101 protein-coding genes (1 of these 101 cut by a window edge) are annotated in these 113,221 nt (G+C 64.5%); 69 read left to right on the forward strand and 32 right to left on the reverse strand.

Annotated features, from left to right (window positions below; all coding sequences use genetic code 11):
* The 4 genes from leuA to ABNP31_RS05170 all read right to left on the reverse strand — a co-directional run.
* Window positions 1–340, reverse strand: partial view of a 2-isopropylmalate synthase gene (gene leuA, locus ABNP31_RS05155; protein WP_085587545.1) — the 5' end (the start) only. The gene continues 1,334 nt to the left of window position 1, outside the view; 340 of the gene's 1,674 nt are visible here — the first part of the coding sequence; its start codon is at window positions 338–340; its stop codon lies off the left edge, out of view.
* A gap of 423 nt (window positions 341–763) precedes the next feature.
* Window positions 764–1,591 (reverse strand): M23 family metallopeptidase, encoded by an 828-nt coding sequence (locus ABNP31_RS05160; protein ID WP_085616742.1) that lies wholly within the window; start codon window positions 1,589–1,591, stop codon window positions 764–766.
* Between the two features lie 3 nt (window positions 1,592–1,594).
* Window positions 1,595–2,974 (reverse strand): exodeoxyribonuclease VII large subunit, encoded by a 1,380-nt coding sequence (xseA, locus tag ABNP31_RS05165; protein ID WP_350013059.1) that lies wholly within the window; start codon window positions 2,972–2,974, stop codon window positions 1,595–1,597.
* Window positions 2,975–3,284: 310 nt separating this feature from the next.
* Window positions 3,285–4,163, reverse strand: a complete 879-nt coding sequence (locus tag ABNP31_RS05170; protein WP_350013060.1) for a LysR substrate-binding domain-containing protein — start codon at window positions 4,161–4,163, stop codon at window positions 3,285–3,287.
* 97 nt (window positions 4,164–4,260) lie between these two features.
* On the opposite strand from ABNP31_RS05170, the gene ABNP31_RS05175 reads away from it, so the two are divergent.
* The 4 genes from ABNP31_RS05175 to guaA all read left to right on the forward strand — a co-directional run bounded on the left by ABNP31_RS05175 (window position 4,261) and on the right by guaA (window position 8,838).
* Window positions 4,261–5,016, forward strand: coding sequence for a sulfite exporter TauE/SafE family protein (locus ABNP31_RS05175; RefSeq protein WP_025337879.1), 756 nt, complete (start codon window positions 4,261–4,263; stop codon window positions 5,014–5,016).
* Between the two features lie 52 nt (window positions 5,017–5,068).
* Window positions 5,069–5,626, forward strand: coding sequence for a sugar ABC transporter ATPase (locus tag ABNP31_RS05180; RefSeq protein WP_075043909.1), 558 nt, complete (start codon window positions 5,069–5,071; stop codon window positions 5,624–5,626).
* Between the two features lie 86 nt (window positions 5,627–5,712).
* Entirely contained in the window at window positions 5,713–7,182 is a 1,470-nt protein-coding gene (guaB, locus tag ABNP31_RS05185; RefSeq protein ID WP_046617114.1) for an IMP dehydrogenase, read from the forward strand.
* Between the two features lie 78 nt (window positions 7,183–7,260).
* The gene (gene guaA, locus ABNP31_RS05190) at window positions 7,261–8,838 is read left to right on the forward strand and encodes a glutamine-hydrolyzing GMP synthase (protein ID WP_013971139.1); all 1,578 of its coding nucleotides are present in this window, start codon (window positions 7,261–7,263) and stop codon (window positions 8,836–8,838) included.
* 59 nt (window positions 8,839–8,897) lie between these two features.
* On the opposite strand, the gene ABNP31_RS05195 is transcribed toward guaA, so the two are convergent.
* Window positions 8,898–9,842, reverse strand: coding sequence for a helix-turn-helix transcriptional regulator (locus ABNP31_RS05195; RefSeq protein WP_085587553.1), 945 nt, complete (start codon window positions 9,840–9,842; stop codon window positions 8,898–8,900).
* A 177-nt stretch (window positions 9,843–10,019) separates the two neighbouring features.
* Between ABNP31_RS05195 and ABNP31_RS05200 the strand changes: the two genes are divergently transcribed.
* From ABNP31_RS05200 to tadA, 6 genes are all read left to right on the forward strand, one after another.
* Window positions 10,020–10,466 (forward strand): hypothetical protein, encoded by a 447-nt coding sequence (locus ABNP31_RS05200; protein ID WP_085664539.1) that lies wholly within the window; start codon window positions 10,020–10,022, stop codon window positions 10,464–10,466.
* Complete coding sequence (locus ABNP31_RS05205; RefSeq protein ID WP_330872945.1) at window positions 10,463–11,128, forward strand: hypothetical protein; 666 nt, start codon at window positions 10,463–10,465, stop codon at window positions 11,126–11,128. The genes ABNP31_RS05200 and ABNP31_RS05205 overlap by 4 nt, the downstream gene beginning before the upstream one ends.
* Window positions 11,088–11,786, forward strand: coding sequence for a hypothetical protein (locus ABNP31_RS05210; protein WP_350013061.1), 699 nt, complete (start codon window positions 11,088–11,090; stop codon window positions 11,784–11,786). The genes ABNP31_RS05205 and ABNP31_RS05210 overlap by 41 nt, the downstream gene beginning before the upstream one ends.
* A 31-nt stretch (window positions 11,787–11,817) precedes the next feature.
* Entirely contained in the window at window positions 11,818–13,290 is a 1,473-nt protein-coding gene (locus ABNP31_RS05215; RefSeq protein WP_238067325.1) for a M48 family metallopeptidase, read from the forward strand.
* An 89-nt stretch (window positions 13,291–13,379) separates the two neighbouring features.
* Entirely contained in the window at window positions 13,380–14,762 is a 1,383-nt protein-coding gene (locus tag ABNP31_RS05220; RefSeq protein WP_350013062.1) for a multicopper oxidase family protein, read from the forward strand.
* Complete coding sequence (tadA, locus tag ABNP31_RS05225) at window positions 14,762–15,241, forward strand: tRNA adenosine(34) deaminase TadA (RefSeq protein WP_063911428.1); 480 nt, start codon at window positions 14,762–14,764, stop codon at window positions 15,239–15,241. The genes ABNP31_RS05220 and tadA overlap by 1 nt, the downstream gene beginning before the upstream one ends.
* A gap of 111 nt (window positions 15,242–15,352) precedes the next feature.
* On the opposite strand, the gene mltF is transcribed toward tadA, so the two are convergent.
* Window positions 15,353–16,810: a membrane-bound lytic murein transglycosylase MltF gene (gene mltF / locus ABNP31_RS05230; RefSeq protein WP_013971158.1), complete on the reverse strand. Its 1,458-nt coding sequence runs from the start codon at window positions 16,808–16,810 to the stop codon at window positions 15,353–15,355.
* 357 nt (window positions 16,811–17,167) lie between these two features.
* Here mltF and purL point away from each other — a divergent pair, with 357 nt between their 5' ends.
* Window positions 17,168–21,067 carry a phosphoribosylformylglycinamidine synthase gene (purL, locus tag ABNP31_RS05235; protein WP_075043917.1) on the forward strand — a complete coding sequence of 1,300 codons (3,900 nt, stop codon included), beginning with the start codon at window positions 17,168–17,170 and terminating at the stop codon, window positions 21,065–21,067.
* A gap of 3 nt (window positions 21,068–21,070) precedes the next feature.
* On the forward strand, window positions 21,071–21,382 hold the full coding sequence (locus ABNP31_RS05240) for a hypothetical protein (protein WP_015269114.1): 312 nt from the start codon (window positions 21,071–21,073) through the stop codon (window positions 21,380–21,382).
* Between the two features lie 102 nt (window positions 21,383–21,484).
* Here the strand turns inward: ABNP31_RS05240 and tatC are convergent, their stop codons facing one another.
* From tatC to tatA, 3 genes are read right to left on the reverse strand one after another with little or no spacing between them, the layout of a single operon-like run.
* Window positions 21,485–22,246: a twin-arginine translocase subunit TatC gene (gene tatC / locus ABNP31_RS05245; protein WP_350013063.1), complete on the reverse strand. Its 762-nt coding sequence runs from the start codon at window positions 22,244–22,246 to the stop codon at window positions 21,485–21,487.
* Window positions 22,243–22,548, reverse strand: a complete 306-nt coding sequence (gene tatB / locus ABNP31_RS05250) for a Sec-independent protein translocase protein TatB (protein WP_085720740.1) — start codon at window positions 22,546–22,548, stop codon at window positions 22,243–22,245. The genes tatC and tatB overlap by 4 nt, the downstream gene beginning before the upstream one ends.
* Window positions 22,548–22,781: a twin-arginine translocase TatA/TatE family subunit gene (tatA, locus tag ABNP31_RS05255; protein WP_015269117.1), complete on the reverse strand. Its 234-nt coding sequence runs from the start codon at window positions 22,779–22,781 to the stop codon at window positions 22,548–22,550. The genes tatB and tatA overlap by 1 nt, the downstream gene beginning before the upstream one ends.
* Window positions 22,782–22,926: 145 nt before the next feature.
* On the opposite strand from tatA, the gene gspK reads away from it, so the two are divergent.
* On the forward strand, window positions 22,927–23,892 hold the full coding sequence (gspK, locus tag ABNP31_RS05260; RefSeq protein ID WP_350013064.1) for a type II secretion system minor pseudopilin GspK: 966 nt from the start codon (window positions 22,927–22,929) through the stop codon (window positions 23,890–23,892).
* Window positions 23,893–24,150: 258 nt separating this feature from the next.
* Here the strand turns inward: gspK and ABNP31_RS05265 are convergent, their stop codons facing one another.
* Together ABNP31_RS05265 and ABNP31_RS05270 are read right to left on the reverse strand one after the other, a co-directional pair.
* On the reverse strand, window positions 24,151–25,050 hold the full coding sequence (locus ABNP31_RS05265) for an RHS repeat-associated core domain-containing protein (protein ID WP_350013065.1): 900 nt from the start codon (window positions 25,048–25,050) through the stop codon (window positions 24,151–24,153).
* 258 nt (window positions 25,051–25,308) lie between these two features.
* Entirely contained in the window at window positions 25,309–27,369 is a 2,061-nt protein-coding gene (locus ABNP31_RS05270) for a PhoX family protein (RefSeq protein ID WP_350013066.1), read from the reverse strand.
* Between the two features lie 223 nt (window positions 27,370–27,592).
* On the opposite strand from ABNP31_RS05270, the gene ABNP31_RS05275 reads away from it, so the two are divergent.
* The 12 genes from ABNP31_RS05275 (at window position 27,593) to ABNP31_RS05330 (ending at window position 38,684) form a co-directional block, all read left to right on the forward strand.
* Window positions 27,593–29,233, forward strand: coding sequence for a lipoprotein UxpA (locus ABNP31_RS05275; protein ID WP_350013067.1), 1,641 nt, complete (start codon window positions 27,593–27,595; stop codon window positions 29,231–29,233).
* Window positions 29,230–29,655 (forward strand): pilus assembly protein PilZ, encoded by a 426-nt coding sequence (locus tag ABNP31_RS05280; RefSeq protein ID WP_176240886.1) that lies wholly within the window; start codon window positions 29,230–29,232, stop codon window positions 29,653–29,655. Before ABNP31_RS05275 ends, ABNP31_RS05280 begins: the two co-directional genes overlap by 4 nt.
* A gap of 3 nt (window positions 29,656–29,658) precedes the next feature.
* A complete protein-coding gene (gspD, locus tag ABNP31_RS05285; protein WP_178080713.1) occupies window positions 29,659–31,422 on the forward strand; it encodes a type II secretion system secretin GspD in 1,764 nt (587 codons plus the stop codon).
* Complete coding sequence (locus tag ABNP31_RS05290) at window positions 31,422–32,870, forward strand: GspE/PulE family protein (RefSeq protein ID WP_350013402.1); 1,449 nt, start codon at window positions 31,422–31,424, stop codon at window positions 32,868–32,870. The genes gspD and ABNP31_RS05290 overlap by 1 nt, the downstream gene beginning before the upstream one ends.
* Before the next feature lie 3 nt (window positions 32,871–32,873).
* Window positions 32,874–34,076, forward strand: coding sequence for a type II secretion system inner membrane protein GspF (gene gspF, locus ABNP31_RS05295; RefSeq protein ID WP_075043926.1), 1,203 nt, complete (start codon window positions 32,874–32,876; stop codon window positions 34,074–34,076).
* Window positions 34,077–34,093: 17 nt separating this feature from the next.
* Complete coding sequence (gspG, locus tag ABNP31_RS05300; RefSeq protein ID WP_013971171.1) at window positions 34,094–34,528, forward strand: type II secretion system major pseudopilin GspG; 435 nt, start codon at window positions 34,094–34,096, stop codon at window positions 34,526–34,528.
* A 3-nt stretch (window positions 34,529–34,531) separates the two neighbouring features.
* Window positions 34,532–34,969, forward strand: a complete 438-nt coding sequence (gene gspH, locus ABNP31_RS05305; protein ID WP_350013068.1) for a type II secretion system minor pseudopilin GspH — start codon at window positions 34,532–34,534, stop codon at window positions 34,967–34,969.
* The gene (locus ABNP31_RS05310) at window positions 34,966–35,334 is read left to right on the forward strand and encodes a type II secretion system protein GspI (protein WP_238067330.1); all 369 of its coding nucleotides are present in this window, start codon (window positions 34,966–34,968) and stop codon (window positions 35,332–35,334) included. Before gspH ends, ABNP31_RS05310 begins: the two co-directional genes overlap by 4 nt.
* 686 nt (window positions 35,335–36,020) lie before the next feature.
* The gene (locus ABNP31_RS05315; RefSeq protein WP_237140989.1) at window positions 36,021–36,572 is read left to right on the forward strand and encodes a type II secretion pathway protein XcpW; all 552 of its coding nucleotides are present in this window, start codon (window positions 36,021–36,023) and stop codon (window positions 36,570–36,572) included.
* On the forward strand, window positions 36,569–37,645 hold the full coding sequence (gene gspL / locus ABNP31_RS05320) for a type II secretion system protein GspL (RefSeq protein WP_085664556.1): 1,077 nt from the start codon (window positions 36,569–36,571) through the stop codon (window positions 37,643–37,645). The genes ABNP31_RS05315 and gspL overlap by 4 nt, the downstream gene beginning before the upstream one ends.
* Window positions 37,642–38,028 carry a type II secretion system protein GspM gene (gene gspM / locus ABNP31_RS05325; protein ID WP_085664557.1) on the forward strand — a complete coding sequence of 129 codons (387 nt, stop codon included), beginning with the start codon at window positions 37,642–37,644 and terminating at the stop codon, window positions 38,026–38,028. The genes gspL and gspM overlap by 4 nt, the downstream gene beginning before the upstream one ends.
* Window positions 38,025–38,684, forward strand: coding sequence for a general secretion pathway protein GspN (locus tag ABNP31_RS05330; RefSeq protein WP_085664558.1), 660 nt, complete (start codon window positions 38,025–38,027; stop codon window positions 38,682–38,684). The genes gspM and ABNP31_RS05330 overlap by 4 nt, the downstream gene beginning before the upstream one ends.
* 221 nt (window positions 38,685–38,905) lie before the next feature.
* Here ABNP31_RS05330 and ABNP31_RS05335 read toward each other — a convergent pair whose 3' ends face one another.
* The 4 genes from ABNP31_RS05335 to ABNP31_RS05350 all read right to left on the reverse strand — a co-directional run bounded on the left by ABNP31_RS05335 (window position 38,906) and on the right by ABNP31_RS05350 (window position 46,428).
* Window positions 38,906–43,429 carry a hemagglutinin repeat-containing protein gene (locus ABNP31_RS05335; protein ID WP_350013069.1) on the reverse strand — a complete coding sequence of 1,508 codons (4,524 nt, stop codon included), beginning with the start codon at window positions 43,427–43,429 and terminating at the stop codon, window positions 38,906–38,908.
* 27 nt (window positions 43,430–43,456) lie between these two features.
* Complete coding sequence (locus tag ABNP31_RS05340; protein ID WP_350013070.1) at window positions 43,457–45,139, reverse strand: ShlB/FhaC/HecB family hemolysin secretion/activation protein; 1,683 nt, start codon at window positions 45,137–45,139, stop codon at window positions 43,457–43,459.
* A gap of 160 nt (window positions 45,140–45,299) precedes the next feature.
* Window positions 45,300–45,854: a L,D-transpeptidase family protein gene (locus tag ABNP31_RS05345; RefSeq protein WP_025337906.1), complete on the reverse strand. Its 555-nt coding sequence runs from the start codon at window positions 45,852–45,854 to the stop codon at window positions 45,300–45,302.
* 22 nt (window positions 45,855–45,876) lie between these two features.
* On the reverse strand, window positions 45,877–46,428 hold the full coding sequence (locus ABNP31_RS05350; RefSeq protein WP_238067333.1) for an NUDIX hydrolase: 552 nt from the start codon (window positions 46,426–46,428) through the stop codon (window positions 45,877–45,879).
* 124 nt (window positions 46,429–46,552) lie between these two features.
* On the opposite strand from ABNP31_RS05350, the gene ABNP31_RS05355 reads away from it, so the two are divergent.
* From ABNP31_RS05355 to purT, 5 genes are all read left to right on the forward strand, one after another.
* Window positions 46,553–47,152, forward strand: coding sequence for a CoA pyrophosphatase (locus ABNP31_RS05355; protein ID WP_003252125.1), 600 nt, complete (start codon window positions 46,553–46,555; stop codon window positions 47,150–47,152).
* Between the two features lie 45 nt (window positions 47,153–47,197).
* A complete protein-coding gene (locus ABNP31_RS05360; protein ID WP_015269134.1) occupies window positions 47,198–47,722 on the forward strand; it encodes a gamma carbonic anhydrase family protein in 525 nt (174 codons plus the stop codon).
* Window positions 47,715–47,909, forward strand: coding sequence for a DUF1289 domain-containing protein (locus ABNP31_RS05365; protein ID WP_024086383.1), 195 nt, complete (start codon window positions 47,715–47,717; stop codon window positions 47,907–47,909). The genes ABNP31_RS05360 and ABNP31_RS05365 overlap by 8 nt, the downstream gene beginning before the upstream one ends.
* A gap of 204 nt (window positions 47,910–48,113) precedes the next feature.
* Complete coding sequence (locus tag ABNP31_RS05370; protein ID WP_003252131.1) at window positions 48,114–48,581, forward strand: VUT family protein; 468 nt, start codon at window positions 48,114–48,116, stop codon at window positions 48,579–48,581.
* Between the two features lie 76 nt (window positions 48,582–48,657).
* Window positions 48,658–49,839 carry a formate-dependent phosphoribosylglycinamide formyltransferase gene (gene purT, locus ABNP31_RS05375; RefSeq protein ID WP_025337909.1) on the forward strand — a complete coding sequence of 394 codons (1,182 nt, stop codon included), beginning with the start codon at window positions 48,658–48,660 and terminating at the stop codon, window positions 49,837–49,839.
* A 32-nt stretch (window positions 49,840–49,871) separates the two neighbouring features.
* On the opposite strand, the gene ABNP31_RS05380 is transcribed toward purT, so the two are convergent.
* The 3 genes from ABNP31_RS05380 to ABNP31_RS05390 all read right to left on the reverse strand — a co-directional run bounded on the left by ABNP31_RS05380 (window position 49,872) and on the right by ABNP31_RS05390 (window position 53,479).
* On the reverse strand, window positions 49,872–51,173 hold the full coding sequence (locus ABNP31_RS05380) for an MFS transporter (RefSeq protein WP_054573205.1): 1,302 nt from the start codon (window positions 51,171–51,173) through the stop codon (window positions 49,872–49,874).
* A gap of 281 nt (window positions 51,174–51,454) precedes the next feature.
* Window positions 51,455–52,660 carry a transporter associated domain-containing protein gene (locus ABNP31_RS05385; protein WP_350013071.1) on the reverse strand — a complete coding sequence of 402 codons (1,206 nt, stop codon included), beginning with the start codon at window positions 52,658–52,660 and terminating at the stop codon, window positions 51,455–51,457.
* Window positions 52,661–52,669: 9 nt separating this feature from the next.
* The gene (locus tag ABNP31_RS05390) at window positions 52,670–53,479 is read right to left on the reverse strand and encodes a cytochrome C assembly family protein (protein ID WP_025337912.1); all 810 of its coding nucleotides are present in this window, start codon (window positions 53,477–53,479) and stop codon (window positions 52,670–52,672) included.
* Between the two features lie 324 nt (window positions 53,480–53,803).
* On the opposite strand from ABNP31_RS05390, the gene ffh reads away from it, so the two are divergent.
* The 12 genes from ffh to ABNP31_RS05450 all read left to right on the forward strand — a co-directional run bounded on the left by ffh (window position 53,804) and on the right by ABNP31_RS05450 (window position 63,701).
* Window positions 53,804–55,180 (forward strand): signal recognition particle protein, encoded by a 1,377-nt coding sequence (ffh, locus tag ABNP31_RS05395; protein ID WP_013971189.1) that lies wholly within the window; start codon window positions 53,804–53,806, stop codon window positions 55,178–55,180.
* A gap of 259 nt (window positions 55,181–55,439) precedes the next feature.
* The gene (gene rpsP, locus ABNP31_RS05400) at window positions 55,440–55,691 is read left to right on the forward strand and encodes a 30S ribosomal protein S16 (protein WP_003259424.1); all 252 of its coding nucleotides are present in this window, start codon (window positions 55,440–55,442) and stop codon (window positions 55,689–55,691) included.
* 5 nt (window positions 55,692–55,696) lie between these two features.
* On the forward strand, window positions 55,697–56,233 hold the full coding sequence (gene rimM / locus ABNP31_RS05405) for a ribosome maturation factor RimM (protein ID WP_025337913.1): 537 nt from the start codon (window positions 55,697–55,699) through the stop codon (window positions 56,231–56,233).
* 3 nt (window positions 56,234–56,236) lie between these two features.
* Window positions 56,237–56,989, forward strand: coding sequence for a tRNA (guanosine(37)-N1)-methyltransferase TrmD (gene trmD / locus ABNP31_RS05410; RefSeq protein ID WP_085664562.1), 753 nt, complete (start codon window positions 56,237–56,239; stop codon window positions 56,987–56,989).
* Window positions 56,990–57,031: 42 nt separating this feature from the next.
* Window positions 57,032–57,382 (forward strand): 50S ribosomal protein L19, encoded by a 351-nt coding sequence (gene rplS, locus ABNP31_RS05415; protein ID WP_003252148.1) that lies wholly within the window; start codon window positions 57,032–57,034, stop codon window positions 57,380–57,382.
* Window positions 57,383–57,476: 94 nt separating this feature from the next.
* A complete protein-coding gene (locus tag ABNP31_RS05420) occupies window positions 57,477–57,884 on the forward strand; it encodes an acyl-CoA thioesterase (RefSeq protein WP_025337914.1) in 408 nt (135 codons plus the stop codon).
* A gap of 170 nt (window positions 57,885–58,054) precedes the next feature.
* Window positions 58,055–58,951, forward strand: coding sequence for a site-specific tyrosine recombinase XerD (gene xerD, locus ABNP31_RS05425; protein WP_025337915.1), 897 nt, complete (start codon window positions 58,055–58,057; stop codon window positions 58,949–58,951).
* Between the two features lie 153 nt (window positions 58,952–59,104).
* Window positions 59,105–59,848 carry a thioredoxin fold domain-containing protein gene (locus tag ABNP31_RS05430; protein WP_025337916.1) on the forward strand — a complete coding sequence of 248 codons (744 nt, stop codon included), beginning with the start codon at window positions 59,105–59,107 and terminating at the stop codon, window positions 59,846–59,848.
* 83 nt (window positions 59,849–59,931) lie between these two features.
* Window positions 59,932–61,236, forward strand: coding sequence for a homoserine dehydrogenase (locus ABNP31_RS05435; protein WP_046616085.1), 1,305 nt, complete (start codon window positions 59,932–59,934; stop codon window positions 61,234–61,236).
* Between the two features lie 58 nt (window positions 61,237–61,294).
* Entirely contained in the window at window positions 61,295–62,704 is a 1,410-nt protein-coding gene (gene thrC, locus ABNP31_RS05440) for a threonine synthase (protein WP_010952565.1), read from the forward strand.
* A gap of 216 nt (window positions 62,705–62,920) precedes the next feature.
* Entirely contained in the window at window positions 62,921–63,340 is a 420-nt protein-coding gene (locus ABNP31_RS05445; RefSeq protein WP_350013072.1) for a histidine kinase, read from the forward strand.
* Window positions 63,341–63,419: 79 nt separating this feature from the next.
* Window positions 63,420–63,701, forward strand: a complete 282-nt coding sequence (locus tag ABNP31_RS05450) for a DUF3509 domain-containing protein (protein ID WP_350013073.1) — start codon at window positions 63,420–63,422, stop codon at window positions 63,699–63,701.
* A 285-nt stretch (window positions 63,702–63,986) separates the two neighbouring features.
* Here the strand turns inward: ABNP31_RS05450 and ABNP31_RS05455 are convergent, their stop codons facing one another.
* Both ABNP31_RS05455 and ABNP31_RS05460 read right to left on the reverse strand, forming a co-directional pair.
* Window positions 63,987–64,862: a TIGR02285 family protein gene (locus ABNP31_RS05455; protein ID WP_350013074.1), complete on the reverse strand. Its 876-nt coding sequence runs from the start codon at window positions 64,860–64,862 to the stop codon at window positions 63,987–63,989.
* Window positions 64,863–64,882: 20 nt separating this feature from the next.
* The gene (locus ABNP31_RS05460) at window positions 64,883–66,082 is read right to left on the reverse strand and encodes a CaiB/BaiF CoA transferase family protein (protein ID WP_085618237.1); all 1,200 of its coding nucleotides are present in this window, start codon (window positions 66,080–66,082) and stop codon (window positions 64,883–64,885) included.
* 133 nt (window positions 66,083–66,215) lie between these two features.
* On the opposite strand from ABNP31_RS05460, the gene ABNP31_RS05465 reads away from it, so the two are divergent.
* On the forward strand, window positions 66,216–66,758 hold the full coding sequence (locus ABNP31_RS05465; protein WP_013971198.1) for a YaeQ family protein: 543 nt from the start codon (window positions 66,216–66,218) through the stop codon (window positions 66,756–66,758).
* Between the two features lie 8 nt (window positions 66,759–66,766).
* Window positions 66,767–68,476: a single-stranded-DNA-specific exonuclease RecJ gene (recJ, locus tag ABNP31_RS05470; RefSeq protein WP_085601932.1), complete on the forward strand. Its 1,710-nt coding sequence runs from the start codon at window positions 66,767–66,769 to the stop codon at window positions 68,474–68,476.
* Between the two features lie 417 nt (window positions 68,477–68,893).
* Here the strand turns inward: recJ and ABNP31_RS05475 are convergent, their stop codons facing one another.
* Window positions 68,894–69,157, reverse strand: coding sequence for a DUF3077 domain-containing protein (locus ABNP31_RS05475; RefSeq protein ID WP_338460156.1), 264 nt, complete (start codon window positions 69,155–69,157; stop codon window positions 68,894–68,896).
* 557 nt (window positions 69,158–69,714) lie between these two features.
* Between ABNP31_RS05475 and ABNP31_RS05480 the strand changes: the two genes are divergently transcribed.
* A complete protein-coding gene (locus tag ABNP31_RS05480) occupies window positions 69,715–70,821 on the forward strand; it encodes an NADH:flavin oxidoreductase/NADH oxidase (protein WP_085664570.1) in 1,107 nt (368 codons plus the stop codon).
* Between the two features lie 364 nt (window positions 70,822–71,185).
* Here the strand turns inward: ABNP31_RS05480 and ABNP31_RS05485 are convergent, their stop codons facing one another.
* From ABNP31_RS05485 to ydcS, 5 genes are all read right to left on the reverse strand, one after another.
* Window positions 71,186–72,610, reverse strand: a complete 1,425-nt coding sequence (locus ABNP31_RS05485; RefSeq protein WP_085664571.1) for a gamma-aminobutyraldehyde dehydrogenase — start codon at window positions 72,608–72,610, stop codon at window positions 71,186–71,188.
* Window positions 72,611–72,627: 17 nt separating this feature from the next.
* Complete coding sequence (locus ABNP31_RS05490) at window positions 72,628–73,434, reverse strand: ABC transporter permease (protein ID WP_025337926.1); 807 nt, start codon at window positions 73,432–73,434, stop codon at window positions 72,628–72,630.
* A complete protein-coding gene (locus tag ABNP31_RS05495; RefSeq protein ID WP_350013075.1) occupies window positions 73,424–74,335 on the reverse strand; it encodes an ABC transporter permease in 912 nt (303 codons plus the stop codon). The genes ABNP31_RS05490 and ABNP31_RS05495 overlap by 11 nt, the downstream gene beginning before the upstream one ends.
* 1 nt (window position 74,336) lies before the next feature.
* Window positions 74,337–75,368 (reverse strand): ABC transporter ATP-binding protein, encoded by a 1,032-nt coding sequence (locus ABNP31_RS05500; protein ID WP_238067338.1) that lies wholly within the window; start codon window positions 75,366–75,368, stop codon window positions 74,337–74,339.
* A 152-nt stretch (window positions 75,369–75,520) separates the two neighbouring features.
* Complete coding sequence (gene ydcS / locus ABNP31_RS05505) at window positions 75,521–76,672, reverse strand: putative ABC transporter substrate-binding protein YdcS (protein ID WP_085664575.1); 1,152 nt, start codon at window positions 76,670–76,672, stop codon at window positions 75,521–75,523.
* A gap of 216 nt (window positions 76,673–76,888) precedes the next feature.
* Here ydcS and ABNP31_RS05510 point away from each other — a divergent pair, with 216 nt between their 5' ends.
* From ABNP31_RS05510 to ABNP31_RS05580, 15 genes are all read left to right on the forward strand, one after another.
* Window positions 76,889–77,581, forward strand: coding sequence for a tellurite resistance TerB family protein (locus tag ABNP31_RS05510; RefSeq protein WP_075043955.1), 693 nt, complete (start codon window positions 76,889–76,891; stop codon window positions 77,579–77,581).
* 256 nt (window positions 77,582–77,837) lie between these two features.
* A complete protein-coding gene (locus tag ABNP31_RS05515; protein ID WP_085587625.1) occupies window positions 77,838–79,460 on the forward strand; it encodes a methyl-accepting chemotaxis protein in 1,623 nt (540 codons plus the stop codon).
* A gap of 5 nt (window positions 79,461–79,465) precedes the next feature.
* A complete protein-coding gene (locus ABNP31_RS05520) occupies window positions 79,466–79,972 on the forward strand; it encodes a chemotaxis protein CheW (protein ID WP_350013076.1) in 507 nt (168 codons plus the stop codon).
* Window positions 79,969–81,243: a CheR family methyltransferase gene (locus tag ABNP31_RS05525; RefSeq protein WP_085664576.1), complete on the forward strand. Its 1,275-nt coding sequence runs from the start codon at window positions 79,969–79,971 to the stop codon at window positions 81,241–81,243. Before ABNP31_RS05520 ends, ABNP31_RS05525 begins: the two co-directional genes overlap by 4 nt.
* The gene (locus ABNP31_RS05530) at window positions 81,240–81,902 is read left to right on the forward strand and encodes a chemotaxis protein CheW (protein ID WP_084785060.1); all 663 of its coding nucleotides are present in this window, start codon (window positions 81,240–81,242) and stop codon (window positions 81,900–81,902) included. Before ABNP31_RS05525 ends, ABNP31_RS05530 begins: the two co-directional genes overlap by 4 nt.
* On the forward strand, window positions 81,899–84,202 hold the full coding sequence (locus tag ABNP31_RS05535; protein WP_350013077.1) for a hybrid sensor histidine kinase/response regulator: 2,304 nt from the start codon (window positions 81,899–81,901) through the stop codon (window positions 84,200–84,202). The genes ABNP31_RS05530 and ABNP31_RS05535 overlap by 4 nt, the downstream gene beginning before the upstream one ends.
* Complete coding sequence (wspF, locus tag ABNP31_RS05540; RefSeq protein ID WP_025337935.1) at window positions 84,199–85,212, forward strand: Wsp signal transduction system protein-glutamate methylesterase WspF; 1,014 nt, start codon at window positions 84,199–84,201, stop codon at window positions 85,210–85,212. Before ABNP31_RS05535 ends, wspF begins: the two co-directional genes overlap by 4 nt.
* Before the next feature lie 51 nt (window positions 85,213–85,263).
* Entirely contained in the window at window positions 85,264–86,268 is a 1,005-nt protein-coding gene (gene wspR, locus ABNP31_RS05545) for a Wsp signal transduction system regulator diguanylate cyclase WspR (protein ID WP_025337936.1), read from the forward strand.
* Window positions 86,269–86,505: 237 nt separating this feature from the next.
* A protein-coding gene (prfB, locus tag ABNP31_RS05550) for a peptide chain release factor 2 (protein ID WP_108480361.1) occupies window positions 86,506–87,601 on the forward strand; the annotation gives its coding sequence in 2 pieces (ribosomal slippage) (window positions 86,506–86,577 and window positions 86,579–87,601; 1,095 coding nt in all).
* 93 nt (window positions 87,602–87,694) lie between these two features.
* Entirely contained in the window at window positions 87,695–89,197 is a 1,503-nt protein-coding gene (gene lysS, locus ABNP31_RS05555; protein ID WP_013971217.1) for a lysine--tRNA ligase, read from the forward strand.
* A gap of 205 nt (window positions 89,198–89,402) precedes the next feature.
* Window positions 89,403–90,107 carry a TetR/AcrR family transcriptional regulator gene (locus tag ABNP31_RS05560; RefSeq protein ID WP_025337938.1) on the forward strand — a complete coding sequence of 235 codons (705 nt, stop codon included), beginning with the start codon at window positions 89,403–89,405 and terminating at the stop codon, window positions 90,105–90,107.
* 29 nt (window positions 90,108–90,136) lie between these two features.
* Entirely contained in the window at window positions 90,137–90,685 is a 549-nt protein-coding gene (locus ABNP31_RS05565) for a hypothetical protein (RefSeq protein WP_003258915.1), read from the forward strand.
* A 135-nt stretch (window positions 90,686–90,820) separates the two neighbouring features.
* Complete coding sequence (locus ABNP31_RS05570) at window positions 90,821–92,098, forward strand: flavohemoglobin expression-modulating QEGLA motif protein (RefSeq protein ID WP_085618263.1); 1,278 nt, start codon at window positions 90,821–90,823, stop codon at window positions 92,096–92,098.
* Window positions 92,070–92,993, forward strand: coding sequence for an alpha/beta hydrolase (locus ABNP31_RS05575; RefSeq protein ID WP_085664577.1), 924 nt, complete (start codon window positions 92,070–92,072; stop codon window positions 92,991–92,993). The genes ABNP31_RS05570 and ABNP31_RS05575 overlap by 29 nt, the downstream gene beginning before the upstream one ends.
* Entirely contained in the window at window positions 92,990–93,316 is a 327-nt protein-coding gene (locus ABNP31_RS05580; RefSeq protein WP_003252219.1) for a hypothetical protein, read from the forward strand. The genes ABNP31_RS05575 and ABNP31_RS05580 overlap by 4 nt, the downstream gene beginning before the upstream one ends.
* Window positions 93,317–93,477: 161 nt before the next feature.
* Here the strand turns inward: ABNP31_RS05580 and ABNP31_RS05585 are convergent, their stop codons facing one another.
* The 3 genes from ABNP31_RS05585 to ABNP31_RS05595 all read right to left on the reverse strand — a co-directional run bounded on the left by ABNP31_RS05585 (window position 93,478) and on the right by ABNP31_RS05595 (window position 95,353).
* Window positions 93,478–94,269 (reverse strand): OmpA family protein, encoded by a 792-nt coding sequence (locus ABNP31_RS05585; protein ID WP_350013078.1) that lies wholly within the window; start codon window positions 94,267–94,269, stop codon window positions 93,478–93,480.
* 50 nt (window positions 94,270–94,319) lie between these two features.
* Entirely contained in the window at window positions 94,320–94,733 is a 414-nt protein-coding gene (locus ABNP31_RS05590) for a DUF4398 domain-containing protein (protein ID WP_003258911.1), read from the reverse strand.
* A gap of 275 nt (window positions 94,734–95,008) precedes the next feature.
* Window positions 95,009–95,353 (reverse strand): type 1 pili tip component, encoded by a 345-nt coding sequence (locus tag ABNP31_RS05595; RefSeq protein WP_013971223.1) that lies wholly within the window; start codon window positions 95,351–95,353, stop codon window positions 95,009–95,011.
* A gap of 283 nt (window positions 95,354–95,636) precedes the next feature.
* Here ABNP31_RS05595 and ppc point away from each other — a divergent pair, with 283 nt between their 5' ends.
* From ppc to ABNP31_RS05630, 7 genes are all read left to right on the forward strand, one after another.
* The gene (gene ppc / locus ABNP31_RS05600; RefSeq protein WP_085664578.1) at window positions 95,637–98,264 is read left to right on the forward strand and encodes a phosphoenolpyruvate carboxylase; all 2,628 of its coding nucleotides are present in this window, start codon (window positions 95,637–95,639) and stop codon (window positions 98,262–98,264) included.
* 257 nt (window positions 98,265–98,521) lie between these two features.
* Window positions 98,522–99,172, forward strand: a complete 651-nt coding sequence (adk, locus tag ABNP31_RS05605; protein ID WP_003259830.1) for an adenylate kinase — start codon at window positions 98,522–98,524, stop codon at window positions 99,170–99,172.
* Window positions 99,173–99,476: 304 nt separating this feature from the next.
* Window positions 99,477–100,151 carry a tRNA (adenosine(37)-N6)-threonylcarbamoyltransferase complex dimerization subunit type 1 TsaB gene (gene tsaB, locus ABNP31_RS05610; RefSeq protein ID WP_350013079.1) on the forward strand — a complete coding sequence of 225 codons (675 nt, stop codon included), beginning with the start codon at window positions 99,477–99,479 and terminating at the stop codon, window positions 100,149–100,151.
* Window positions 100,152–100,282: 131 nt separating this feature from the next.
* The gene (locus ABNP31_RS05615) at window positions 100,283–100,573 is read left to right on the forward strand and encodes a hypothetical protein (protein ID WP_025337946.1); all 291 of its coding nucleotides are present in this window, start codon (window positions 100,283–100,285) and stop codon (window positions 100,571–100,573) included.
* A 3-nt stretch (window positions 100,574–100,576) separates the two neighbouring features.
* Complete coding sequence (locus tag ABNP31_RS05620; RefSeq protein WP_350013080.1) at window positions 100,577–101,446, forward strand: DUF72 domain-containing protein; 870 nt, start codon at window positions 100,577–100,579, stop codon at window positions 101,444–101,446.
* A 28-nt stretch (window positions 101,447–101,474) separates the two neighbouring features.
* Window positions 101,475–102,305 (forward strand): isocitrate lyase/PEP mutase family protein, encoded by an 831-nt coding sequence (locus tag ABNP31_RS05625; RefSeq protein ID WP_085664581.1) that lies wholly within the window; start codon window positions 101,475–101,477, stop codon window positions 102,303–102,305.
* Window positions 102,305–102,994 (forward strand): extensin-like domain-containing protein, encoded by a 690-nt coding sequence (locus tag ABNP31_RS05630; RefSeq protein ID WP_350013081.1) that lies wholly within the window; start codon window positions 102,305–102,307, stop codon window positions 102,992–102,994. The genes ABNP31_RS05625 and ABNP31_RS05630 overlap by 1 nt, the downstream gene beginning before the upstream one ends.
* A gap of 12 nt (window positions 102,995–103,006) precedes the next feature.
* On the opposite strand, the gene ABNP31_RS05635 is transcribed toward ABNP31_RS05630, so the two are convergent.
* Window positions 103,007–103,627, reverse strand: a complete 621-nt coding sequence (locus ABNP31_RS05635; protein ID WP_025337950.1) for a hypothetical protein — start codon at window positions 103,625–103,627, stop codon at window positions 103,007–103,009.
* Window positions 103,628–103,730: 103 nt separating this feature from the next.
* On the opposite strand from ABNP31_RS05635, the gene ABNP31_RS05640 reads away from it, so the two are divergent.
* Window positions 103,731–104,507, forward strand: coding sequence for a class I SAM-dependent methyltransferase (locus tag ABNP31_RS05640; RefSeq protein ID WP_025337951.1), 777 nt, complete (start codon window positions 103,731–103,733; stop codon window positions 104,505–104,507).
* A gap of 129 nt (window positions 104,508–104,636) precedes the next feature.
* On the opposite strand, the gene ABNP31_RS05645 is transcribed toward ABNP31_RS05640, so the two are convergent.
* The gene (locus tag ABNP31_RS05645) at window positions 104,637–105,278 is read right to left on the reverse strand and encodes a TetR/AcrR family transcriptional regulator (RefSeq protein WP_025337952.1); all 642 of its coding nucleotides are present in this window, start codon (window positions 105,276–105,278) and stop codon (window positions 104,637–104,639) included.
* A 431-nt stretch (window positions 105,279–105,709) separates the two neighbouring features.
* Between ABNP31_RS05645 and ABNP31_RS05650 the strand changes: the two genes are divergently transcribed.
* Window positions 105,710–106,426, forward strand: coding sequence for a response regulator transcription factor (locus ABNP31_RS05650; RefSeq protein WP_350013403.1), 717 nt, complete (start codon window positions 105,710–105,712; stop codon window positions 106,424–106,426).
* Window positions 106,427–106,703: 277 nt separating this feature from the next.
* On the opposite strand, the gene ABNP31_RS05655 is transcribed toward ABNP31_RS05650, so the two are convergent.
* Window positions 106,704–113,123, reverse strand: coding sequence for a DUF5801 repeats-in-toxin domain-containing protein (locus ABNP31_RS05655; RefSeq protein WP_433916054.1), 6,420 nt, complete (start codon window positions 113,121–113,123; stop codon window positions 106,704–106,706).
* Window positions 113,124–113,221: the final 98 nt, after the last annotated feature.

Raw genomic sequence — 113,221 nt, forward strand, 5'->3', positions numbered from 1 at the left:
GGGCGATGAGGTCTTCACGGGCCTGGGTGAGCACCTGGATGGTGGTGTCGTCCGGGATGTGGCCGTCTTCGATCAGCATGCGCACGAAATCGAAATCGGTCTGCGAAGCGGATGGGAACGAGGCTTCGATTTCCTTCACGCCAACCTGCACCAGGGTCTTCCAGAAGCGCAGTTTCTTCTCCGAATCCATTGGCTCGATCAGCGACTGGTTGCCATCACGCAGGTCGGAGCTGCACCAGATTGGCGCGGCGGTGATGGTCTTCGACGGCCAGGTACGGTCAGGCAGGTCGATGGTCGGGAAAGCGCGGTATTTCTTCGAAGGGTCTTTGAGCATGGTCATGGAAGCAATCCTTTTGTGTGCGGCCGAGATCGGGCCTGCCGAGCGATAACGAGATGAAAGGCGAGGCGACGCGATTCAGCCTGGTAGTCGGGCGCTGACCAGGCAGAGGCTGCGATGTTGTCGGAGCAGGATGAGGGTGCTGAAGGTTTTCATGCCTTCAACCCTAACCAGTGGGGTGGGGGATGGCAAGCGTTCAGGAAAAATTGAGAGGAATGCTTAAAAAAAGCTTATAGGCGAGATTTTATAGCAGGAAAGCAAGGCTGGCTTCTTGATTGTTGCGCAGTATTTTTCGATGGCGCAACACAGTTGAACTGATGTCGACTGTGCTGGCCCTTTCGCGGGTGAACCCGCTCCCACAGGTGCAGCGCCATCCCTGTGGGAGCGGGTTTACCCGCGAAAAGGCCGGCACAGGCAGTACCGCTCTCAGGGCTGGAACGCGCCAATGAAAATCGCCGGATCCACCCGCGCATCGTTCAGGCTGACGTTCCAGTGCATGTGCGGCCCGGTAGCCCGCCCGGTCGAGCCCACACGCCCCACCACCTCGCCCCGGCGCAGCTGCTGCCCCACCTGCACATCGATCTTCGACATATGGCAGAACATGCTGATAAAGCCCTGCCCGTGGTCGACGAACACTGTACGGCCATTGAAGAAGTAATCGCCCACCAGGATCACCTTGCCATTGGCCGGGGTCTTGATCGGCGTGCCGGCCGGCACCGCGAAGTCCAGCCCGGCATGCGGGTTGCGTTCTTCGCCATTGAAGAAACGGCGCACGCCGAACTTGCTCGACAGCGGGCCACTGACCGGCTTGTCGAGGATCAGGTTGCTCGGCAGGGTCGGGCTGAAGCTGCGATAGGCCTTGATCTGCTCGGCCAGCTCACGATCGATGCGCTTGAGGTCGGCCGGGTTCGGGTTGACCTGGCGTGTGTTCTTCAGGGTGATGCGCTGCTCGGGGTATTTCTTGCTACCGACCGTGAAGGGCAGGGTACGGCCGTCCTGGCTCAGCACCGCGGTGCCGGGCTTCTGGGTCAGCGGGATGCCAACGATGGCCAGCCAGTTGTCCTGCTCTTTCACCACCAGCACCGGCTTGCCGTCGAAGCGGGCGCTGGGCGCGCTGGCGGCGGGGCCGAGGTCGACCACCGCCACGCCGCCGGGTACCGGCTTGTTCAGCGTGCGGGTGATGTAGCTGGCCTGGGCGCCGCCGGCCAGCAGCAGGAGGGAAAGGGCAAGCAGGGGCGCGAGCAGGCGGGGCATGTGTCAGTCCAGAAGTGAGAGGGTGACCGGGGTCAGGTGGTTGTCTTCGACCCGCACCAACAGCTCGCCTTCGTTCAGGCGGGCGGTCAGGCGCTGGCCATTGCGGGTCTGTTCGGCGTTGCGGATGGCCTGGCCCTGTTCGTCCAGCAGGATGCTGTAGCCGCGGGCGATGGTGGCCAGCGGGCTGACCACCTGCAGCGTCTGCAACTGGGCCTGGAAGCGCTGGCGGCGGTCCTTGAGCACCTCGCGCATGGCCCGTGGCAGGCGCTCGGCCAGGCTGTCCAGGCGTTGGCCCAGCAGTTTCAGGGTGCGCCCCGGGTGCTGCGCGGCGAGGCGGGTGTCCAGGCGTGCCAGGCGCTCGTGGCGCTGGTTGAGGTTGAGCATGAACGCGCGGCGCAGGCGCATGTCCAGGTCGTCCAGGCGTTGGGCCTGCTGGCGCAGGCGCTCGCCCGGGTGGCGCAGGCGCCGGGTCAGCGACTCCAGGCGCAGGCGGTCGTGGGTCAGGCGGTTCTGCATGCGCAGCAGCAGGCGCCGTTGCAGGCCATCCAGGCGTTGCTGCAGGCCACTGTTGTCGGGGGCCAGCAGCTCGGCGGCAGCAGAGGGTGTGGGCGCGCGCACGTCGGCGACAAAGTCGCTGATCGAGACATCGGTCTCATGGCCCACGGCGCTGACAATCGGCGTGACACAGGCGGCCACGGCCCGCGCCACGGCTTCTTCGTTGAAGCACCACAGGTCTTCCAGCGAGCCGCCGCCCCGGGCCAGGATCAGCGCATCGAACCCCAGGCTATCGGCCAGGCGGATGGCGCGCACGATCTGTGCAATGGCTTCGCGGCCCTGTACTGCGGTGGGGATCAGGTTCAGCTCCACCTGCGGGGCGCGGCGACCGAACACACTGATGATGTCGCGGATCACGGCTCCGGTGGGCGAGGTGATGATGCCGATGCGCTGCGGGTGGGCTGGCAGCGGCTGCTTGCGTTCGGCGCTGAACAGCCCCTCGGCACCGAGCTTTTCCTTCAGTGCTTCGAAGGCCAGGCGCAAGGCGCCATCACCGGCCGGCTCGACGGTGTCGAGAATCAGCTGGTAGTCGCCACGCCCTTCGAACAGCGAAACCTTGCCGCGTACCCGCACCGCCAGGCCGTCGCGCAGGGCCTGGCGCACCCGTGTGGCGTTCTGCCGGAACAGCGCGCAACGCACCTGTGCGCCGCTGTCCTTGAGGGTGAAGTACATGTGGCCGGACGCCGGGCGGGCGAGGTTGGAAATCTCGCCTTCCACCCACACGCTGCGGAACACGTCTTCCAGCAGCACGCGGGCGCGGCCGTTGAGTTGGCTGACGGTAAGGACCTCGCGGTCCAGGCCGAGTCGTTCGAAAGGGTCTCTGATCATGGCGGGCATCATAAAGGACATCGGCCCCGGTTGTCTGTCCCGGCCCTATCGCCGGCAAGCCGGCTCCCACAGGTTTCGCGCTGGCTTGGGCCTCATGCTGTCCCTGTGGGAGCCGGCCCAGCCCTTTGGGCTGCGCTGTCGCGTAGATAACTGAAAGTGCAAGCAGTCCGCATACCCTGTGGGAGCGGCTTTAGCCGCGAAGAATCCAACGCGGTGCATGCCACCGGCTGCGCCGGTGTTCGCGGCTAAAGCCGCTCCCACAGGGCACCTGCTAATTCCAGTTATGTGCAGTTCTATGGGGGCAGGCCCTTCAGGCCTGCATCGCCGTCACGAACTGGCGCACCATCGAGCCTGCATCCCGCCTGCAAGCCATTGCCACAGTACTCTCACACCCTCCTTCCAGCGCCACGAAGCTGACTGAGGGGGGCGCAATCTCACGCATGCATTCCGGCAGCAATGCCACCCCAAACTCCGCCTGAATCAGCTGCAACTGGGTGGTCTTGCGCGACAGCACCTGCGCCGCGCGCGGGAAAAAGCCTGCCTCCATGCACATCGAGGCCGACAGGTAGCTCAGCCCGCCACGGTCCCGGTGCGGAATGGAAATGAAGCGCTCTTCCCGCAGTTGTTCCAGTCTCACCTGTGGCGCGCTGGCCAAGGGGTGCGCGGCGGCGACCGCCAGCAGCAGGGGTTCGCTGAACAGTTCATGCAGCACCACCCCTTCATGCTGGCGCAGCACCGGCAAGCGCAGCAGGCCGATATCCAACCGCCCGGCAGCGATATCCTCCAGTTGCGCCTCCGACGACTGCTGGGCAATTTCCAGCGAAACCCCTGGGTTGTCGCGCAAGTAGCCGCCCAGGCGAGCCAGCAACGGGCCGGTCAGCGGTACGGTACTGGAGTGGTTCAGGCGCAGGCTGCCCTGCAACCCTTCGCCAATATCGCGGGTAACCCTCTCGGCCTGCGCCAGGTCGGCCAGCAAGCGCCGCGCCCGTTCCAGGAAAGCCTGGCCAGCCAGTGTCAGGCGCGGCAGGCGCGCGGTGCGTTCGAACAGCGGCGTGCCCAGTTGCTGCTCCAATTCCTTGATCTGCCGGCTCAGCGCCGACTGGGCGATGTACAGCCGCTCGGCGGCAGCGCTGAAGCTGCCGCATTCGGCGATTTCCACGAAGTAACGCAATTGGCGGATCGACGTCATGTCATGCCTTTTCGAGATGAGTGTGGCGACAAAGGCATATTAGTCGGCATGGCTCATGGCTGGCTAACCTTTGCCTGTCTTCCCAGGAACTGCTGCCATGCTCGCCCAACTGTCGTTTTCCGGCCTTGACTGGCTGCCCATCCTGCTTGGTGTTGGCGCTGCCTACATCGTCTTCGGCATCGCCGGTTTCGGCACCGCGCTGGTGGCCGGCCCAGTGCTGATCCACTTCATGCCGCTGTCGCGGATCATCCCGCTGCTGGTGCTGCTGGACTTCGTCGCCGCCTTCGGCAACCTGCTGCCCTCGCGCCGCGATGTCGTACGCGGCGAACTGCTGCGGCTGCTGCCGTTCATGGCCATTGGCTGCACGCTGGGCGTGGTATTCCTGCTACAGCTGAAGTCCGACCTGTTGCTGCTGCTGATGGGCCTGTTCGTCACGGCCTATGCCCTGTACGGGCTGGCGGTGAAGGTGCGGCCGGCCAGTTTGTCGGGTTTCTGGGCAATGCCGATGGGCACGGCAGGCGGGCTGTTCGGTGCCTTGTTCGGCAGCGGCGGCTTCCTTTATGCCCTGTACCTGAGCGCGCGGCTGGAGGTGAAGGAACAGGTGCGCGCTACCCAGAGCGCGCTGATCAGTTGCAGTACGGTGGTGCGCCTGACACTGTTCCTGATCGCAGGCGTCTATGCCGACCAGAACCTGCTGCTGCTCGCCGCCTGCCTGTTGCCGGTCATGCTCGTCGGCCTCTGGGTAGGGCGCAGGCTCACCCACCGGCTGTCCCGCGAAGCTTTCGTGCGCCTGGTCACCTGGCTGGTGCTGGCCAGCGGCCTGGCGCTGATCGGTCGCTACCTGAGCGCCTGAGCAGGCGGTAGAATTGCGCCAATACCGCAGTTTTTTCAGGCTTGTCCCGTTCATGAACACCCAGAGCATCATCGTTCCCAAGCTGTCTACCGTCCCGGTGCACGAAGCCCGGGCCCGCGCCATCCTGCGCTGGCTGGTGCGCGAGAAAGTCGTCGAGGAACAGCTGACCACCTGTGGCCGCACCGGCAACCGCATGGGCCATGCCCTGGCCGAAGGTGCCCGCAAAGTGGCCCTGCACCCGCAGAAACTGCCCTTCGGCGAGCAGGTCAACGGCCTGGAGGTGATGCTCAAGCGCTGCATCTATACCCCTACCGAAGGTTTCCTCGAAGAGGCCGGTTGCCCCGAGTGCCGGCGCGAGGTGGGTGAGCCGCTGTTCGAAAGCCTGGAAGAATGGATGCCGGCGGTGAGCGACAACTTCACCTGCCCGTTGTGCGGCTTCGAAGATGACATCAATGGCTTCATTTACCTGCAGCCATGTGCCTTTTCCAACCTGGGGTTCATCTTCAACAACTGGGGCGAGGCCGGGTTCACCCAGGCCTTTCTCGACAGCTTCGCCGACTGGCTCGACCAGCCGGTGACCGTGGTACAGGTAAAACTGCCACAAGGCTGACCGAAGGCCCTTATTTTGCATTGAGCGGCGCGCCGTGCATGAGTATAATGGCGCGCTTCCATTTTTCCCGCCCGGGAGCCCCCGCGATGCTGCGTATCAGCCAAGAAGCCCTGACCTTCGACGATATCCTCCTTGTACCTGGCTATTCCGAGGTACTGCCCAATGAAGTCAGTCTCAAGACCCGTTTGACCCGCGGCATCGAGCTGAACATTCCGCTGGTTTCCGCCGCCATGGATACCGTGACCGAAGCGCGCCTGGCCATTGCCATGGCCCAGGAAGGCGGCATCGGCATCATCCACAAGAACATGACCATCGAACAGCAGGCCAGCGAAGTCCGCAAGGTCAAGAAGTTCGAGGCTGGCGTGGTCAAGGACCCGATCACCATCGACGCCGACGCCACCGTGCGCGACCTGTTCGACCTGACCCGCCTGAACAACATCTCCGGCGTTCCGGTGCTGGCGAACGGCGACCTGGTCGGCATCGTCACCTCCCGTGACGTGCGCTTCGAAAGCCGCCTGGACGCCAAGGTCCGCGAGGTGATGACCCCGAAAGAGCGTCTGGTCACCGTCCGCGAAGGCGCCGACAAGAACGAAGTCCGCGAGCTGCTGCACAAGCACCGCCTGGAAAAAGTCCTGATCGTTGACGACAAGTTCAACCTCAAGGGCATGATGACCGTCAAGGACATCGAAAAGGCCAAGGCCTACCCGCTGGCCAGCAAGGACGACCAGGGTCGCCTGCGCGTCGGCGCCGCGGTCGGTACCGGCAAGGACACCGGCGAGCGCGTTGCCGCCCTGGTGGCTGCTGGCGTTGACGTGGTGGTGGTCGACACCGCCCACGGTCACTCCAAAGGTGTGATCGACCGCGTTCGCTGGGTCAAGGAAACCTACCCGCAAGTGCAGGTGATCGGCGGCAACATCGCCACCGGCGCTGCTGCCAAGGCTCTGGCCGAGGCTGGCGCTGACGCGGTCAAGGTCGGTATCGGCCCGGGCTCGATCTGCACCACCCGTATCGTTGCCGGCGTCGGCGTGCCGCAAATCAGCGCCATCGCCAACGTTGCCGCTGCACTGGAAGGCACTGGCGTGCCACTGATCGCCGACGGCGGCATCCGCTTCTCGGGTGACCTGTCCAAGGCCATCGTCGCCGGTGCTTCCTGCGTGATGATGGGTTCGATGTTCGCCGGTACCGAAGAGGCTCCGGGTGAAGTCGAACTGTTCCAGGGCCGTTCCTACAAGGCCTACCGCGGCATGGGCTCGCTGGGTGCCATGGCACAGGCGCAAGGCTCGTCCGACCGCTACTTCCAGGACTCCTCGGCCGGCGCCGAGAAGCTGGTACCGGAAGGCATCGAAGGCCGTGTTCCCTACAAGGGTGCCCTGGCCGCGATCATCCACCAGCTGATGGGCGGCCTGCGTTCGTCCATGGGCTACACCGGCAGCGCAACCATCGAAGAGATGCGCACCAAGCCGGAATTCGTGCGCATCACCGGTGCCGGCATGGCCGAGTCCCACGTGCATGACGTGCAGATCACCAAAGAAGCCCCTAACTACCGCGTAGGCTGAGGCTTCAAGCAATACAAGCATGCGGGGCTGTCATGACAGCCCCGCGTCGTTTCCGATTTCCACTGACGAGATTGAGTCATGGCCCTCGACATTCACGCTCACCGCATCCTGATCCTCGATTTCGGTTCCCAGTACACCCAGCTGATCGCCCGCCGCGTGCGCGAAATCGGCGTGTACTGCGAGCTGCATCCGTTCGACATGGACGATGAAGCGATCCGCGAATTCAACCCGCGCGGCATCATCCTCGCCGGCGGCCCCGAGTCGGTCCACGAAGCCAACAGCCCGCGCGCCCCGCAGGCGGTGTTCGACCTGAACGTACCCGTGCTGGGCATCTGCTACGGCATGCAGACCATGGCCGAGCAGATGGGCGGCAAGGTCGAAGGTTCCGACCTGCGTGAATTCGGTTATGCCCGCGTGGACGTGGTCGGCAAGAGCCGCCTGCTCGACGGCATCGAAGACCACATCGACGCCGACGGCGTACTGGGCCTGGACGTGTGGATGAGCCACGGCGACAAGGTCACCCAGATGCCGGGCAACTTCCACGTGCTGGCCAGCACCCCGAGCTGCCCGATCGCCGGCATGTTCGACGACGCGCGCGGCTACTACGGCGTGCAGTTCCACCCGGAAGTGACCCACACCAAGCAGGGCGGTCGCATCCTGTCCCGCTTCGTGCAGGACATCTGCGGCTGTGAAGCCCTGTGGACTCCGTCCAACATCGTCGAAGACGCCATTGCCCAGGTGCGTGAGCAGGTTGGTTCGGCCAACGTCCTGCTTGGCCTGTCCGGCGGCGTCGACAGCTCCGTTGTTGCCGCACTGCTGCACCGCGCCATTGGCGACCAGCTGACTTGCGTATTCGTCGACAACGGCCTGCTGCGCCTGCACGAAGGCGACCAGGTGATGGCCATGTTCAAGGAGAACATGGGCGTCAAGGTCATCCGCGCCGACGCTGAAAAGCAGTTCCTCGACAACCTGGCCGGCGAAGCCGACCCGGAGAAGAAGCGCAAGATCATTGGCCGCACCTTCATCGACGTGTTCGATGCCGAAGCCAGCAAGCTGGAAAACATCCAGTTCCTCGCCCAGGGCACCATCTACCCGGACGTGATCGAATCGGCTGGCGCCAAGAGCGGCAAGGCCCACGTGATCAAGTCGCACCACAACGTCGGTGGCCTGCCTGAGGAAATGAACCTCAAGCTGGTCGAGCCGCTGCGTGAACTGTTCAAGGACGAAGTGCGCAAGATCGGCCTGGAGCTGGGCCTGCCGTACGACATGGTCTACCGCCACCCGTTCCCGGGCCCGGGCCTGGGCGTGCGTATCCTCGGTGAAGTGAAGAAGGAATACGCCGACATCCTGCGTCGCGCCGACCACATCTTCATCGAAGAGCTGCGCAAGGCCGACTGGTACCACAAGACCAGCCAGGCATTCGTGGTGTTCCAGCCGGTCAAGTCGGTTGGCGTCGTTGGCGACGGCCGTCGCTACGCCTGGGTCGTGGCCCTGCGTGCCGTCGAGACCGTGGACTTCATGACCGCGCGCTGGGCACACCTGCCGTACGAGCTGCTGGAAACCGTCAGCGGCCGTATCATCAACGAAATCGACGGTATCTCGCGCGTTACCTACGACGTGTCGAGCAAGCCGCCAGCGACCATCGAGTGGGAATGATCCCGCCTCGCGGTTAATGAAACGGGCCTGCATTGCAGGCCCGTTTTTTTTGCCAAACCCTACTCGGCCCCGGGAGAATGCCCGAAATACGCCTTGTAGGCATGGCAGAAATTGGCAGGGTTGGCGTAGCCGACATGGTATGCAACCTGCGATACCTGCCATCGACGCTCCAGCAGAAGGGCGCGGGCCAGTTCCATTCTTTGTTGCCGAACGTATTGCAGGAGCGACCGGCCGTATTCGTGGCTGAACGCGCGGCGCATGGTGGTTTCGCTCACCCCCAATTGGCGAGCGAGGGCTGCAGCAGTGGGCGGGGCGTTCAGGTTTTCGTCGAGCTGGCGGCGCGTTTCAACGGCCAGATCGCGGCGCCCCCGGTCCTGAATCTTCTCGGCAGACCTGTGCCCGATCAGGTGGCTGGCCAGCTCCAGCACGATGGCCAGGCTCAGGCTCTCGCAATGCAGGCGCCTGAGCCCGCCGGTGTAGGGCGACAGATAGAGCTGCTGGAACAGGCGGCTTACCGCTGGGCACTGCGGCAACTGGTCGAAGCGCATGCCATCGGCGACCAGCGCCAGCAGAGGCTTCAGCTGCGCGTCGTCACGGGCCAGCTCGTGCAGGTAATCGCCAGCAATACGTACCCCGGCCATACGGGCGTGACTGTTGGCGGGCAATTGGTCCTGCGCCTCCAGGCTTTCACCAAGGCCCAGCATGTGCAATTGGCCAGAGGCATAACTGTTGAGCCTTCCGTCCACCGTGTGCTGCCACGCCCCGTCGAACACCTGCACGATGCACAGGCTTTGCGGCAGCACTTTGTCGATCTTCAGCGGCTCCGGAAATTGCAGGTTGCAATCGAAGTACTGCAACCCGTCGTGTACCGTCTGCGCCCGATAGTGGCCGGACGCGCTGCCCATCACCCGCGCGCTGTTCGCGTCCAGCACACCGGCCTCGGCGAGTGAGCCGGGGCTATCGAATGAAAAGTCGGTGTCGAGGTAGGGGCTGATCGATCGCATGTGCGCTAGGCATCCTTGGCTGAGGGCGGCATGGCCGGAAATGGTAACGCGTGCACATTTTCAGCGACAGCCATTGTGCGCACGGCGCTGTCTGTTGTGCGAACCGGTCAGCGGGGTTGGCTATTCGGACCAGGCTTATTTCAATGGGCGTTTGTTCCGATTCAGGATGGAAAAGACATGCTCGCTTATCGCAAATGGACTGCCCTTCTGGTGGCTGCGCTCAGCCTGTGGCTGGGCCAGGTTCACGCTGAAGAACGGCCGGAAGTGGCTGACCAGGTAATTGCCTACACGGGGACGCAAGGTGCCAAGGTGTGGACGCTGCGCATCGGTGCACGCGCCGCCAACGAAGCGCTGGTACAAATCGAGGGCGTCGATCACGACTGGAACATGCGCATCCAGAAAATGCAGGTGGAGAAAACCAGCAGGGATACCCGTTACTCCACCACCGTGGATGGCAAGAAATACGTTGTGCTGATCATCCAGGGCAACTGGGGCGGCGAACTGTATCTGCCGGGTGAGGCTCAGGCAATGCAGGTCGGCTATTCGGAAGGGCTGTCGCATCAGGGCAATGCCCAGGCATTCCTTACCGATTACCTGGCAGCACAGAACACGGAGGCGCAATGACCATGGGCGAGTTCAACGACCCGCTGTCCGAACTGTCTGGCTCGCTCGGCCAGGACTATGAGCAAAGCCGTGCCGCCCAGCGCGACCGAGTGATCGCTGAGCTCAAGCAAGTGATCGAGCGCGTGCCCGAGCAGAGCGAGTTCACCAACTCCCGGCGTTACCGGGTCTGGGGGCCAATATTGTTGCTGGGTTCCCTGATCATCACGGCCGTGACATTCAACCCTGAGCGCTTGGGGGCGGTTGCAGCCGGTGTCTTCATCACCTTGATTGCAGCAGCGGTGACCTGGCAACACCGTAATGCCGGTACCCAGGTATTCATGCGCTTGACCCGCCGGCAATTGTTTGTCGATACGCTGGATGCACCGGTAGACCTGGCGGAAGTAGAAGACGTTTCGGTCAAGGATGAAGGGCTGGTCATGGTGCAGACGCTGGAAATGAGCAGCGAAGCCGCCCTGCCGAAGCATCATGTGGTGAAACTGCAGTTCTTCGGTAACCAGGCCATGGTGTTGAAGAAACCGCGACCGCAGATCCGCATCATGTCCGCAGGCCTGGCCAGCAACGGACGCAAGCTGGGGAACGAGGAAGTGCTCGCGCTGCTGGCGGCCTACCGCGATGCGGCACATGCGCAACGGCAACTGGATCTGTTGCAGACCGATGGATAACGGCGAACGCGAAGCCCACCTCGCGTACCTGCAGGAGCAGGCTGATGGCCCCACCGACAGCTTCGTACTGCTGGAGCGCTCGCTCGGCAAGGCGCTGGCCTGTGCTGTGATTGGCCTGCTGTTCGGCGCACTGGGAATATGGCTGACCGCTCTGGCGGTGCAGTTCAGTCCCGGTGCCAGCAGCGGTGTCATCTGGCTGATGTCTGGTTTCGGCCTCGGCCTGGCCGGCGTCGGGGTGGCGGGGCTAGCCTGCGCCATCGTGCTATACCGCCGGCACGGCAAGCGGGTGCTGAGCGTAACGCCAGATTCCCTGTGCTTCGCCAACGCGCAGGCGCCGACCCCACTGCATTCCTTCGACGGCTTCAAGGTCGAGCAGGGTTACTTCACTACCCGGCTGATCTTTACCGTGTCGGCGTTCAGCCATGCACCAGCGCTGGCACCGGCCTGTTTCAGGGCGCTGGCCTCGCCTGACGCGGTGGTCGTCGCGGGTGGCTTGCGCGTCAGGTTGTGGTTGTGCACGCCCGTCGTGGCCGGGCGCCGCCTAGGTCTGCAGGAACTGGTGGATCTGCTTTATGCCTATGTGCAAGCGGCCCAGGCCAGGCGCACGTTGGCGCAGTTGTTTCCGGGCGTGGCGCGTCTGGGTGATGCGGCCAGATGAGCCTGATCGTGACCATTGGCGCTATGGGGCGATGAGGCGCTTCGGTTGGGGCCTGATCCTGTTGCTGCTGCCACTGGTGCTGTTCGGCTGGGGTAAAGTGCAGTACTGGCGGGCTGACACGGCGCAGGATCAGGCCCGGACCATACGGCAATGGCTGGCTGCCCCCAGTGAGACGTTGTTACGGCAATTGCCATGGGAAGCCCGCAAGCAGCTTGCCAGGCATGTCGATCCGCGACAGGCCCTGCAGCGCCATCTGGACCTGCTCGATGCGGATCGCCACTGGGTAAGCGTACGCAAGGTGATGGCCAGTGTGAGCTGCTGGCTGGCAGTGGCCGCTTTGCTGGCAGGCCTCTGGGCCTGGTTCAAGCTGAAGTTGGACGCCTGGCGGGCGCTGCGTTCTGCGGCCTACCTGCATGAGCGCATGATGGCCAGCTGGCAGGGCCTGGGCTGTTGCTTGAGCATTTACATGGTCATGCTTGCCGGTTCGCTTTGCCTGTCGTTGCTCTACGAGGCCAGTTCCGGAGCGAGCCGCGCAGCGCAGGGCGGCATGACGGTGCTGATCGTGGTGCTGCCGCTGGCCTCTGTTCTGGTTGTGTGTGTTCGCCAGGTCTGGCGAATGCGTCGGCAGTGGCCGCTGATGCAGTCTCCGACCGCCAGTTTTCTAGCCCGCCCGCTCGGCAGGCAGGCGACCCCAGCGGTGTGGCAGTGGATCGAGACCTTGGCAACGCAACTGCACGCGCCGGCCCCGGACCATATCGTGGTCGGGCTTGACCAAGGGTTTTTCGTCACCAGCGTTCCGATCCTGCTGCAGCCCGACGGGCAGGTCCTCAGGGGGCGCACATTGTATCTGCCTCTACCTTGCCTGGCCGCCTTGAGCCAGGCCGAGGCGGCCTCGATCATCGGTCACGAACTGGGCCATTTCAGGCGCCGTGATACGGAGCGGGGCAGCGAAACCAGTGCGCGTTTCAGCCTGATGTGCGCGCATTATTCGGCCATGGTCGGCGACGAGGATGCTCCGCGCTGGGTGGTTCGGCCCACCTTGTGGCTGGCCGGGCAGTTCTTGCACCATTTCCAGCTTGCGGTTCATCACTGGGGGCGTGCACAGGAATTGCTGGCTGATCGGGCAGGTGCCGAGGTCGCTGGCCCGAAGCTGTTCGTACAGGCGCTGTTACGGGTGATTGCCCTGGGGCAGGTGATCGACGGCTTGTTGGTCGCACACGGTGGCAGCAACCTTTTGCAGGCGCTGGCGGCGCACCTGCAAGGCACGCCGTTGCAACTGGGCGAGGAAGTGCTGGGGCTGGCCACTACCCATCCGTTCGATACGCACCCCGACCTCGCCACGCGCCTGAACAACCTGGACATCCTGCTCGACCCGCAATTGCTGCAGGCCGCCTTGCGCGTGCCGTCCGCTGATGACCAGCAGTGGTTCAATGACCTTTGTCTGGCTCCAGGCAGCACTTGCGATAGCAAGACTGCGGGCAGCATCCAAAGAGACTTCACTTAATATTTCCCATTTGCAGGTGTATCGTATTCGCCCTTCATCGCCAGCCATGCTGGCAGCTTGATTGCGCAGAACACGAGGTACCCGCACCGATGTCCTTGACCCGTCGACAAATGCTCAAGGGCCTGACCGGCCTGGTTGTGGTTGGCCTGGGCGCCGGTGGCGCGGCGCGTTACTGGCTGGGCAAGGTCGAAGACGACAATGCCGGCCATGACTACGAGCTGATCGCAGCGCCCTTGGACGTCGAACTGGTGCCTGGGCACAAGACCGAGGCCTGGGCCTTCGGCCCGTCCGCACCGGGTACCGAACTGCGCGTGCGCCAGGGTACCTGGCTGCGGGTGCGCTTCATCAACCACCTGCCGGTCGAAACCACCATCCACTGGCACGGTATCCGCCTGCCGCTGGAAATGGACGGCGTGCCCTATGTGTCGCAGCTGCCGGTCAAGCCGGGCGAGTATTTCGACTACAAGTTCCGTGTGCCGGATGCCGGCAGCTACTGGTACCACCCGCACGTCAGTAGCTCCGAAGAGCTGGGCCGTGGCCTGGTCGGCCCGCTGATCGTCGAGGAGCGCGAGCCGACCGGCTTCCAGCATGAGCGCACGCTCAGCCTGAAGAACTGGCACGTGGACGAGCAGGGCGCCTGGTTGCCGTTCAGCATCCCGCGTGAGGCGGCGCGCAACGGCACCGCCGGGCGCCTGATCACCATCAATGGCCAGGCCGATTCGGTCACCGAGCTGCCAGCCGGCCAGGTGGTGCGGGTGCGTCTGCTGAACCTGGACAACACCTGGACCTACCGCATCAACCTCAAGGGCAACTGCGAGGCAAGAATCTATGCTCTGGACGGCAACCCGGTAACCCCGCGCCCATTGGACGATGACTACTGGCTCGGCCCAGGTATGCGTATCTGCCTGGCTATCCGTATTCCCGAGGCGGGGGAGGAGATCTCCCTGCGCGACGGTTTCGTGCGCCTGGGCACCCTGCGTTCGGTGGTCAGCAACGACGCGCCGAGCGACTGGCCGCCGGCGCTACCGCCCAACCCGATCGCCGAGCCGGACCTGGAGAATGCCGAAAAGCTCAACTTCAATTTCGAATGGGCGGCGAAAGTCTCGGTCACTACGGACCAGGACAGGCCGTCGAGCATGTGGCAGATCAACGGCCAGGCCTGGGATATCACCGACAAGACTTGCGCCGAGCGGCCGATTGCCACGCTGAAGAAGGGCAAGAGCTACATCTTCGAGCTGAAGAACATGACCCAGTACCAGCACCCGATCCACCTGCACGGCATGAGCTTCAAGGTGATCGGCTCCAACCGCCACGACATCAAGGAGCCGTGGTTCACCGATACCTACCTGCTGGGCAAGAACGAGCGCGCCCAGGTGGCGCTGGTGGCGGATAACCCGGGCACCTGGATGTTCCACTGCCACGTCATCGACCACATGGAAACCGGCCTGATGGCCGCGATCGCGGTGGTCTGATGCGCCCGCAGATCATCGATCGCAGCCGCGATCAGGAATTCATGCGCCTGGCCCTGGCCCTGGCCGCCGAAGGCGCGGCCATGGGCGAGGTGCCGGTGGGCGCGGTACTGGTGCAGCATGGGCAGGTGATCGGGCAGGGCTTCAATCGGCCGATCATAGACAGTGACCCCAGTGCGCACGCCGAGATGGTGGCCATTCGCGCGGCGGCGAAATCCGCCAGCAACTACCGGCTGCCCGGCAGCACCCTGTATGTGACCCTGGAACCGTGCAGCATGTGTGCGGGGTTGATCGTGCATTCGCGGGTGATGCGGGTGGTGTACGGCGCGCTGGAGCCCAAGGCGGGGATCGTGCAGAGCCAGGGGCAGTTCTTCGGGCAGGGCTTCCTGAACCACCGGGTTATGGTGGAGGGCGGGGTGCTGGCGGAGGAGTGCGGGCAGATCCTCAGTGATTTCTTCAAGGCCCGCCGGGCCAAGTCTTGACCTGTTCCGGCCCCTTCGCGGGTAAACCCGCTCCCACAGGAATACCACTATCCTTAAAACCTGTGATGTACCTGTGGGAGCGGGTTCACCCGCGAAGAGGCCGGTGCAGGCCTACATCGGCGGCGACTGCTCCGCCGGCTTGTCCTTGTTCACCCCGGGCACATGCAGGCTGCCCTCGGCCACCTGGCCTTCGAGCTGCGGCTGGGTCACCCAGGTGAGGATGTCGTAGTAGCGACGGATGTTGGCCACGAAATGCACCGGCTCGCCGCCACGTGCATAACCGTATTTGGTCTGCCGATACCACTGCTTCTGCGAAAGCCGCGGCAGCATCTTCTTCACGTCCAGCCACTTGTTCGGGTTGAGCTTCTCGCGCTTGGCCAGGGTGCGGGCGTCTTCCAGGTGGCCGGTGCCGACGTTGTAGGCGGCCAGGGCGAACCAGGTGCGGTCCGGTTCCTGGATGCTGTCGTCGAGCTCTTCCTTGATCTTCATGAAGTACTTGGCGCCGCCCTGGATGCTCTGCTTCGGGTCCAGGCGGTTGGACACGCCCATCGCCTGGGCGGTGCGCTGGGTCAGCATCATCAGGCCGCGCACGCCGGTCTTGGAGGTGACCTCGGGCTGCCACATCGATTCCTGGTAGCCGATGGCGGCCAGCAGGCGCCAGTCCACCTGCTCGACCTTGGCGTAGCTCTTGAAGTGTTTCTCGTACTTGGGCAAGCGCTGCTGCAGGTGCTGGGCGAAGGTGTAGGCACCCACATAGCCCAGTACGTCGACATGGCCGTAGTAGCGGTCCTTCAGGCGTTGCAGGGTGCCGTTCTTCTGTGCCTTGTCGAGGAACTCGTTGACCTCGTTGAGCAGGCTGTTGTCTTCACCGGCCGCCACCGCCCAGCGCTGGTCGCGGGTGTCGCCCAGGTCGAAGGCAACCCGCACGTTGGGGAAGTACACCTGGTTCATCGCCAGCTCGTTGGAGTCGACCAGGGTCAGGTCGATCTGGCCTTCGTCGACCATGCGCAGCAGGTCGACCACCTCGACGGCGTCGGATTCTTCGTATTCCAGGCCCGGGTACTGCTTTTTCAGCTCGGCCAGCTGGTCGGCGTGGCTGCTGCCCTTGAGCACCATGATCTTCTTGCCGACCAGACCCTTGGCGTTGGTGGGGCGCGTGCGGCCGTTGCGGTAGATGACCTGTGGGGTCACTTCCAGGTAAGGGTGGGAGTACCTGACCTGGGCCTTGCGCCGTTCGCTGGTGACCAGGCCGGCCGCTGCCAGCACCGGGCCGGAGGGCTTGCCGAGGCTGTCGTACAGCTCGTCGAGGTTGTCGGCGGTCTCGATCTGCAGCTTTACGCCGAGATCCTCGGCGAAATGCTGGACCAGCTCGTACTCGAAGCCGGTTTCGCCGTTGCGGTCCTGGAAGTAGGTGGCCGGGCTGTTGCGGGTGATCACGCGCAGCACGCCATCCTCCTTCACGCGCTCGAGGGTGCTGGGTTTTTCAACGCAGGCACCGAGCAGCAGAAAGAGTCCGGTTGCGAAAAGCCATCTGGCGCAACGCTGGCGCAAAGCAGTGTGGGCGAACATAGGTTGCAGTATACGCAAAGGACTGGCCCAACCATATCTCGACAACTGTTAGCTTGTCTGGTAGCGCTTTATGTGCAATGGCGGCCTAGTCCCCTTGTAGGAGCGGCCTTGTGTCGCGATGGGGCGCGCAGCGGCCCCCAGATTTTAAGCTCTGCCGCAGATATCCCTGGGGCCGCTGCGCGCCCCATCGCGACACAAGGCCGCTCCTACAAGGCGAGCGAGGCAGGTGTATTTTTTTGACCCGCAAGTCCGGTTCCGCCGCCCGGCAGGCGTGGCTTAGAGCGGGTGCCGAAACCCTTCGAATTAGGCTAGAATGCACGGCCTCTAAGCACACCCCTTCCTGAGGCTGTCCCGACGATGTTGATCCTGCGCGGCGCTCCTGCCCTTTCTGCCTTTCGCCACGGTAAATTACTCGAGCAACTGAGCCAGAAAGTCCCCGCTGTTACTGGTTTGTATGCCGAATTTGCCCACTTCGCCGATGTCGACGGCGAGCTGACCGCCGACCAGCAGCAGGTGCTGGGGCGTCTGCTCAAGTACGGCCCGAGCGTGCCGGTACAGGAGCCGAGCGGCCGCCTGTTCCTGGTCGTGCCGCGCCTGGGCACCATTTCGCCGTGGGCCAGCAAGGCCAGTGACATCGCCCACAACTGCGGCCTGCAGTCGATCCAGCGCCTGGAGCGCGGTATCGCTTACTACGTTGCCGGCAACCTGAGCGAAGCCGACGCCGAACTGATCGCGGCCGAGCTGCACGACCGCATGACTCAGCGCGTGCTCGGCCAGCTGGAACAGGCCGCTGACCTGTTCAGCCATGCCCAGCCCAAGCCGATGACCTCGGTGGACATCCTCGCCGGTGGCCGTGACGCCCTGGCCAAGGCCAACATCGACCTGGGCCTGGCCCTGGCCGAAGACGAGATCGACTACCTGGTCAACGCCTTCCAGGGCCTCAAGCGCAACCCGAACGACATCGAACTGATGATGTTCGCCCAGGCCAACTCCGAGCACTGCCGCCACAAGATCTTCAACGCCAGTTGGGACATCGACGGCCAGGCTCAGGAAAAGAGCCTGTTCGGCATGATCAAGAACACCTACCAGATGCACAACGAAGGTGTGCTGTCTGCGTACAAGGACAACGCCTCGGTGATCGTCGGCAACGTTGCCGGCCGTTTCTTCCCGAACCCTGAAACCCGCCAGTACGGCGCGGTGCAGGAGCCGGTGCACATCCTGATGAAGGTCGAGACGCACAACCACCCGACCGCCATCGCCCCGTTCTCCGGCGCCTCCACCGGCTCCGGCGGCGAAATCCGCGACGAAGGTGCGACCGGCCGTGGCGCCAAGCCCAAGGCTGGCCTGACCGGCTTCACCGTGTCCAACCTGCGTATCCCGGGCTTCGAACAGCCGTGGGAGCAGGCCTACGGCAAGCCTGAGCGCATCGTCGACGCCCTCGACATCATGATCGAAGGCCCACTGGGTGGCGCTGCGTTCAACAACGAATTCGGTCGCCCGGCGCTGACCGGCTACTTCCGTACCTTCGAGCAGGCCATCAACACCCCGCACGGTGAAGAAGTGCGCGGCTACCACAAGCCGATCATGCTGGCCGGTGGCATGGGCAACATCCGTGAAGACCACGTGCAGAAGGGCGAGATCACCGTCGGCGCCAAGCTGATCGTGCTCGGTGGCCCGGCCATGCTGATCGGCCTGGGCGGCGGCGCCGCTTCGTCGGTGGCTACCGGTGCCAGCTCGGCTGACCTGGACTTCGCTTCGGTACAGCGCGAAAACCCGGAAATGGAGCGCCGTTGCCAAGAGGTTATCGACCGCTGCTGGCAGCTGGGCGACAACAACCCGATCGCCTTCATCCACGACGTTGGCGCCGGCGGTATCTCCAACGCCTTCCCTGAGCTGGTCAACGACGGTGGCCGTGGTGGCCGCTTCGAACTGCGCAACGTGCCCAACGACGAGCCGGGCATGGCCCCGCACGAAATCTGGAGCAACGAATCGCAGGAGCGTTACGTGCTGGCGGTCAGCGCCGTCGACTTCGAGCGCTTCAAGGCAATCTGCGAGCGTGAGCGTTGCCCGTTTGCCGTAGTGGGTGAAGCGACTGAAGAGCAACACCTGACCGTAAGCGACAGCCACTTCGGCAACACGCCGGTAGACATGCCGCTCGACGTACTGCTGGGCAAGCCGCCACGCATGCACCGTTCGGTTACCCGCGAAGCCGAGCTGGGCGATGACTTCGACCCGAGCAAGCTGGACCTGGACAACGCCGTTCAGCGCGTCCTCAGCCACCCGGCCGTGGCCAGCAAGAGCTTCCTGATCACCATCGGCGACCGCACCATCACCGGCCTGGTAGCTCGTGACCAGATGGTCGGCCCGTGGCAGGTACCGGTGGCCGACTGCGCCGTCACCGCCACCAGCTTCGACGTCTACACCGGTGAAGCCATGGCCATGGGCGAGCGTACCCCGCTGGCGCTGCTGGATGCCCCGGCGTCCGGCCGCATGGCAATTGGCGAGACACTGACCAACCTGGCTGCCTCGCGCATCGAGAAGCTGTCCGACATCAAACTGTCGGCCAACTGGATGTCTGCCGCCGGCCACCCAGGTGAAGACGCCCGCCTGTACGACACCGTCAAGGCTGTCGGCATGGAGCTGTGCCCGGAGCTGGGCATTACCATTCCGGTCGGCAAAGACTCGATGTCGATGAAGACCAAGTGGAGCGACGAGGGCGTAGAGAAGAGCGTTACCTCGCCAATGTCGCTGATCATCACCGGCTTCGCCCCGGTCACCGACATCCGCAAGACCCTGACCCCGCAACTGCGCATGGACAAGGGCGAGACCGACCTGATCCTGATCGACCTGGGCCGCGGCAAGAACCGCATGGGCGCTTCGATCCTGGCACAGACCTACGGCAAGATCGCTGCCCAGGCACCGGACGTCGACGACGCCGAAGACCTGAAGGCGTTCTTCGCCGTGATCCAGGGCCTGAACGAAGATGGTCACCTGCTGGCCTACCATGACCGTTCCGACGGCGGCCTGGTCACCACCGTGCTGGAAATGGCCTTCGCCGGCCACTGCGGCCTCGACCTGCACCTCGACCCGCTGACCGACAGCAAAGGCGACGTGCCGGCCATCCTCTTCAACGAAGAACTGGGCGCGGTCATCCAGGTTCGCCAGGATGCCACCCCGGACGTACTGGCTCAGTTCAGCGCTGCCGGCCTGGGTGAAGGCTGTGTCGCGGTGATCGGCAAGCCGGTCAACAACGGTGAAGTGTCCATCAGCCTGAACGGCGAAGTGCTGTTCGACGACGACCGCCGCATGCTGCAGCGCCAGTGGGCCGAGACCAGCTACCAGATCCAGCGCCTGCGTGATAACGCCGACTGCGCCGACCAGGAATTCGACCTGCTGCTCGAGGAAGACAACCCGGGCCTGTCGGTCAAGCTGGGCTTCGACGTCAACGACGACATCGCCGCGCCGTACATCAAGAAGGGCGTGCGCCCGCAAGTGGCCATCCTGCGCGAGCAGGGCGTCAACGGCCAGGTCGAGATGGCAGCCGCCTTCGACCGCGCCGGCTTCGCCGCCATCGACGTGCACATGAGCGACATCCTCGCCGGCCGTGTCGACTTCGAAGCCTTCAAGGGCCTGGTCGCCTGCGGTGGCTTCTCCTACGGTGACGTGCTGGGTGCCGGTGAAGGCTGGGCCAAGTCGGCGCTGTTCAACAGCCGCGCCCGTGACGCCTTCCAGGCCTTCTTCGAGCGCACCGACAGCTTCGCCCTGGGCGTGTGCAACGGTTGCCAGATGATGTCCAACCTGCACGAACTGATCCCGGGCACCGAGCACTGGCCGCACTTCGTGCGCAACCGCTCGGAGCAGTTCGAGGCACGCGTGGCCATGGTCGAGGTGCAGAAGTCCAACTCGATCTTCCTGCAGGGTATGGCCGGTTCGCGCATGCCGATCGCCATCGCCCACGGTGAAGGCCATGCGGAGTTCGCCAGCGAAGAAGCACTACTGGCAGCCGACCTGTCCGGTTGCGTGGCCCTGCGCTACGTTGACAACCATGGCAAGGTCACCGAAGCCTACCCGGCCAACCCGAACGGCTCGCCGCGTGGTATCACCGGCCTCACCAGCCGCGACGGCCGCGTGACCATCATGATGCCGCACCCGGAGCGTGTGTTCCGTGCCGTGCAGAACTCCTGGCGCCCGGATGAGTGGCAGGAAGATGCCGCGCTGATGCGTATGTTCCGTAACGCACGGGTGTGGGTGAACTAAGGCGTGTACAAGCTCGCCTTCTTCGTCCCCGCCAGCCACGTCGAAGTGGTCAAGGCCGCTGTGTTCGCCGCTGGTGGCGGGCGCATCGGTGACTATGACCACTGCGCCTGGCAGACGCTGGGCCAGGGCCAGTTCCGCCCGCTGGACGGCAGCCAGCCGTTCCTCGGGCAAACCGGCCAGGTCGAGGTGGTGGAAGAGTGGAAGGTGGAGCTGGTGGTGGCTGACGACCTGATTGCCCAGGTCGTCGCTGCACTCAAGCAGAGCCACCCGTACGAGACGCCAGCCTACGAAGTCTGGCGGCTCGCCGAGTTCTAGACCGCATCAAGGCCATCGCCGGCAAGCCAGTTCCCACAGGAATATCGCAGTCATCAGAACCTGTGATATCTCTGTGGGAGCTGGTTTGCCGGCGATAGGGCCCTACAATCCAGCCACAATCTCCTTGCCCTGCCCAGTCCGCTTCAACCACCCACAAGCCAGCAACCCCACCTCGAACAGCACCCACATCGGCACCGCCAGCATCGTCTGTGAAAACACATCCGGCGGCGTCAGGATCATCCCCACCACAAAGCAGCCGACGATCACGTAGGGCCTGCTGCGCCGCAATGCAGCTACATCGGCCAACCCCACCCAGACCACGATAAACGTCGCCACCGGGATCTCGAACGCCAGCCCGAACGCCAGAAACAGCGCAAGGATGAAGTCCAGGTACTGGCTGATATCAGTCATCATCGCCACCCCCTCCGGTGTCACGCTGGCAAAGAAGCCGAACATCATCGGGAACACCAGGAAGAAGGCGAAGGCCATGCCGGCGTAGAACAGCACGATGCTCGATACCAGCAACGGCAGGGCAATGCGCCGTTCACGGCGGTACAGCCCCGGCGCCAGAAAGCCCCAGGCCTGGTGCAGCAGTAGTGGCATGGCGATAAACACTGCGCACATCGCAGTCAGCTTGAACGGCGTCAGGAACGGCGAAGTGACGCTGGTGGCGATCATGCTCGCGCCTTCCGGCAAGAAGCGCCGCAACGGCTCGGAAATCAGCGTGTACAGCGCCTGGGCGAAGGGGAACAGGCCGGCGAACACCAGCGCCACCAGCGCCAGGCAACGCATCAGGCGTTTGCGCAGGTCGCGCAGGTGTTCGGTCAGCGGCATGCTCGCCGCCGGGTCCATGGCAATGCTCATGAAAGGTTTTCCTTGGGGGGAGCGACCGTGGCCGCATCATTGGCCGGCTCCGCTTTCAGGCTGATGCCTTGGCGGATCTCCTGTTCCAGGCGCTGCAAAGGCGCACTGTCGAGAGTGGGTAGCTCGACAGCGGGCAGTTCGATCTCCCGCTCCACCTGCCTGCGCAAGGTGTGCATGGCCCTGCGCGCCTGGCCCAGGCCGCGCCCGAGGGTGCGTGCAGCCACCGGCAGGCGCTCCGGGCCTAAAACCAATAGCGCGACGATGCCGACCAGCAGCAACTCGCTGAAGCCTACCTCGAACATCAGGGCTGACGGTCCGCTTGCGGTTGCTGCGTACCCTGACCGGTCAACGGGCACTGTTGCTGCACCTGCGTTTGCGCTGGGGGAGTGGCGTCAGTGTCACCGCCCATGGACTTGCGAAAACCCTGGATCGCCTCGCCCATATCGCTGCCCAGGCCCTTGAGGCGCTTGGTACCAAACAGCAGGAATACGATCAGCAGTACGATCACCAGTTGCCAGATTCCAATGCCACCCATTGCGACCACTCCTGTAAGGTCATGAAAAGGAAAGACAATCCTGCCTCGCGCAGATGACGTACACATGACGAACGGTCACTGCCATCTACCTGCAACACCGGGCGTGTTGACTGGCGTCTTTATTCGGCGACAGGGGCAGGCAAGGATGGGTGGCAGGCAACAGCAGGGCGCGGCCCTGCTGATGGTGATGGTTGTGCTGGCGATGCTGGCGGCGGGCATGGCCTGGCTGGTGGAAGATGGCCGACGCCAGGTCGATGATGTGCGTCTGTTGCACCAGCGGGTGCAGGCGCGCGCGATGGAGCAGGCCGGCCTGGCCTATGCCGAGCAGGCCCTGCGTGCCCCCAGCTGGCGGCTTAGCCCGCTGTTCTGGCAGGCCTTGCGCGGGCAGCCGTTGAACTACGATTTTGGCGCCGGCCAGGCGCAGTTGCGGGTGCGCGACCAGCACACCTGTTTCAACGTCAATGCGTTGCTCGGTGCTGACGGCGAGCGTGCTGCGCGCCAGTTGCGCTACCTGCTGGGCGACGACATGGCTGCCGAGCGCCTGGTCGATGCCCTGGCCGACTGGCTGGATGCCGACAGCGATGCCCGTCTGCAGGGCGCCGAGAGCGCCCAGTACCTGCGCCAGCAACCACCACGCCTGGCTGCCAACCAGCCGATGCTCGATACCAGCGAGCTGAATCTGCTACTGGAGCCGGACGCCAGCCGCCAGGGCCGTTACCCGATGCTGTGCGCCTTGCCGCAGACCACCGGCTGGCGGCTGAATGCCAATGCCCTGGGGCTGGAGCATCTGCCGTTGCTGGAGGCGCTGTATGAAGGGCGTTATCCACGCTCGTTGCTCAGCCGCATCATCAGCGGCCGGCCGGCGTCGGGGTATGTGGATGCAACTGCGCTACGCCAGGCCCTGGGGGCGGTGGATGACGAAACCTTCGAGCGCTTGAGCGAAGGGCTGCTGCTGAACAGCGGGTATTTCCTGTTGCAGCTGTCGTTCGCGGAGGAGGGGCGGGTGATACGCAGTGAGTTCCAGGTGGAGGCGCTGGGGGTGGTGCAATGGCATGCCCGGGTACCGGCGCAGCAGGTGCGGGTGCGCAGCCGCGAGCCGATGGTGTGGTAGGGCTTGAGATTGCCGGGGCTGCTTTGCGGCCCCTATGCCCAGAACGGTCAGACAGTCCCAATCTCGCCGCCATCAGTACGCTGGATCACCACAGTCACAGCCTGAAGCCTTTCCGTGGCCCATGTCGCGGAACTATTTTTCGCTGAGCAATACATCCTTGGAAGAGGCGCGTCACAAGACCACGGCGCTGCTCCAATTTGCTCGACAGCACCCTTGGATTGCAAAAGCTAATTCAATGGCGGTTGAAGCATTATGGTGCTATCGGAAATATACATTTCGAATGGCTGATGCAGTATCACTGATTAGGCGTCTATCGAGATAAGCTAGAGTTCCGAGCTCGGCGGTTACAGCGAGAGCCGTATTGGGTTCGCCAAAAATACTATTCGTTACACGGTCGGTAGTATAGGCCACTGCAAGTCCAGCGGCTGCATGGTTTAACTGTCTGACGGCCGCATTAGACAATGGTTCTAGTACTGTGGCACTATTAATGACTCTGTTTCCTATTCTCGCGGCAAACTCGATGTCACGGATATTTAGTGAAACGTGAAATGAATCCGGTGATGGTGCTTGTTCAGTGGTATGAATTCTTATATTAACGTTGGGGCTTTGTAAGGTTTGGTTTCCGGTGCGTAACTGTGGTCTATCTACAGAATATGTTGGAAGCTTACCGGCCAGCCAATTTACTCCCCGCTTCAACCATTGCCACCATTGTCCATTTGGGTCATGCCGATTGATGGGGTCGTTCTGGCAATAGCTGTATCCATTAGGTCCACCTTTACGGAACGGAGATTGATTATCACTCTGGAGAAATCGTCTTGATCTGGGACTATAGAATCGGCGTCCATTGCCAAGTGCATAACATTGCAGCATTGTATCGAGTCGCTGCCCGCTGAATGCGACAAGATGTGCTAATGGAGTTGTTTGGAGAAATCCATAGGGCGAATAGTTTTGTGGCAAACCTTCTGGAATACTGCGCAAAGCAGTGTTTGCATTGTCGGATTGCAGAATTTGGCTGGCTTTTTTCGAGGTGTCTAGTTCCGCTAGTGTAATGCCATTGGCCCACAATAGGCGACGTGGGCTGTCACTTGCTTCACAAGTCAATTGGTTATCTTGGAAAAAGAATTTTTTCTGTTTTGATTGGGGCGTTGCTGAACGCATGTGTGTGTTCCAAAGGGTTACAAGTGGTAAAAGTATTTTTCACAAGCTTGCGGATGTCTACTGGCAGATTTATCAGGTGGTTTGAATACACTGCTACTGGGCATGCGGTCCCGAGTAGAAATGTAACGGATGATTTTTCCGGGGCTGCTTTGCAGCCCATCGCGACACAAGGCCGCTCCTACAGGGGAATGCGATCCCTTGTAGGAGCGGCCTTGTGTCGCGATAGGGCCGCAAAAGCGGCCCCCGTGCGCAGATCAATCAGGCGGTGCCGATCTCCCCGCCATCGATACGCTGGATCACCACCGTCGCAGCCCGCGGCCTTACCGTGGCACCTGCCGGGGTGGCATCGGTGGCCTTGTCGGTATACGGCCAGTTCTCCGGGTGCTGGATGTTGACGAACAGCGTCTTGTTGTCCGGGGTAAAGGTAATGCCGGTCACCTCGCAGCCATTCGGCCCGACGAAGAAGCGGCGCAGGTCCACCTGGTTCTGCGCGTTCACCGGCACCTGCTTGCCACTGGCATCCACCAGATTGGTGGGGATCACTGCCAGCAGCTGGTCGTTGGTGTAGTCGGTCACGGTGCTCTCGCCGTTGTCGGTCTCGAACCACAACACGCCACGGCTATCGAAACTCATGCCGTCCGGGCTGGCGAACTGGTTCAGTTCGGTCAGGCCGGAGCGGTTGATGTCGGCCGTACCGGCAGCGTTGGCGCCGAACACGAAGATGTCCCAGGTGAAGCTCAGCTGGTCGTCGCTGTCGTGCCAGCGGATGATGTGGCCGTGACGGTTCGGGCCGCGCGGGTTGGCTGCATCGACCTTCTCCGGGGTGCGCGCGCTGTTGTTGGTCAGGGTCAGGTACACGTCGCCGTTCAGCGGGTTGACCGTGGTCCATTCCGGGCGGTCCATCGGCGTTGCGCCCACCGCATCGCCAGCACCACGGGTGTTGAGGATGATGCCCGGCAGGTCGCCATACAGCGCACCCAAGGTGCTGCCGCCAGTGGTCGCAGTGCCCACGTCCAGCAGCAGCCAAACGCCAGTGCCGTCGGCATTGAAGCGGGCCACGTACAGCTTGCCCTGGTCGAGGTACTTGGTGCCGGTGGCCAGGCGGTCGGCGGGGTTGGCGTCGGCGGCGTCCCACACAGCGGTGGACACCCACTTGTACAGGTACTCGTTGTTCGAATCGTCGCCCATGTACCACACCAGCGGTTTGCCCGTGACCGCCAGGCCCGGGCAGCAACCTTCGTGGCGGAAACGGCCCAGCGCGGTGCGCTTGGTGGCCAGTGTGGCGCTGTTGTACGGATCGATCTCGACGATGTAGCCGTAGGTGCTGGCTTCGTTGCGGTAGTCGTCGGTGGCGCTGGCGCCTTTGACGGTGACGTCGAAACGAGCGAATTCGTCGGCCACTTCGCTGCTGTCACCGGCTGCGGTTTCCCACTTGTACTGGCCGCTGGAGGTGCCCACGCCAATGCGGCGCTGGTCTTCAGGGCGGGTACCTTTGTTGACGAAGATGCCTGGCCAGTTCTCTTCACAGGTCAAGTAGGTACCCCAGGGGGTGTAGCCGTTGCCGCAGTTGTTGTTGGTGCCGCGGCAGTGGGTGCCGTCCGGCGAATACTTGGTCTTCACGTGATCAGTGCCGCGCAGGGGGCCGGTTATTTCCATGCGCGAGGCGGTAGTGAAACGGCGGTTGAGCGGGTCGTTGTCGACCACCTGCCAGCGGCCGCCGATTTTCTGCAGGCGCACCACGCCGGCACCATGGGCGTTGATTTCCTTGCGCACTTCCTCGACCGGGCGCTTGCCGTTCACATCGGTGGTCGGGCCGGCCGGGTGCAGGGCGGCGGTGTCGATGTACTCGAAGTTGATCGCCAGCAGGCCGTCTTCGGAGCTGCCGTTGATGGGGAAGAAGTGCATGCCGTCATGGTGCATGCCCATGGCGTTGGCCTGGTCGGTCGAGGTGTTGCTGCCCTCGGATTTCCACGGGTTGCCGTTGCTGTTGATCGGCGTGCCCCAGGGCGCCAGCACATAGGCGCTGTAACCGGCGGCTACCACGCAGGCGTCGGTGCGCGAGCCCGGAATGGACTGGAAGCCCAGTGCCAGTTTCGGCACTTCCGGCTCAGTCACGGGTGGCTCGGTGACCGGATCATCGTGATCGGAACCACCACCGTCGAAGCAGCCTGTCAGGCCGGTACCGGCAATCATGGCGATGGCGGCGCCCAGGCTGCCACGCATCACGCTGCGGCGGCTCAGGTAGGCGTCCATAACGCTGGCCATCGGCAGGTTGCCGCTTTGGTTCCGGTCCAGGTTGTCGCCGGTATCTCGACTCATCAGGGTGTCCTTATGTTGGCTGAGTTGGAGGAACCGCGACTTTAGTGCGCAAATATGATGATTCATTGGCAGAAATGTTAAAGGGGTTTTAAAACAACTCGCTCTTAGAAGCGTGCTCTACAGATCAATTTGGAATGGCTGTCGGATTTCTGCCATCAAACTGTAATGCCAACGCCGCAACATCCGGGGCCCTGAATGAACATGGATAAGGATGGCGGGTTCGATGGCAAGCAGTGTGCACAGGCGCGAAGTGATCAGCTGGATGGGTATCGGTGCCTTGGCACCGTTGCTCGGCGCCTGCTCCGCCTTTCCCGGCCAGCAGGGCGGTAATGCCAGCTTCGACCTGCTGTACGTGGCCGACACCCTCGATGCCCGCCAGCCTGGCCAGGCCGTGGTGCCGGCCACCCGCCTGGGGCCGGTCAGCCACCTGGGCCGCGCACCATGGATGACCGGCAGCAGTGCCAGCATCGCCTACCCGCAACTGGCGCCATTGCTCGATGCCAGCCAGGCTGCATCTGCCCAGCTGGGCGGCTATGCGGTGCTGGCGGCGTTGCTCGAGCAACTGCGCGGCGAGGCTGGGGCGGGCAACAGCCTGACCCTGGAAAACGGCCAGGGCTGGAATGGCAGTGGCCTGGCCTACCTGACCCAGGGCGAAAGCGGCCTGCAGGGCAGCCAGCTGCTGGGCAGCGAAGCGCGGGTCAGCAGCGACGAGCGCGTGCTGTGGCCACAGCGCAGCCCGGCGCTGTATCGCCAGGCTGGCACCGTTAGCCTGGGCGCCGGGCTGGCAGACACACAACGCCGGGCTTTGGGCCTGGAAGCCTTGCACGTCTTTGAACGTGGCGGTGCACGTATTGCCGTGGTCGGCGTGACCGACCCCTACGCCCAGGACCAGAAAGCCTCCCTTAAACAGTGGTACCAGTCATTGCAGCCGGTGTTCGAACAAGCCCGGCGCGAGGCCGACCTGGTGGTGGCCATGGCCGATGTCGGTACCGGGCCGGGTCTGTGGCTGGCCGAGCGGGTGTCGCAGATCGACGTGCTGCTGTGCGCCCGCGGCCAGGACCTGTGGCCGGCGCCGGTCGAGGTGAGCCAGGCCAGCGGCCGCCGCGTGCCGGTGCTGTTCGCCGGTTGCCGGGGCAGCGGCGCCTTCCGCCTGCGCTGCCAGCGCGTGGCCGGGCTGTGGCAGTTCGACGGGCGTTTCTTCCCGGCCTTTGAGCAACACCTGGCACCGGCCGCGCAACAGCGAGTCGGGGCATTGCAGGCAGAATTGCGCCAGCAGCGCGCCGGCCACGCGGCCTGGCTCGATCAACCGCTGGCCCGCGCGCCCCAGGCGCTGTGGCGCCGCGATACCCGAGGCGGCAGCTGGGACCGCCTGCTGCATCAGGCCCTGGCCGACGACAGCAGAATGCCGGTGTTGCTGCCGGGCCTGCGTTACGACTACCCGCTGCCCGCCGGGGCGGCCATTACCCGCGAACACCTGATCAGCCTCACCGGTGGCTACCCGGCACCGGTGGTCGAAGCGCCGGCCCGGCAGGTCGAGCAAGTGTTGGAAAACGCCGCGGAGCAACTGTTCGGCGACCCGCTGCTGCTGGACAACAGCCAGGACCTGCCGCGCTGGCAGGGCCAGGCCTGGCGTGTCAGCTACAGCCCGCAAGGCAAGCGCATCAGTGGCCTGGAACCGGTGCAGGGCCTGTGCCGCACCTTTGGCCTGCAATTCGAAACCCAGGCCGGCGAGCCGCTGTGGCAACGGGTCGAAGCCTGGCTCGCCCGCCAGGCGAGCGACTGGCAACTGGCGCCGCTGCAACTGCCCGAAGTGCGCTACGTGCAGGGGCACCCGGGCTGGCACCCAAGGCAACTGGCCTCGTGATGCTCGCCTCGCGCCTGCTGACTGGCGCTGGCCTGACCCTGGCCGGCTGGCTGGCCGCCCAGTGCGTGCTGCAACTGGGCCGCCAGCCGCAACCGGCCACTGCGCCCGCCGCGCCCGACAAGCCGCTGCCTGGCTTGATGGTCGGCCATTGGCAGGTACCCGTCGACGACGGTGCCATTGCCATCACCCGCCTGCCATTGCAATACCTGGGTGGCCTCAAGGCCCAGCCGCTGGCCTCCAGCGTGGTGGTGCTGCGCTATGGCGAGCAGGTGCGCACCTTGGCCCGCGGCCAGCGCCTGGCGCCAGGGATCGTGCTGCAGGACATCGACAGCGATGGCCTGATTTTCAACAACCAGGGGCGGCGTGAACGCCTGCCCTGGCCGCCACGCCCCGCCGTGACCGGCTTCAAGCGGCAAGGATGAACGATGCCTGTTAGATATTGCGTGGCGGCCGCGCTGAGCCTGGCCCTGTCCATGGCCTGTGCTGAAGAGCCGGTGTTCGACGACAACGGCACGCCCATGTACGAGGTGAACTTCGTCGACACCGAACTGGGCGAGTTCATCGACAGCGTGTCGCGCATCACCGGCACCACCTTCATCGTCGACCCCCGCGTCAAGGGCAAGGTCACCGTGCGCACCGTCGACCTGCACGACGCCGATGCCATCTACGACATCTTCCTGGCCCAGCTGCGTGCCCAGGGCTACGCCACTGTCGACCTGCCCAACGGCAGCGTGAAGATCGTTCCCGACCAGGCCGCTCGCCTGGAGCCTGTGCCGGTGGAGGCGGGAGGGCAGCAGGGGGAAGGCAGCGACAGCGTGGCCACGCGGGTATTCAATGTGCGCAACGCCGCCAGCGAGCAGGTGCTGGGCATTCTCAAACCCCTGATCGACCCACGGGTCGGTGTGATCACACCTTATCCGGCGGCGCACCAGTTGGTAGTTACCGACTGGCGCAGCAACCTGGAACGTATCGCCAGCTTGCTGCGCCAGCTTGACCGCCCCCAGGACGCACCAGGCAGCGGCAGTACCCAGGTCATCTACCTGCGCCATGCCAATGCTGGCGAAGTGGTCAAGGTGTTGCGTGGGCTCAGCCAGGAAGGCATGGCGCCCTCTGAAGGTGCGGGCGAAGCAGAGGGCAAGGACAGGCCCGTAGTGCCTGTCGCCGGAGGCTCGGGCATCCGCCTGGAATACGAAGAAGGCACCAACGCCGTGGTCATGGTCGGCCCCGACAGCGAGCTGGCCGCCTACCGCGCCATCGTCGAGCAGCTGGACATCCGCCGTGCCCAGGTAGTGGTGGAAGCGATCATCGCCGAGGTATCCGACAGCAGCGCCCAGGAACTGGGCGTGCAGTGGCTGTTCGCTGACGAGAAGTTCGGTGCCGGCATCGTCAATTTCGGCAGCAACGGGGTAAACATCGCCAGCATCGCCGGGGCCGCTGCCAGTGGCGACAACGAGGCCCTTGGCGACCTGCTGTCCAGCACCACCGGCGCCATGGCGGGTATCGGCCATTTCGGCGGCGGCTTCAACTTCGCCATGCTGGTCAACGCGCTGAAGGGCAAGAGCGGCTTCAACCTGCTGTCCACGCCCACCCTGCTGACCCTGGACAACGCCGAGGCGTCGATCCTGGTCGGCCAGGAGGTGCCCTTCGTCACTGGATCGGTGACGCAGAACAACGCCAACCCGTACCAGACCATCGAGCGCAAGGAAGTTGGGGTGAAGCTGCGCATCAAGCCGCAGATCAACGTCGACAACAGCGTGCGCCTGGACATCGTCCAGGAAGTGTCGTCGATTGCCGACACTACGGCTGCCAGCGACGTGATCACCAACAAGCGCGAGATCAAGACCAAGGTCATGGTCGAGGACAACGGCCTGGTGATCCTCGGCGGCCTGATCAGCGACGAACTGAGCACCAGCGACCAGCGTGTGCCGCTGCTTGGCGATATCCCATACCTGGGCCGGCTGTTCCGCTCCGACGCCACCAAGAACACCAAGCAGAACCTGATGGTGTTCATCCGCCCGCGCATCCTGCGTGACGGGCCGAGCCTGGCCGGGCTCAGCGAAGACAAGTACCGCACCTTGCAGCAGACCACGCCGCTGCAGTTGCCCGACCTTGCGGATGCGCAAAACGCTACGCCGTTGCTGCAGGTGTTCCCCTCCAGCCGTGCACGGCTGGAAGGCGGTGACTGGTGATGCTGCCTTATCGCCAGGCACGGCAGAGCGGGGTGGCCATGGCCCCTGCGGAGCAGGGCTGGCAGCTATGGTTGCGGCACGACGCCGACAGCGCCCAATTGCAGGAGCTGCTGCGTGTGCACGGCCAGCCCAGCCTGCTCGAATACCTGGAGCCTGCACTGTTCGACGAACGCCTCGGCCAGCTGTACCAGGCCGGCGATGCTGCCACCGAGGCGCTGATCGAAGGCATCGGCGACCAGGTCGACCTGGACAGCCTGATGAGCGAAATGCCGCGCATCGAGGACCTGCTGGAAAGCGACGACGAAGCCCCGGTGATCCGCCTGATCAACGGCCTGTTCGGCCAGGCCCTGCGCCTGCGCGCTTCGGACATTCATATAGAAACCTTCGAGCAGAGCCTGGTGGTGCGCCTGCGGGTCGATGGCCACCTGCGCGAAGTGTTGCGCCCACCGCGTGCGCTGTCGGCCATGCTGGTGTCGCGGATCAAGGTCATGGCCCGTCTGGACATCGCCGAAAAGCGCCAGCCCCAGGATGGCCGTATCACCCTGCGTGCGGCGGGGCGCGAAGTGGATGTGCGGGTCTCGACGCTGCCCGGCATCCACGGCGAACGGGTGGTGATGCGCGTGCTCGACAAGCAGGCCAGCCTGCTGGCGCTGGGCAACCTGGGCATGCCGGCAGCGGTGTTGCAGGGCCTGCGCAGTTGCCTGGCGCGGCCCAACGGCATCGTGCTGTCCACGGGGCCTACCGGTTCGGGCAAGACCACTACCCTGTATGCCAGCCTCAACAGCCTCAACGACGGCAGCCGCAACATCCTCACTGTCGAGGACCCGGTGGAATACGCTATCGCCGGCATCGGCCAGACTGCGATCAACCCGCGTGCCGGGCTGACCTTTGCCAGCGGCCTGCGCGCCATCCTGCGCCAGGACCCGGACGTGATCATGCTCGGCGAAATCCGTGACCAGGAGACCGCGCAGATCGCCGTGCAGGCCAGCCTCACCGGCCACCTGGTGTTGTCCACGCTGCACACCAACAGTGCGGTGGGCGCGGTGACCCGCCTGCGCGACATGGGCATCGAACCGTTCCTGATCGCCTCGTGCCTGCGCGGCGTACTGGCCCAGCGCCTGGTGCGGCGCTTGTGCAGTTGCGCCGTCGCGCACCCGCTGCAGCCGGCGGAACGCGACCTGTGGCCCGAGCTGGCGGCGCTGGGCAGCAGCTACCACGCGGTGGGCTGCGAGCAATGCCAGGGCAGCGGGTATGTCGGGCGCCTGGGCCTGTATGAATTCATCGAGCTGGATGCCGGGCTGATCGGCCTGTTGTACGACGGCGCCAGTGAACTGGCCATGCAGACCTACCTGGCCGAGCGCCGGCAGAGCCTGGTGGCGATGGCCAGCGACTGCCTGGCCCGTGGCGAGACCAGCCTGGCCGAAGTACTGCGCGTGGTGCAGGGCTGAGCCATGCCGACCTATCGCTACCAGGCCGTCGACCTCGCCGGCAAGACCCACAAGGCCAGCTTGCAGGCCGACAGCGAACGCCATGCCCGCCAGTTGCTGCGTGAGCAGGGCCTGTTCGCCCGCCGCTTGCAGCGTCACGAAGCCGGCACCCGACAACCACGACGTCAGCGCCTGAGCCGCGCCCAGCTGTGCGAACTGACTCGGCAGCTGGCCACCCTGACCGGTGCTGGCATCCCTCTGGTCGACGCCCTGGCTACCCTGGAACGGCAACTGCGCCAGCCCGCCCTGCACAGTGTGCTGGTGGCCTTGCGCGGCTCGTTGGCCGAAGGCCTGGGCCTGGCCCGCAGCCTGGCGCGTCAGGGGGCACCGTTTACCGGCCTGTACTGCGCGCTGGTCGAGGCCGGCGAGCGCTCCGGGCGCCTGGCCCAGGTGCTGACCCGCCTCGCCGACCACCTGGAGCAGGTTCAACGACAGCAGCACAAGGCACGTACCGCGCTGATCTACCCCACCGTGTTGATGGGGGTGTCGCTTGCCGTGGTGGTAGGCCTGATGACCTTCGTCGTACCCAAGCTCACCGAACAATTCGCCCATGCCGGGCAGAGCCTGCCGCTCATTACATCGCTGCTGATCGGCCTGAGCCAAGGGTTGGTGCAGGCCGGGCCCTGGCTTTTGGGGCTGGCCCTGTTGCTCGGCGCGCTCGGCGGCTGGTTGCTGCGCAAGCCGCACTGGTGCCTGCGCCGCGACCAGCTGCTGCTACGCCTGCCACATATCGGCAGCCTGCTGCAGGTGCTGGAAAGCGCGCGCCTGGCACGCAGCCTGGCAATCCTCAGCGGCAGCGGCGTGGCCCTGCTCGAAGCCCTGCAAGTGGCCACCGAAACCGTCGGCAACCGGCGTATCCGGCTGGCCATGGAGCAGGTGCGCCAGCAGGTGCAGGGCGGCACCAGCTTGCATCGCGCGCTGGATGCCAGCCAGCAGTTCCCGCCGCTGCTGGTGAACATGGTCGGCAGCGGCGAGGCCAGCGGCACTTTGGCCGACATGCTCGAGCGCGTGGCCGACGACCAGGAGCGCGGCTTCGCCCGCCAGGTCGATACCGCCATGGCGCTGTTCGAACCCCTGATGATCCTGGTGATGGGCGCCGTGGTGCTGTTCATCGTGCTGGCGGTGCTGTTGCCGATCATGCAACTCAACCAGGGCCTGCAACTGTGACGACAAGGAGTACTGCCATGCAGCATCGACGTAACCGCCAGCGCGGTTTCACCCTCATGGAAATCATGGTGGTGATCTTCATCATCGGCCTGCTGATCGCCGTGGTCGCGCCCAGCGTGCTGGGCAACCAGGACAAGGCCATGAAGCAGAAAGTGATGGCCGACCTGGCCACCCTGGAGCAGGCGCTGGACATGTACCGCCTGGACAACCTGCGCTTCCCCAGTAGCGAGCAGGGCCTGGCCGCGCTGGTGAAAAAGCCGGCCCAGGAACCGCTGCCACGCGCCTGGCGCAGCGACGGCTACGTGCGCCGCCTGCCGGAAGACCCGTGGGGCACCCCGTACCAGTACCGCATGCCCGGCGAACATGGCCGGGTCGACGTGTACTCGCTGGGCGCCGACGGCCTGCCGGGCGGCGAAGGCCAGGATGCCGACCTGGGTAACTGGGAGCTGTAACGGGTGCGTCGTCAGCGGGGCTTCAGCCTGATCGAATTGCTGGTGGTGCTGGCCATCGCCGGGCTGATGACCGGATTGGCGGTGGCCGGGTTCGGCAACAGCCAGGCCAGAGTCGACCAGGCGCTGCAACGGCTGGCGAGCGAGACCCGGGCGCAGGCCGCGCTGGCCCGGCATGCCGGGCAGCTGCGCGGGCTGCGCTGGAATGGCCAGCGCCCGGAGTTCGTCCGGCGCGAGGGTAATGGATGGGTGGTCGAAGCAGTTGCCCTTGGTGACTGGCCCAAGGGGCTGCGCCCGGACTGGCCGGCCAGCCCACAGCCGCGCCTGTTGTTCACCCCGCATGGCTGGGCGCAACCGGGCGCCGTGCGTTGGCGCTGGGCCGATGGCAGCCAGCAATGGGCCTGGAGCCGCGATGGCCGCTTGCAGGTGGTGGTCGCCCCATGAAGCGGCATCAGCGTGGCTTTACCCTGCTGGAGGTGACCGTGGCCCTGGCGATCGCTGCGGTGCTGGCGGTGATCACCAGCCAGGTTTTGCGCCAGCGCCTGGCGGTGCAGGACAACCTGCAGCAACACCGCCTTGGCCTGCTATGCGCGCGAGAACTGCAAAACCGCTTTGCCGTCGAGCAGTACTGGCCGGCGGCAAACCAGGCTGGCGGTGAACTGAGCCAGGGCGGCCAGCGCTGCCACTGGCAACTGCAGCTGCGCCGCACCGGCGTACGCGACCTGCGCCGCGGCGAACTGCTGCTGTTCGCCGACCGCGACCAGCGCCTGCCGCTTGGCCAGTACACCGTATTCCTGGAACGGCCATGAGTTACAGAAACCGTGAAGCTTGCGCGGCCCCTGTGGGAGCGGGCATGCCCGCGAAGCCGGCGACTCGGTGTATGGCACCGGCTTCGCCGGTGTTCGCGGGTGAACCCGCTCCCACAGAGGCCCAGCTCCACCCCGCGCAGGTGCCTGCCCCTGGATCAGCAGTGAGTTACAGAGATCGTGAAGCTTGTGCGGTCCCTGTGGGAGCGGGCATGCCCGCGAAGCAGGCGACTCGGTGTATGGCACCGGCTTCGCCGGTGTTCGCGGGCGCGCCCGCTCCCACAGAGGCCCAGTTCCACCCCGCGCCGGTGCCTGCCCCTGGATCCGCCATGAGTTACAGAGATCGTGAAGCTTGCGCGGTCCCTGTGGGAGCGGGCATGCCCGCGAAGCAGGCGACTCGGTGGATGGCACCGGCTTCGCCGGTGTTCGCGGGCGCGCCCGCTCCCACAGAGACCCAGTTCCACCCCGCGCAGGTACCTGCCCCTGGATCAGCCGTGAGTGACAGAGGTCGTGAAGCTTGCGCGGTCCCTGTGGGAGCGGGTTTACCCGCGAAGCAGGCGACTCGGTGCATGGCACCGGCTTCGCCGGTGTTCGCGGGCGCGCCCGCTCCCACAGGGAGGGCGCATACCCGTCAGCCCGGGACCCAGCCCAGCAAGCACCGCCAGGCCGGCCTTACCCTGATCGAGCTGATGGTCGCCCTGGCACTTACTGCTGTGCTCGGCATCATGCTCGCCGCCCTGGTCAACGGCTGGCTCAAGGTTCGCGAGCGCCTGCAGGTCACCACGCAGGAAACCTCGGTGCTGGACTTTTGCCTGGCCTTGGAGCGTCGCTTCGATAGCCCGGTAATGCGCCGGGTCTACGACCAGCGCCTGCCTTTGGCCAGCCGCTGGCTGGACTGGCAACCGGCAAGCAACCAGTTGCTCTGGGTCGCCATCACCGGCATGCCGGAAGCCGAGGGCGGCTCGCGCCTGCAGCGCCAGCGCCTGCGCTTCGAGGCCCGCGAGCAGCGCCTGCTGCTGGAAAGCTCGGCCGATCTCTACGCCGCCGCCGCCCCACGCTGGGTCCAGCGCGAGCGGCTCGACCGGGTCAGCGCCATGAATGTTCTTTATTACCAGGGCGGCCGCTGGCTGGCCTGGCCTTCCGACCAACCTGCGCACCCCGGCCGTGGCGTGCGTCTGGAACTGCAGCGTGACGGAGCACCCTATGTCTGCACCTTCGCCCTCCCGTGGGGGCGCTCATGAAGTTTGAATGGCGGCGGCGCAGCCCGGCCCAGTCGTGGTTGTTGCTGCGACCAGGCGTTGTCTGGCACTGGGCGCTGGCCGAGGGCGGCCTTGTGCAACGCCAAGGGCAGGGCGAGCCCCCGGCGAACCTGCAGGCCCGTGTGGCGTTGATCCTGCCTGCCGAGGCCTGCAGCTACTTCCGCGTGCCGGCACCGCCGGGGCTCAAGCGTGAAGAATGGCCGTTGTTGCTCGAAGACCGATTGCTGCAGGCCATCGACGAGGTGACATGCGCCTGCCTGGCCCGCGAACCCGGCCATCTTCGGTTACTGGTAGTGGCCCGTCAGCAACTGGAGGACTGGCGCGGGCAGTGCGCCGAATGGGGCTTGCAGGTGGCACGTTGCTGGGCAGAACTACAGCTGCTGCCGCCCCCCGAGGCGGGCCATGCCTGGCAATGGCAGCGCACACCCGGCATGTATTTGTACAAAGGGCTGGCCGAAGACAGGCAGGAGCACTGGCTGGCCTGGCCGGATGCATTGGGCGAGGTGCCACGGCAACCGTGGGCGGAGCTGCAAAAGGTTCCGCTGAGCGGTGACTGGCCCAGTACGCTGGCACCGCTCGATTCATTGCCCGGCCTGTTCGAGCGTACCCGCAAGGTGCGCTCGCTGCCGGTGGTGTCCCGGCCGCAGCAACGGCTGCTCGCTGCCTGCCTGGTACTGGCTGCCGTCTGGGGCGGGCTGTGGTTGAGCAAGCAATGGGCCCAGGCGCAATTCTGGCGCAGTCAGGTCATCGCCGTGACTGGTGAGCAGGCCAGCCCCCGGCACGCCGCGCAGGCCCTCAAGCGCCTGCGCGAAAGTGAACTGCAACAGCAGCTGCGCACGCGCCAGCTCGAAGACCTGCAGACGGCGTTGCAGGCCTGGCTGCGTGACCACCCCGGCTGGCGCCTGCAAGCGGTGCGCTTCGATGGCCAGCGCTGGCACCTGCGGCTGGAGGGCGAGGGCGGTGCGCCGCCATGGAGCGACATGGCGACAGCCGCCGGGGCCTCGGTCCAGGTGCAGGACGGCCAAGTGGTGTTCGACCTGGGAGCAGCCTCATGAACCGGGACTGGATACAGCGTCATCGCTTGAAGTTCGCCTGGGCACTGATTGCCCTGTTGCTGGCCTTCCTGGCCCTGCGCACAGGCCTTGCGCAATGGCGCGAGCTCAGCCAGTGGCGGGGGCTGGCCGAACAGGCCGCCAGCCTTCAAGGCGGCCCGGAGTTGAACCTGGAGCGGCTCCGACAGTCGGCCCAGGCGCGGCAGATCGAACTGGCCGAGGTCGATGCGCAGGGCAAGACCTGGCAACTGCGTGGGCAGTTGGCCGACGAGCGAGTGCTGCAGGGCTGGTTGCAGACCCTGCGTGCAGAAGGCGTACAGCCATTGCAGTGGGGGCTGGAACAGCATGAAAAGGGTTTGCGCTTCGACCTGGTGGTGCGGCCATGAGCCGAAGAAGTGTGGCGTGGGTGCTGCTGGTTTTCGCCGTGACATTGCTGGTGGAACTGCCGGCCAGTTGGGTGGTGCGCGGGATAGGACTGCCAGCGCGTGAGGTCAGCGGCAGCCTGTGGCAAGGCCAGGCGCAGCAACTGGGGCCGGTCGGGCCATTGCGTTGGGCGGTGCAGCCCTGGCGCTTGCAGGCGAAAGCGCAGCTGGGCTTCCAGGGCCAGGCCTGGCAGTTGCGCGCCGATGGCTGGCCATGGCGCTGGCGGCTGGAGGCGACGGCCATGGGGGCCCAGGCGACGGTGGCGACGGATTACCGCTTGGCCGGCCAGTGGCAGGGCACATTGCGGGTGCAGGGGGCAGGGCGGCAATGCCGTGCCAGCGAAGGCCGCATGACGGTAACCGACCTTGCCCTGAGCGAGCCCTGGTCACTGGGCTTGGGGCAGGGCTGGCTGGAAATGGATTGCCGCAGCGGCTGGCATCTGCGCGGGCAGCTGGCGCAGCAGGGGCAGCATCAGTTGGCCGTGGATGCCGACCTGCCCGCGCGCCGGGCGCAGGTGGTGGTCGAGTTGCAGCCGGAGGCGGCGCTGACGCCTTTGCTGCGTGGGGTGCAGTGGCTTGGGCCGCAGGCGCTGGCAGGGCAGCGAGACTTGCGCTGGTAGACTGATGTTATCGCCGGCCAGCTGGCTCGGCGTGTGTAGGAGCGGCCTTGTGTCGCGAAAGGGCTGCAAAGCAGCCCCCGGGTTTCAGCGCATATGCACAAATTGCTGGGGCTGCTTTGCAGCCCTTTCGCGACACAAGGCCGCTCCTACAACCAATCAACTGTCTGGCCCAAATGCTAAAAGAGGGCACGAAGCCCGTGCCCTCCAGAGCGGCGCCTGCTTCAGTTTTTCTTGCCCTGCACACTCGAAGCCCACTGCTCATTGCGATTGTGCCCACTGGTCCTCAACAACCCCAGGTCCAGTGCATTTTCCCCATCCGCCGCACCCTTGCCCTTGGCCAGCTCGGCCACCGCCGTGCCCAGGTCCACCGGTGAGTTGGACGCATCGATCGACACATCCCGGCGATAGTCGTTACCGCTCAGTGTTTCGCGGGTAACCGAGTTGGCGTCGAGCACCACATCGCCTTTGGCCGACTGCAAGCGTGCCCCCACCAGGTGAGCGTTGCCACCAACCTGCAGGTCGATACCGTCGCTGCCTTTGAGCGTGGTCTGCTGGCCTACGCTGTCACGCTGCGCGTGCGACACGTCGAGGCTGAAGGTGGGCGAGAGCCCCGGGTCTGCCTTGCTCAGGGCGGAGCCAGCTTTTTCATTCACCTTGCTCCCCAGCGGCCCTGCCACCGAAGTGGCCGCGTTGACGTAGCCTCGCGGGTTTTTCTCCTGGCTCAGCCGGGCATCGCCTTTCACGCTCAGGGTATTGACGTTGTCCTTGCGGCTGGCGATGCGCAGGTCGCCGTCGATCACTCCATCGATACGCCCCGTCTCCAGGGTGACGCCTTCGAGGCGGGTATCGCCACGGCTTTGCAGGTCGATGCGCTCGGCGCGCAGGTCGCTGGCGTTCCAGGTGAGGTTGTCGCGCTTGTCGAGCTCCACCTTGAGGCGGCCATGCAGGCCGCGGGTGTCGAGCGCGCCCTTGGCCATGTCGAAGCCGGCGCCGGCGGTGATGTCGAGGTTGTCACGTCGCTCCTGGCTGGAGGACGCTTCCACCAGCATGCCGCCATTCGATGCGTCGAGGGTTATCTGTTCGGCCGAGGCCTGCAGGCCTTCAAGGTGCAGGGCGATATCCTCGCGGGCGCTGCTGCCCAGGGTCACTGTGCCGTTGCTGGCGAACAGGGCATTCACCGCCTGGCGTGCCTCTTCGTCCTGCTTGCCGTGGCTGAAGTGGCCGCCGATGGCACCGCCCTTGGTGTTGCCAGCCTTGACCGCCAGCTCCACGCCGCCGCCCATCTTGGCGCCGGTAGCGTTCTGGGTATCGCTGGCTGCCTTGACCTGCAGCCGACCGCCGCTTTGCAGTTGAATGTCGCCGGTCTTGGCCTCACGGCTGCCAATGCGGGTGCCTTCGAGCAACAGGTCGCCGCCACTGCTCAGCTGTACCTGGCCCTTGGCGTCGATCTGCGCCACCTGGGCCTTGCGCTGTGTGCTCTGGTTCTGGCCGTGGTCGAGGTAGCCCCGGCCATCGACGCCGGTGCTGCCCGGGCGGTTGCCGACCTTGGCCCAGGCATTGCCGTCGAGCTGGCGTGACTGCTGTTCGGTCTGGTCGTTTGCCTGTGGCAATGTCAGCGAACCGGCACTGCTGATGACCACGCTGCCTTCACCGCCATCGATGCGCGTCCCTTCATAATGGCCAGAGCTGCCCAGTTGCACCTGGATGCCCTGTTGCCCATACAGGCTGCCGGGTACGGCGCTGCTGGTGCTGTCCTTCTTGTCCAGCGAGCCGCCTTTGCCGGCGGCGCGTGCATTCAGGTCTTCACCGGTGCTGGTGTCCAGGCGCACATCGCCGCCGTAGGCCAGGCGTTGCACGGTATTTTCCTGGGTGTTCTCGGCCGCCTGCATCTGGTGTTGTCGGGCCTCGATCTGCAGCTTGCCGGCGTTGGCGCGCCACGCGGTGCCCTGGTCGGTGATGTTGTCGGCCTTGACTTCGACCTTGGCCCCGGACAACTCGCTCACCTGGGCAAAGCCGCGGCGCTGGTTTTCCAGGCGTTTGAGGTGTTCCACGGTCATGTCGGCGCCAACGCTGGGCGGCGCCATGGCGTCTTCGGGGGAGGCTTGCTGGAAGCGGGCGGCTTCTTCGCCCAGCACCAGGCGTTCGATGGGGCGGGTAAGGTCGCGGTACTCGACACTGGCGCCGAGGCTGCCCGACCAGTCGTCACGGCTTTGTTCACGTTCCTCGGTATCCTGCACCGCGCGGTTGTCGATGCGTTTGGCCGTCACCTGCAGGGTGTTGCCGGCCTTGACGCGTGCGGCCTCTGTGACCAGTTCATCGCCGTTCAGCTTCAGGTCGCCGCTGGCCTGCAATGTGCTGCGTTGCACCTTGCTGTCGCGTTCGGTCTGCACCTGGCGGTTGTGATGGCCTTCGAACAAGCTGCCCAGCCGGTCGATGCCACCGGTCACCGTCAGGCCGCCGCCACTGTTGGTGGTGCTGGTGGTTTTGTCGCGGTCGTTGCGGGTTGCCCCCAGGGTCACCTTTTGGGCCTGCACATCGAGGTCGCCAGCGGCGGCCTTCGCCGTGGAACCGTTGACTTGCAGGTGAGCCCCGCTGCCAAGGCTCACCGAAGCGCCCTCTAGCTCACTGGCAACCTGGCTGGTGGTGCGCTGCTTGCTGCTGGTGGTGGCGACGTCATAGGCAATGCCGGCCGAATACTGGCGGGACTCGGGCTTGCCATCCTCGGCCTCCTGGGTCTGCTTGGCGCTGGCGCTGAAGCCGCGTTGCTGGTTACGGGTTTCGCGCTCGTCAACCGCTTGCGCGCTGGTAATCAGCAGGTCGCCCTTGGCCTCTACCTGCAGGTGCCCGCCCGCTGCGACCTTGGCGCCCTGGATGCGCATTTCCTCGGCGCTGGCCAGGCGCAGATTGGTGGCCGAGCTGACGTCGCTGGTAAGTACCTGTTGCGTACGCTCGGTGTTCTCGTGGTCGCTGCCAATCAGGCCGAACAGCTTGCTGTCGCTGGTCCGGTCGGTGGAGGTGGTGCGGCCATGGTCGGCTTCGATGGCCAGTGCACCTTTCGTGCTGTAGAGCACCGCGTCCTCCTTGCCGTGCACGGTACTGCCCTTGACGGCCACCTGGTCAGCTACCACGGCCAGCTTGCCATCTGCCGTGACACTGCTGCCGGCAACGGCCTGGCCTTCGCTGTCGTTACCCTTGCGGTCGCCAAAGAAGGTGCCCGATACCAGGTCGCCACGATAGTCGCGCCGGGTACCGCGCTCCTGCAGCGCGGTGGTACCGATGGTTGCGTCCTTGGCCTCGATCGCCATGTCGCCGCGGCTGTGCAGGCTGCTGCCCTTCACATCGACGGTATTCTTGGCCTTCAGCGTCATGCGCTGGGCCTGGAGCGCACTGCCTTGCGCGGTTTCCTTGTATTGGTCGGTATCGCTGTCACCGCGCCACAAGTCCTTGCGGTGGCGAACCTGCTCTTCGGTGTGCTGGCTGTCGATGCCGGCAGCGATGGCCAGGTTGGCGCCGCTGTCGAGGGTCAGCTCATTGCCAGCATCCACCTTGGCAGCCACCAGGCGCATGTCGTCAGCGGATTGCAGCAGCACGCCGTCCTTGCCTTGCAAGCTGCTGCCCTGTTGCTGCTGCTGGGTGGTGGTGGTTTCGCGGTTGTAGGTTTCGCGGGTGACGAACAGGAACTTCTTGTTCCAGCTGTCGCTGTCGCGCTCGATGTTCTCGCGGGTCGTGGCATCCAGCGTGAGCTTCTTGCCCGCCTTGGCCTCGATTCGCCGAGCTTGCCCATCGACGGTTTCGAGTGTCAGGTCATCGGCAGCAGTCAGCCGCAGATCGCCCTGTTCGCTGTGCAGTTCGATGGGGCTGTCGGCCTTGCCGCTGACCTGCAGGGCGCCGGCCGACTGGATGTCGACCCCGTCGATACCCAGCAGCTGCGATGCCCCCACACGCACACCGGCACCTTCTGCGGTGCTCACCACGCGAATGCGCCCGGCGCGCATGGCGCCGAACAGGCTGGCATCGATGCTGGACGGGGTGCCGGGCAGGTGTTCGACAATTTCGCCGCTGGTGCTGTCGATGCGGTTGCGACCGACGGTGATATCGATGGAGTTGCGCGCCATCAGCAGCCCTTTGCCGTCCACGCGCGGGGCGATCAGATCGAGGGCGCCGTTGGGGTTGCGCTGGCCGCCCTCAAGCACTTGCAGGGTACCGCTGGCGTTCAGCGTGTCGAGGTACTTCAGTTGCTGGCCGTCGAACTCGGGGCTGCCCACCACGAAGCCGGCGCGTGTGGTGTTGATGAAACTGCCGCCGTTGAGGGTGATGCCATTGGGGTTGGCCAGGATGTAGTCGGCCGGGCGGCCGAAGATTTCCTGCGGCCCTTCGATCAGCGAGGCGTTGCGGCTGACCACCTCGTTGAGGATGGTCGAGGCGGCCTGGCCCTGGAATTGCGGGTTGGCCGCCAGGGCGCCGGCCAGCTCCGACTGCCCGGCCTGGGTGGCATTGTTCAGCACTACCCCGGAGCGGTCGACGTTGTAGTCGAGGAACTGGTTGTGCGACAGCCCTTTGGCGTTTGGCGCGACAATATCGATGACCGGGACGCCGTGGCCGTCGTTGATGACCGGTGTACCGCCGGGGCCGCTGGTTGCTGTCAGGCCGCCCTGGGCCAGTGCGGCGCCGGGCCCGAGCAGGGCGAGGAAGATGGCCCAGCGCAAGGTATCTGGGCGGGAAGACGACTGCGAGAGTGTTTGCATGTTCTCGTTCTCTTTGTTGTGGGTGAATCAGATGTTCAGGGCCAGTTCCACTACCCAGAAGCCAGGTTCCAGCAGCGGACGGGGCAGGTCGCTGGCGTACAGCGCGCGTTGGTAGCCCAGGCGCAGGTGGCTGCCGGGCAGGCTCAGTTCGGCACCGGCGGTGGCCCCGGCAAGGCGTTGTGAAGGCTTGCCTTCGGCAGTGCGGGTCCAGCCCAGGTCCAGGCCGATGTAGGGGCGTACTTGCAGGGGAGCGGTCCAGCCCTCCGGCAGCGGCTGACTGACGGTGTTGCGCCAGGCGGCGCTGCTGGCACCGGAGTAGGTACGCAGGCGAAACCCGCGCACGGCCGAATCGTCGCTGACCAGCAACTGCTCGACGGCGGGTAGTGGGTCACTGCTGTATTGCAGACTCAGCTCGCTCTGCCAGCGCCATGGGCGGCTGGCCGGGCCCTGGCGCAGGTGCAGCAGGTTGGCGCGGTACTTGCGAAAATCCGGGCGCAGGCGTTCCGCCCCCAGCGGTGAGCGGTCAGCGCCGAAGGCGTCGATACCCTGGGCGACACCGAGGTAGCCATTCCACAGGCCTCCCTGGAGCCAAAGCAGGTTGATACCCGCCTCCACGGAGACCAGGGTGGGGCTCTGCTGGACGATCACCGCGCCAGCGCTGCGGTTGACCATTTGCTTGCGGTCCAGCCGGGCGCTGGCGCTGAGCATGCCTTGCTGGTTGCGCCACAGTACCCGCTCGACGCTCAAGCCCTGGTAGCTGCTGCTGCCGTCGGTTACCTGGCGGCTGTGGGGGAGCGGCGCCTCGTAACGCAGTTCGCTGGCGCTGAGCGCGAAGGTCCAGGCGCCGTAGGGGATGCTGTAGTACAGCGAGATGCCTTGGCTTTGCCCGGGCGCATCGAGCACCGTGCGGTTCAGCGACAGGCGCAGGTCATCATTTAGGCCCAGCGGGCTGTCCAGGCCGAAGCCGAGGTTCAGGCGATGACGCCCGGTCAGGTCGCTGCCGCGGTTGTCGAAGCGGCTGTCCAGGTGCCCGCGCGAGGCCACCTTGCGCGGCTGCACGACAACCCGGGTGCCGCCGTGCAGTTCGCCGGGCAGCAATTCTGCTGACAGGTCATAAGCGCGAAGGCGATTGAGCTGGTCGAGGCCTTGCTCCAGGGCTGGCAGGTACAGTGGCTGCCCGAGCAGGCCGGGAAAGGCGCCGGGGAGGGACAGGGGCAATTCAGGGCCGGCCATTTCGATGGACTCGACGAACCCCTCGACGATGACCAGGTTCAGCGGTGCGCCGTCTTGTGGCGGTTGCTGCAGGTAAGGCCGGCTGGTGGGGTATCCGGCTTGTACATAGCGCTGGGTTATGGCTTTCAGCAGCCCGTTGATTTCCGCAATGCCCATGCACGGGGTAATGAACCTGCGAAGGGTTGGCGTTAGCGCCGAGTCGGAAAGCTTGCGGTTGCCGGCCACGCGTACGCCGGTGATGGCCCAGCAGCGCTGGTCGTGCGGGAGGGGGGCGGTGGTGTCGTGGCTTTCAGCCGGGGCGGGCTGGCGCTGCCAGCGTTCCAGCCGCTGTTGCTGTTCCAGCTGTTGCAGCCCGCGCTGCTGATCGCGCAGTTGCTGGCTGGCGGGGTCGTCGGCCAGCGCCTGGGGCGCGGCCAGCAAACCGGACAGGCAGCAGGTGAGCGCCCAGCAGGTGGCGCGGTGAATGTGGAACGGCATTGAAGCACCCCGCAAATGATGTACGGATTTCGTACTCGTCTGCGTGGATGCTAAAAATTAAGGGGTTCGCCTGGATGCAGTACCCGGCCTAAGCGCTTGTAAGGCGCGTTCTTGCCTGGAGGTGGGAAGCTTCCTACAGCATCAGTTGAAAGGCCCGCTATCAGGGCCGAATTTCGATCAACGTGCCATCCCGCACCAGGTCCCACACTTCCTGCATGTCGCGGTTACGCATGGCAATACAGCCGTCCGTCCAGTCCAGGGTGTGGAAGTACCACTCTGGATACTCGTCGTTGATCGGCGTGCCATGGATCATGATCATGCTGCCGGCGCTCACCCCTTCGCGGGTGGCACGGGCGGCATCGGTGATGTTCGGGTAATTGATGTGCATGGCCAGGTTGAAGCGGTCGCTCTGCTTGCGCCAGTCCAGCCAGTACAGGCCCTCGGGGGTTTTCTTGTCGCCTTCGCGCTCCTTGGCGCCTTTTGGCTGCTTGCCCAGCGAGATACGGTAGGTTTTCAGCGGTTCGCCACGGCTGATCAGCTGCAGGCGGCGCTCGGACTTGATCACCAGTACCTTGTCGATCAGCGGTTGCATGGCCTGCTGCGAAGGCGATGGGGTTTGCGCTGCCGGCTGGGGCTTGCGGATGATGGTCTCGGTGAAGGCCGCCTGGGACACCGAGGTAACGCAAAGGCAGAAAAGGGCAAGCAACCAGCGCATGTAACGGTATCCCTGAAGGCTTCTAGGTAATGGGCGAGACGTTCATCGGCGGCAGGTATTCATGGCCTATGGGGTAGTGCTGCCCGATGCGATCGCGATAGTAGCATTCTAGTGTGCGAGTGACGGTGCGGAAAGCCAGCTCGCCCCACGGTATCTCATGTTCCTCGAACAGCCGCACCTCCAGGCTTTCTACACCGACAGCGAAATCAAGGTCCGCCAGCTCGGCGCGGAAGAACACATGCACCTGGTTGATGTGTGGCAGGTCGAACAGCTGGTACAGGCTCATGCTGCCGACCCGGGCGCAGGCCTCCTCGACGGTTTCGCGACGGGCGGCCTGATCGAGGGTTTCGCCGTTCTCCATGAAACCGGCAGGCAGGGTCCAGAAACCGCGGCGTGGCTCGATGGCGCGCCGGCACAGCAGCACCTGGCTGCCCCAGGTCGGCAACACGCCGGCGACGATGTTGGGGTTCTGGTAGTGGATGGTCTGGCAAACCTCGCAGACATACCGAAGGCGGCTGTCGCCCTCGGGGATCCGCTGAGTGACCGGCTGGCCGCACGCGCTGCAGAATTTCATGTGTCGTTCCTTTTGCTCTGGGCTATCTTGGCGCGCCGGCCGTGCTGCCGCAAGCGCACGGGGCTTGGGTGCTTCGCGCCTTTGGTGCATCATGCAAGGCAGGTCTTGGATACGAGCGTGCGCAATGCTGGACGAGCTACTTCGCCGAATGAGCAACCACCAACCCGCATCACTGGAAACCGACCGGCGGTTCCCCGAAGCGGCGGTCCTCTTGCCCATTACCCGCAGCGAAGCGCCCGAACTGGTCCTGACCCTGCGCGCCAAGGGCCTGTCCACCCACGGCGGCGAAGTGGCCTTTCCCGGTGGCCGCCGCGACCCGGAAGACCCGGACCTGGTGTTCACCGCGCTGCGTGAAGCGGAAGAAGAAATCGGCCTGCCGCCAGGCCTGGTGGAAGTGATCGGCCCACTCAGCCCGCTGATTTCGCTGCACGGCCTGAAAGTGACGCCATTCGTCGGGCTTATCCCCGATTTTGTCGAATACCGTGCCAATGATGCCGAGATCGCGGCAGTATTCACCGTGCCGCTGGAATTCTTCCGCCAGGACCCGCGCGACCATACCCACCGTATCGATTACCAGGGGCGCAGCTGGTATGTGCCCAGCTATCGCTATGGCGAATACAAGATCTGGGGGTTGTCGGCGATCATGATCGTCGAACTGGTCAACCTGCTGTTCGATGCCGGCATCAGCCTGCACCAACCCCCTGAGCGTTACATCGAAAACTGAGCGGGGCCCAACCCCGTCGTCTGCGTTGCAGCCTGAGGAGCAAGCATGAAATACCGCCTGGGCGACCTGCGGGTCGAGAGCCACCCTACCAGTTGGGCCGCACCCAACGCCACGCTGATCGGCAAGGTGCGCCTGCAGGCCGATGCCAGCGTGTGGTTTGGTGCGGTGCTGCGCGGGGACAACGAGCTGATCGACATTGGCGAGGGCAGCAACGTGCAGGATGGCACGGTGATGCACACCGACATGGGCTCGCCGCTGACCCTGGGCAAGGGCGTGACCGTTGGCCACAACGCCATGCTGCATGGTTGCACGGTGGGCGACTACAGCCTGGTCGGTATCAACGCGGTCATCCTCAATGGCGCGCGCATCGGCAAGCATTGCATCATCGGCGCCAATGCGCTGATTGCAGAAGGCAAGGAGATCCCTGACGGTTCGCTGGTGATGGGCTCGCCGGGCAAGGTGGTGCGCGAGCTGACCGAACAGCAGAAGCGCATGCTCGAAGCCAGTGCCGCGCATTACGTGCACAATGCCCAGCGTTATGCACGGGAGTTGGTGGTTGACGATGAGTGATGTGGTGGAGCGGCCGGTGGCCTCGCCGTGCGTGAGTATCTGTGCGTTGGACGAGCAGGATATCTGCACAGGTTGCCAGCGGACCGTCGCCGAGATCGGCCGCTGGGGGCGGATGGACAACGACGAGCGTAGGGCGGTGCTCAAACTTTGCCATGAAAGGGCAGTAGAGGCCGGCCTCATCCTGTAGGGCTGACTCGCCCCCCCTGTGGGAGCGGGTTCACCCGCGAACACCGGCGCAGCCGGTGCCATCCACCGTGTTGGATTCTTCGCGGGTGAACCCGCTCCCACAGGCTGCGCGTAGCCCTCGAACCTGATGCTGTACCTTTGAGAGCGGGTTTACCCGCGAACCAGCCAGCGGTAATCTGTGCGGCTTGCCCACAGACTACCCGCCATGTTCTATCTGATTGCCTACATCAGCAGCGTAGTGCTGATCAACTACGCCTTCTCCAGCGCGCCACACCTGGACATCATCTGGTCCGCCTGGGGCGGCCTGGTGTTCATCCTGCGCGACATGGTGCAGACCCGCTTCGGCCATGGCGCCCTGGTCGCCATGCTGGCAGCACTGGTGCTGTCCTATGTCACCTCGGAGCCGGCCATCGCCCTGGCCAGCGCCACCGCGTTCTTCATTTCCGAACTGATCGACTGGCTGGTGTTCAGCATCACCCGCCGGCCGCTGCGCGACCGCTTGTGGCTGAGTTCGGCGCTGAGCATCCCGGTGGACACCTTCATCTTCTTCGGCATGATCGGCGCCCTGACCCCAGCCGTGATCGGCACCGCCATGGCCTCGAAATTCGCCGGTGTCACCGCCGTGTGGCTGGCCATGGCATTTCGCGCCCGGCGGGCCGCCGTGGCGGGTTGATGGTGTAGAATAGCGGTCCTTTTTCAGCGGGCGGCGCCAAGCCTGGTGCGGCCCCGGACGCCTTCGAGGACCTGAAATGACCCGTATCGGAACCCCCTTGTCGCCCACCGCGACCCGTGTACTGCTCTGCGGCTGTGGCGAGCTGGGCAAGGAAGTGGTGATCGAGCTGCAGCGCCTGGGCGTCGAAGTGATCGCCGTCGATCGCTACGCCAATGCCCCGGCAATGCAGGTGGCGCACCGCAGCCACGTGGTCAACATGCTCGATGGCGTGGCCCTGCGCGCGGTGATCGAGGCCGAGAAGCCGCACTACATTGTCCCTGAAATCGAAGCCATCGCCACCGCCACCTTGGTCGAGCTGGAGAACGAAGGTTTCAACGTGGTGCCGACCGCCCGCGCCACCCAGCTCACCATGAACCGTGAAGGCATCCGCCGCCTGGCCGCCGAAGAGCTGGACCTGCCAACCTCGCCGTACCACTTCGCCGACACCTACGAAGACTACGCCAAGGCCGTGGCCGATGTTGGCTACCCATGCGTGGTCAAACCGGTAATGAGCTCGTCGGGCAAGGGCCAGAGCCTGCTGCGCAGCGATGCCGACCTGCAGAAGTCGTGGGACTACGCCCAGGAAGGCGGCCGCGCCGGCAAAGGCCGGGTCATCGTCGAGGGCTTCATCGACTTCGAATACGAAATTACCCTGCTGACCGTGCGCCACGTTGGCGGCACCACCTTCCTCGAGCCAGTCGGCCACCGCCAGGAGAAGGGCGACTACCAGGAATCGTGGCAGCCGCAGGCCATGAGCCCGAAGGCGCTGGCCGAGTCGCAGCGGGTGGCCAAGGCGGTCACCGATGCCCTGGGCGGTCGTGGCCTGTTTGGCGTGGAACTGTTCGTGAAGGGCGACCAGGTGTGGTTCAGCGAAGTCTCGCCACGCCCGCATGACACCGGCCTGGTGACCCTGATTTCCCAGGACCTGTCGCAGTTTGCCCTGCATGCCCGGGCCATTCTTGGCCTGCCGATTCCGGTAGTGCGCCAGTTCGGCCCTTCGGCTTCGGCGGTGATCTTGCCCGAGGGGCAGTCGCAGCAGACCAGCTTTGCCAACCTGGGTGCGGCGCTGAGCGAGCCGGATACCGCCATTCGCCTGTTCGGCAAGCCGGAAATAAACGGGACCCGTCGCATGGGCGTGTGCCTGGCGCGTGACGAGTCGGTCGAAGCGGCGCGTGCCAAGGCGACCCGTGCTTCGCAGGCGGTCAAGGTCGAGTTCTGATCCGATTGGGGCCGCAACGCGGCCCCAATTACTTACAGCTGCGTATTGCGGGTCTCTTTCAGGCACAGCACGGCAATCAAGCTGATCACCGCCGCCACCGACACATAACCTCCCACCCAGCTCAACCCACCCATGCTCACCAGCTTCTGGGCAAAGAACGGTGCCGCCGATGCGCCGACGATGCCGCCCAGGTTGTATGCCGCCGAAGCGCCGGTATAACGCACGTGGGTCGGGAACAGTTCAGGCAGCAGTGCCCCCATCGGCGCAAAGGTCACGCCCATCAGGAACAGTTCGATGGCCAGGAACAGCGCCACACCTGCGGTCGACCCCGAAGTCAGCAGCGGCTCCATGGTAAAGCCCGAGGCCACTGCCAGCAGGCCGCCGACGATCAGCACCGGTTTGCGCCCGTAGCGGTCGCTGAGCCAGGCCGACAGTGGTGTGGCCAGGGCCATGAACACTACCGCGAAGCACAGCAGGCCAAGGAACGTCTCGCGGCTGTAGCCCAGCGTGGTCACGCCATAGCTCAGCGAGAACACCGTGGAGATGTAGAACAGCGCGTAGCACACCACCATCGCCGCTGCGCCCAGCAGGGTCGGCAGCCAGTATCTGGAAAACAGGTCGACCACCGGCATTTTCACCCGCTCGTGGCGGGCGACGGCCTTGGCGAATACCGGGCTTTCTTCAAGCTTCAGGCGCACATACAGGCCCACCAGTACCAGCGCGGCGCTGAGCAGGAACGGAATGCGCCAGCCCCACTCGCGGAACTGCTCGTCGCTGAGCACCAGGGCCAGGGTCAGGAACAGGCCGTTGGCGGCCAAAAAGCCGATCGACGGGCCCAGCTGCGGGAACATGCCGAACCAGGCGCGCTTGCCTTCGGGCGCGTTCTCGGTGGCCAGCAAGGCCGCGCCACCCCATTCGCCACCCAGGCCCAGGCCTTGGCCAAAGCGCAACAGGCAGAGGATGATCGGCGCCCATACACCAATGCTGTCGTAGCCTGGCAGCACGCCGATGGCCGTGGTGGACACGCCCATCAGCAGCAGCGAGGCGACCAGGGTCGACTTGCGGCCGATACGGTCGCCAAAGTGGCCGAACAGTGCCGAGCCCAGCGGGCGCGCCAGGAAGGCGATACCGAAGGTGAGGAAGGCCGCCAGCATCTGCGCGGTGCCTGACCCGGACGGGAAGAACACCGGGCCGATCACCAGGGCGGCGGCAGTGGCGTAGACGTAGAAATCGTAGAACTCGATGGCGGTGCCGATGAAGCTGGCGGTGGCTACCCGCGCGGGCGAGTTGACCGGTGCGGCAGGCGCTTCGGCATAGGTGCTGCTGGTTGTCATTGAATAGGTCCCTGACAGTCTGGTCCGGCTCCATTGGGATAAGCCCCGCGGCGTGCAATGCAAAAGGGCAGGCACGGTGGCGCGGGCGCCGGAGCGTTTTGTTGTTGTGTGCGCCCGACTGACGATAGCCCAAGGGGGATAGGGGCGGGGGCGGGGGCGGGCACTGTTCGGGGTGTTGAAGCAGGACCGCAGGGCGTGTCAGTGGAGCGGACTGGCCGTGGAGCGCCGGGTGCGGGTAGCAGGCGGGACGGCGGGGCTGGGTAAGCGTGACCCGAGTATAGCTATCGGGTCACGGTCCACACCAGTACCTTGCTGGCACAATTGTCCTCTGTTTCGAGGATTTCCAGGCGATAGCGGCCGATCTTCAGGCAAACGGCGCTTTCCGGGATGCTTTCCAGCGCTTCGGTGACCAGCCCGTTGAGGGTCTTCGGCCCGCCGTCGCAGGGCAGGTGCCAGCCCAGGCTGCGGTTGATCTCGCGCAGCGAAGCGGTGCCGTCTATGACGAAGGTGCCATCGGGCTGCGGGTGCACGTGAGGGTTGTCCAGGCTGTGTTCATCCTCGAACTCGCCAACGATCTCCTCGAGGATGTCTTCCAGGGTGACGATGCCCAGCACTTCGCCGTACTCGTCCACCACCACGCCCATGCGGCGCTGCTGTTTGTGGAAGTTCAGCAGCTGCAGTTGCAGGGGCGTGCTCTCGGGCACGAAATAGGGCTCGTAGCAGGCGCCGAGCAGCATCTCCAAGGTCAGCTCGGCCTTGGGCAGCAGGTGGCTGATCAGCTTGGTATTGAGGATTGCTTCAACCTGGTTGATGTCGCTGTGGTACACCGGCAGGCGGGTGTGGCGGCTGACGATCAGTTGCTCGATGATGCGCTCGATCGGCTCGTCGAGGCTGATGCCGTCCACTTCGTTGCGCGGTACCAGGATGTCGTTGACGGTCATCTTGTCCAGTGACTGCAGGCCGTCGAGCAGGCCGTGACGCGGTGCTTCGTGCTCCTCATCCTCGTCGAACTCGTCGGCTTCCTGCGGGTGCAAGGCAACGGCCGTGGGTTGTACACGGAACGGACGCAGGATCAGCTTGGCAATGCCATCCAGCAGGTAGGCCAGCGGTTGCAACAGGGCGAGGGGGACTTTCAGAAGGCTGGTGCCGAGGCTGACGAACGCCTGCGGGTTGCGCCGGGCCAGGCGCCGCGGCAGATATTCGGCAAACACCAGCAGGACAAGGGTGGCGGCCAACCCGGCCAGCCAGAAGCCGTGCTCGCCGCTATGGCGCTGGCCAGCCAGGCAGGCCAGGCCCAGCACCAGTAGCTTGCCCAGGCTGGCGCACAGCACCAGGGCCTGGGCCGGCAGCACGGGCTGGCCGTCCTCGCCGGTGCGCAGCGCGCCATTGAGTTGCAGGCGGGCGGCATCCACTGCGGTAAACAGCGCCGACCACAACAGCGCCAGTGCCAAGGTGCCGAATAGCGGTGCGTACGGCAGGGTATCCATGGGCGGCCGTCAGATATGCAGGATGAATTCGCGAACCAGCTTGCTGCCGAAATAGGCCAGCATCAGCAGGCAGAAACCGGCCAGCGTCCAGCGGATGGCCTTGTGGCCACGCCAGCCCAGGCGGGTGCGGCCCCACAGCAGCACGCTGAATACCACCCAGGCGACACAGGCCAGCAGGGTCTTGTGTGCCAGGTGCTGGGCGAACAGGTTGTCGAGGAACAGCCAGCCGGAGATCAGCGACAGCGACAGCAGGCACCAGCCGGCCCAGAGGAAACCGAACAGCAGGCTTTCCATGGTTTGCAGCGGCGGGAAGTTGCGGATCAGCCCGGACGGGTGCTTGTTCTTCAGCTGGCGGTCCTGCAGCAGCAACAGCAGTGCCTGGAACACCGCGATGGTGAACAGCCCGTAGGCCAGGATCGACAGCAGGATATGCGCGAGGATGCCCGGCTCTTCGTTGACCAGCGGCACCGTGCCAGGGGGCGCGAACTGGGCCAGCAGCGCGGTCACCGCGCCCAGCGGGAACAGCAGCACCAGCAGGTTTTCCACGGGTATGCGCAAGCAGGCCAGCAGAGTCAGGGCGATGACCGCCACGGCGATCAGGCTGGCGGCACTGAAGAAGTCCAGGCTCAGGCCCAGCGGGGTGATCAGCTGGAAGAACAGCGCACCGGCCTGGGCGAGTACCGCGAAGGCACCCAGCAGGGCAAGCAGGCGCTTGTCGGCCTTGCGGTTCTGGGCAAGGTAAGAGCCCTGATAGATTGCCGCAGCTATATATAGGCCGGCGGCGATCAGGTTGGGGATGAGGCTGGGTGAGGAGAACATAAGTCCTGGTTGGCGAGCCTTAAAGAGACGGAGTTTGGCATAGATCGCGCTGGTCTAGGAAGACTGGCAGACCGCGGTGCGGCATTCGCGGGTGAGCCCGCTCCCACAGGTACGGCGCCGGTTTCGAATGTGGTGCAGACCCTGTGGGAGCGGGTTCACCTGCGAAGAGGCCGGCACAGCCACCGAATATCTACCAGGCCGCCAGCAAGGTGTGCGCCGCCGCCGCACTTCGCTATAATCGCCGCCTTGCTGTGCCCGGCGGGTATGCATTCCCCCCTGGGCGCCTGACAAACCTCGGCTTTTACTGGGCCTGAAAGGATCACCATGTTCGAAAACCTGACCGACCGCCTGTCACAGACGCTGCGCCATGTCACCGGCAAGGCCAAGCTGACCGAAGACAACATCAAGGACACGCTGCGCGAAGTGCGCATGGCCCTGCTCGAGGCCGACGTTGCCCTGCCGGTGGTCAAGGATTTCGTCAACAGCGTCAAGGACCGTGCAGTCGGCACCGAAGTGTCGCGCAGCCTGACCCCGGGCCAGGCGTTCGTGAAGATCGTCCAGGCCGAACTGGAAAGCCTGATGGGCGCGGCCAACGAAGACCTCGCGCTGAACGCCGCCCCGCCCGCCGTGGTGCTGATGGCCGGCCTGCAGGGCGCCGGTAAGACCACCACCGCCGGCAAGCTGGCGCGCTTCCTCAAGGAGCGCAAGAAAAAGAGCGTGATGGTGGTGTCCGCCGACGTCTACCGCCCGGCAGCGATCAAGCAGCTGGAAACCCTGGCCAACGACATCGGCGTCACCTTCTTCCCGTCCGACATCAGCCAGAAGCCGGTGGCCATCGCCGAAGCGGCCATCCGCGAAGCCAAGCTGAAGTTCATCGATGTGGTCATCGTCGACACCGCCGGCCGTCTGCACATCGACGCCGACATGATGGACGAGATCAAGGCGCTGCATGCCGCGGTCAAGCCGATAGAGACCCTGTTCGTGGTCGACGCCATGACCGGCCAGGACGCCGCCAACACCGCCAAGGCCTTTGGCGAGGCGCTGCCGCTGACCGGCGTGGTGCTGACCAAGGTCGACGGTGACGCCCGTGGCGGTGCCGCGCTGTCGGTGCGTGCCATCACCGGCAAGCCGATCAAGTTCATCGGTATGGGCGAGAAGACCGAAGCCCTCGAACCGTTCCACCCCGACCGCGTCGCCTCGCGCATCCTCGGCATGGGTGACGTGCTCAGCCTGATCGAGCAGGCCGAGCAGAACATCGACAAGGCCAAGGCCGACAAGCTGGCCAAGAAGCTGAAGAAGGGCAAGGGCTTCGACCTCGAAGACTTCCGCGACCAGCTGCAGCAGATGAAGAACATGGGCGGCCTCGGCGGCCTGATGGACAAGCTGCCGAGCATCGGCGGGGTCAACCTGTCGCAGATGGGCAACGCCCAGGGCGCCGCCGAGAAGCAGTTCAAGCAGATGGAAGCGATCATCAACTCCATGACCCCGGCCGAACGCCGTGATCCGGAGCTGATCAGCGGCTCGCGCAAGCGCCGTATCGCCATCGGTTCCGGCACCCAGGTGCAGGACGTCGGCCGCCTGATCAAGCAGCACAAGCAAATGCAGAAGATGATGAAGAAATTCTCCGCCAAGGGCGGCATGGCCAAGATGATGCGCGGCCTTGGCGGGATGCTGCCGGGCGGCGGCATGCCGAAGCTGTAAACCCTATTCCGGGGGCCTGCCGTTTGTCCGGCAGGCGCCCAGAACCCCCGCCGTGGCGGGGCAATGGCCGCGGATTTCGCGGCTCAACCGGCAGATCTGGACGGCAGGGCAGGGCCTTGCCGAAAAAGTCATTTGCAAATGTCCGTGTATTCCCCGAGAATATGCGGCCTTTTGGGCACCCGTGTGCCTATTTGGCATTCAGATTTGCAGTACCAGCTGCTGTATCAACTGCAGCACCGACTATAGGAACGATGTTCACATGGTAACCATTCGTCTGGCCCGTGGCGGCTCGAAAAAGCGCCCATTCTATCACCTGACCGTGACCAACTCGCGTAACGCCCGTGACGGCCGTTTCGTTGAGCGCGTAGGTTTCTTCAACCCGATCGCTGCTGGCGCCGAAGTCAAGCTGTCGGTCAACCAAGAGCGCGTCAACTACTGGCTGAGCCAGGGTGCACAGCCGTCTGAGCGCGTTGCTCAGCTGCTGAAGGACGCTGCCAAGGCTGCTGCCTGAGTAGTATGAACGCGACGCCAGAAAAGGCTGACGACCTCATCGTCGTTGGCAAGATTTTTTCGGTTCACGGCGTTCGCGGCGAGGTGAAGGTGTATTCCTTTACCGATCCGATTGAAAACCTGTTGGATTATCCGCGCTGGACGCTTCGGCACGAAGGCAAGGTAAAGCAGGTCGAGCTGGTCAACGGTCGTGGCTCCCAGAAGGGCCTGGTCGTGAAACTGAAAGGCCTCGATGATCGTGATGAAGCCCGTCTTCTGAGCGGTTACGAAATCTGCATTCCGCGGAGCCTTTTGCCCAACCTGGCTGCTGACGAGTACTACTGGTACCAGTTGGTGGGCCTGAAGGTCATCAACCAGGACGAACAACTGTTCGGCAAGGTCGATCACCTGTTGGAGACCGGTGCGAACGATGTAATGGTGGTCAAGCCCTGCGCAGGCAGCCTGGATGATCGCGAGCGTCTGTTGCCCTATACGGCGCAATGCGTGCTCGACATCGACCTGGAAGCAGGCGTGATGCGGGTTGAATGGGACGCGGACTTCTAAACGATGGGTAACCTTCGCGTAGACGTCATCACGTTGTTCCCCGAGATGTTCTCGGCCATCACGGAGTACGGCATTACCAGCCGCGCGGTGAAACAGGGGTTGCTTCAGGTGACTTGCTGGAACCCGCGGGACTACACCGCAGATCGTCACCACACGGTGGATGATCGGCCGTTTGGCGGTGGTCCGGGCATGGTGATGAAAATCAAGCCTCTGGAAGACGCCCTGGTTAGCGCCAGGCAAGCGACCGGAGCAGCGGCGAAGGTGATCTACCTTTCGCCACAAGGCCGCAAGCTGACTCAGCAGGCGGTCAAAGGCCTGGCCGAACAGGAATCGTTGATCCTGATCGCCGGTCGTTATGAAGGCATCGACGAGCGCTTTATCGAGGCTCATGTCGATGAGGAGTGGTCGATTGGCGACTATGTGCTTTCCGGTGGCGAGCTGCCGGCCATGGTACTGATCGATGCGGTTACACGGCTGCTGCCCGGAGCTTTAGGGCATGTGGATTCGGCGGAAGAAGATTCCTTCACCGACGGTCTGCTCGATTGCCCGCACTACACCCGGCCTGAGGTGTATGCGGATCAGCGTGTTCCCGACGTGTTGCTAAGTGGCAACCATGCACACATCCGGCGTTGGAGAATGAAGCAGTCCCTTGGTAGGACCTTCGAACGACGCGCCGATCTTCTGGAAAGTCGCTCGCTTTCTGGAGAAGAGAAGAAGCTGCTCGAGGAATATCTCCGCGAGCGGGACGATAGTTAAACGTATCGATGGTGGATCACGTATCCATCTTAGGAGCACAGCATGACCAACAAGATCATCCAGCAGCTCGAAGCCGAGCAGATGAGCAAGGAAATCCCGACCTTCGCACCAGGCGACACCGTTGTCGTTCAGGTTAAAGTGAAGGAAGGTGAGCGTTCCCGTCTGCAGGCGTTCGAAGGCGTCGTTATCGCCAAGCGTAACCGCGGTCTGAACAGCGCCTTCACCGTGCGCAAGATCTCCAGCGGCGTTGGCGTAGAGCGTACCTTCCAGACCTACAGCCCGCAAATCGACAGCCTGGCCGTGAAACGTCGTGGTGACGTGCGTAAAGCCAAGCTGTACTACCTGCGCGACCTGTCCGGCAAAGCCGCTCGCATCAAGGAAAAACTGTCCTGAGTGCAGTTTGCCCGGTGGCCAAGGCCGCCTAGCGAGAAAAAAGCAGCCTTCGGGCTGCTTTTTTGCGTTTTGAACCCCCGAAGATGTGATTGCCATGACTACCCGAGACCAGGAAATCCTGCGCCGCACCGAGCTGTCGGTGACCCGCGTGACCAAGGCGGTGTTCCCCAACACCACCAACCACCACAACACCCTGTTCGGCGGCACCGCCCTGGCCTGGATGGACGAAGTGTCGTTCATCGCCGCCACGCGCTTCTGCCGCCTGCCGCTGGTGACCGTGTCCACTGACCGCATCGACTTCAAGCACCCGATCCCGGCGGGCTCGATCGTCGAGTTGGTGGGGTCGGTCATCAAGGTGGGTAATACCAGCTTGCAGGTGCAGGTGGATGTGTTCGTCGAGAACATGTACCTGGATGGGCGCGAGCGAGCAATTCATGGAGTGTTCAGCTTCGTCGCCATCGACGAGGACAAGCGGCCGGTGCCGGTTTTGCCCCAGGCCTGAGTTCTCCAGTACCGGCCCTTTCGCGGCTAAAGCCGCTCCCACAGGGATCGCACATACCTCGAGGGCGGTGATATCCCTGTGGGAGCGGCTTTAGCCGCGAAGAGGCCAGTACAGACAACAATTATGCTGCTGTGAAACACTAAGCCATCTCCAACACCCAGCAGCCCCGAATGCCCGCCCTAGACCACCCCCTGATCGACCAGTTCCTCGACGCCCTGTGGCTTGAAAAGGGCCTGTCCGACAACACCCGCATGTCCTACCGCAGCGACCTGGCCCTGTTCAACGGCTGGTTGCAGGAACACAGCGTCAGCTTGCCCGACGCCGGCCGCGACCTGATTCTCGACCACCTGGCCTGGCGCCTCGACCAGGGCTACAAGCCACGCTCCACGGCACGCTTCCTGTCCGGCCTGCGCGGCTTCTTCCGCTACCTGCTGCGGGAAAAGCTGGTGGCCATCGACCCGACCCTGCAAGTGGACATGCCGCAACTGGGCAAGCCGCTGCCCAAGTCGTTGTCCGAGGCCGACGTCGAAGCCTTGCTGCAGGCCCCGGACCTGGGCGAAGCCATCGGCCAGCGTGACCGCGCCATGCTCGAAGTGCTTTACGCCTGCGGCCTGCGGGTCACCGAACTGGTCAGCCTGGCCCTCGACCAGGTCAACCTGCGCCAGGGCGTGCTGCGGGTGATGGGCAAGGGCAGCAAGGAGCGCCTGGTGCCCATGGGCGAAGAGGCGGTGGTGTGGCTGCAACGCTACCTGCGCGATGGCCGCGCCGAACTGCTCAATGGCCGCCCCAGCGATGTCTTGTTCCCCAGCCAGCGTGGCGAGCAGATGACCCGCCAGACCTTCTGGCATCGCATCAAGCACCATGCCCGGGTCGCCGGCATCGACAAACCGCTGTCGCCGCACACCCTGCGCCATGCCTTCGCTACTCATCTGCTCAACCATGGCGCCGACCTGCGCGTGGTACAGATGCTGCTGGGCCACAGTGACCTGTCGACCACGCAGATCTATACCCATGTCGCCAAGGCCCGCCTGCAGCAATTGCACGCCCAGCACCACCCGCGTGGATGAATGTTTTTCATGTTCCGCCGACCGGTCCTTGCAAGGCCCTTCACCGGCGGTGTGATGTGGTAGGCTTGGGCGGTTTGCACCAAGGGCCGCACGGTCACCGCGTATTTTCCGCAGGTGGCGCCCTCCGGCCCCTGTCCGCCTTCAGGAGTTCCCATGCGCGTGACCCAGTTTTTCGCCGCCGCCGCGTTGGCGCTGGCCAGTACCTTTGCCGTTGCTGCGGCAACCGACAGCAATGCCACCGCCGAGCAGGCCATCCGTAAGTCGTTGCAGAACCTCGAGCTGGAAGTGCCCGTCGAAAGCGTGGCCAGCAGCCCGGTCAGCGGCCTGTATGAAGTCAAGCTGCAGGGCGGCCGCGTGCTTTATGCCAGCGGCGACGGCCAGTTCGTGATGCAGGGCTACCTGTTCCAGATCCAGGACGGCAAGCCGGTCAACCTCACCGAGAAGACCGAGCGCCTGGGCATTGCCAAGCTCATCAACGGCATTCCAGCCGCCGAGATGGTGGTTTATCCTGCCAAGGGCGAGACCAAGTCGCACATCACGGTATTCACCGACACCACCTGCCCGTACTGCCACAAGCTGCACGCCGAGGTGCCCGAGCTCAACCGCCGCGGTATCGAAGTGCGCTATGTCGCCTTCCCGCGTCAGGGCCTCGGTTCGCCGGGTGACCAGCAGTTGCAGGCCGTCTGGTGTTCCAGCGACCGCCGTGCGGCGATGGACAAGATGGTCGAGGGTGAGGAAATCAAGGCTGCCAAGTGCGCCAACCCGGTCAGCAAGCAGTTCCAGCTGGGCCAGTCGATCGGCGTCAACGGCACGCCGGCGATCGTCCTTGAAAGCGGCCAGGTCATTCCGGGCTACCAGCCGGCACCGCAGGTCGCCAAGCTGGCACTGGCCAAGTAATCCAATTCAGTACGCCGTCGTCATGGGGTGACGGCATGTTTCACGGTCGGCATAGGTGTCGGCCGTTCAATGGGGAGTTCACAGTGAAACCGGTCAAAGTAGGCATCTGTGGGTTGGGGACCGTCGGTGGCGGAACCTTCAATGTACTTCAGCGCAACGCCGAGGAGATCGCCCGCCGTGCCGGGCGCGGTATTGAAGTGGCACAGATTGCCATGCGCTCGCAGAACCCGAACTGCCAGATTACCGGTACCCCCATTACCGCTGATGTGTTCGAAGTTGCGAGCAACCCGGAGATCGACATTGTCATCGAGCTGATCGGTGGCTACACCGTGGCCCGCGAGCTGGTGCTCAAGGCCATCGAAAACGGCAAGCACGTGGTCACCGCCAACAAGGCGCTGATTGCCGTGCACGGCAACGAAATCTTCGCCAAGGCCCGCGAGAAGGGCGTGATCGTCGCCTTCGAAGCGGCCGTGGCCGGTGGCATCCCGGTGATCAAGGCCATCCGCGAAGGCCTGTCGGCCAACCACATCAACTGGCTGGCCGGCATCATCAACGGCACCGGCAACTTCATCCTCACCGAAATGCGTGAGAAGGGCCGTGCCTTCCCGGACGTGCTGGCCGAAGCCCAGGCGCTGGGTTACGCCGAAGCCGACCCGACTTTCGACGTTGAAGGCATCGATGCCGCGCACAAGTTGACCATCCTGGCCTCGATCGCTTTCGGCATCCCGCTGCAATTCGACAAGGCCTACACCGAAGGCATCACCCAGCTGACCACTGCTGACGTGAATTATGCCGAGGCCCTGGGCTACCGCATCAAGCACCTGGGTGTGGCCCGCCGCACTGCCGAAGGTATCGAGCTGCGCGTACACCCGACGCTGATCCCGGCCGACCGCCTGATCGCCAACGTCAACGGCGTGATGAACGCCGTCATGGTCAACGGCGACGCCGCCGGTTCCACCCTGTACTACGGCGCCGGTGCCGGCATGGAGCCTACCGCTTCGTCGGTGGTCGGTGATCTGGTCGATGTGGTCCGTGCCATGACCTCCGACCCGGAAAACCGCGTGCCGCACCTGGCCTTCCAGCCGGATTCGCTGTCGGCCCACCCGATCCTGCCGATCGAGGCCTGTGAAAGCGCCTACTACCTGCGCATCCAGGCCAAGGATCACCCGGGCGTACTGGCCCAGGTGGCCAGCATCCTCTCGGAGCGTGGCATCAACATCGAATCGATCATGCAGAAGGAAGCCGAGGAACAGGACGGCCTGGTGCCGATGATCCTGCTGACCCATCGTGTGGTCGAGCAGCGTATCAACGACGCCATCGTCGCCCTGGAAGCCCTGCAGGACGTGGTCGGCAAGGTCGTGCGCATTCGCGTCGAGCAGCTCAACTAACAATAGTGCCGGCGGGCCGCCAGTGCGGCCCCGGCCCCAGCATCGAAGGTTTGCACCCATGCGCTATATCAGTACCCGCGGCCAGGCTCCGGCCCTCAATTTCGAAGACGTCCTGCTGGCTGGCCTGGCCAGCGACGGCGGCCTGTACGTCCCGGAAAACCTGCCACGCTTCACCCAGGAAGAAATCGCCTCGTGGGCCGGCCTGCCGTACCACGAACTTGCCTTCCGGGTGATGCGCCCGTTCGTCGAAGGCAGCATCGCCGACGCCGACTTCAAGAAGATCCTCGAAGAAACCTACGGCGAGTTCGCCCACGCCGCGGTTGCCCCGCTGCGTCAGCTGAACAGCAACGAGTGGGTGCTGGAGCTGTTCCACGGCCCGACCCTGGCGTTCAAGGACTTCGCCCTGCAACTGCTCGGCCGCCTGCTGGACCACGTGCTGGCCAAGCGCAACGAGCGCGTGGTGATCATTGGCGCCACCAGCGGTGACACCGGTTCCGCCGCCATCGAAGGTTGCCGCCGTTGCGACAACGTCGACATCTTCATCCTGCACCCGCACCAGCGCGTGTCGGAAGTGCAGCGCCGGCAGATGACCACCATCTTCGGCGACAACATCCACAACATCGCCATCGAAGGCAACTTCGACGACTGCCAGGAAATGGTCAAGGCCAGCTTCGCCGACCAGTCGTTCCTCAAGGGCACCCGCCTGGTTGCGGTCAACTCGATCAACTGGGCGCGGATCATGGCCCAGATCGTCTACTACTTCCACGCTGCCCTGCAGCTGGGTGGCCCGGCGCGTTCCGTGGCGTTCTCGGTGCCGACCGGCAACTTCGGCGACATCTTCGCCGGCTACCTGGCACGTAACATGGGCCTGCCGGTCAGCCAGCTGATCGTCGCCACCAACCGCAACGACATCCTGCACCGCTTCATGAGCGGCAACCAGTACGTCAAGGAAACCCTGCACGCGACCCTGTCGCCGTCGATGGACATCATGGTCTCGTCCAACTTCGAGCGCCTGCTGTTCGACCTGCACGGCCGCAACGGCGGCGCCATTGCCGAGCTGATGGCCAACTTCAAGCAAGGTGGCGGCTTCAGCGTCGAGCAAGACCGCTGGACCGAAGCGCGCAAGCTGTTCGACTCGCTGGCAGTGAGTGACGAGCAGACCTGCGAAACCATCGCCGAAGTGTTCGCCGCTACCGGCGAAGTGCTCGACCCGCACACCGCAATCGGCGTCAAGGCCGCCCGCGAGTGCCGCCGCAGCCTGGACACGCCGATGGTGGTGCTGGGTACCGCGCACCCGGTCAAGTTCCCGGAAGCGGTGGAGAAGGCCGGTGTTGGCAAGGCGCTGGAGCTGCCGGCGCACCTCAGCGACCTGTTCAGCCGTGAGGAGCGTTGCACGGTGCTGGCCAATGACCTGAAGGCTGTGCAGGGCTTTGTCAGCCAGCATGGCAACCGCGGCAAGCCGCTGTAACGGCGTTGCTTTCCGGGGCTGCTACGCAGCCCTTTCGCGACACAAGGCCGCTCCTACAGGAGAATCGCGTTCCCCTGTAGGAGCGGCCTTGTGTCGCGATGGGCCGCAAAGCGGCCCCAAAATCTAAGCCTTTTCCCACATCTCCATCAGAAACATCCTATTCGGCCCGCCCAGCGCAAAGCCTAAATTAGCCGGTCCTCCCATAAGGAGCGGCTCATGCACCAGCCCTACGTGTTGATCCATCAGGCTCGCCCATCCCATCAGATCCTCCTGCACCAGGCCCTCAATGCCCAAGGCATGTTCCATGTGCGCATCAGCGAAACCAGCGCAGACCTCGACGCCTGCCTGAACGCCGATCACCGCCCCGATCTGTTGATCCTTGACCACGCCATGCCTACCCGGGCCGGCCTTGCCTTGCTCGAACAGCAGCACCGAACCCTCGCTTTGCTGTTCGTCGGCCAGGCTATCCCCAAGCGCCGCAACCTTGCCCAAGAGGCCAGAAACCGGGGCCTGTGGGTGCTCGCCGAACTGCCCTGGCCGCTGTCGATGCCAAGCCTGCAGCGTGCCCTGCAAGCACTGCAGGCGCGCCCGTGGCGGCGTATTCAAACTGTCACGTCCGCCCCGCATGCTCACTGAAGCAGCCGCGGTGTAACGAACTTTCCGCTGCGTCTGTTGGTCAGTTCCTCTATACCCCACCACGCAGCGAGTGATCCGGATGGAAAGAATCTGCAGACTGCTCAACGAAGCCCTGACCCCCTATAAGACCCACCTCGGCATCGCCGATGCCCAGGGTAATCGCCAATTGACCATTCACGACCGCCTCGCCGGCATCACCCTGCGGCGCACGGTCAGCGAGCGCCAGTTGCAGGAACAAAGCCTGTTGATCGACCTGGTGGATGGCCTGCACCGCGACCTGCAAGTCGCCGAAGGGCGTTTGCAGCCCTGTGTGATCGCGGCATTGCAGCAGCGCCAGCAACCCCATGGAACCTTTGCCTGAGTGGCATATCAGACACTGTAAGGGCAGCCGGGCCAGTGCTTTGCTCCGGCGCTGGCAAGGCTGTCACGGGAAGCCCCCAAGGGCTTTCGCTTGGCCCCGGGCGTGTTTCCCCAGCGCCCGGGGTTTCTTTTTTGGGGGGACAGGCACATATCCTTGTAGGAGCGGCCTTGTGTCGCGACGGGCCGCAAAGCGGCCCCGGCAATCTTCGCGGCGAAGCTGAAAATGTGGGGCCGCTACGCGCCCCATCGCGACACAAGGCCGCTCCTACAGGGGCCGATCGGGCAGCTAGTGGTCTTCGAAGAAGCGCTTGCTCTCTTCCAGGTAGTTTTCCTGCAACGCCGGGTCCAGCCAGCGTGCATACAACCCCGGCAACACATCCCGGCGCAAGGCAGGCAGCAGTTGGTCGATGTGCGCAATCGCTTCACGCCCCAGCTCGCTGTTCGAACAACCTACATGCAGAAACTGGTAGCGATTCACCCCTTGCACAGGATGAAACCGGTAGTCAGCCAGTGCCCCGCCTTGCTGCTCCACCAGGTAGCGCACTTCGGGCCAGTAACCGAGCACCATGCGCAGGCGCCCGAGCTGTTGCATCTGTAGCAGGTTGGCGGTGGCGTCGTTGCCGTAGTGGCGGCTGAACGCGCTGTCGGGCAACTGGCGCAGGATGGCGTCGATCTGCGTGCCATAGCTGCGCTCGGCGACAACCCCCAGCTTCAGCGGGGCCTTGCTCAGCAGGCCATGCAGGTCTACCTCCTGGCCGTCGAGGTAAGGCGCCACCAGCGCCTCGCTGTCCTTGCGCAGCACCAGGCCGCCACTGAGTACGCCCAGGGATGGCACGGAAAACCGCACATATTCGGCGCGCTCCGGCGTCCACAGCAGGGTAGGGTCGCAGGTGAAGCTATTCAGGTCCTGAAGCATCTGGATGCCGCGGGCGCGGTTGACCCGCACGATGCTGTGGTCGTACTCGGGCATCTGCCTGATCAGCAGGGGCAACAGCTGGTCGATCACCCCTTGGCCTTTTTCCGGACCTTCCAGAATGGTGAGCGGCGGCAGGTCGCGCACCAGCCAGAAGAGGCGCTCCTTGGCACTGGCAGGTTGCAACAGCAATGCGGGCAGCAGCCCGCACAGCAGGACCAGGTGACGTAGGCAACGGGCAGCGCGCATGGACCAGGGCCGCGCCAGGGTCAGACCGTGCCTGCTGCGCGCAGGCTGGCGATGGCCGCCGCGTCGTAGCCCAGGTTGCCGAGCAGCGCTTCGGTGTGTTCGCCCAGCGCCGGGCCTACCCACTCGGTGGAGCCGGGGGTGTCCGACAGCTTGGGCACGATGCCCGGCATGCGGAATGGCTTGCCGTCCGGCAGCTTGGCCTGCAGGAACATTTCGCGTGCCAGGTACTGCGGGTCGTTGAACATGTCCTCCGCCGAATAGATGCGGCTGGCCGGCACTTCGGCGGTGTTCAGCACCTGTATCAGTTGCTCCAGCGGCAGGCTGTTGGCCCAGCGGTCGATTACCCCGTACAGCTCGTCACGGCGCAGGTCGCGGCCATCGTTGGTGGCCAGGGTCGGGTCGTCGGCCAGGTCGGTACGGCCAATGGCCTGCATGAAGCGCTTGAAGATCGCATCGCCGTTGGCGCCGATCTGCACATGCTTGCCGTCGGCGCTGGTGTGGATGGAGGAGGGCGTGATGCCCGGCATGATGTTGCCGGTGCGTTCGCGGATAAAACCGAACACATCGAACTCCGGGACCATGCTTTCCATCATGGCGAAGATCGCTTCGTACAGGGCCACGTCCACCACCTGGCCCTGGCCGCCGTTGACTTCACGGTGTCGCAGCGCCATCAGTGCGCCGATCACCCCCCACAGGGCAGCAATCGAGTCACCGATGGAAATGCCCGTGCGCACCGGTGGGCGGTCGTCGAAGCCGGTGATGTAGCGCAGGCCGCCCATCGACTCGCCCACGGCGCCGAAGCCCGGCTGGTCCTTCATCGGCCCGGTCTGGCCGAAGCCCGACAGGCGCACCATTACCAGGCGCGGGTTGAGCGCGTGCAGCACGTCCCAGCCCAGGCCGAGTTTTTCCAGCACACCCGGGCGGAAGTTTTCGATCAGGATGTCGGCCTCGGCCAGCAGGCGCTTGAGAATCTCGCGGCCCTCTGGGTGCTTGAGGTTGAGGGTGAGCGACTGCTTGTTGCGAGCCTGCACGAACCACCACAGCGAAGTGCCCTCGTACAGCTTGCGCCATTTGCGCAACGGGTCGCCGCCATCGGGCGATTCGACCTTGACCACCTCGGCGCCGAATTCGGCACAGATGCGCGAGGCGAACGGGCCAGCGATAAGGGTGCCGAGTTCGACAACTTTGAGACCGGCGAGGGGTTTGCTGGGCGTAGTCATGGGGCATCCGTGGCAGCTGGGCAGATGCGTGGTTTTATCATAGGTCCGAAGCGGCAGATACTGCTGCGGGGCAACGAAGGGCAGTATCGGTTAGACTGTGTCACTTTTTCTCTGCGCAAGAAGCCCGTCGACCATGGCCCAGCCGTCCACCACCTACAAATTCGAACTGAACCTGACCGACCTCGACCGCGGCGTGTACGAAAACGTCCGTCAGACCATCGCCCGCCACCCTTCGGAAACCGAAGAGCGCATGGCCGTACGCCTGCTGGCCTACGCCCTTTGGTACAACGAGAACCTGTCGTTCGGCCGTGGCCTGTCCGATGTGGACGAAGCGGCGCTGTGGGAAAAGAGCCTGGACGATCGCATCCTGCACTGGATCGAAGTGGGCCAGCCGGACGCCGACCGACTGACCTGGTGCTCGCGCCGCACCGAGCGTACCAGCCTGCTGGCCTACGGCAGCCTGCGCGTATGGCAGAACAAGGTGGTGGACGCGGTCAAGGGCTTGAAGAACCTGAGTATTGCCGCCGTGCCGCAGGAGGTGCTGGAAACCCTCGCCACCGACATGCCACGCACCATCAAGTGGGACGTGATGATCAGTGAAGGCACCTTGTTCGTCACCGACGACCGTGGCCAGCACGAAGTGCAGCTGGAGTGGCTGCTTGGTGAGCGCGGCTGAAGCACCCCATGCGTATCGAACCTCGCCCGCTGCCGCCGACCCTGCCATTCCTGGGTAACCTGCCACCCTTGCTGACCCGCCTGTACGCCGCGCGCGGCGTGCAGAGCGAGGCCGAGCTGGACAAAAGCCTCGCGCGCCTGCTGCCGTACCAGCAGCTCAAGGGCATCGAGGCCGGCGTGGACCTACTGGTCGAGGCTATCGACCAGCGCCAGCGCATCCTCATCGTCGGCGACTTCGATGCCGACGGCGCCACTGCCAGTACTGTCGGCGTGCTGGGCCTGCGCCTGCTGGGCGCGGCCCACGTCGACTACCTTGTGCCCAACCGCTTCGAATACGGTTACGGCCTGACCCCGGAAATCGTCGAGGTGGCGCTGCAACGCCAGCCGCAGCTGCTGATCACCGTGGACAACGGCATTTCCAGCGTCGACGGTGTGGCAGCCGCCAAGGCCGCCGGGCTCAAGGTGCTGGTCACCGACCACCACCTGCCGGGCGCGGAGTTGCCCGACGCCGACGCCATCATCAACCCCAACCAGCCGGGCTGCAGTTTCCCGAGCAAGGCGCTGGCCGGGGTAGGGGTGATCTTCTACGTGCTGATGGCCCTGCGTGCGCGCCTGCGCAGCCTGGGGCGCTACGAAACGCAGCCGCAGCCGAACATCGGCGAATTGCTCGACCTGGTTGCCCTGGGCAGCGTCGCCGACGTGGTGCCATTGGATGCCAACAACCGCATCCTGGTGCACCAGGGCCTCGAGCGCATTCGCGCCGGCCGCGCCCGGCCGGGGCTCAAGGCCATTCTTGAAGTGGCCCGTCGCGATCACCGGCGCATCACCTCGACCGACCTTGGCTTCATCCTGGGCCCGCGGCTGAACGCTGCAGGGCGCCTGGATGACATGAGCCTGGGCATCGAATGCCTGCTGTGTGAAGACGCGGCCCTGGCCCAGGACATGGCCCAGCAGCTGGACGACCTGAACCAGGACCGCAAGTCCATCGAACAGGGCATGCAGCGCGAGGCCCTGGCCCAGCTCAAGGACCTGCCTGTCGAGTCGATGCCATATGGCCTGTGCCTGTTCGATGCCGACTGGCACCAGGGGGTTATCGGTATTCTGGCTTCGCGCCTGAAGGAGCGTTACCACCGGCCGACCATCGCTTTCGCCGACGCTGGCGAGGGTATGCTCAAAGGGTCGGCGCGTTCGGTGCCGGGGTTCCATATTCGCGATGCGCTGGATGCCGTGGCGGCGCGCCACCCGCAGTTGATCAGCAAGTTCGGCGGCCACGCGATGGCGGCGGGGTTGTCGTTGCCCGAGGCCAATTTCCCGGCATTTGCCGAGGCGTTCGACGAAGAAGTGCGACGCCAGCTGCGCGAAGAGGACCTGACCGGTCGGCTGTTGTCCGATGGCAGCCTGGCGGTGGAGGAGTTTCACCTCGACCTGGCCAAGGCCCTGCGCCATGCCGGGCCCTGGGGGCAGCACTTCCCCGAGCCGCTGTTCCACGGCGTGTTCCAGTTGGTGGAGCAGCGCGTGGTGGGCGAGCGGCACCTGAAGGTGGTGCTCAAGAGCGAGTGCGGCTCGGTGCGGCTGGACGGCATTGCCTTTGGCATTGACCGCGAAGTGTGGCCGAACCCGACGGTGCGTTGGGTCGAGTTGGCGTACAAGCTGGATGTGAACGAGTTTCGTGGTAATGAAAGTGTGCAGTTGATGATTGCCCACATGGAGCCGCGCTGAGGGTAGATACGCCGCTGCTGACGGCCTGGCGCTGGCCCGTTGTGGGAGCGGGTTCACCCGCGAACACCGGCGAAGCCGGTGCCATCCACCGCGTCGCCTGCTTCGCGGGTAAACCCGCTCCCACAGGGCCTGCGGCGGGCTTGAGACTTGCGCTGTACCTGTGGGAGCAGGCTTGTCGGCGATCACCGGCGAAGCCGGTGCCATCCACCGAGTCGCTGCTTCGCGGGCATGCCCGCTCCCACAGGGCCTGCACCGGGCTCAAGGCTTGCGCTGTACCTGTGGGAGCGGGTTCACCCGCGAACACCGGCGAAGCCGGTGCCATGCACCAAGTCGCATTCTTCGCGGGTAAACCCGCCCACAAGGCTCTGCGGCGGGCTGGCTAATGTGCTCCATGTGCGATCGATGATCACACCAAACTCAGCGCGCCATACCTAACTCGGCATCATCCATCAGCGCCTTGGCCATTGCACTGAGATAGTGCGCAGCCCAGATCATCATGGGTTTCTCATCCATCAGCCCGACGATGGTCAACTCCCGCACATAGCCCATCAATTCCGAAGCCTGATCACGGGCGTCTCGGCACGGAATGCCCGCTTCGATGCGAAATAATGGGTGGGTCTGGTTTTCACCCTGAAAGAAAGTGGTCTTGCCGACGGTGAACTGGGTGTCTTCTGTGTTCATTGATCCCTCTCCTGATCATTCTGAGCGTTTTGTCGAAGGAGAAGAAATGAGGGGGGATCAGGGACTGTCATTTTCATATCAATCACTCGTATGGTTGCTGATTGACCGCCTCTCCGATTCCACACGAAGGGTGGCAGTTGTACGCGGTGTGGAATCCAGGCTACGAGTAAACCCGGTAGGCTTTGCGGCCTTCCGCGCACAACTGCCATGACGACAGCTACTCGGTAATTGATCGGGATTCCACCCCCGGCCGCTGAATGCCAGCGACCAGCAAAGGCTAGAGAGTCAGGATTCCAGTAACAATCAGACGCGAGTCGACAGGACTTGTAGGTTATTTCTTCAACCTAGGCTTCACCATATCTGGGCCGTAAGGGATATCCGAAACTCTGATCAGACATGGGGCTGGTAACGCAGAGCCGTTCAACCTCTACCAAATCCCATGGAACCTCCCCCCCAACCATTCTGGTCTAGTCTGAAGTTATGACCGGACCTGGGCCAGGGATGTGCAATTGAGTGTCCGGGCCGGATCACCATTGGAGTCCTTGGGAGGTGCCCTCATGAGCCTGCTGCTCGAGCCTTACACCCTGCGTCAGCTGACCCTGCCCAACCGCATCGCCGTTTCGCCGATGTGCCAGTATTCCGCCGTCGATGGCCTGGCCAACGATTGGCACCTCGTCCATTTAGGCAGCCGCGCCGTGGGTGGCGCTGGCCTGGTAATCACTGAAGCCGTGGCGGTGACCGCCGATGGCCGCATCACCGCTGAAGACCTCGGCCTGTGGGACGACGCTCAGATCGCCCCGCTGCAACGCATCACCCGTTTCATCACCGCCCAGGGGAGCGTGCCCGGCATCCAACTGGCTCACGCCGGGCGCAAGGCCAGCACCTATCGCCCATGGCTGGGCAAGCAAGGCAGCGTCAAGCTCGAAGAGGGCGGCTGGCAGCCGGTGGGCCCGTCGAAAATCGCCTTCGACCCGCAGCACACCGCGCCGCGTGAATTGAACCAAGATGAAATCCAGGAGGTGATCGCCGCCTTCGTCGCCTCGACCGAGCGCGCCCTGAAGGCCGGTTTCAAGGTGGTCGAAATCCACGCCGCCCATGGCTACCTGTTGCACCAGTTCCTGTCGCCGCTGAGCAACCAGCGTCGCGACGACTACGGCAGTTGCTTCGAAAACCGTATCCGCCTGACCCTGGAGGTGGTCGAGGCCGTGCGCAAGGTCTGGCCTGCCGAGTTACCGCTGTTCGTGCGGGTATCGGCGACCGACTGGGTCGAGGACGGCTGGAACCCGGATGAAACCGTCGAACTGGCCCGCCGCCTGCGTGGCTTGGGCGTCGACCTGATCGACGTGTCCTCCGGCGGCACCTCGGTCAACGCCGAAATCCCCACCGGCCCGGGTTACCAGACGCGCTTCGCCGAGCGTGTGCGCAAGGAATCGGAAATCGCCACCGGCACCGTGGGCATGATCACCGAACCGGCCCAGGCCGAGCACATTCTGCGCACTGGCCAGGCCGACATCATCTTCCTCGCCCGCGAACTGCTGCGCGACCCGTACTGGCCGCTGCATGCCGACGACGACCTGGGCGGCAACAAAGCTACCTGGCCAGCGCAATACCAGCGCGCCACCAGCCGGGCCAACCCGATTCACGAGTCGGACCTGCGGGATTGACCTGACCCAAGCATTACGCGGTCGTTGTAGGAGCGGCCTTGTGTCGCGAAAGGGCTGCGAAGCGGCCCCAGGTTTTTAGCTCCGCCGCTGATATTGCCGGGGCCGCTTTGCGGCCCTTTCGCGACACAAGGCCGCTCCTACACGGTATTGCACCGCCTTTGAATGCGATGCTGTATCTGTGGGAGCGGGCATGCCCGCGAAGAAGGCGACTCGGTGTATGGCACCGGCTTTGCCGGTGTTCGCGGGTGAACCCGCTCCCACAGAGGTCGCGCAAATTCAGGCGTTGATACTTACTCCTGTTCTATTGGCTACTTTGCAGGAAAGCTCCTGGACTGAGGTGCCGGTCTCAGCCCAGGCATTACCCTCAATGCTTGATCATCACATGCCGCACACAGGTGTAGTCCTCCAGCCCATACATCGACATGTCCTTGCCATACCCCGAATGCTTCTGCCCGCCATGGGGCATTTCGCTGACCAGCATGAAGTGGGTGTTCACCCACGTGCAGCCATACTGCAGGCGCGCCGCCAGGCGGTGGGCGCGGCCGGTGTCGCGGGTCCATACCGATGAGGCCAGGCCGTAGTTGGAGTCGTTGGCCCATTCCAGCGCCTGCGCTTCGTCGTTGAAGCGGGTCACCGACACTACCGGGCCGAACACTTCATTACGCACGATTTCGTCGTCCTGCAGGGCGTCGGCCAGTACGGTCGGTTCGAAGAAGAAACCGTCGCCATCAATCGCCTTGCCACCGGTAACCAGGCGAATGTGCGGCTGGGCGATGGCCCGTTGCACCAGCCCTGCGACCTTGTCGCGGTGCTGGGCACTGATCAGTGGCCCCAGTTCGGTGTCCTCGGCTTCCTGCAGGCCCGGCTTGAGGCTGGCCACTGCGGCCCCCAGGCGTTCGACGAAACGCTCGTAGATGCCATCCTGCACGTACAGCCGACAGGCGGCGGTGCAGTCCTGGCCGGCGTTGTAGAAGCCGAAGGTACGGATGCCGTCGATGGCGGCATCGATGTCGGCATCGTCGAACACCAGCACCGGGGCCTTGCCGCCGAGTTCCATGTGCATGCGTTTCACGCTGTCGGCAGTGGCGCTGATGATGTGAGCGCCGGTGGGGATCGAGCCGGTCAGCGACACCATGCGCACCTTGGGGTGGTTGACCAGCGGGTTGCCGACCGTCTGGCCACGGCCGAAGAGGATGTTCAGCACCCCCGGTGGCAGCAGGTCCCGGGCCAGTTCGCCGAGGCGCAGGGCGGTCAGCGGGGTCAGCTCGGAGGGCTTGATCACCACCGTGTTGCCGGCAGCCAGGGCCGGGGCGATCTTCCACGCCAGCATCATCAACGGGTAGTTCCACGGCGCGATCGAGGCCACCACGCCCAGCGGGTCGCGGCGGATCATCGAAGTATGGCCCGGCAGGTACTCGCCAGCTGCCGAGCCGCCCAGGCAGCGCGCCGCACCGGCGAAGTAGCGGAACACGTCGGCAATTGCCGGGATCTCGTCATTCAGCGCAGCGCTCAGCGGCTTGCCGCAGTTCTGCGATTCCAGTCGGGCCAGTTCATCGCCATGGGCTTCGATAGCGTCGGCCAGTGCCAGCAAGGCTTGCGAGCGTTCCTTGGGGCTGGTTTGCGACCAGCTGTCGAAGGCCTGGTCGGCGGCGCGCACGGCGCTGTCCACCTGGGCCTCGCTGGCTTCGTTGATCTGCGCCAGGGCACTGCCCAGCGCCGGATTGAGCACGGTCCAGGCCGGGCCTTCGCCAGCGACCAGTTGGCCATTGATTAGCATCTGCGTTTGCATCGGGGACTCCTCCAGGGTCATTTGCCGCTGCCCGCGACGCTTTCGCCGCCACGGGTCAGGTAATAGGCGCCAAGTATCGGCAGCATGGTCACCAGCATCACCAGCATGGCGACCACGTTGGTCACCGGCACGTCGCGCGGGCGGCTGAGCTGGTTGAGCAGCCAGATCGGCAGGGTGCGTTCGTGGCCGGCAGTGAAGGTGGTGACGATGATTTCGTCGAACGACAGGGCAAAGGCCAGCATGCCACCGGCCAGCAGCGCCGAGCCGAGGTTGGGCAGGATGATGTAGCGGAAGGTCTGCCAGCCATCGGCGCCCAGGTCCATCGAGGCTTCGATCAGGCTCTGCGAAGTACGCCGCAGGCGAGCGATCACGTTGTTGTAGACGATCACCACGCAGAACGTGGCATGGCCGACCACGATGGTGAACACCCCGGGCTCGATCCCCAAGGTCTTGAACGCCGAGAGCAGGGCGATACCGGTGATGATGCCGGGCAGGGCGATGGGCAGGATCAGCATCAGCGAAATGCTCTCCTTGCCGAAAAAGCTGCGCCGGTACAGCGCCGCCGAAGCCAGCGTGCCGAGCACCAGGGCGATCAGCGTGGCCAGGCAGGCCACTTGCAGTGACAGCTTGATCGCTTCCAGCACATCGGGCCGGGCGAAGGCCACGGCGAACCACTTCAGGGTAAAACCCTTGGGTGGGAAGCTGAACGCCGCGTCTTCGGTGTTGAAGGCATACAGGAAGATGATCAGGATCGGGAAGTGCAGGAACAGCAACCCGCCCCAGGCCGCCAGGCGCAGCCCGGTCGAGGCTTTTTCAGAGTGCATCGAAGGCCCCCAGTCGCTTGACGATGGACAGGTACACCGCGATCAGCACGATCGGCACCAGGGTGAACGCGGCGGCCATCGGCATGTTGCCGATCGCCCCTTGCTGGGCATAGACCATGCTGCCGATGAAATAGCCGGGCGGGCCGATCAGCTGCGGCACGATGAAGTCGCCCAGGGTCAGCGAGAAGGTGAAGATCGAGCCGCCGGCAATGCCCGGGATCGACAGCGGCAGTATCACCTGCACGAAGGTTTGCCCGGGCCGGGCGCCGAGGTCTGCCGAGGCTTGCAGCAGCGATGGCGGCAAGCGTTCCAGCGAGGCCTGGATCGGCAGGATCATGAACGGCAGCCAGATGTACACGAACACCATGAAGCGCCCCAGGTGCGAAGTCGACAGCGTGCTGCCGCCCACGCCCGGCACCGTCAGCACCATTTGCAGCAGGGCATCCAGGTGCAGTTGCTGGGCGAACCACTGGGCCACGCCGCCCTTGGCCAGCAGCAGGGTCCAGGCGTAGGTCTTGACGATGTAGCTGGCCCACATCGGCATCATCACTGCGATGTAGAAAAATGCCTTGGTCTTGCCGCTGGTATAGCGCGCCATGTAGTACGCGATGGGGAAGGCAAGCACCGCACTGGCCAGCGACACTGCCAGCGCCATGCCCAGGGTGCGCAGGATGATGTCGAAGTTCGACGGGTTGAACAGCGCGGCGAAGTTGCCCAGGGTCAGGTCCGGCGTCACCGCCATGGTGAAGTCGTCGAAGGTATAGAAGCCCTGCCACAGCAGGTTCAGCAGCGAGCCCAGGTAGATAGCACCGAACCAGGTCAGCGGTGGGATCAGCAGCAGGGCCAGGTACAGGTTGGGGCGCCGGTACAGCAGGTTGGACAGGCCGCGCAGTGTGCTCATGTCAGCGGCCCTCGGTTTCCTGCAGCACCGTCATGGCTTCGCGGGGCCAGTGCGCCTGTACCCGTTGCCCGGGTTGCCAGGCCTGTGCCTGCGTCTGCCAGCGGTCGTTGGCCTGGCTCACCGCCAGCAGCTGGCCGCTGTCCAGTTGCAGCTCGTAGCGGGTGGCACTGCCCTGGTACTGGATATCGCGCAGCTGGCCGCTGACCTGGACGTGCTGGCCGGCTGTGGCCGGGTCGCCGAGGCGGATGTGTTCGGGGCGGATGGAGAAGGGCGCCGGGCTGCCATTGAGCAACGTGGCCAGTTCGCCACGCACCACATTGGAGGTGCCGACGAATTCGGCGACGAAGGTGGTGGCCGGCTGCATGTACAGGTTGCGCGGGGTGTCGACCTGCTCGATACGGCCGCGGTTGAACACTGCGACGCGATCGGACATCGACAGCGCCTCGGTCTGGTCGTGGGTGACGAAGATGAAGGTGATGCCCAGCTGGCGCTGCAGCTTTTTCAGCTCGCCCTGCATCTGTTCGCGCAACTTCAGGTCCAGCGCGCCAAGCGGCTCGTCCAGCAGCAGTACCCGTGGCCGGTTGACCAGCGCGCGGGCCAGGGCCACGCGTTGGCGCTGGCCCCCGGACAACTGCGCCGGTTTGCGCGCGCCGTAGCCGGCCAGGGCCACCATCGCCAGGGCTTCTTCAGCGCGGCTGTGGCGTTCGGCCTTGGCCACGCCTTTTACCTTCAGGCCGTAGGCGATGTTGTCCAGTACGTTCATGTGCGGGAACAGGGCGTAGTCCTGGAATACGGTGTTGACGTCGCGCTGGTAGGGCGGTACGCCGGCAGCCTCGACGCCGTGGATGCGGATCGAACCGCTGCTGGGTTGCTCGAAGCCGGCGATCAGGCGCAGGCAGGTGGTCTTGCCCGACCCAGAGGGGCCGAGCATGGAGAAGAATTCGCCATCGATGATGTCGATGCTGACCTGGTCGACGGCCTTGACCTCGCCGAAGGTGCGCGAAACCTGGGTGAACTGGACGGCTAGGGGCATGCATAGGCTCCGGACAACTGGCTTACTCCTGTGCTGGCCTCTTCGCGGGTGAACCCGCTCCTACAGGTTCATCACCGCCTGTAAGGGTGGTGTGCTTTACCTGTGGGAGCGGGTTCACCCGCGAAGAGGCCGGCACAGGCATTCAGGCAACCTCAGCGCCCGCCCATGATCGCAATGTAATCCTGGGTCCAGCGGCTATACGGCACGAACTTGCCGCCCTGGGCCTGCGGGGTTTTCCAGAAGGCGATCTTGTCGAAGTTGTCGAAACCGTTGGTCTTGCAGCCCTCGGCCCCCAGCAGCTCGCTGCCGGTGCAGGCCGCCGGCACCGCCGGCAACGAACCGAACCAGGCGGCCACATCACCCTGTACTTTCGGCTGCAGCGACCAGTCCATCCATTTGTAGGCACAGTTGGGGTGCTTGGCCTCGCTGTGCAGCATGGTGGTGTCGGCCCAGCCGGTCGCGCCTTCCTTGGGAATGGTCGAGGCCACGGGCTGCTTCTCGGCCTTGAGGCCATTGACCATGTAGCCCCAGGAGCTGGAGGCAACCACGCCTTCGTTCTTCACGTCGCTCATCTGCACCGTGGCGTCATGCCAGTAGCGGTGGATCAGCGGTTGCTGCTGGCGCAGCAGCTCCAGCACGGCCTTGTACTGCGCTTCGCTCAGCTCGTACGGGTCCTGGATGCCCAGCTCCGGTTTGGCCGCCTTCAGGTACAACGCCGCATCGGCGATGTAGATCGGCCCATCGTAGGCCTGCACGCGGCCCTTGTTCGGCTTGCCGTCGGGAAGGTTCTGCGGCTCGAACAGCACGCCCCAGCTGGTGGGCGCCTGCTTGAATACGTCGGTGTTGTACAGCAGCACGTTCGGCCCCCATTGGTAAGGGGTGCCGTAGACCTGCTTGTCGACCACGTACCAGCCACCGTTCTGCAGCCGTGGGTCGATGTTCTTCCAGTTGGGGATCAAGGCGGTGTTGATCGGCTGTACCCGCTTGCCCGCGATCAGCCGCAGCGAGGCATCGCCCGAGGCGGTGACCAGGTCGTAGCCGCCCTTGGTCATCAGGCTGACCATCTCGTCCGAGGTGGCGGCGGTCTTGACGCTGACCTTGCAGCCGGTTTCCTTCTCGAAGCCGGTCACCCAGTCGTAGGCCTTGTCGCTTTCACCGCGCTCGATGTAGCCGGGCCAGGCGACGATGTCCAGGCGGCCCTCGCCGGGCCCTAGGGCCTTGGGCGGTTCGGCAGCCTGCAGGCTGGCGTTGGCCAGCAGGGCGCAGGCGGTTGCGCCGAGCAATGCGGTCTTGTGCACTGACATGGTGTTCCCTCTTCTTGGAGATTTTGGTCGGGGCAGTCATCAAGCAAGCCGTGAAGCGATCGTCATGAACGTGGTGCGGTTAGCGCGGTATTGGCGATATCGAGTCTAGTTGGCTTTTTGCCAGCCAATGCAACATCCGGAAGCAAATCCCCCCATGGCGATCGGGCGGGCAGGGCTTAACCTGACGGCTCCCTTGGCCAACGTGGAGACCGTTTGATGAATACCCGGGGATTGCTCGACCAGTTGCTCAAGTCCGGCCAGGACTTGCTCGCCAGCCAGGCCGGCAAGGGCAGCTCTGGCAAGCCAGGCACCAGTGCCGGCGGCCTTGGCAGCCTGCTTTCCGGTGCCGGTGGCGGCGCCCTGGCGGCGGGCGCCATGGGCTTGCTGCTGGGCAACAAGAAGGCCCGCAAATATGGCGGCAAGGCCCTCACCTATGGCGGCCTGGCCGCGCTCGGTGTGCTGGCCTACAAGGCCTACGGCAACTGGCAGGCGCGCCAGCAGGTGGCCGCCACCGAGCCACAGACCGTCGACCGCCTGCCGCCGGCCCAGGCCGAGCTGCACAGCCAGGCGGTACTGCGGGCGCTGGTGGCGGCTGCCAAGTCCGATGGCCATATTGACGAACGCGAGCGTGCGCTGATCGAGGGCGAATTCACCCGCCTGGACAACGACCGCGAGTTGCAGCACTGGCTGCATGCCGAGCTGAACAAGCCGCTGGACCCGGCCGAAGTGGCCCGTGCAGCGCAAACGCCGGAAATGGCCGCCGAGATGTACCTGGCCAGCGTGATGATGGTCGACCAGGAAAACTTCATGGAGCGCGCCTACCTGGACGAACTGGCCCGCCAGCTGCGCCTGGACCCGGCCCTGCGTCAGGAACTGGAAAGCCAGGCAAGGCTTGCCGCCGGCCAGTGATGGGGGCTGCGTTGCAGCCCATCGCCGGCAAGCCGGCTCCCACAGGGATCGCACATGGCCTGAGGTTATGCGGTCGAGGTGGGAGCCTGGCTTGCCGGCGATGGGCCGCACAGCGGCCCCAATGGCGTTGGGCACAAATGACCGGTCTGTCGGCAAGGTTACCCGGTTACTCCACATTTCAGCCGCATGAGCACTGGGCGCCTGGGCTATACTTCGGCGATTTTTCCCGCTCGTTGTGAATTCCTGAGGGCTGAATGTGAAGAACTGGACCTTGCGCCAACGGATCCTGGCAAGTTTCGCCGTGATCATCGCCATCATGCTGCTGATGATCGTGGCCGCCTACTCGCGGTTGGTGACCATCGCATCCGCCGAGCAGGCAGTGGGGACCGACAGCATTCCCGGCCTCTACTACAGCTCGATGATCCGCAGTGCCTGGGTCGACAGTTACGTCACCAGCCAGCAGCTGGTGGGGCTGTCCAATCACCGCGAATTCACTTCGGCCGACGCAGAGCTGTTCAAGAGCTTCCAGGACCGCCTGAAAGAGCACATGGACAGCTACCAGGGCACCATTCAGGACGATGACGACCAGGCGCGCTTCGACACCTTCATCCAGATGAAAGATGCCTACCTCAAGATCGTCGACCAGGTGCTGGAAGCCTATCGACAGCGCAACTACGCGGAAGCCCAGCGGTTGATCACCGATGTGCTCACCCCGGCCTGGATCGAAGGCCGCAAGCACCTGAACGAAGTGATCGAGCACAACCGCGCCTCCGCCGACACCGACACCAACGAGATCGTCGGCGCCGTAAGCACGGCCAAGGGCAGCATGATAGTTTCGCTGCTGCTGGCGATCATCGCCGCCGGTATCTGCGGCCTGTTGCTGATGCGCGCCATCACCGCGCCCATGCAGCGCATTGTCCATGCCCTCGACAAACTGCGCTCGGGCGACCTGAGCATGCGCCTGAGCCTGGACCGCAAGGACGAATTCGGCGCCATCGAAAGCGGCTTCAACGAAATGGCCGAGGCCCTGGCCAACCTGGTGGCCCAGGCCCAGCGTTCGTCGGTGCAGGTGACCACCTCGGTGACCGAAATCGCTGCAACCTCCAAGCAACAGCAGGCCACCGCCACCGAAACGGCCGCCACCACCACCGAAATCGGCGCCACCTCGCGGGAAATCGCCGCCACTTCGCGTGACCTGGTGCGCACCATGACCGAAGTCACCTCGGCCGCCGACCAGGCCTCCAGCCTGGCCGGTTCCGGCCAGCAGGGCCTGGCACGCATGGAAGAAACCATGCACCAGGTGATGGGCGCCGCCGACCTGGTCAACGCCAAGCTGGGCATCCTCAACGAAAAGGCCAGCAACATCACCCAGATGGTGGTGACCATCGTCAAGGTCGCCGACCAGACCAACCTGCTGTCGCTCAACGCTGCCATCGAAGCGGAAAAGGCCGGCGAGTACGGCCGCGGCTTTGCCGTGGTAGCCACCGAAGTGCGCCGCCTGGCCGACCAGACCGCCGTGGCCACCTACGATATCGAGCAGATGGTGCGCGAGATCCAGTCGGCGGTGTCGGCCGGGGTCATGGGCATGGACAAGTTTTCCGAAGAAGTGCGCCGCGGCATGTTCGAAGTGCAGCAGGTGGGCGAACAGCTCAGCCAGATCATTCACCAGGTGCAGGCCCTGGCCCCACGCGTGCTGATGGTCAACGAAGGCATGCAGGCACAGGCCACCGGTGCCGAGCAGATCAACCAGGCGCTGGCCCAGCTCAGCGATGCCAGCACCCAGACGGTCGAATCGCTGCGCCAGGCCAGTTTCGCCATCGATGAGCTGAGCCAGGTGGCCGCTGGCCTGCGTGGCGGCGTGTCGCGCTTCAAAGTCTGACTGCGATGAACGACTTGCAACCGCGCGCCGTGCGGGCGGTCAACGCCAAGGGGGCGTTGTACCTGCAGTTTCGCATCCGGGAGCAACGCTTTGCCCTGAGCGTGCACGAGGTGATCGAGGTGCTGCCGCGCCAGCCGCTCAAGCCGATCGCCAAGGCGCCTGCCTGGGTCGCAGGCATCCTTGCACACCGGGGCCTGCTGGTACCGGTGGTCGACCTGGCGGCATTGAGCTTCGGCCAGCCGGCGGCGCAGCGCACCAGTACCCGCCTGGTGCTGGTGCACTACCGAGGTGGCCTGCAGCTTGGCCTGATCCTGGAGCAGGCCACCGAAACCCTGCGTTGCCACCCCGACGAGTTCCAGCCGTATGGCGTGGACAGCGGTGAAGCCCCGTACCTGGGGCCGGTGCGTCAGGATGAGCAGGGCTTGTTGCAGCGCATCGAAGTCAACGACCTGCTGCCCGATGCCGTGCACGAGTTGCTGTACGCGGATGATCCGACAGGGATGCCGACATGAACGAACAGCATTTTTTCCGCTTCCTGCGCGAACGCATCGGCCTGGACGTGGAATCGGTGGGCGCGCCCATGGTCGAGCGTGCGCTGCGCCAGCGCTGTGTGGCCGTGAACGCTGCGGACCTGGATGATTACTGGCTGCACCTGCAGCAGTCGATGGATGAGCAACAGGCGCTGATCGAAGCGGTCATCGTCCCGGAAACCTGGTTCTTCCGTTACCCCGAATCCTTCACCGCCTTGGCCAGCCTGGCGCACAAGCGCCTGGCCGAGCTGGCCGGGGCGCGCCCGCTGCGTTTGCTCAGCCTGCCTTGCTCGACCGGCGAGGAACCCTATTCGCTGGCCATGGCCTTGCTCGATGCCGGTATCGCGCCGGGGGCGTTCATGATCGACGGCATGGACATCAGCCCCAGTTCCGTGGCCAAGGCCGGGCAGGCGGTGTACGGGCGCAATGCCTTCCGTGGCAGCGACCTGGGCTTTCGCGAGCGTTACTTCGATGCCCTCGACGAAGGCCACCTCCTGCATGAGCGGGTGCGCGAGCAAGTCAGCCTGCAGGTGGGCAATGTGCTCGACCCGGCGCTGGCCAGCCGCGATGGCCTGTACGACTTCGTGTTCTGCCGCAACCTGCTGATCTATTTCGACGTGCCGACCCAACAACGGGTGTTCGAAGTGCTCAAGCGCTTGTTGCACCCACAGGGTGTGCTGTTCATCGGCCCGGCCGAAGGCAGCTTGCTGGCGCGATTGGGCATGCGCCCGCTGGGGATTGCCCAGTCGTTCGCCTATGTGCGCCAGGAGGGTGGCGGCGCTGCGTTGGCTACGCCCCCGGTCCAGCCCTTGCGGCGCACATCGCCAGCACCGGCCAAGCCAGGCTATCCGTTACCGAGCGCAGCGTCGCCGCGCCCACTGCGGGTGCTGCCCGTGGCCGCCAAGCCAGCGCCGGCGCGCGAGCACAAGCGCGAGGAGGCAAGCGAGTTGCTGGCCAGCATTGCCCGGCTTGCCAATGCCGGCGCCAGCGAGCAGGCCCGTGCCGAATGCCAGCGCTACCTGGGCCAGTTCGCGCCTTCGGCGCAGGTTTACTACTGGCTGGGGCTGCTCAGCGATACCGAAGGCGATGCGCAGCAGGCACTGACCCACTATCGCAAAGCCCTGTACCTGGAACCGCAGCACCCCGAGGCGCTGGTGCACCTGGCGGCCTTGCTGGCGGCCCAGGGTGACCTGGCCGGTGCCCGGCGCCTGCAGGAGCGCGCCGCACGGGTTGGCAGGGAGTCTGAACGATGAAGGAATCCGCGATGCAATTGCTCGCCGAGGATGACGCGCACATCGACGACTGCTGGAACCGCATTGGCGTGCACGGCGACAAGCAGTGCCCGCTGCTGGAGCGTCACGTTCACTGCCGTAACTGCGAGGTATATGCCGCAGCAGCCACACGCCTGCTCGACCGCTACGCGTTGATGCAGGACCACCAGGCTGCCGTGGCGCCACCGGTCGAGGAAAACACCGGCCGCTCCATGCTGCTGTTCCGCCTGGGCGAAGAGTGGCTGGCGCTGGCCACCGCCTGCCTGGCCGAAATTGCCCCGCTGCAGGCGGTGCATTCGCTGCCGCACCAGCGCTCGCGGGTGTTGCAGGGGGTGGCCAACGTGCGCGGTGCGCTGGTGCCGTGCCTGTCACTGGCCGACCTGCTGGGTGTGCAGGCCAGCGCTGCCGAGCAACGTGGCGGCCGGGCGATGCCACGCATGCTGATCCTGGCCGCGGATGGCGGGCCGGTGGTGATGGCGGTCGAGGAAATCGACGGCATTCACCGGCTCGACCCGCTGCTGCTGGGCAGCGGCCAGGACGCCTCCCACTTCACCGCAGCGGTCCTGCAATGGCGTGGCCGCAGCGTGCGGGTGCTGGACGATCAACACTTACTGTCTGCCGTGCAGCGGAGCCTGTCATGACCCCAGAGCAAATGCGCGACGCATCGTTGCTCGAACTGTTCAGCCTGGAGGCCGAGGCGCAGACCCAGGTGCTCAGCGTCGGCCTGATGGCGCTGGAGCGTAATCCCACGCAGGCCGACCAGCTCGAGGCTTGCATGCGCGCGGCCCATTCGCTGAAGGGCGCGGCGCGGATTGTCGGGGTGGACGCTGGCGTCAGCGTCGCCCACGTCATGGAAGACTGCCTGGTGGCCGCCCAGGAGGGCCGCCTGCGGCTGAGCGCCGAGCATATCGATGCCCTGTTGCAGGGCACTGACCTGTTGATGCGCATCGCCACGCCTGGCGATGCCGGGGCGCAGGCGACCCTGCCGGTGTTCCTTGCGCAAATGGCCAACCTGCTCGACCCGGGGGCGGCAGCCGTGCCCCCCGCGCCACCAGCCGTGCCAGCGCTGCCGGAAGCGCCGGTGCAAACCGTGCAAGCCGAACCTTTGCCGCTGCCTGTCGAACCCTTGGAGCCTGAGCCCGAGCCCGAGCAGGCCCCACGTCGCAAGGCCGGCAAGCGCACCGGCGAAGGTACGGAGCGGGTGCTGCGGGTCACCGCCGACCGCCTCAACAGCCTGCTCGACTTGTCCAGCAAGTCGCTGGTGGAAACCCAGCGGCTCAAGCCTTACCTGGCCACCCTGCAGCGCCTCAAGCGCATGCACGGCCAGGGCATGCAGGCGCTTGATGGCCTGCGCATGCAACTGGAGGACAGTGGCCAGAGCAGCGAGGTGCTCGAAGCCCTGGCACAGACCCAGCGCCTGCTGGCGGAAACCCAGCAGATCCTGCAGCAGCAGGCTGCCGACCTGGACGAGTTCGGCTGGCAGGCCAGCCAGCGCGCACAACTGCTGTACGACACCGCGCTGGCCTGCCGGATGCGGCCGTTTGCCGATGTGCTGACCGGCCAGAGCCGCATGGTGCGCGACCTTGGCCGTTCGCTGGGCAAGCCGGTGCGGCTGCTGGTGGAAGGTGACAAGACCCAGGTCGACCGCGATGTGCTGGAAAAGCTCGAAGCACCGCTGACCCACCTGTTGCGCAATGCGGTCGACCACGGCATCGAGCTGCCCGAGCGGCGCCTGCTGGCGGGCAAGGCGGAGGAGGGGGTTATCCGCCTGCGGGCCTCGCACCAGGCCGGAATGCTCAGCCTGGAACTGATCGACGACGGTGCCGGCATCGACCTCGAGCGCCTGCGCAGCAGCATTGTCGGGCGTGCCCTGTCGCCCGCCGACACGGTGGCGCGGATGAGCGAGGCAGAGTTGCTGACGTTCCTGTTCTTGCCCGGTTTCAGCCTGCGCGACAAAGTCACCGAGGTGTCCGGGCGCGGCGTGGGCCTGGATGCGGTGCAGCACATGATCCGTGAACTGCGCGGTTCTATCGAGCTGACCCAGCTGGCCGGGCAGGGCTGCCGTTTCCACCTGCAGGTGCCACTGACCCTGTCGGTGGTGCGCAGCCTGGTGGTCGAGGTGGGCGGCGAGGCCTATGCCTTCCCGCTCGCTCATATCGAACGCACGCTGGAAGTGAGCGCCGAAGAGATCGTGCAGATCGAGGGGCGCCAGCACTTCTGGCACGAAGGCCGGCACATCGGCCTGGTGGCGGCCAGCCAACTGCTCAACCGCCCGGCCGGGCAATCGCAGGAGAGCAGCCTGCGGGTAGTGGTGATCCGCGAGCGCGAGCAACTGTACGGCGTGGCCGTGGAGCGGCTGGTGGGCGAGCGGGTCCTGGTGGTGATGCCGCTCGACCCACGGCTGGGCAAGGTGCAGGACATTTCTTCCGGCGCCTTGCTCGACGATGGCTCGGTGGTGCTGATCGTCGATGTCGAGGACCTGCTGCGCTCGGTGGAGAAACTGCTCAGCACCGGCAGCCTGGAACGCATCGAGCGCGGCAGCAGCGGCGCCCGTGGCGTGGCGCGCCAGCGCATCCTGGTGGTCGACGATTCGCTGACCGTGCGAGAACTGCAGCGCAAGCTGCTTGGCAACCGTGGCTACGACGTGGCCGTGGCGGTGGATGGCATGGACGGCTGGAACGCCTTGCGTGGCGAGGACTTCGACCTGCTGATCACCGACATCGACATGCCGCGCATGGACGGCATCGAGCTGGTCACCCTGGTGCGCCGCGACCAGCGCCTGCAATCGCTGCCGGTGATGGTGGTGTCCTACAAGGACCGTGAGGAAGACCGACGGCGTGGCCTGGATGCCGGCGCCGACTACTATTTGGCAAAGGCCAGTTTCCATGACGATGCGTTGCTGGATGCTGTGGTTGAGCTGATCGGAGGTGCTCAGGGATGAAGATCGCCATCGTCAACGACATGCCCATGGCCGTGGAGGCGCTGCGCCGGGCGGTCGCCCTGGAGCCGGCGCACGAGGTGGTATGGGTGGCCAGCAATGGCGCCGAGGCGGTGCAGCGCTGCACCGAGCAGCAGCCAGACCTGATCCTCATGGACCTGATAATGCCGGTCATGGATGGCGTCGAGGCCACCCGGCGGATCATGGCCGAAACCCCATGCGCCATCGTCATCGTCACGGTCGACCGCAAGCAGAACGTGCACCGGGTGTTCGAGGCCATGGGCTACGGCGCACTCGACGTGGTAGACACGCCGGCGCTGGGCGCGGGCGATCCCCGTGAAGCGGCGGCGCCACTGCTGCGCAAAATCCTCAATATCGGCTGGCTGATCGGCCAGCAACGTTCGCCTGCCGCCCGCCCGGTGGCCACGCCGCTGCGCGAGGCTTCCCAGCGCCGCGGCCTGGTGGCGATCGGCTCGTCGGCAGGTGGCCCGGCGGCGCTGGAAGTGTTGCTGCAGGGCCTGCCGGCGGCATTTCCGGCGGCCATCGTGCTGGTCCAGCATGTGGACCAGGTGTTTGCCGCGGGCATGGCCGAATGGCTCAGCAGCGCTGCCGGGCTGCCGGTGCGCCTGGCCCGGGAAGGCGAGCCGCCGCAGCCGGGGCAGGTGTTGCTGGCCGGCACCAATCACCACATCCGCCTGCTACAGAACGGCCAACTGGCCTACACTGCCGAACCTGTCAATGAAATTTACCGGCCCTCGATCGATGTGTTCTTCGAGAGTGTGGCGCGCTATTGGACCGGCGATGCGGTGGGCGTGTTGCTTACCGGCATGGGCCGCGATGGTGCCCAGGGCCTGAAGCTGATGCGCCAGCAGGGCTTCCTGACCATTGCCCAGGACCAGGCCAGCAGTGCGGTGTACGGGATGCCCAAGGCCGCTGCGGCCATCGATGCCGCAGTGGAAATCCGCCCGCTGGAACGCATAGCCGGGCGCTTGATGGAATTTTTCGCAAAATGACGAAGTGTATTGAATCACGCCGCCAGGCCGGCAGTGATCGGGTGAACAGGTATGAATGATTTACCGATCGAAGGTTTCACGACCCCCAACGAGAACTCGGCGATGGTGCTGCTGGTCGACGACCAGGCCATGATCGGCGAGGCGGTGCGGCGTGGCCTGGCCCATGAAGAGAACATCGACTTCCACTTCTGCGCCGACCCGCACCAGGCGGTGGCCCAGGCCGTGCGCATCAAGCCCACGGTGATCCTGCAGGACCTGATCATGCCTGGCCTGGACGGGCTGACCCTGGTGCGTGAATACCGCAACAACCCGGCGACCCAGGATATCCCGATCATCGTCCTGTCGACCAAGGAAGACCCGCTGGTCAAGAGCGCGGCCTTTGCTGCCGGGGCCAACGATTACCTGGTCAAGCTGCCGGACACCATCGAGCTGGTGGCGCGCATCCGCTATCACTCGCGTTCCTACCTTACCCTGTTGCAGCGCGACGAGGCCTACCGCGCCCTGCGCGTCAGCCAGCAGCAACTGCTCGATACCAACCTGATGCTGCAGCGGCTGATGAACTCCGATGGCCTGACCGGGTTGTCCAACCGCCGCCACTTCGACGAGTACCTGGAACTGGAATGGCGCCGGGCCATGCGTGAGCAGCAGCAATTGTCGCTGCTGATGATCGACGTGGACTATTTCAAGGCCTACAACGACAGCTTTGGCCACCTGGCCGGTGACGAGGCCTTGCGCCAGGTGGCCGAGGCGATCCGCGGCTCGTGCTCGCGGCCGACCGACCTGCCGGCGCGCTATGGTGGCGAGGAATTCGTCCTGGTATTGCCCAACACCTCGCCGGGCGGGGCACGCCTGGTGGCCGAGAAGCTGCGCCAGACCGTGCTCGGCCTGGGCATCCCGCACACCGCGCCGGTGCCCGACTCGTATCTGACCGTGAGCATTGGCCTGGCCACCCAGACTCCGTCCATCGGCAGCCATAGCCGGCAACTGATCTCGGCTGCGGACAAAGGCCTGTACCAGGCCAAGAATGGCGGGCGCAACCAGGTTGGTATCGCCTGACAGGGCCTGCACCGTACCCTTGTAGGAGCGGCCTTGTGTCGCGATGGGGCGCGCAGCGGCCCCTTGCAGTATCTGCTGCGAAGCTGAATTCCGGGGCCGCTGCGCGCCCCATCGCGACACAAGGCCGCTCCTACACGAGTAATTGCGGCCATTCGGGCGCCCGGCGGGTCTGCCGCCCTGCGGCGGACTCGGTTATACTCGCAGGCTTTTCACCGAATTCGTGCGAGTAGCCAGCCCATGGAAATCCAACCGATCCTGAACACCATCAAGGACCTCACCGAGCGTTCCCAGTCCATTCGGGGGTATCTTTGACTACGATCACAAGCATGACCGCCTGATCGAAGTCAACCGCGAGCTGGAAGACCCCAACGTCTGGAACAAGCCCGAGTACGCCCAGGCCCTGGGCCGCGAGCGTGCCATGCTGGCACAGGTCGTCGAGACCCTGGACAAGCTGTCCGGTGGCCTGGCCGACTGCCAGGACCTGCTCGACATGGCCGTCGAGGAAAATGACGAAGGCGCCGTCGGCGACGTCGTGACCGAACTGGAAGGCCTGGAAGAAAAACTGGCCCAGCTCGAGTTCCGTCGCATGTTCAGCGGCGAGATGGACATGAACAACGCCTACCTGGACATCCAGGCCGGCTCCGGTGGTACCGAGGCGCAGGACTGGGCCAACATCCTGCTGCGCATGTACCTGCGCTGGGCCGACAAGCGTGGTTTCGATGCCACCATCATCGAGCTTTCCGAAGGTGAAGTCGCCGGCATCAAGGGCGCTACCGTGCATATCAAGGGCGAGTACGCCTTCGGCTGGCTGCGCACCGAGATCGGCGTGCACCGCCTGGTACGCAAGAGCCCGTTCGACTCCGGTGCCCGTCGCCACACCTCGTTCTCGGCGGTGTTCGTGTCGCCCGAGATCGACGACAAGGTCGAGATCGAGATCAACCCGGCCGACCTGCGTATCGACACCTACCGTTCCTCCGGTGCCGGTGGTCAGCACGTGAACACCACCGACTCGGCGGTGCGTATTACCCACGTACCGACCAACACCGTGGTGGCTTGCCAGAACGAACGCTCCCAGCACGCCAACAAGGACACCGCCATGAAAATGCTGCGGGCCAAGTTGTACGAGCTGGAAATGCAGAAGCGCAATGCCGCCTCGCAGGCGCTGGAAGACAGCAAGTCGGACATCGGCTGGGGCCACCAGATCCGCTCCTACGTGCTGGATGACTCGCGTATCAAGGACCTGCGTACCGGTGTCGAGCGCAGCGACTGCCAGAAGGTGCTGGACGGCGACCTCGACCAGTACCTGGAAGCGAGCCTCAAGCAGGGGCTGTAAACCGCACACAACCGCCGCGGTACCTGGCCTGGGTCCGGTATCGCGTGCCCTGCCCGAAAGGGGCACCGAACACCTGATGGAAAGAATGACGAAATGAGCGACCTCAAGACCGAAGCGCAAGACCTGCAACAGGAAGAAAACGCCCTGATCGCCCTGCGCAAGGAAAAGCTTGCCGCCGAGCGCGCCAAGGGCAATGCCTTCCCCAATGACTTCCGTCGCGACAGCTACTGCAACGACCTGCAGAAGCAGTATGCGGACAAGACCAAGGAAGAACTGGAAGCTGCAGCGATTCCGGTCAAGGTTGCCGGCCGCATCATGCTCAACCGCGGCTCGTTCATGGTCATTCAGGACATGACTGGCCGTATCCAGGTCTACGTCAACCGCAAGACCCTGCCGGAAGAAACCCTGGCCGCGGTCAAGACCTGGGACCTGGGCGACATCATCAGCGCCGAAGGCACCCTGGCCCGTTCCGGCAAGGGCGACCTGTACGTCGAAATGACCAACGTGCGCCTGCTGACCAAGTCGCTGCGCCCGCTGCCCGACAAGCACCACGGCCTGACCGACACCGAGCAGCGCTACCGCCAGCGTTACGTCGACCTGATGGTCAATGAAGAAACCCGCCACACCTTCCGTGTGCGTTCGCAGGTGATCTCGCACATCCGCAAGTTCCTCATCGAGCGCGACTTCCTCGAAGTCGAGACGCCGATGCTGCAAACCATCCCGGGTGGTGCTGCGGCCAAGCCGTTCGAAACCCACCACAACGCCCTGGACATGGCCATGTTCCTGCGCATTGCGCCGGAGCTGTACCTCAAGCGCCTGGTGGTTGGTGGCTTCGAGAAGGTGTTCGAGATCAACCGCAACTTCCGTAACGAAGGCGTTTCGACTCGTCACAACCCTGAATTCACCATGCTCGAGTTCTACCAGGCCTACGCCGACTACCGCGACAACATGGACCTCACCGAGGAACTGTTCCGCGAGCTGGCGCAGCTGGTACTGGGCACTACCGACGTGCCGTACGGCGACAAGGTGTTCCACTTCGGCGAGCCGTTCGCCCGCCTGTCGGTATTCGACTCGATCCTCAAGTACAACCCGGAGCTGACCGCTGCCGACCTGCAGGACGTCGACCGCGCCCGCGACATCGCCAAAAAGGCCGGTGCCAAGGTGCTGGGCCACGAAGGCCTGGGCAAGCTGCAGGTGATGATTTTCGAAGAGCTGGTCGAGCACAAGCTGGAGCAGCCGCACTTCATCACCGAGTACCCGTTCGAAGTGTCGCCGCTGGCCCGTCGCAACGACGACAACCCGGCTGTTACCGACCGTTTCGAGCTGTTCATCGGTGGCCGCGAGATCGCCAACGCCTACTCCGAGCTCAATGATGCCGAAGACCAGGCCGAGCGCTTCCTGGCCCAGGTGGCCGAGAAGGACGCCGGTGACGACGAAGCCATGCACTACGACGCCGACTTCGTTCGCGCCCTGGAGTACGGCATGCCGCCGACTGCAGGTGAAGGCATCGGCATCGACCGCCTGGTGATGCTGCTGACCAACTCGCCGTCGATCCGCGACGTGATCCTGTTCCCGCACATGCGTCCGCAGGCCTGAGTGAATTGAATGAGCCGCCTTTCGAGGCGGCTTTTTCTTGCCCGTACACTTGAATTGCCTGTACCGGCCCTTTCGCGGCTAAAGCCGCTCCCACTGGGACCCCACTACCCTCAGGCTGGTGCGGTCCCTGTGGGAGCGGCTTTAGCCGCGAAGAGGCCGGCACTGACGAAACACTGTCCATGAGGTACACCCCGTGACACCCGCAATGCCTCACCAGGGCGCCGCCGGCATCGCCACCGCCGTCGCCGAAAGCGTGCAATACCAAGGCCGCAAGACTGCCCGCCAGGGCAGCGAGCAGCGTCGCCAACTGATCCTCGACGCCGCCATGCGCATTGTCGTGCGCGATGGCGTACGCGGTGTGCGCCATCGCGCCGTCGCCGCCGAGGCCGGTGTGCCACTGTCGGCCACCACCTACTACTTCAAGGACATCGAGGACCTGCTCACCGATACCTTCGCCCAGTACGTCGAACGCAGCGCCGCCTACATGGCCAAGCTGTGGGCCAATACCGAGGTGGTGTTGCGCCAGTTGCTGGCCGAGGGTGACGGCAGCCCGCAGGCGCGGGCACGCCTGGCTGACGAGGTGGCGCGCATGACAGCCGACTACGTGCAGCGGCAACTGTTGAACCGCCGCGACTTCCTGATGGCCGAGCAGGCCTTCCGCCAGGAGGCGCTGCTGTGCCCGCGCCTGGCTCAACTGGTGTGCGCCCATGAACAGATCCTGCTGCATGGCACCCGCCAATTGCTGCAGGTGGTGGGCTCGCAGCAACCGGAACAGGACGCCCAAATGTTGACGGCGATTATCGAGCAGATGGAATATCAGGGCCTGCTCAAGGATGCGAACGCGCAAGCCGATGGGCAGATGCTCGCTATGCTTAGCCGATACCTGCAGCTGGTGCTGGCATCGGCCTGAGCCGAGACCGACTTTTCAAGGAGAACCTGATGAAAGCCTGGCGTGTGGTGTTGTTGACTTTGTCATTCCTGCTGCTGGGCGGTTGTCTGGTGACCTTCCACGAGCCCTTGCCGAGCAACCAGGCGGCGCCCAAGGCCCTGCTCGGCAAGTGGAGCAGCAAGGACGCCTGGGGCGAGCCGCTGAAGCTGGTGATCAGCCGTAGCGGTGGCGATGCCTACAAGGCAGTGGCCACGGCCAAGGGCAAGGCCCCCGAGGAATACGTGTTCACCGTGTCGCGCCACGGCAACCGCTGGTACCTGTCGGCTGGCGTGCCGAAGCGCCTGGGTGGCAACTTCCTGATCGGCGGTTTCGATATCGTCGATGGCAAGGAACTGGTGGTCTACAACCTGGATGTCGAGCAGGTGCAGCAGGCGGTGGACAAGAAGGAGCTGACCGGGCGCAGCACCGAGGTGCCGGAGGACAACGGCGACGGCGTGCTGATCGACAGCCCGTCGGCGCGGGTGCTGGCGTATCTGGACGACCCGGCCAACTCCGACCTGTTCGTTGAAGTGGCGCGGTTCCAGCGCTCCGGCAAATGACCGTGCTGGCTTCTTCGCGGCTGAAGCCGCTCCCACAGGGACCGCACCGGTTTCGAGCCTGATGCAGTACCTGTGGGAGCGGCTTTAGCCGCGAAGAGGCCGGTACAGGTTTCCTGTACTAGAAAGGAGTCCCCGGTGGACGAATACCAGCAAACCATCCGTGCCCTGTCCGACCGCATCGTTGCGGCACAGACCCCGATCCGGGTTCTGGACGCGGTGAAGTGGGACGACAACATCCGCCAGGGTTTCCTCAAGGCCAAGGGCAAGGAGCCGCCGGCCGTCGACCGTGCCTACTACCAGTCGCGCCCGCTGGCGTTCGACTCCAGCGCGGTCAAGGCCGAGTTCCAGGGCATCGAGCGCGACATCATTCGCCAGCTCGGCCAGTTCAACCCGGTCGGGCAGATCATGAAGCGCATGTGCCGCGAATACCGCATGGTGGTGCGCATGCTCGAAGCGCGTGGCACCGAGGATTTCGGGCTGATCTCCCAGGAACTGTACGGCGCCGCCTCGGATGCCTTCCACGCTGGTGATCCGACCTTGGCCGACCTCGGCCTGATGCTGTCGGACTACCTGAACAACATCGATGGCCGTGGCGACCTCAAGGACGAACCGAAGAACCTCACTGCCAAGGAGGCCGTGGAAATCCTCCAGCACCGGCTGAACAAGGTGTTCGGCGAGGCCGAGGGGACCATCCGTGTGTTCGAGTCCGACGGCATCGTCGCCGATGCCGCGGCCGGGGCCGACTACATCAAGGTGCGTGCCGACGCCATGTTCAATGCCCGTGACGTGCGCGCCCTGGAGGTGCACGAAGGGCTGGTGCATGTCGGCACCACGCTCAACGGCCTGAACCAGCCGATCTGTACCTTCCTGGCCAAGGGCCCGCCCTCGTCGACGGTGACCCAGGAAGGCCTGGCCATCCTCATGGAGGTGATCGCCTTCGCCTCCTACCCCAGCCGCCTGCGCAAGCTCACCAATCGGACCCGCGCCATCCACATGGTCGAGGAGGGTGCCGATTTCATGCAGATCTACAACTTCTTCCGCGAGCAGGGGTTCGAGATGGCGCAGAGCTACAGCAACGCCAGTCGGGTGTTCCGTGGGTCGGTGCCCAATGGCCTGCCATTTACCAAGGACTTGTCCTACCTCAAAGGCTTCATCATGGTTTACAACTACATTCAGTTGGCCGTGAAGAAGGGCAAGCTCGAACAGATCCCGTTGCTGTTCTGTGGCAAGACCACCCTGGAAGACATGCGTACCCTGCGACAGCTGGTCGAGGAAGGCCTGGTCGAGCCGCCCAAGTACCTGCCCGAGCAGTTCCGCGACCTCAACGCGCTGTCGGCCTGGATGTGCTTCTCCAACTTCCTCAACCACCTGAGCCTGGACCGCATTGAAGCCGATTACGCGAACATTCTCTGAGTGCTGCCGCCTGCTGGCCCTGGGTTTGATCCTGCTGGGCCTGGGCGGTTGCAGCAGCCTGCTGTTCTATCCCGAGCGCGGCCAGCCGTTCACGCCCGAGCGGGCCAGGCTCGAGTACCGCGATGTCACCTTGACCACTGCTGATGGCATCCGCCTGCACGGCTGGTGGTTGCCGGCCAAGGCGGGGGTCGAGGTCAAGGGCACGGTGCTGCACCTGCATGGCAATGGCGGCAACCTGCCTGGGCACCTGGGCGGCAGCTACTGGCTGCCGGAGCAGGGCTACCAGGTGTTGATGATCGATTACCGCGGCTATGGCCTGTCCCAGGGCGAGCCGAGCCTGCCCGAGGTGTACGAGGACATCGCCGCGGCCATGGCCTGGCTGGAGCAGGCTCCCGAGGTCAAGGGCAAGCCACTGGTACTGCTGGGGCAGAGCCTTGGCGGGGCCATGGCCATTCACTACCTGGCGGCCCACCCGGAGCAGCGCCAGCGTTTCAGTGCCCTGGTGTTCGACGGTGTGCCGGCCAGTTACCGTGCGGTCGGACGCTTTGCCCTCAGCACCTCGTGGATGACCTGGCCGCTGCAGGTGCCGCTGTCGTGGCTGGTGCCGGACGGTGACAGCGCGATCCGCTCGATCGAGCAGCTGAGCAGCCCGCCCAAGCTGTTCTTCCACAGCATCGACGACACCCTGGTGCCGATGGACAACGGCATCCGCCTGTACCAGCACGCGCCAGCGCCACGGGTGCTGCAACTGACCCGTGGTGGCCACGTGCAGACCTTCGCCGACCCGACCTGGCGCCAGGTGATGTTGCGTTTCCTCGACGACCCCAGCCATTTCAACGGCCTGCGGCGGCTGGCCGAAGTACCCAATTACCCTGACGAGAAGAACAAGCAATGAGTGAAGAACGCAACGCCATCCCGCTGATCCTGACCGGTGTCGGCAGCATCATCGTGACGGTGGGGGCCTTGTGGTACTACGGTTACCTGCATTTCGCCAAGCCCGAGGATGCCCTGTTGCTGCAGGACTTCACCATGCTCAAGACCATCCCCGGCGAGGACTACAAGGTCTCGCTGGACCCGGCGCCACAAGTGGCCCAGTGCGTCGATGGCGTGCTGGTGCTGTTCGACACCCAGCAGAAAGGCCTGACCGGGGTGCTGGTGGACAACCGCAAGCGCGCGGTGCGTTGCATGGGCGAGGAAACCCCGCAGCAGGTGCAGTGAGCCATTATCTCTGCTGCCTGTTCCGACCCTTTCGCGGCTAAAGCCGCTCCCACAGGGACCGCGCCAGTCCCTGTGGGAGCGGCTTTAGCCGCGAAAGGGTCGGAACAGGCAAAAGAAAGCCCCGCTTCGATCGCGGGGCTTGTCAGTTCAGCTAGCCAGCCTTACTGCTGTAGCTGGCTCACCGAGCGCGGCGCCACAGGCTGGTTGTCGTTGGAGATGGTCACCTCCACTCGACGGTTCTGCGCACGTCCCGAATTGCTCGAGTTGTCCGCTACCGGGTACTCCTTGCCATAGCCCTGGGCGACGATGCGCGCCGGGTCGACGCCGGCACGTACCAGTGCCATGCGCACGCTGTTGGCGCGGCGCTCCGACAGGCCCTGGTTGTAGTTGGCCGAGCCGACGCTGTCGGTGTAACCCTCGACGATCACCTTGCGTTCCGGGTTTTCCTGGAGGAACTGCGCCAGCTTGGTGACGTTCGGGTAGGCGTTGCTCTTGAGTTCGGCCTTGTTGAAGTCGAACAGCACGTCACCGAAGGTGACCAGCGTGCCGCGGTCGGTCTGCTTGGCGTTGAGGCTGTCCTGCAACTTGGCGATCTGTGCGTCGCGGGCGTCCAGCTTGGCCTGGGCGCGCTGGGCCGAGGCGTTCTTCAGTTCGCCTTCGGCAGTGCGCAGGGCGATGGTCTGCTTGGCCACTTCGACGCGCTGGTTGGTCAGGTAGGCCAACTGGTCGACCTTCTTCTCGTCTTCACGGTCCATGTAGGCCTTGTCGGCCTTGTTCAGCCAGTCCTGAGCGTCCTTGGTCTCCAGCGCGGCAACCTTGCTCGATTGCGGGTCGCTCTGCAGCGAGGAGAAGTTGGTGCGGGCCGATTCGAGGTTGGCGTTAGGGTCGTGCGAGCAGGCAGCAAGGCCGACGCTCAGGGCCAGCAGGGCGGGAATCATGACGTAGTTGCGCATAGTGTTCATCCTTTGATCGTGTGCGAAGGCCGAGGTGGGCGGGGCAGGGCTCACTGAGCGCTGCGCAGGCCTTCCTCACGTACGTCCTGAACGCCCTGGCGGGCATCCTGCACGGCCTTCTGGGCCTTGGCCGCCTGGGCCTTGCGTTCGGCGAGGCGGGCGTCCCACTCGGCCTGTTCGGCCAGGCGCCTGGCGTCGTCGTACTTCTTGTCATGCATGGCGATCTCGGCCTGCTTGAACTTGTCCTGTGCCGCTTTCATTTCCACGGCGGCGAACTCGGTGCCGCCAGCGCTGACGGCGGAGTTCACGGCGGACTGGGTGACTGCATACTGCTCGGTAGGCGGGTTGCCCGCACAGCCGGCCAGGACCAGGCTGCTGCCCAGGGCCAGCGCTGCCAGCTTGAACCCGCGCACATGAGTGGATGAGGGTTTATAGATGCGGGTGTTCTTGGTGGTCAGTTCCATTGGATCACTCCTGTTTACGACGTTGTCCGTAGCAGTCCATCGCTCGTTCCCTGACACGTGCACGCGCTTCAGCTCAACGGTGCACAACGGCAGGTGTGCAGGGTTTTAGCGTGATGGCTATTGGCTGTGACTGGCGCGTTTTTCGAATAGTTCAGAAAAAATCATCCTGAGCGGATAACTATTTCTGACTAATCGGTCAGTGCGATTCGCCCGGAACTTTCGCGGGGCGTAGCGGTATTTCGGGCCTTTGCCAGGCCCGGAGCGGGGGCGGCGGGTTACTTCTCGCTGTCGGCTGCTGGGTTGCTCAGGGCGTGCAGATGCTGTCGCGAAAGTGACAGAAAGCGCGGAGTAGGACCGATGTCCTCGTACAGCGGGTCGCCTTCCTCGTCGGTGGCAATGACCTGGCGGCCTTGCACATAGGGGAAGCTGGCTTCCAGTTCCTCGAGGGCTGCCGCGACCAGCTCACCGAGCAGTTCCTCGGCGGTGCGCTTGGGGTACATGTCGATCAGCGCGGCCAGGCGCGCTTCGGACTCAAGGTCCAGATGCAGGACATGGCCCGTGGGGCTGAGGGTACCGGCGGCATTCTGTTCCCAGTGCTGGGCGAGTTCACGGATTTTCATGCTGACCTCTGTTGACGCCTGAAAGGGCTGCAATGCATGGGAGTGTCGTGCTTTCACTTTAGTTTGCTTTGGCCGATCACGGCTTGCCATCGGTGCCTGGCTGTGGGCACTCTTGGGGCGAATACCGCGCCCCCCTGTGGGAGCGGGTTCACCCGCGAACACCGGCGCAGCCGGTGCCAGGCACCGCGCTGGATGCTTCGCGGGTGAACCCGCTCCCACAGGGGATCGCGTAAAGGCTGAAAAAGGGATGCAATGCGCCAGAGCCGCGCCGGAGAGAGGGCCAATGACCGATATCGATGTGCGTTTGCGTGAAGATGTCCATGTGTTGGGTGAGCTGCTCGGCGATACCATTCGCCAGCAGCATGGCGAGGCGTTCCTGCAGAAGATCGAGGACATCCGCCACAGTGCCAAGGCCGACCGTCGCGTTGCCGGCGAGCAACTGAGCTCGACCCTGGCGGATCTGGCCGATGAAGACTTGCTGCCCGTGGCCAGGGCCTTCAACCAGTTCCTCAACCTGGCCAACATGGCCGAGCAGTACCAGTTGATCCGCCGCCGCGACGCCGACCAGCCCGAGCCGTTCGAGGCCCGGGTGCTGCCCGAGCTGCTGGCGCGCCTGAAGCAGGCCGGGCACAGCAATGATGCCCTGGCCCGGCAATTGGCCAAGCTCGACATCCAGCTGGTGCTCACTGCGCACCCCACCGAAGTGGCCCGCCGCACCCTGATCCAGAAGTACGACGCCATCGCCGGCCAACTGGCTGCCCAGGACCACCGCGACCTGACCCCGGCCGAACGCCAGCAGGTGCGCGAGCGCCTGCGCCGGCTGATCGCCGAGGCCTGGCACACCGAAGAAATCCGCCGCACCCGACCGACGCCGGTGGACGAAGCCAAGTGGGGCTTTGCGGTGATCGAGCATTCGCTGTGGCACGCCATCCCCAGCCACTTGCGCAAGGTCGACAAGGCCCTGCTGGAGGCTACCGGCCTGCGCCTGCCGCTGGAGGCGGCGCCGATCCGCTTCGCCTCGTGGATGGGCGGTGACCGTGATGGCAACCCCAACGTGACCGCAGCGGTCACCCGCGAAGTCCTGCTGCTGGCGCGCTGGATGGCTGCCGACCTGTTCCTGCGCGACATCGATGCGCTGGCGTCCGAGTTGTCCATGCAGCAGGCCGACGATGCCCTGCGTGAGCGGGTCGGCGATAGCGCCGAACCCTACCGCTCCCTGCTCAAGCAACTGCGCGATCGCCTGCGGGCGACGCGCGCCTGGGCGCATTCGGCATTGACCAGCAGCCAGCCGGCCAGCGCCGAGGTGCTGGTCGACAACCGCGACCTGATCGCGCCGCTGGAGCTGTGCTACCAGTCCCTGCACGCCTGCGGCATGGGTGTGATCGCCGAAGGCCCGTTGCTCGACTGCCTGCGCCGCGCCGTGACCTTCGGCCTGTTCCTGGGGCGCCTGGACGTGCGCCAGGACGCCGCCCGCCACCGTGATGCGTTGAGCGAGATTACCGACTACCTGGGCCTGGGGCGCTATGCCGACTGGGATGAAGAGCAGCGCATCGAGTTCCTCCAGGCCGAGCTGAAAAACCGCCGGCCACTGCTGCCCGCGCACTTCAAGCCGCAGGCCGATACCGCCGAGGTGCTGGCCACCTGCCGGGAAATTGCCGCTGCACCAGCCGCCTCGCTGGGCTCTTACGTCATCTCCATGGCCGGTGCTGCCTCGGATGTGCTGGCGGTGCAGCTGCTGCTGAAGGAGGCCGGCCTGACTCGGCCAATGCGCGTGGTGCCGCTGTTCGAGACCTTGGCCGACCTCGACAATGCCGGCCCGGTGATGCAGCGCCTGCTCGGCCTGCCAGGCTACCGCGCCAACCTGCGCGGCCCGCAGGAAGTGATGATCGGCTATTCCGACTCGGCCAAGGACGCTGGTACCACGGCTGCAGCCTGGGCGCAGTACCGGGCCCAGGAAAACCTGGTGCGTATCTGCGCCGAGCACCAGGTCGAGTTGCTGCTGTTCCACGGCCGTGGCGGCACGGTAGGCCGCGGCGGCGGCCCGGCCCACGCGGCGATCCTGTCGCAGCCACCGGGTTCGGTGGCGGGGCGCTTCCGTACCACCGAGCAGGGCGAGATGATCCGCTTCAAGTTCGGCTTGCCGGGCATCGCCGAGCAGAACCTGAACCTGTACCTGGCCGCCGTGCTCGAAGCCACCTTGTTGCCACCGCCCCCACCGCAGCCGGCCTGGCGGGAGGTGATGGACCAACTGGCCGCTGATGGCGTCAAGGCCTACCGCGGCGTGGTGCGGGAGAACCCCGATTTTGTCGAGTACTTCCGCCAGTCCACCCCGGAGCAGGAACTTGGGCGCCTGCCGCTGGGCAGCCGCCCGGCCAAGCGTCGCGCCGGTGGCATCGAAAGCCTGCGGGCCATCCCCTGGATCTTCGGCTGGACCCAGACCCGCCTGATGCTGCCGGCCTGGCTTGGCTGGGAAACGGCATTGAACAATGCCCTGGCCCGTGGCCAGGGTGAACTGCTGGCGCAGATGCGCGAGCAATGGCCGTTCTTCCGCACCCGCATCGACATGCTCGAGATGGTGCTGGCCAAGGCCGATGCGCAGATCGCCGAGGCCTACGACGAACGTCTAGTGCAACCGCACCTGCTGCCTTTGGGTGCGCACCTGCGCGACCTATTGTCGCAGTCGTGCCAGGTGGTACTGGGCCTTACCGGGCAGCCGGTGCTGCTGGCGCACAGCCCCGAGACGCTGGAATTCATCAGCCTGCGCAATACCTACCTGGACCCGTTGCACCGCCTGCAGGCCGAGTTGCTGGCCCGCTCGCGCAGCCGCGAAGCCGCTCTGGACAGCCCGTTGGAGCAGGCCTTGCTGGTGACCGTGGCGGGTATTGCAGCCGGCCTGCGCAACACCGGCTGAGGGTAGGCCCGGGGCGCACAGGGCAGGTGCCGTGCGGGGGATGCAAGTGGGCGAAGAGGGTGGTTGCGCCGGGCGCAACCGCCTGCCAGGCCAGCCGTAGGTGGCGCATTCCTGCAACTTTGGGACGCTTGTCTGGCTGCCGGGCGCTGTGTATCTTGAGCAGCCTTCTGACCGATTTATGGTCATACCCGATTTTCCGGACTTGGCCCTGGTCGCCGAATCCATTGAATTTCATAAAAAAATTTGAGGAGCACGAGATGCGCGTAATTCTGCTGGGAGCTCCCGGGGCCGGTAAAGGTACTCAGGCAAAGTTCATCACCGAAAAGTTCGGTATCCCCCAGATTTCCACCGGTGACATGCTGCGTGCCGCCGTCAAGGCCGGTACCCCGCTGGGCCTGGAGCTGAAGAAAGTCATGGATGCCGGCCAGCTGGTCTCCGACGAGTTGATCATCAGCCTGGTCAAGGAGCGCATCGCCCAGCCTGATTGCGCCAAGGGCTGCCTGTTCGACGGCTTCCCACGTACCATCCCGCAAGCCGAAGCCATGGTCGCTGCCGGTGTCGACATCGACGCCGTCGTGGAAATCGCCGTGGACGACGAGGAAATCGTCGGCCGCATGGCTGGCCGCCGCGTGCACCTGGCCTCGGGCCGCACCTACCACATTCAGTACAACCCGCCGAAAGTGGAAGGCAAGGACGACGAGACGGGTGAAGACCTGATCCAGCGTGATGACGACAAGGAAGAGACCGTTCGCCATCGCCTGTCGGTCTACCACAGCCAGACCAAGCCACTGGTGGACTTCTACCAGAAGCTGTCCGCCGCCAATGCCGGCAAGCCGAAGTACAGCCACATCGAAGGCGTCGGCTCGGTCGAAGCCATCACCGCCAAGGTCCTGGCAGCCCTGAGCTGATCCAGCGCCCGACGCACCTCGACAACGGCCCGCTTGCGGGCCGTTGTCGTTTGTGGCCCTGTTGCCACATGCGATCCCTGTAGGAGCGGCCTTGTGTCGCGATGGGGCGCGCAGCGGCCCCAAAACTCAGCTTCGCCGCAAAAATTGCAGGGGCCGCTTTGCGGCCCATCGCGACACAAGGCCGCTCCTACAGGGACCGCGCCAGCCGAGCGGGCAATGGCCGTACAGCTGCCCCTTCGGGACACAACGCCGCCGCTGCTCTATACTGCCGCTCTTTTCCCCCTAGTACCTGGATACCCGTTCGATGACCACCCTCCTGGCCCTGGATACCGCCACCGAAGCCTGTTCCGTCGCACTGCTGCATGACGGCAAGGTAACCAGCCATTACGAGGTGATCCCGCGCATGCATGCCCAGAAGCTGCTGCCGATGATCAAGCAGCTGCTTGCCGAGTCCGGCGTGGCGCTGAATGCGCTGGATGCCATCGCCTTTGGCCGTGGCCCGGGCGCGTTCACCGGCGTGCGCATTGCCATCGGTGTGGTCCAGGGCCTGGCCTTCGCCCTGGAGCGCCCGGTTTTGCCGGTGTCCAACCTGGCCGCACTGGCCCAGGGCGCGCTGCGCGAGCACGGCGTGCAGCAAGTGGCGGCCGCCATCGATGCGCGCATGGATGAAGTGTATTGGGGCTGCTACCAGGCCACCGAAGGCGAAATGCGCCTGGTCGGCCAGGAGGCAGTGCTGCCGCCCGAGCAGGTGGCGCTGCCGGCGGGCAGCGCTGGCGAGTGGTTCGGTGCCGGTACCGGTTGGGGCTATGCCGAGCGCCTGGCGGTGCAGGTGGCAGCCAGCAATGCCAGTGCCTTGCCCAACGCCCTGGACATCCTCAGCCTGGCCAGCTTTGCCTGGGCACGCGGCGAGGCGATCGTTGCCGAACAGGCACAACCGGTCTACCTGCGCGATAATGTAGCGACACCCAAGAAGCGCTGAGTGTTGTTCGTCGGTTATCGCCGATGACACTAAAACCTTTTGCGCGATCTGTGGTCCAGTTATCACTCGAGCATTAGCGATGGAACCCTGATGCTGCTAAATTGCCATCATTGGTTCTGAGTGCTCATGCCATGCGTATCGACGGTTTCTCATCGCAGTCCTACCCGATCAAGCGCACCCCACGCAAGGCAGCGGTGCGTGACGAGGCCATCGATGATGCCGAGGTGATCGAGGAGGTCGAAACCGCCCCTCAGGAAGCCACCGCCCGCCGTCGCAGCGGTGGCCTGCCAGCCCGCCAGCAGGACATGATCTTCCCCCGCGCCCGTGACCGCCGCACCGCTACCGCATTGGCCAGCTACCTGAGCACCGCCGGTTTCACCGACTGGGACATGGAAGTACTGGGGCTCGACCTGTACATTTAGTGGATGAGTCCATCAGCACTGCCTTATTTTCTCGGTTGCCCGTCATGGAGCGAAAACGCCTGGCGCGACTACCTGTATCCCGCCGACGCCAACAGCAGTGAAATGCTCGGCTACTACAGCCAGGTGTTCAACGCCGTCGAGGGCAATACCACTTTCTACGCACGCCCCGCACCCGGCACCATTGCGCGCTGGGCGCAGATCATGCCCGAACACTTCCGCTTCACTGCCAAGTTCCCCCGGGACATCAGCCATGAAGGCGACCTGCGCGATCAGCTGGAACCGGCCTTTGACTTCACCCGCCTGATGGCCCCGCTGGGCCAGCGCGTAGCGCCGTACTGGCTGCAGTTGCCGGCCCAGTTCAGCCCCGCACGGCTGGGCGAGCTTTGCCACTTCCTTGACGAAGTCGGAGTGCCGGTGGCCGTGGAGGTGCGCAACCAGGCCTTCTTCGCCAAGGGTGAAGAAGAGCGGTTGCTCAACCGCCTGCTGCATGAGCGTGGCGTGGAGCGTATCTGCCTCGACCCGCGTGCCTTGTTCAGCTGCACCTCCCGTGACCCCGCCGTGCTGCATGCGCAGGCGAAGAAGCCCAAGGTACCGCCACGCCCGGCAGCCTTCAGCCAGCACCCGCAGGTGCGCTTCATCGGCCACCCGCAGCTGGAGGCCAACGAGGCCTTTCTTACCCCCTGGGTGGACAAGGTCGCCGCCTGGATCAAGGAAGGCCGCAACCCCTACATCTTCCTGCACACCTCGGACAACCGCCTGGCAGCGGCATTGGCCCAGCGCTTTCACCAACGCCTGATGCAGCGCCTGCCGGGCCTTGCCGCGTTGCCGGAATTGCCGCGCACCCCCGAGGTCGAACAACTGGGGCTACTCTGACCTTTCCCTGACTGCCGGAGGTTGAACCATGGATGTGCAAACCCTGCGAGCCGAAGCCTTCAAGACCCTGCACGAGCGTGACAGCGCCTTCGTCATCCCCAACCCGTGGGATGCTGGCTCGGCCAAGTTGCTGGCCAGCCTGGGCTTCGAGGCGCTGGCCACCACCAGTGCCGGCCTGGCTTTCAGCCTGGGCCGTCCGGACGCCGAAGGCGCCTTGAGCCTGGACGATACCCTCGATAATGCTGGCGAGATTGTCGACGCTACCCCCTTGCCGGTGGCCGCTGACCTGGAGAACGGCTTTGGCGACCTGCCCGAAGATTGCGCCCAGACCATTCTGCGGGCCGCCGAAGTCGGCTTGGTGGGTGGCTCTATCGAGGATGCCAGTGGTCACAGCGATACGCCGATCTATGATTTCGGGCTGGCAGTAGAGCGTGTGCGCGCAGCCGTGCAGGCCGCACGCAGCCTGCCGTTCCCGTTCACCCTGTGCGCCCGGGCAGAGAACCTGCTGCACGGGCGCATGGACCTGGACGACACCATCCTGCGCCTGCAGGCCTATGCCGAGGCTGGGGCTGATGTGCTTTATGCGCCCGGGCTGCGTACTGTCGAGGAAATCCGCGCGGTGGTGCAGGCCGTCGCGCCGCGGCCGGTGAATGTGCTGATGGGCATGGCGGGCGTGCCGCTGAGCGTCAACCAGTTGCAGGACCTGGGTGTACGCCGCATCAGCGTCGGCTCGTCGCTTGCCCGTGCCGCGTTGGGGGCCTTCCACCGGGCCGCGCTGGAGATTCGCGATGAGGGCACCTTCGGCTACGGTGAGCAGGCGCTGCCGTTCGCCCAACTCAACGACCTGTTCCGCCGTTGATGAAGGCCGTGCTGGCGTTGCTGGCCGGCCTGTCGGTGCTTGCGGGGCTGGCCTGGCACCTGGGTTGGCGGCTGCCCGCCGCGTGGAACCCGTGGGCGCCGCTGGACGTGCGTCAGCCCCCCAACCTGCTGACCCCCTACAAGCTGTCCCGCCTTCGTGATGACCCGACGCTGTGTCGCCTGGCACTTCAAACCAGCCAGCTGCGCTACCGGGCACAAGCCGACAGTTCGGCTGCTGCCGACTGCCCATTGCGGAACGTATGGCGTATCGACGGTGGTCAGGCGCGGCTCGGCGGCAGCTTCCTGGCCAGTTGTCCGTTGGCAGTGGCGTATGCACTGTTCGAAAACCATGGCCTGCAGCCTGTGGCGCAACGGGTGTTGGGGCAGCCGGTGGCTCAGGTCGACCACCTGGGCAGTTTTGCCTGCCGTAATGTCTATCACCGCAAGCAGGGCCGGCTGAGCCAGCACGCCACGGCCGATGCCTTGGACATCAGTGGCTTTCGCCTGCGGGACGGCCAGCGCATCGTTCTTGCGCGGGACTGGCAGGCGGGCGGGCAGAAAGCGGAATTCCTTCGCGAGGTGCAGCAGGCGGCCTGTGACAGCTTCAGCACGGTACTGGGGCCGGACTACAACGCTGCACACCACAACCACTTTCATGTCGACATGGGCCGCTGGCAGATCTGTCGTTGAGCGTGGGCCCGATCAGGCGTGGGCGCGCACGTTGTTCAGCACCACCGGGCGTGCCCAGTGGATGTCGAACTCCAGGTCGGTCTGCTGCTTGGCCAGGGTGGCGTCATCGAACGGTTCGGGCGCCGGGTCCAGCAGGTTGGTCTCGAACTCGGCGATCGGCAGGAACAGCGAGCGTGGGGTAGGACCGGGGCCGGGTTCGGCAATCGGGTGACCTTGGCTCATCACCACCGGGCGTAGCCAGCTGTTGCTGATGTCGAGCTGGCGCTGCTGCTCGATCAACTCGACTGCGCTGAACGGCTCGGGGGCGGGCGGCAGCAGGTTGGCTTCGAGTTCTGCTTTGGGCAGGAACAGTGGCTCGGGCGGTGCCACCTCGGTGTCGTGTACCGGGCAGGCACGCTGGGCGTCGATCAGGGCCAGCGCACGGGCGCCGCCGATCGGCTCGCCGCTGCTCTGGTCGTATTGCACGAACGACTGGCTGACGCTGTCTACCGGCTCTTCCTGCTGCTCGGCCATGGCCCGGGCAAAAAAATCCTGCCACAGGTGGCTGACGCCCCCGAGTGCCTGGGTGTTGTGCTGACTGTAGTTGCCGACAGGCGACAGGTAGGTCAAGCCGATGGGAAGAGTATCTGACATGGCAGTCGCGCGCGTTGTGCTCTGGCAGAATAGCGGGATATTGCCTGTATCGGCCGAAGTAGCCGATACATTAACGGCTGGGTTCAATTTCTAGGTGTGAATGATGGAAGAGCAGGGCACAGGTATCCGGGTCGAGGCGCTGTCGGCTGAATTCGAGGCGCAAGCTGCTGCGTGGGCACAGCGCCTTGAGTTGCCGCTGCAGGACGATGCTGCCGGGTTTGCCGTGCAGGTGGGCGTTGATGGCTTGCAGATCCAGCAATTGGGCCCGCAGGCCCCGGGGCCGGTGCGGGTCGACTTTGTCGAAGGCCAGGCCGCGCACCGGCGCATGTTCGGTGGTGGCAACGGGCAAATGATCGCCAAGGCGGTGGGCATTGCCCAAGGCGTGCGTCCGCAGGTGCTGGATGCCACTGCCGGGCTGGGCAAGGATGCGTTCGTGCTGGCCAGCCTGGGCTGCCAGATGACCCTGATCGAACGCCAGCCGCTGATTGCCGCATTGCTGGAGGATGGCCTGGCGCGGGCGCGGTCGGATGAAGAGGTGGGGCCGATCGTGGGGCGCATGCGCCTGCTGACCGGCAACGCCATCGAGCGCATGCGCGCCTGGGAAGGCGAGGCGCCACAGGTGATCTACCTCGACCCGATGTTCCCGCACCGGGACAAGAGTGCGCTGGTGAAGAAGGAAATGCGTGTGTTCCGGCCCTTGGTCGGTGATGACCTGGATGCCCCGGCCCTGCTCGAAGCTGCCCTGGCGCTGGCCAGCCACCGGGTGGTGGTGAAGCGGCCGCGCAAGGCGCCGATCATCGACGGGCCGAAGCCGAGCCACAGCCTGGAGGGCAAGTCGAGCCGGTATGACATTTACCCGAAGAAGGCGCTGAAGGCCTGATTTGGCTATGCCTGTTCGGGCCTCTTCGCGGGTAAACCCGCTCCCACAGGTGCTGTACAAACTTCAAGATCACATCGACCCTGTGGGAGCGGGTTTACCCGCGAAGAGGCCCGCACAGACAGCCTGATCTCAGGGCTGGAATGCCCGCAGGAACACACCTACCACCTCGCGCACATGCGCCTCGGCCTCATCCCCCTCCAGCGGCCCCGCGCACCCAAGCAGCAACCGGTAATCCGGTGCGCCCTTGACCAGGCAGAAGAAGTGCTCCGCCGCACGCAGCGGGTTGTCGATGCGCAGCAGCCCGCGCTCGTGCGCCCCGCGCAGCAAAGCTTCCATCCCCGCCAGCACGCGCTTGGGCCCGGCTTCGTAGAAGTACTCGCCAAAGCTCGGGTCCAGGCTGCCCTGGGCCATGATCAGGCGGCTGAGCTTGACCGCTTCATCGCTGCTGATCAGCGCCTGGAAGCCACGGGCAATGGTCAGCAGCACCTCTTCCACCGGTGCCCCTTCGGGGTACTCGAACAGCAGGTCGGGCAACTGGATCTGGCAGGTTGCCATTACCGCCGAGCAGAACAGCGTCTGCTTGTCGGTGAAGTGGCTGTATACGGTGAGCTTTGAAACACCTGCCGCCGCAGCGACTGCATCCATGCTGGTGTTGGCGTAGCCAAGGCTGAGGAACAGGGCCTTGGCTGCTTCGAGAATCGCCTCGCGTTTGGCCAGATCCTTGGGCCGGCCCGGGCCGATGGGGGCGTCGTTGGACATTGTGGTCTGCATCTGGTTGAAGAAACACCATCTTAACGGGTCAGGCGCCATCCGGCTAAAGCCTGCGGGCAAAACCTGCTGTTTGTCAGCGAAAAGCTGATCGATAGTGATGAGCTACGAGATTGAGCGCAACAAAGCCCAACGCATGTCGACAAATTGACGAGATCATTTTAGCGTGCGTAAGTTCTCGCCATTCGTCGTTTAATTGACTTTTCGTCTGGTGCAGAAATGCGCCCAAGGGGAGTGGGCGACAAGTCTAAGTCCTTGATTTTCAGGCCTGGGGCGCGGTAAGTGAGTCGCCGATCCACATGGGCCTCGAGGCACTGCCTTACAGTGCAAGGGCCTGTCAGTACGCACGCTGGCCTAGACTCCGCTGAAGGGCCTGTGAAAGAAGGCTGACAAGTGGAGGACATGGAGCGTTTTTCATGGGAGGCAGGAAGATGATGCCGGACCATAAAAAAATGATACGCGTGATGCTGATCGATTGTCGGCCTCTGATGCTCCTGGGGCTTCAAGATCTGATAAATGCCAGAAAACCCCATATGGAGGTGAGTGGCCAGGCCACCACCTATACCCATGCGCTGGATCTTGCCGATCAGTTGCGGCCCGATGTCATTTTCTTCAGCTTTTTTCCAGATGCGCTGAACCCGCTCGAGGTGGTTGCCGGGCTTGCGCGCGCTGGCGACATCAAAGTGCTGGTGCTCAAGGGGGTGTACGAGACTGTCCCCGTTGCCCAGGCCATCGAGGCGGGCGCACGTGGCATCGTGCTGGCGGAGGACTCAACGGAGTCGATTATCCAGGCCATCATCAAAGTCCACCATTGCGACATCGGGCTGGACAGAGCCTGGGTCAGTGGGCTTTCCGGTTATGCCTCGGCCAGGCATATACCGTTCAGGTGCAATCCGGCGCAGGCGAAACATGCACGGCTGACGTTGCGCGAGCGCGAACTCGTCCGCGCCATCGTTGGTGACCCGTCCGCCAAGTACCTGTGCATCGCCGGGCGCCTGGGTATCAGCGAGCACACCGTGCACAATCACCTCAGCAGCATCTATCAGAAGCTCAACCTCACCAACCGCATCGACTTGCTGATGTATGCGGTGCGGCACGGACTCACCGGTGGCGAAGAGCCGCCTGCGTCCACATGGGGGGAGATGGACTGAATACCCAGTGGCCAGGGCCTTTGGGGGCGAAGCTTGTCGTATCCTGCAAAAGAACACACTGCAAGGGTAATGCCAGTCAGTTAGCGTCATTGGGGCTGCTGCGCAGCCCATTGCCGGCAAGCCGAGCTCCCACAGGGACCGCGAAAATCTTGAGGTCTTGTGGGAGCGGGCAAGCCCGCGATGGGCCGCAAAGCGGCCCCAAATCGCTTAACTGACTGGCATTACGCTGCGAGGGTGGTTTCCAGCCACCCTCGCAGGTTTTCACGCACGCAATGTTTCAGGCGCTGCCATTGAAGATGTCGTTGTTGACGATATCGACCCCGACCAGGGTGATGGTCGTCGTCTGCCCGCCGGATTCGGCAATGGTCACGATACTGTCTGCGCCAGTGTTGTCGATCGACTGGACGACGGCATTTGGATCGCCATTGAGCACCAGCGTGTCTCGTTGCCCCGCGCCGGCATCGAACCCGCTGACCTGGTAGAGGAGCTCATCGGTCGACAGGTCGACGTTGAAGGCATCGCGCTGGCCGGTCGTGCCAACCAGGGTGAAGTCGAACGGTGCGTTGTCCGGTTCGTTGGCGAACAGGTTGGCGTCGAACGCGCTACTCGCGGAGTCGCCATCTTTGTCCGTCAGCGTCGCACTGAACTGCAATTTGACGTCGCTGGCCAGGTTCTCGGTTTCCTTGATGAACTCGATCACCGGGATCTTGATGTCGCCTCGCCCCATCGTCAGTTGAACAGCATCGATCAGCGCCGAGCCTTCCTTCTGGACCAGGAAGGACACCTGACCGCCAGCCTCTGGTGTCAGGGTATTCACCTCGGTCAGGTTCGACGTCGTCCCATCCGCGTAGTAGATCCGGTAGTACAGGTCCTCGGTCGCGGTGTTGTAGCCCGCTACGGAGTTGTCGATGAAGATCTTCATGCCCGTCAACAGCGTCTCAGGGTTGATCACGAAGCTCTCATCGGCGGCGCTGATCGCTGCCAGGTTGTCGCCCTGGAGCAGGTTGTTGGCGACGCCGATACCGGACGTGCTGACGTTCATGGCCGCAGGGTCGATGTACGACGGCAGGGGATTGGTCTGTAGCGAGGCTTCGGTCGGGTCGGGGGCCCCGAGGCCTATGCCGGTGAAGATATCTGCCGTCGAGGCGAGTGCTTTGGCGGAGAAGAACACGATCTCCTCGGATGCCGATGGAATGGTCGGGTCATTCGTTTCAGGGATCAGCAAGGTGCGCACAGGGTCCGGGCCGCCGGCATCGAGCGAGCCGTCTGCACTGCTGAGCGTGGTGACCGAACGGAAGCCTTGCACCAGGTCCAGTGTATAGCTGCCATTGGCAAAGGCCGTCAGCGTGTAGTCGATCGTGGTGTTTGCCGTTGTGGCGTTATTGTCGAAGTCCCCGGTCAAGGTGCCGGTGAAGTGGAACGCACCATTGGCGTCGGGCGAAGGCGACGTCTCGGTGAGTGTGCCGGTGCCGGTCGTGGTGGTGTTGTCTGGCCTGACCAGCGTGAACTGGCCACCCACCAGCGAAATGTCCAGACCGGCCGCTCCCAGGCCGTCGGCGCCGATCGTACTGTTCCAGAACCCATATTGCGGCAGGATACTCCCGGTTCCGATCAGGTTGCCGAAGGCAAGTGTTGGTCCATCATCGTGGAACACCAGGTTCTGCCCGATGTTCAGGGTGGCCTGGGCGCTGTCGCCGTCCTTGTCGGTCTTGGTCGCGGTCAAGGTCACCAGGTTGTCGGCGGTCAGGGTCTTCGAATCATCGGGGTTGCTGGCGTCGGGGTGCACGATGGCGCGAAGCTGGTCGAGGGTAACGGAACCGTTGCTGGCGACGCTGACGGTGAACACCAGGAGGTTGCCGACGGCCGTGCGGCCTTCCACCACGGTGCCATTGAGCGACAGGTTGACTGCCGAGCCGGTGGCCGTGTCGATCAGGCCGGAGGCGCCTGCCACCACGCCCAGGGCGTAGGTGAGCGTACCGGCACCATCGGCGCCGAAGGCCGAGGTGAAGTTGGCGGCGAAGCTTTGCGTGGCATTGGTCGTCAGGTCCGTTTCATCGACGGTGAGGACCGGTTCCGTGCCGGTGGTGCTGATGCTCGGGCCGTCATCCTTGAACACCAGGTTCTGGCCGATGTTGAGGGTGGCCTGGGCGCTGTCGCCGTCCTTGTCGGTCTTGGTGGCGGTCAAGGTCACCAGGTTGTCGGCGGTCAGGGTCTTCGAGTCATCGGGGTTGCTGGTGTCGGGATGCACGATGGCGCGGAGCTGGTCGAGGGTGACCTCGCCGTTGCTGGCGACGCTGACGGTGAACACCAGGAGGTTGGTGGTGGCCGTGCGGCCTTCCACCACGGTGCCGTTGAGCGACAGGTTGACTGCCTCGCCGGTTGCCGTGTCGGTCAGGCCGGAGGCACCCGCCACCACGCCCAGGGCGTAGGTGAGCGTACCGGCACCATCGGCGCCGAAGGCCGAGGTGAAGTTGGCGGCGAAGCTTTGCGTGGCGTTGGTCGTCAGGTCCGTTTCATCGACGGTCAGGACCGGTTCCGTGCCGGTGGTACTGATGCTCGGGCCGTCATCCTTGAATACCAGGTTCTGGCCGATGTTGAGGGTGGCCTGGGCGCTGTCGCCGTCCTTGTCGGTCTTGGTGGCGGTCAAGGTCACCAGGTTGTCGGCGGTCAGGGTCTTCGAGTCATCGGGGTTGCTGGTGTCGGGATGCACGATGGCGCGAAGCTGGTCGAGGGTGACCTCGCCGTTGCTGGCGACGCTGACGGTGAACGCCAGGAGGTTGGTGGTGGCCGTGCGGCCTTCAACCACGGTGCCGTTGAGCGACAGGTTGACTGCCTCGCCGGTGGCCGTGTCGGTCAGGCCGGAGGCACCCGCCACCACGCCCAGGGCGTAGGTGAGCGTACCGGCGCCGTCGGCGCCGAAGGCCGAGGTGAAGTTGGCGGCGAAGCTTTGCGTGGCGTTGGTCGTCAGGTCCGTTTCATCGACGGTCAGGACCGGTTCCGTGCCGGTGGTACTGATGCTCGGGCCGTCATCCTTGAATACCAGGTTCTGGCCGATGTTGAGGGTGGCCTGGGCGCTGTCGCCGTCCTTGTCGGTCTTGGTCGCGGTCAAGGTCACCAGGTTGTCGGCGGTCAGGGTCTTCGAGTCATCGGGGTTGCTGGTGTCGGGATGCACGATGGCGCGGAGCTGGTCGAGGGTGACCTCGCCGTTGCTGGCGACGCTGACGGTGAACACCAGGAGGTTGGTGGTGGCCGTGCGGCCTTCAACCACGGTGCCGTTGAGCGACAGGTTGACTGCCTCGCCGGTGGCCGTGTCGGTCAGGCCGGAGGCGCCTGCCACCACGCCCAGGGCGTAGGTGAGCGTACCGGCGCCATCGGCGCCGAAGGCCGAGGTGAAGTTGGCGGCGAAGCTTTGCGTGGCGTTGGTCGTCAGGTCCGTTTCATCGACGGTCAGGACCGGTTCCGTGCCGGTGGTGTTGATGCTTGGGCCGTCATCCTTGAACACCAGGTTCTGGCCGATGTTCAGGGTAGCCTGGGCGCTGTCGCCATCCTTGTCGGTCTTGGTGGCGGTCAAGGTCACCAGGTTGTCGGCGGTCAGGGTCTTCGAGTCATCGGGGTTGCTGGTGTCGGGATGCACGATGGCGCGGAGCTGGTCGAGGGTGACCTCGCCGTTGCTGGCGACGCTGACGGTGAACACCAGGAGGTTGGTGGTGGCCGTGCGGCCTTCCACCACGGTGCCGTTGAGCGACAGGTTGACTGCCTCGCCGGTGGCCGTGTCGGTCAGGCCGGAGGCACCCGCCACCACGCCCAGGGCGTAGGTGAGCGTACCGGCACCATCGGCACCGAAGGCCGAGGTGAAGTTGGCGGCGAAGCTTTGCGTGGCGTTGGTCGTCAGGTCCGTTTCATCGACGGTGAGGACCGGTTCCGTGCCGGTGGTACTGATGCTCGGGCCGTCATCCTTGAATACCAGGTTCTGGCCGATGTTGAGTGTGGCCTGGGCGCTGTCGCCGTCCTTGTCGGTCTTGGTGGCGGTCAAGGTCACCAGGTTGTCGGCGGTCAGGGTCTTCGAGTCATCGGGGTTGCTGGTGTCGGGGTGCACGATGGCGCGAAGCTGGTCGAGGGTAACGGAACCATTGCTGGCGACGCTGACGGTGAACACGAGGAGGTTGGTGGTGGCCGTGCGGCCTTCAACCACGGTGCCGTTGAGCGACAGGTTGACTGCCTCGCCGGTGGCCGTGTCGGTCAGGCCGGAGGCGCCCGCCACCACGCCCAGGGCGTAGGTGAGCGTACCGGCACCATCGGCGCCGAAGGCCGAGGTGAAGTTGGCGGCGAAGCTTTGCGTGGCGTTGGTCGTCAGGTCCGTTTCATCGACGGTCAGGACTGGTTCCGTGCCGGTGGTGCTGATGCTTGGGCCGTCATCCTTGAACACCAGGTTCTGGCCGATGTTCAGGGTAGCCTGGGCGCTGTCGCCATCCTTGTCGGTCTTGGTGGCGGTCAAGGTCACCAGGTTGTCGGCGGTCAGGGTCTTCGAGTCATCGGGGTTGGTGGTGTCGGGATGCACGATGGCGCGAAGCTGGTCGAGGGTAACGGAACCGTTGCTGGCGACGCTGACGGTGAACACGAGGAGGTTGGTGGTGGCCGTGCGGCCTTCCACCACGGTGCCGTTGAGCGACAGGTTGACTGCCTCGCCGGTGGCCGTGTCGGTCAGGCCGGAGGCACCCGCCACCACGCCCAGGGCGTAGGTGAGCGTACCGGCACCATCGGCGCCGAAGGCCGAGGTGAAGTTGGCGGCGAAGCTCTGCGTGGCGTCGGTCGCCAGGATTGTTTCATCGACAGTCAGGACCGGTTCCGTACCCGTGGTGCTGATACTGGGGCCGTCGTCCTCGAAGCTCATTTTGGAGCCGATTTCGGCGGTTGCGGTAGAAACCTGGCGTAGCATGAAACCGCCGATATCGAAGTCGGCATGTTCATTGCCTTTGGCGTCGACGGCGGCCCCATTCTCGACGAGTACGCGGTTGTGATCCTGTGTGGTGGTGTACTCGATCTTCTGGCCGGCTTTGATGCCGGTGAGGGTGGCGACGCCGGAAGCAAAGCTGATGACGATGCTCGGGTCATTCACCGACCCGTTTGAGTTCTCGATCACCTGGCCAGTGGCGATATTGATGACGCGAACGTTGGTGATCGCCACCGTGGCATCGTTGGCGTAGCCATTGACGAAATTCACGCCAGGTTCAGCGGCGGTGCTGAAGGCGCTGATCCTGACCACGGCGCTCTTGCCGCTTTGCAACTGCACGACATCGAACGTGGCCGACCTTGCATTGAACACGGCGGTGAAGTCGACGTTAGCTTCGATATCCGCTTCGTTCTGGTCCAGGTTGGGAATGGTCACATTCTGCCGGGCACCGGTGACGAAGGTAAAACGGACACCTTCCTGTTCCACGATCATCTGGTTGTTGGTGCCGAAGGTGGTCGGGCCGCCCGCCTGGCTGGTATTGATCGTATCGCCCGTGGTGATGTTGGCACCGCTCGACTGGTCGGCCGGGTCCTTGCCGGTGGCGATGATCGTCGGGTCGGTGATGCGCAGGATGCCGCCATCATTGACGACGGTCGGGTTCGCGGTGGTGAACATCAGGAACAGGTTCTGGCCGGAGGGTGCGTTGGCCAGGCTGAATGCCAAATCCTGGCTGGTGCCGATGAACACCTTGTTCAGCAGATTGACGGCATCGTCAGGGTTGCCCGTGTTCGGGTGCTTCAGCGGCTGGTATTCCACCGTCCAGATCTTGCCGCCGCTGACGGGCGATCCGGTTTCTTCGATATAGCCCGCGAAGATGATCGCGCCTGTCGGCCCGCCAGCGCGGCCCAGCACGATGTTGTTGTTGGTATCGGTGTAGAGCAGGATGTCGACGCCATTGAGGGTATCCAGCCCGCTGTCCAAGCCATTGAGAGGCGCGCCAAGGCTGTCGGTGAAGCTGATGTCGGTGATGCTGCCTCCCGGTACCGGGGTGATGCTGAACGCATTGCTCCCGGTGTTGCCGACGGCGCCGGTATAGCCGCTCAAGGCGGCACCTGCCGGGGTACCGGCCCCCAGTGTGGTCAAGCGGGTCGAGAAGGCGGAGGGCAGGGATGCCACCAGGATGTCGTTGTCGTCGGCATCCGAGGCCGGGGTTGGTGTGGCTGTGCCGTTCTGCAACGCGGCCGTTTCGTCCAGCGTCACGCTCACACCGGTCGCGGTGATGATCGGCGCGCTGTCTGTGAACGAGGCCGTGGCCATCACATCGTCAGCGCTGCCGAACACTCGGTCGGCACCCGCGGCGGTCGCGCTGAGCAGGAAGGTGGCGCCCGCCGAGTCGTCGGGGTTGACGTACCACGAGGTGGTGATGCTGCCGTTGACCTGGCCGTCGAGATCGTCAGCGCCGCCGTCGGTCACGTACCAGGGGGTGTGACCTTCGCCGGAGCTGGTGGCAAGCACATCGTCGGGGGTGCCCCACAGCTTGTCCGCACCGGCGTCCGTGACATGGTCCACCTCGAATGCGACCGTGCTGCCCGCGGCAAAGCCGCTGGCCGTGATGGTTGCAGTGCTGCCAGGGCTATAGTCGTTCAGGTCGGTGGTAACGGTTGGTGAGGAGATGGGGGGTAGGTCGTCGCCGGAGGGGCTGCTGTGTTTGTCCGTCGGCGAGGCGTTCTTCTTGCGAATAGTCATGGCTCTCTCCCAGGCACTGCCGGTTGTCGAGGCCAGATCGCAGGCCCCGATTACAGGCCTCAACTATGGCGAAGCGCCATGAGCCGCGCATCGGCTGA

The sequence above is a fragment of the Pseudomonas asiatica genome, from assembly GCF_040214835.1.
In the GTDB taxonomy this organism is placed as follows: Bacteria; Pseudomonadota; Gammaproteobacteria; order Pseudomonadales; family Pseudomonadaceae; genus Aquipseudomonas; species Aquipseudomonas putida_Z.

Bases quoted from the DNA above. Each gene is read 5' to 3' on its own strand.
- ABNP31_RS05160 (WP_085616742.1), bottom strand. From the start codon at position 1,591: ATGCCCCGCCTGCTCGCGCCCCTGCTTGCCCTTTCCCTCCTGCTGCTG.
- xseA (WP_350013059.1), bottom strand. From the start codon at position 2,974: ATGATCAGAGACCCTTTCGAACGACTCGGCCTGGACCGCGAGGTCCTT.
- ABNP31_RS05170 (WP_350013060.1), bottom strand. From the start codon at position 4,163: ATGACGTCGATCCGCCAATTGCGTTACTTCGTGGAAATCGCCGAATGC.
- ABNP31_RS05175 (WP_025337879.1), top strand. From the start codon at position 4,261: ATGCTCGCCCAACTGTCGTTTTCCGGCCTTGACTGGCTGCCCATCCTG.
- ABNP31_RS05180 (WP_075043909.1), top strand. From the start codon at position 5,069: ATGAACACCCAGAGCATCATCGTTCCCAAGCTGTCTACCGTCCCGGTG.
- guaB (WP_046617114.1), top strand. From the start codon at position 5,713: ATGCTGCGTATCAGCCAAGAAGCCCTGACCTTCGACGATATCCTCCTT.
- guaA (WP_013971139.1), top strand. From the start codon at position 7,261: ATGGCCCTCGACATTCACGCTCACCGCATCCTGATCCTCGATTTCGGT.
- ABNP31_RS05195 (WP_085587553.1), bottom strand. From the start codon at position 9,842: ATGCGATCGATCAGCCCCTACCTCGACACCGACTTTTCATTCGATAGC.
- ABNP31_RS05200 (WP_085664539.1), top strand. From the start codon at position 10,020: ATGCTCGCTTATCGCAAATGGACTGCCCTTCTGGTGGCTGCGCTCAGC.
- ABNP31_RS05205 (WP_330872945.1), top strand. From the start codon at position 10,463: ATGACCATGGGCGAGTTCAACGACCCGCTGTCCGAACTGTCTGGCTCG.
- ABNP31_RS05210 (WP_350013061.1), top strand. From the start codon at position 11,088: ATGCGCAACGGCAACTGGATCTGTTGCAGACCGATGGATAACGGCGAA.
- ABNP31_RS05215 (WP_238067325.1), top strand. From the start codon at position 11,818: ATGAGGCGCTTCGGTTGGGGCCTGATCCTGTTGCTGCTGCCACTGGTG.
- ABNP31_RS05220 (WP_350013062.1), top strand. From the start codon at position 13,380: ATGTCCTTGACCCGTCGACAAATGCTCAAGGGCCTGACCGGCCTGGTT.
- tadA (WP_063911428.1), top strand. From the start codon at position 14,762: ATGCGCCCGCAGATCATCGATCGCAGCCGCGATCAGGAATTCATGCGC.
- mltF (WP_013971158.1), bottom strand. From the start codon at position 16,810: ATGTTCGCCCACACTGCTTTGCGCCAGCGTTGCGCCAGATGGCTTTTC.
- purL (WP_075043917.1), top strand. From the start codon at position 17,168: ATGTTGATCCTGCGCGGCGCTCCTGCCCTTTCTGCCTTTCGCCACGGT.
- tatC (WP_350013063.1), bottom strand. From the start codon at position 22,246: ATGAGCATTGCCATGGACCCGGCGGCGAGCATGCCGCTGACCGAACAC.
- tatB (WP_085720740.1), bottom strand. From the start codon at position 22,548: ATGTTCGAGGTAGGCTTCAGCGAGTTGCTGCTGGTCGGCATCGTCGCG.
- tatA (WP_015269117.1), bottom strand. From the start codon at position 22,781: ATGGGTGGCATTGGAATCTGGCAACTGGTGATCGTACTGCTGATCGTA.
- gspK (WP_350013064.1), top strand. From the start codon at position 22,927: ATGGGTGGCAGGCAACAGCAGGGCGCGGCCCTGCTGATGGTGATGGTT.
- ABNP31_RS05265 (WP_350013065.1), bottom strand. From the start codon at position 25,050: ATGCGTTCAGCAACGCCCCAATCAAAACAGAAAAAATTCTTTTTCCAA.
- ABNP31_RS05270 (WP_350013066.1), bottom strand. From the start codon at position 27,369: ATGAGTCGAGATACCGGCGACAACCTGGACCGGAACCAAAGCGGCAAC.
- ABNP31_RS05275 (WP_350013067.1), top strand. From the start codon at position 27,593: ATGGCAAGCAGTGTGCACAGGCGCGAAGTGATCAGCTGGATGGGTATC.
- gspD (WP_178080713.1), top strand. From the start codon at position 29,659: ATGCCTGTTAGATATTGCGTGGCGGCCGCGCTGAGCCTGGCCCTGTCC.
- ABNP31_RS05290 (WP_350013402.1), top strand. From the start codon at position 31,422: ATGCTGCCTTATCGCCAGGCACGGCAGAGCGGGGTGGCCATGGCCCCT.
- gspF (WP_075043926.1), top strand. From the start codon at position 32,874: ATGCCGACCTATCGCTACCAGGCCGTCGACCTCGCCGGCAAGACCCAC.
- gspG (WP_013971171.1), top strand. From the start codon at position 34,094: ATGCAGCATCGACGTAACCGCCAGCGCGGTTTCACCCTCATGGAAATC.
- ABNP31_RS05310 (WP_238067330.1), top strand. From the start codon at position 34,966: ATGAAGCGGCATCAGCGTGGCTTTACCCTGCTGGAGGTGACCGTGGCC.
- ABNP31_RS05315 (WP_237140989.1), top strand. From the start codon at position 36,021: ATGGTCGCCCTGGCACTTACTGCTGTGCTCGGCATCATGCTCGCCGCC.
- gspL (WP_085664556.1), top strand. From the start codon at position 36,569: ATGAAGTTTGAATGGCGGCGGCGCAGCCCGGCCCAGTCGTGGTTGTTG.
- gspM (WP_085664557.1), top strand. From the start codon at position 37,642: ATGAACCGGGACTGGATACAGCGTCATCGCTTGAAGTTCGCCTGGGCA.
- ABNP31_RS05330 (WP_085664558.1), top strand. From the start codon at position 38,025: ATGAGCCGAAGAAGTGTGGCGTGGGTGCTGCTGGTTTTCGCCGTGACA.
- ABNP31_RS05335 (WP_350013069.1), bottom strand. From the start codon at position 43,429: ATGCAAACACTCTCGCAGTCGTCTTCCCGCCCAGATACCTTGCGCTGG.
- ABNP31_RS05340 (WP_350013070.1), bottom strand. From the start codon at position 45,139: ATGCCGTTCCACATTCACCGCGCCACCTGCTGGGCGCTCACCTGCTGC.
- ABNP31_RS05345 (WP_025337906.1), bottom strand. From the start codon at position 45,854: ATGCGCTGGTTGCTTGCCCTTTTCTGCCTTTGCGTTACCTCGGTGTCC.
- ABNP31_RS05350 (WP_238067333.1), bottom strand. From the start codon at position 46,428: ATGAAATTCTGCAGCGCGTGCGGCCAGCCGGTCACTCAGCGGATCCCC.
- ABNP31_RS05355 (WP_003252125.1), top strand. From the start codon at position 46,553: ATGCTGGACGAGCTACTTCGCCGAATGAGCAACCACCAACCCGCATCA.
- ABNP31_RS05360 (WP_015269134.1), top strand. From the start codon at position 47,198: ATGAAATACCGCCTGGGCGACCTGCGGGTCGAGAGCCACCCTACCAGT.
- ABNP31_RS05365 (WP_024086383.1), top strand. From the start codon at position 47,715: ATGAGTGATGTGGTGGAGCGGCCGGTGGCCTCGCCGTGCGTGAGTATC.
- ABNP31_RS05370 (WP_003252131.1), top strand. From the start codon at position 48,114: ATGTTCTATCTGATTGCCTACATCAGCAGCGTAGTGCTGATCAACTAC.
- purT (WP_025337909.1), top strand. From the start codon at position 48,658: ATGACCCGTATCGGAACCCCCTTGTCGCCCACCGCGACCCGTGTACTG.
- ABNP31_RS05380 (WP_054573205.1), bottom strand. From the start codon at position 51,173: ATGACAACCAGCAGCACCTATGCCGAAGCGCCTGCCGCACCGGTCAAC.
- ABNP31_RS05385 (WP_350013071.1), bottom strand. From the start codon at position 52,660: ATGGATACCCTGCCGTACGCACCGCTATTCGGCACCTTGGCACTGGCG.
- ABNP31_RS05390 (WP_025337912.1), bottom strand. From the start codon at position 53,479: ATGTTCTCCTCACCCAGCCTCATCCCCAACCTGATCGCCGCCGGCCTA.
- ffh (WP_013971189.1), top strand. From the start codon at position 53,804: ATGTTCGAAAACCTGACCGACCGCCTGTCACAGACGCTGCGCCATGTC.
- rpsP (WP_003259424.1), top strand. From the start codon at position 55,440: ATGGTAACCATTCGTCTGGCCCGTGGCGGCTCGAAAAAGCGCCCATTC.
- rimM (WP_025337913.1), top strand. From the start codon at position 55,697: ATGAACGCGACGCCAGAAAAGGCTGACGACCTCATCGTCGTTGGCAAG.
- trmD (WP_085664562.1), top strand. From the start codon at position 56,237: ATGGGTAACCTTCGCGTAGACGTCATCACGTTGTTCCCCGAGATGTTC.
- rplS (WP_003252148.1), top strand. From the start codon at position 57,032: ATGACCAACAAGATCATCCAGCAGCTCGAAGCCGAGCAGATGAGCAAG.
- ABNP31_RS05420 (WP_025337914.1), top strand. From the start codon at position 57,477: ATGACTACCCGAGACCAGGAAATCCTGCGCCGCACCGAGCTGTCGGTG.
- xerD (WP_025337915.1), top strand. From the start codon at position 58,055: ATGCCCGCCCTAGACCACCCCCTGATCGACCAGTTCCTCGACGCCCTG.
- ABNP31_RS05430 (WP_025337916.1), top strand. From the start codon at position 59,105: ATGCGCGTGACCCAGTTTTTCGCCGCCGCCGCGTTGGCGCTGGCCAGT.
- thrC (WP_010952565.1), top strand. From the start codon at position 61,295: ATGCGCTATATCAGTACCCGCGGCCAGGCTCCGGCCCTCAATTTCGAA.
- ABNP31_RS05445 (WP_350013072.1), top strand. From the start codon at position 62,921: ATGCACCAGCCCTACGTGTTGATCCATCAGGCTCGCCCATCCCATCAG.
- ABNP31_RS05450 (WP_350013073.1), top strand. From the start codon at position 63,420: ATGGAAAGAATCTGCAGACTGCTCAACGAAGCCCTGACCCCCTATAAG.
- ABNP31_RS05455 (WP_350013074.1), bottom strand. From the start codon at position 64,862: ATGCGCGCTGCCCGTTGCCTACGTCACCTGGTCCTGCTGTGCGGGCTG.
- ABNP31_RS05460 (WP_085618237.1), bottom strand. From the start codon at position 66,082: ATGACTACGCCCAGCAAACCCCTCGCCGGTCTCAAAGTTGTCGAACTC.
- ABNP31_RS05465 (WP_013971198.1), top strand. From the start codon at position 66,216: ATGGCCCAGCCGTCCACCACCTACAAATTCGAACTGAACCTGACCGAC.
- recJ (WP_085601932.1), top strand. From the start codon at position 66,767: ATGCGTATCGAACCTCGCCCGCTGCCGCCGACCCTGCCATTCCTGGGT.
- ABNP31_RS05475 (WP_338460156.1), bottom strand. From the start codon at position 69,157: ATGAACACAGAAGACACCCAGTTCACCGTCGGCAAGACCACTTTCTTT.
- ABNP31_RS05480 (WP_085664570.1), top strand. From the start codon at position 69,715: ATGAGCCTGCTGCTCGAGCCTTACACCCTGCGTCAGCTGACCCTGCCC.
- ABNP31_RS05485 (WP_085664571.1), bottom strand. From the start codon at position 72,610: ATGCAAACGCAGATGCTAATCAATGGCCAACTGGTCGCTGGCGAAGGC.
- ABNP31_RS05490 (WP_025337926.1), bottom strand. From the start codon at position 73,434: ATGCACTCTGAAAAAGCCTCGACCGGGCTGCGCCTGGCGGCCTGGGGC.
- ABNP31_RS05495 (WP_350013075.1), bottom strand. From the start codon at position 74,335: ATGAGCACACTGCGCGGCCTGTCCAACCTGCTGTACCGGCGCCCCAAC.
- ABNP31_RS05500 (WP_238067338.1), bottom strand. From the start codon at position 75,368: ATGCCCCTAGCCGTCCAGTTCACCCAGGTTTCGCGCACCTTCGGCGAG.
- ydcS (WP_085664575.1), bottom strand. From the start codon at position 76,672: ATGTCAGTGCACAAGACCGCATTGCTCGGCGCAACCGCCTGCGCCCTG.
- ABNP31_RS05510 (WP_075043955.1), top strand. From the start codon at position 76,889: ATGAATACCCGGGGATTGCTCGACCAGTTGCTCAAGTCCGGCCAGGAC.
- ABNP31_RS05520 (WP_350013076.1), top strand. From the start codon at position 79,466: ATGAACGACTTGCAACCGCGCGCCGTGCGGGCGGTCAACGCCAAGGGG.
- ABNP31_RS05525 (WP_085664576.1), top strand. From the start codon at position 79,969: ATGAACGAACAGCATTTTTTCCGCTTCCTGCGCGAACGCATCGGCCTG.
- ABNP31_RS05530 (WP_084785060.1), top strand. From the start codon at position 81,240: ATGAAGGAATCCGCGATGCAATTGCTCGCCGAGGATGACGCGCACATC.
- ABNP31_RS05535 (WP_350013077.1), top strand. From the start codon at position 81,899: ATGACCCCAGAGCAAATGCGCGACGCATCGTTGCTCGAACTGTTCAGC.
- wspF (WP_025337935.1), top strand. From the start codon at position 84,199: ATGAAGATCGCCATCGTCAACGACATGCCCATGGCCGTGGAGGCGCTG.
- wspR (WP_025337936.1), top strand. From the start codon at position 85,264: ATGAATGATTTACCGATCGAAGGTTTCACGACCCCCAACGAGAACTCG.
- lysS (WP_013971217.1), top strand. From the start codon at position 87,695: ATGAGCGACCTCAAGACCGAAGCGCAAGACCTGCAACAGGAAGAAAAC.
- ABNP31_RS05560 (WP_025337938.1), top strand. From the start codon at position 89,403: ATGCCTCACCAGGGCGCCGCCGGCATCGCCACCGCCGTCGCCGAAAGC.
- ABNP31_RS05565 (WP_003258915.1), top strand. From the start codon at position 90,137: ATGAAAGCCTGGCGTGTGGTGTTGTTGACTTTGTCATTCCTGCTGCTG.
- ABNP31_RS05580 (WP_003252219.1), top strand. From the start codon at position 92,990: ATGAGTGAAGAACGCAACGCCATCCCGCTGATCCTGACCGGTGTCGGC.
- ABNP31_RS05585 (WP_350013078.1), bottom strand. From the start codon at position 94,269: ATGCGCAACTACGTCATGATTCCCGCCCTGCTGGCCCTGAGCGTCGGC.
- ABNP31_RS05590 (WP_003258911.1), bottom strand. From the start codon at position 94,733: ATGGAACTGACCACCAAGAACACCCGCATCTATAAACCCTCATCCACT.
- ABNP31_RS05595 (WP_013971223.1), bottom strand. From the start codon at position 95,353: ATGAAAATCCGTGAACTCGCCCAGCACTGGGAACAGAATGCCGCCGGT.
- ppc (WP_085664578.1), top strand. From the start codon at position 95,637: ATGACCGATATCGATGTGCGTTTGCGTGAAGATGTCCATGTGTTGGGT.
- adk (WP_003259830.1), top strand. From the start codon at position 98,522: ATGCGCGTAATTCTGCTGGGAGCTCCCGGGGCCGGTAAAGGTACTCAG.
- tsaB (WP_350013079.1), top strand. From the start codon at position 99,477: ATGACCACCCTCCTGGCCCTGGATACCGCCACCGAAGCCTGTTCCGTC.
- ABNP31_RS05615 (WP_025337946.1), top strand. From the start codon at position 100,283: ATGCGTATCGACGGTTTCTCATCGCAGTCCTACCCGATCAAGCGCACC.
- ABNP31_RS05620 (WP_350013080.1), top strand. From the start codon at position 100,577: ATGAGTCCATCAGCACTGCCTTATTTTCTCGGTTGCCCGTCATGGAGC.
- ABNP31_RS05625 (WP_085664581.1), top strand. From the start codon at position 101,475: ATGGATGTGCAAACCCTGCGAGCCGAAGCCTTCAAGACCCTGCACGAG.
- ABNP31_RS05630 (WP_350013081.1), top strand. From the start codon at position 102,305: ATGAAGGCCGTGCTGGCGTTGCTGGCCGGCCTGTCGGTGCTTGCGGGG.
- ABNP31_RS05635 (WP_025337950.1), bottom strand. From the start codon at position 103,627: ATGTCAGATACTCTTCCCATCGGCTTGACCTACCTGTCGCCTGTCGGC.
- ABNP31_RS05640 (WP_025337951.1), top strand. From the start codon at position 103,731: ATGGAAGAGCAGGGCACAGGTATCCGGGTCGAGGCGCTGTCGGCTGAA.
- ABNP31_RS05645 (WP_025337952.1), bottom strand. From the start codon at position 105,278: ATGCAGACCACAATGTCCAACGACGCCCCCATCGGCCCGGGCCGGCCC.
- ABNP31_RS05650 (WP_350013403.1), top strand. From the start codon at position 105,710: ATGCCGGACCATAAAAAAATGATACGCGTGATGCTGATCGATTGTCGG.
- ABNP31_RS05655 (WP_433916054.1), bottom strand. From the start codon at position 113,123: ATGACTATTCGCAAGAAGAACGCCTCGCCGACGGACAAACACAGCAGC.